102 protein-coding genes and 4 tRNA genes (1 of these 106 only partly in view) are annotated in these 112118 nt (G+C 60.6%); 56 read left to right on the forward strand and 50 right to left on the reverse strand.

Features of this window, described 5'->3' with window-relative positions; all coding sequences use genetic code 11:
- The first annotated feature begins 187 nt into the window (after nucleotides 1-187).
- From grxD to NW812_RS01325, 3 genes are read left to right on the forward strand one after another with little or no spacing between them, the layout of a single operon-like run.
- Nucleotides 188-523: a Grx4 family monothiol glutaredoxin gene (gene grxD, locus NW812_RS01315; RefSeq protein ID WP_414393788.1), complete on the forward strand. Its 336-nt coding sequence runs from the start codon at nucleotides 188-190 to the stop codon at nucleotides 521-523.
- Nucleotides 524-537: 14 nt separating this feature from the next.
- Nucleotides 538-840: a BolA family protein gene (locus NW812_RS01320; RefSeq protein ID WP_414393364.1), complete on the forward strand. Its 303-nt coding sequence runs from the start codon at nucleotides 538-540 to the stop codon at nucleotides 838-840.
- Between the two features lie 39 nt (nucleotides 841-879).
- Entirely contained in the window at nucleotides 880-1230 is a 351-nt protein-coding gene (locus tag NW812_RS01325) for a phage holin family protein (RefSeq protein ID WP_011429463.1), read from the forward strand.
- Nucleotides 1231-1283: 53 nt separating this feature from the next.
- Here NW812_RS01325 and topA read toward each other — a convergent pair whose 3' ends face one another.
- Nucleotides 1284-3944: a type I DNA topoisomerase gene (gene topA / locus NW812_RS01330; RefSeq protein ID WP_414393366.1), complete on the reverse strand. Its 2661-nt coding sequence runs from the start codon at nucleotides 3942-3944 to the stop codon at nucleotides 1284-1286.
- Between the two features lie 192 nt (nucleotides 3945-4136).
- On the opposite strand from topA, the gene NW812_RS01335 reads away from it, so the two are divergent.
- From NW812_RS01335 to NW812_RS01345, 3 genes are all read left to right on the forward strand, one after another.
- A complete protein-coding gene (locus NW812_RS01335; protein ID WP_414393368.1) occupies nucleotides 4137-4562 on the forward strand; it encodes a VOC family protein in 426 nt (141 codons plus the stop codon).
- Nucleotides 4563-4739: 177 nt separating this feature from the next.
- The gene (locus tag NW812_RS01340; protein ID WP_414393370.1) at nucleotides 4740-4892 is read left to right on the forward strand and encodes a photosystem II protein Y; all 153 of its coding nucleotides are present in this window, start codon (nucleotides 4740-4742) and stop codon (nucleotides 4890-4892) included.
- Between the two features lie 29 nt (nucleotides 4893-4921).
- Nucleotides 4922-6037 carry an NAD(P)/FAD-dependent oxidoreductase gene (locus tag NW812_RS01345; protein WP_414393372.1) on the forward strand — a complete coding sequence of 372 codons (1116 nt, stop codon included), beginning with the start codon at nucleotides 4922-4924 and terminating at the stop codon, nucleotides 6035-6037.
- 4 nt (nucleotides 6038-6041) lie between these two features.
- On the opposite strand, the gene NW812_RS01350 is transcribed toward NW812_RS01345, so the two are convergent.
- From NW812_RS01350 to NW812_RS01390, 9 genes are all read right to left on the reverse strand, one after another.
- A complete protein-coding gene (locus tag NW812_RS01350; RefSeq protein ID WP_414393374.1) occupies nucleotides 6042-7196 on the reverse strand; it encodes an FAD-binding oxidoreductase in 1155 nt (384 codons plus the stop codon).
- A gap of 34 nt (nucleotides 7197-7230) precedes the next feature.
- Nucleotides 7231-8643, reverse strand: a complete 1413-nt coding sequence (locus tag NW812_RS01355; protein WP_414393375.1) for a cytochrome c biogenesis protein — start codon at nucleotides 8641-8643, stop codon at nucleotides 7231-7233.
- Nucleotides 8644-8653: 10 nt separating this feature from the next.
- Complete coding sequence (locus NW812_RS01360) at nucleotides 8654-9391, reverse strand: cytochrome c biogenesis protein CcdA (RefSeq protein WP_414393377.1); 738 nt, start codon at nucleotides 9389-9391, stop codon at nucleotides 8654-8656.
- Nucleotides 9392-9499: 108 nt separating this feature from the next.
- Nucleotides 9500-10018: an inorganic diphosphatase gene (locus tag NW812_RS01365; protein ID WP_414393789.1), complete on the reverse strand. Its 519-nt coding sequence runs from the start codon at nucleotides 10016-10018 to the stop codon at nucleotides 9500-9502.
- A gap of 82 nt (nucleotides 10019-10100) precedes the next feature.
- Nucleotides 10101-10172: transfer RNA gene (locus tag NW812_RS01370), tRNA-Asn, on the reverse strand.
- Between the two features lie 47 nt (nucleotides 10173-10219).
- On the reverse strand, nucleotides 10220-12049 hold the full coding sequence (locus NW812_RS01375; protein WP_414393379.1) for a proline--tRNA ligase: 1830 nt from the start codon (nucleotides 12047-12049) through the stop codon (nucleotides 10220-10222).
- A 90-nt stretch (nucleotides 12050-12139) separates the two neighbouring features.
- A complete protein-coding gene (gene infB, locus NW812_RS01380) occupies nucleotides 12140-15142 on the reverse strand; it encodes a translation initiation factor IF-2 (protein ID WP_414393381.1) in 3003 nt (1000 codons plus the stop codon).
- Between the two features lie 300 nt (nucleotides 15143-15442).
- Nucleotides 15443-15763, reverse strand: coding sequence for a YlxR family protein (locus NW812_RS01385; protein ID WP_414393383.1), 321 nt, complete (start codon nucleotides 15761-15763; stop codon nucleotides 15443-15445).
- Nucleotides 15764-15801: 38 nt separating this feature from the next.
- Nucleotides 15802-16650, reverse strand: coding sequence for a two-component system response regulator (locus tag NW812_RS01390; RefSeq protein ID WP_414393384.1), 849 nt, complete (start codon nucleotides 16648-16650; stop codon nucleotides 15802-15804).
- A gap of 376 nt (nucleotides 16651-17026) precedes the next feature.
- On the opposite strand from NW812_RS01390, the gene NW812_RS01395 reads away from it, so the two are divergent.
- Nucleotides 17027-17425 (forward strand): DUF4346 domain-containing protein, encoded by a 399-nt coding sequence (locus NW812_RS01395; RefSeq protein ID WP_414393386.1) that lies wholly within the window; start codon nucleotides 17027-17029, stop codon nucleotides 17423-17425.
- Nucleotides 17426-17509: 84 nt separating this feature from the next.
- Nucleotides 17510-20359 carry a tetratricopeptide repeat protein gene (locus tag NW812_RS01400; RefSeq protein ID WP_414393388.1) on the forward strand — a complete coding sequence of 950 codons (2850 nt, stop codon included), beginning with the start codon at nucleotides 17510-17512 and terminating at the stop codon, nucleotides 20357-20359.
- Here the strand turns inward: NW812_RS01400 and NW812_RS01405 are convergent.
- Genes NW812_RS01405 through NW812_RS01420 form a run of 4 tightly spaced genes read right to left on the reverse strand, consistent with a single transcriptional unit; the run spans nucleotide 20343 to nucleotide 23264 of the window.
- Nucleotides 20343-21965, reverse strand: a complete 1623-nt coding sequence (locus NW812_RS01405) for a copper resistance CopC/CopD family protein (protein ID WP_414393390.1) — start codon at nucleotides 21963-21965, stop codon at nucleotides 20343-20345. The genes NW812_RS01400 and NW812_RS01405 overlap by 17 nt on opposite strands.
- A gap of 17 nt (nucleotides 21966-21982) precedes the next feature.
- A complete protein-coding gene (locus NW812_RS01410; RefSeq protein ID WP_414393392.1) occupies nucleotides 21983-22549 on the reverse strand; it encodes a YcnI family protein in 567 nt (188 codons plus the stop codon).
- 44 nt (nucleotides 22550-22593) lie between these two features.
- Nucleotides 22594-22917: a hypothetical protein gene (locus NW812_RS01415; RefSeq protein ID WP_414393394.1), complete on the reverse strand. Its 324-nt coding sequence runs from the start codon at nucleotides 22915-22917 to the stop codon at nucleotides 22594-22596.
- On the reverse strand, nucleotides 22917-23264 hold the full coding sequence (locus NW812_RS01420) for a c-type cytochrome (protein ID WP_414393791.1): 348 nt from the start codon (nucleotides 23262-23264) through the stop codon (nucleotides 22917-22919). The genes NW812_RS01415 and NW812_RS01420 overlap by 1 nt, the downstream gene beginning before the upstream one ends.
- Before the next feature lie 144 nt (nucleotides 23265-23408).
- On the opposite strand from NW812_RS01420, the gene dnaG reads away from it, so the two are divergent.
- The gene (gene dnaG / locus NW812_RS01425) at nucleotides 23409-25307 is read left to right on the forward strand and encodes a DNA primase (protein WP_414393396.1); all 1899 of its coding nucleotides are present in this window, start codon (nucleotides 23409-23411) and stop codon (nucleotides 25305-25307) included.
- Here the strand turns inward: dnaG and NW812_RS01430 are convergent.
- The 4 genes from NW812_RS01430 to NW812_RS01445 form a co-directional block, all read right to left on the reverse strand.
- The gene (locus tag NW812_RS01430) at nucleotides 25287-26528 is read right to left on the reverse strand and encodes an NAD(P)/FAD-dependent oxidoreductase (protein ID WP_414393398.1); all 1242 of its coding nucleotides are present in this window, start codon (nucleotides 26526-26528) and stop codon (nucleotides 25287-25289) included. The two genes, dnaG and NW812_RS01430, sit on opposite strands and share 21 nt — an antisense overlap.
- Before the next feature lie 102 nt (nucleotides 26529-26630).
- Nucleotides 26631-27425, reverse strand: a complete 795-nt coding sequence (locus NW812_RS01435; protein ID WP_414393399.1) for a photosystem II manganese-stabilizing polypeptide — start codon at nucleotides 27423-27425, stop codon at nucleotides 26631-26633.
- A 116-nt stretch (nucleotides 27426-27541) separates the two neighbouring features.
- Complete coding sequence (hisG, locus tag NW812_RS01440) at nucleotides 27542-28285, reverse strand: ATP phosphoribosyltransferase (protein WP_414393400.1); 744 nt, start codon at nucleotides 28283-28285, stop codon at nucleotides 27542-27544.
- Between the two features lie 49 nt (nucleotides 28286-28334).
- A complete protein-coding gene (locus tag NW812_RS01445; protein ID WP_414393402.1) occupies nucleotides 28335-28724 on the reverse strand; it encodes a DUF1818 family protein in 390 nt (129 codons plus the stop codon).
- Between the two features lie 62 nt (nucleotides 28725-28786).
- Here NW812_RS01445 and NW812_RS01450 point away from each other — a divergent pair, with 62 nt between their 5' ends.
- From NW812_RS01450 to NW812_RS01460, 3 genes are all read left to right on the forward strand, one after another.
- Complete coding sequence (locus NW812_RS01450) at nucleotides 28787-30427, forward strand: SpoIID/LytB domain-containing protein (RefSeq protein ID WP_414393403.1); 1641 nt, start codon at nucleotides 28787-28789, stop codon at nucleotides 30425-30427.
- Nucleotides 30428-30435: 8 nt separating this feature from the next.
- Nucleotides 30436-31443: a GTPase Era gene (gene era, locus NW812_RS01455; RefSeq protein ID WP_414393405.1), complete on the forward strand. Its 1008-nt coding sequence runs from the start codon at nucleotides 30436-30438 to the stop codon at nucleotides 31441-31443.
- 69 nt (nucleotides 31444-31512) lie between these two features.
- Nucleotides 31513-32115, forward strand: coding sequence for a glutathione S-transferase family protein (locus tag NW812_RS01460; protein ID WP_414393407.1), 603 nt, complete (start codon nucleotides 31513-31515; stop codon nucleotides 32113-32115).
- 52 nt (nucleotides 32116-32167) lie between these two features.
- Here the strand turns inward: NW812_RS01460 and smpB are convergent, their stop codons facing one another.
- A complete protein-coding gene (gene smpB / locus NW812_RS01465) occupies nucleotides 32168-32632 on the reverse strand; it encodes an SsrA-binding protein SmpB (protein ID WP_414393409.1) in 465 nt (154 codons plus the stop codon).
- A 31-nt stretch (nucleotides 32633-32663) separates the two neighbouring features.
- Nucleotides 32664-34037, reverse strand: coding sequence for a ribosome biogenesis GTPase Der (der, locus tag NW812_RS01470; RefSeq protein ID WP_414393411.1), 1374 nt, complete (start codon nucleotides 34035-34037; stop codon nucleotides 32664-32666).
- Nucleotides 34038-34176: 139 nt separating this feature from the next.
- On the opposite strand from der, the gene NW812_RS01475 reads away from it, so the two are divergent.
- Nucleotides 34177-35367, forward strand: coding sequence for an aspartate aminotransferase (locus tag NW812_RS01475; protein WP_414393413.1), 1191 nt, complete (start codon nucleotides 34177-34179; stop codon nucleotides 35365-35367).
- Between the two features lie 3 nt (nucleotides 35368-35370).
- Here NW812_RS01475 and NW812_RS01480 read toward each other — a convergent pair whose 3' ends face one another.
- Both NW812_RS01480 and NW812_RS01485 read right to left on the reverse strand, forming a co-directional pair.
- Nucleotides 35371-36579 (reverse strand): Coenzyme F420 hydrogenase/dehydrogenase, beta subunit C-terminal domain, encoded by a 1209-nt coding sequence (locus tag NW812_RS01480; RefSeq protein WP_414393414.1) that lies wholly within the window; start codon nucleotides 36577-36579, stop codon nucleotides 35371-35373.
- A gap of 123 nt (nucleotides 36580-36702) precedes the next feature.
- The gene (locus tag NW812_RS01485) at nucleotides 36703-37335 is read right to left on the reverse strand and encodes a response regulator transcription factor (protein ID WP_414393416.1); all 633 of its coding nucleotides are present in this window, start codon (nucleotides 37333-37335) and stop codon (nucleotides 36703-36705) included.
- Between the two features lie 310 nt (nucleotides 37336-37645).
- Here NW812_RS01485 and NW812_RS01490 point away from each other — a divergent pair, with 310 nt between their 5' ends.
- Together NW812_RS01490 and NW812_RS01495 are read left to right on the forward strand one after the other, a co-directional pair.
- Nucleotides 37646-39697, forward strand: coding sequence for a ribonuclease catalytic domain-containing protein (locus NW812_RS01490; RefSeq protein WP_414393418.1), 2052 nt, complete (start codon nucleotides 37646-37648; stop codon nucleotides 39695-39697).
- 58 nt (nucleotides 39698-39755) lie between these two features.
- Complete coding sequence (locus tag NW812_RS01495) at nucleotides 39756-40751, forward strand: phosphate ABC transporter substrate-binding protein (protein WP_414393420.1); 996 nt, start codon at nucleotides 39756-39758, stop codon at nucleotides 40749-40751.
- Nucleotides 40752-40756: 5 nt separating this feature from the next.
- Here the strand turns inward: NW812_RS01495 and NW812_RS01500 are convergent, their stop codons facing one another.
- Complete coding sequence (locus tag NW812_RS01500) at nucleotides 40757-41878, reverse strand: LptF/LptG family permease (RefSeq protein WP_414393422.1); 1122 nt, start codon at nucleotides 41876-41878, stop codon at nucleotides 40757-40759.
- A gap of 246 nt (nucleotides 41879-42124) precedes the next feature.
- Between NW812_RS01500 and NW812_RS01505 the strand changes: the two genes are divergently transcribed.
- Complete coding sequence (locus tag NW812_RS01505) at nucleotides 42125-43579, forward strand: pyruvate kinase (protein WP_414393424.1); 1455 nt, start codon at nucleotides 42125-42127, stop codon at nucleotides 43577-43579.
- 12 nt (nucleotides 43580-43591) lie between these two features.
- On the opposite strand, the gene lptB is transcribed toward NW812_RS01505, so the two are convergent.
- Nucleotides 43592-44320, reverse strand: a complete 729-nt coding sequence (gene lptB / locus NW812_RS01510) for an LPS export ABC transporter ATP-binding protein (protein WP_414393426.1) — start codon at nucleotides 44318-44320, stop codon at nucleotides 43592-43594.
- A 105-nt stretch (nucleotides 44321-44425) separates the two neighbouring features.
- Between lptB and NW812_RS01515 the strand changes: the two genes are divergently transcribed.
- A complete protein-coding gene (locus NW812_RS01515) occupies nucleotides 44426-44884 on the forward strand; it encodes a pentapeptide repeat-containing protein (RefSeq protein WP_414393427.1) in 459 nt (152 codons plus the stop codon).
- Between the two features lie 45 nt (nucleotides 44885-44929).
- Here the strand turns inward: NW812_RS01515 and NW812_RS01520 are convergent.
- Together NW812_RS01520 and NW812_RS01525 are read right to left on the reverse strand one after the other, a co-directional pair.
- Nucleotides 44930-45010: transfer RNA gene (locus NW812_RS01520), tRNA-Leu, on the reverse strand.
- A 61-nt stretch (nucleotides 45011-45071) separates the two neighbouring features.
- Nucleotides 45072-45986, reverse strand: coding sequence for a PLP-dependent cysteine synthase family protein (locus NW812_RS01525; RefSeq protein ID WP_414393429.1), 915 nt, complete (start codon nucleotides 45984-45986; stop codon nucleotides 45072-45074).
- A gap of 182 nt (nucleotides 45987-46168) precedes the next feature.
- Here NW812_RS01525 and NW812_RS01530 point away from each other — a divergent pair, with 182 nt between their 5' ends.
- Genes NW812_RS01530 through NW812_RS01540 form a run of 3 tightly spaced genes read left to right on the forward strand, consistent with a single transcriptional unit; the run spans nucleotide 46169 to nucleotide 48860 of the window.
- On the forward strand, nucleotides 46169-47314 hold the full coding sequence (locus NW812_RS01530) for a cob(I)yrinic acid a,c-diamide adenosyltransferase (RefSeq protein WP_414393431.1): 1146 nt from the start codon (nucleotides 46169-46171) through the stop codon (nucleotides 47312-47314).
- A gap of 11 nt (nucleotides 47315-47325) precedes the next feature.
- Entirely contained in the window at nucleotides 47326-48084 is a 759-nt protein-coding gene (locus NW812_RS01535; protein WP_414393793.1) for a lysophospholipid acyltransferase family protein, read from the forward strand.
- Nucleotides 48072-48860, forward strand: a complete 789-nt coding sequence (locus NW812_RS01540; RefSeq protein ID WP_414393432.1) for an alpha/beta fold hydrolase — start codon at nucleotides 48072-48074, stop codon at nucleotides 48858-48860. The genes NW812_RS01535 and NW812_RS01540 overlap by 13 nt, the downstream gene beginning before the upstream one ends.
- On the opposite strand, the gene NW812_RS01545 is transcribed toward NW812_RS01540, so the two are convergent.
- Both NW812_RS01545 and NW812_RS01550 read right to left on the reverse strand, forming a co-directional pair.
- The gene (locus NW812_RS01545; RefSeq protein ID WP_414393434.1) at nucleotides 48838-49566 is read right to left on the reverse strand and encodes an HAD-IA family hydrolase; all 729 of its coding nucleotides are present in this window, start codon (nucleotides 49564-49566) and stop codon (nucleotides 48838-48840) included. The two genes, NW812_RS01540 and NW812_RS01545, sit on opposite strands and share 23 nt — an antisense overlap.
- Nucleotides 49563-50549, reverse strand: a complete 987-nt coding sequence (locus NW812_RS01550; protein WP_414393436.1) for a PhoH family protein — start codon at nucleotides 50547-50549, stop codon at nucleotides 49563-49565. Before NW812_RS01550 ends, NW812_RS01545 begins: the two co-directional genes overlap by 4 nt.
- Before the next feature lie 598 nt (nucleotides 50550-51147).
- Between NW812_RS01550 and NW812_RS01555 the strand changes: the two genes are divergently transcribed.
- The 3 genes from NW812_RS01555 (at nucleotide 51148) to NW812_RS01565 (ending at nucleotide 52659) form a co-directional block, all read left to right on the forward strand.
- Entirely contained in the window at nucleotides 51148-51654 is a 507-nt protein-coding gene (locus tag NW812_RS01555) for a hypothetical protein (RefSeq protein ID WP_414393438.1), read from the forward strand.
- Nucleotides 51655-51760: 106 nt separating this feature from the next.
- Nucleotides 51761-51852, forward strand: a tRNA-Ser gene (locus NW812_RS01560).
- Between the two features lie 48 nt (nucleotides 51853-51900).
- Entirely contained in the window at nucleotides 51901-52659 is a 759-nt protein-coding gene (locus NW812_RS01565; protein WP_414393439.1) for a TIGR00297 family protein, read from the forward strand.
- Nucleotides 52660-52734: 75 nt separating this feature from the next.
- Here the strand turns inward: NW812_RS01565 and NW812_RS01570 are convergent, their stop codons facing one another.
- From NW812_RS01570 to clpP, 4 genes are all read right to left on the reverse strand, one after another.
- Nucleotides 52735-53067: a ribulose bisphosphate carboxylase small subunit gene (locus tag NW812_RS01570; RefSeq protein ID WP_414393441.1), complete on the reverse strand. Its 333-nt coding sequence runs from the start codon at nucleotides 53065-53067 to the stop codon at nucleotides 52735-52737.
- Nucleotides 53068-53070: 3 nt separating this feature from the next.
- A complete protein-coding gene (gene rcbX, locus NW812_RS01575) occupies nucleotides 53071-53478 on the reverse strand; it encodes a RuBisCO chaperone RbcX (protein WP_414393442.1) in 408 nt (135 codons plus the stop codon).
- 64 nt (nucleotides 53479-53542) lie between these two features.
- Nucleotides 53543-54967, reverse strand: a complete 1425-nt coding sequence (locus NW812_RS01580; RefSeq protein ID WP_414393443.1) for a form I ribulose bisphosphate carboxylase large subunit — start codon at nucleotides 54965-54967, stop codon at nucleotides 53543-53545.
- Nucleotides 54968-55479: 512 nt separating this feature from the next.
- Nucleotides 55480-56082, reverse strand: coding sequence for an ATP-dependent Clp endopeptidase proteolytic subunit ClpP (gene clpP / locus NW812_RS01585; protein WP_414393444.1), 603 nt, complete (start codon nucleotides 56080-56082; stop codon nucleotides 55480-55482).
- A 322-nt stretch (nucleotides 56083-56404) separates the two neighbouring features.
- On the opposite strand from clpP, the gene NW812_RS01590 reads away from it, so the two are divergent.
- Nucleotides 56405-56477 (forward strand) — tRNA-Glu (locus NW812_RS01590).
- A 322-nt stretch (nucleotides 56478-56799) separates the two neighbouring features.
- On the opposite strand, the gene NW812_RS01595 is transcribed toward NW812_RS01590, so the two are convergent.
- Entirely contained in the window at nucleotides 56800-57147 is a 348-nt protein-coding gene (locus NW812_RS01595) for a DUF1815 family protein (RefSeq protein WP_414393445.1), read from the reverse strand.
- Nucleotides 57148-57945: 798 nt separating this feature from the next.
- Between NW812_RS01595 and pflB the strand changes: the two genes are divergently transcribed.
- The 10 genes from pflB (at nucleotide 57946) to cysW (ending at nucleotide 71514) form a co-directional block, all read left to right on the forward strand.
- A complete protein-coding gene (gene pflB / locus NW812_RS01600) occupies nucleotides 57946-60225 on the forward strand; it encodes a formate C-acetyltransferase (RefSeq protein ID WP_414393447.1) in 2280 nt (759 codons plus the stop codon).
- Nucleotides 60226-60293: 68 nt separating this feature from the next.
- A complete protein-coding gene (locus NW812_RS01605) occupies nucleotides 60294-60671 on the forward strand; it encodes a pentapeptide repeat-containing protein (protein ID WP_414388725.1) in 378 nt (125 codons plus the stop codon).
- Nucleotides 60672-60855: 184 nt separating this feature from the next.
- Nucleotides 60856-61578: a pyruvate formate-lyase-activating protein gene (gene pflA, locus NW812_RS01610; RefSeq protein ID WP_414393449.1), complete on the forward strand. Its 723-nt coding sequence runs from the start codon at nucleotides 60856-60858 to the stop codon at nucleotides 61576-61578.
- Between the two features lie 189 nt (nucleotides 61579-61767).
- Nucleotides 61768-61980: a hypothetical protein gene (locus tag NW812_RS01615; RefSeq protein ID WP_414393451.1), complete on the forward strand. Its 213-nt coding sequence runs from the start codon at nucleotides 61768-61770 to the stop codon at nucleotides 61978-61980.
- 91 nt (nucleotides 61981-62071) lie between these two features.
- The gene (gene adhE, locus NW812_RS01620) at nucleotides 62072-64702 is read left to right on the forward strand and encodes a bifunctional acetaldehyde-CoA/alcohol dehydrogenase (protein ID WP_414393453.1); all 2631 of its coding nucleotides are present in this window, start codon (nucleotides 62072-62074) and stop codon (nucleotides 64700-64702) included.
- A gap of 52 nt (nucleotides 64703-64754) precedes the next feature.
- A complete protein-coding gene (locus tag NW812_RS01625) occupies nucleotides 64755-67538 on the forward strand; it encodes a GNAT family N-acetyltransferase (RefSeq protein WP_414393455.1) in 2784 nt (927 codons plus the stop codon).
- Nucleotides 67539-67606: 68 nt separating this feature from the next.
- Nucleotides 67607-68647, forward strand: a complete 1041-nt coding sequence (locus NW812_RS01630) for a sulfate ABC transporter substrate-binding protein (protein WP_414393457.1) — start codon at nucleotides 67607-67609, stop codon at nucleotides 68645-68647.
- Nucleotides 68648-68822: 175 nt separating this feature from the next.
- Complete coding sequence (locus NW812_RS01635; RefSeq protein ID WP_414393459.1) at nucleotides 68823-69866, forward strand: sulfate/molybdate ABC transporter ATP-binding protein; 1044 nt, start codon at nucleotides 68823-68825, stop codon at nucleotides 69864-69866.
- Between the two features lie 6 nt (nucleotides 69867-69872).
- Nucleotides 69873-70685 (forward strand): sulfate ABC transporter permease subunit CysT, encoded by an 813-nt coding sequence (gene cysT / locus NW812_RS01640; RefSeq protein ID WP_414393461.1) that lies wholly within the window; start codon nucleotides 69873-69875, stop codon nucleotides 70683-70685.
- The gene (gene cysW, locus NW812_RS01645) at nucleotides 70675-71514 is read left to right on the forward strand and encodes a sulfate ABC transporter permease subunit CysW (protein ID WP_011429375.1); all 840 of its coding nucleotides are present in this window, start codon (nucleotides 70675-70677) and stop codon (nucleotides 71512-71514) included. Before cysT ends, cysW begins: the two co-directional genes overlap by 11 nt.
- A gap of 13 nt (nucleotides 71515-71527) precedes the next feature.
- On the opposite strand, the gene msrA is transcribed toward cysW, so the two are convergent.
- The 3 genes from msrA to sfsA all read right to left on the reverse strand — a co-directional run bounded on the left by msrA (nucleotide 71528) and on the right by sfsA (nucleotide 73804).
- Nucleotides 71528-72202 carry a peptide-methionine (S)-S-oxide reductase MsrA gene (gene msrA / locus NW812_RS01650; RefSeq protein ID WP_414393463.1) on the reverse strand — a complete coding sequence of 225 codons (675 nt, stop codon included), beginning with the start codon at nucleotides 72200-72202 and terminating at the stop codon, nucleotides 71528-71530.
- An 82-nt stretch (nucleotides 72203-72284) separates the two neighbouring features.
- Complete coding sequence (gene xth, locus NW812_RS01655; protein WP_414393465.1) at nucleotides 72285-73070, reverse strand: exodeoxyribonuclease III; 786 nt, start codon at nucleotides 73068-73070, stop codon at nucleotides 72285-72287.
- Between the two features lie 14 nt (nucleotides 73071-73084).
- Complete coding sequence (gene sfsA / locus NW812_RS01660; RefSeq protein WP_414393467.1) at nucleotides 73085-73804, reverse strand: DNA/RNA nuclease SfsA; 720 nt, start codon at nucleotides 73802-73804, stop codon at nucleotides 73085-73087.
- 183 nt (nucleotides 73805-73987) lie between these two features.
- On the opposite strand from sfsA, the gene NW812_RS01665 reads away from it, so the two are divergent.
- Together NW812_RS01665 and NW812_RS01670 are read left to right on the forward strand one after the other, a co-directional pair.
- The gene (locus tag NW812_RS01665) at nucleotides 73988-74584 is read left to right on the forward strand and encodes an NYN domain-containing protein (RefSeq protein WP_414393469.1); all 597 of its coding nucleotides are present in this window, start codon (nucleotides 73988-73990) and stop codon (nucleotides 74582-74584) included.
- 190 nt (nucleotides 74585-74774) lie between these two features.
- Complete coding sequence (locus NW812_RS01670; RefSeq protein ID WP_414393470.1) at nucleotides 74775-77126, forward strand: AAA family ATPase; 2352 nt, start codon at nucleotides 74775-74777, stop codon at nucleotides 77124-77126.
- Nucleotides 77127-77161: 35 nt separating this feature from the next.
- Here the strand turns inward: NW812_RS01670 and cbiE are convergent, their stop codons facing one another.
- Both cbiE and NW812_RS01680 read right to left on the reverse strand, forming a co-directional pair.
- The gene (cbiE, locus tag NW812_RS01675; protein WP_414393472.1) at nucleotides 77162-78397 is read right to left on the reverse strand and encodes a precorrin-6y C5,15-methyltransferase (decarboxylating) subunit CbiE; all 1236 of its coding nucleotides are present in this window, start codon (nucleotides 78395-78397) and stop codon (nucleotides 77162-77164) included.
- A gap of 107 nt (nucleotides 78398-78504) precedes the next feature.
- The gene (locus NW812_RS01680) at nucleotides 78505-79131 is read right to left on the reverse strand and encodes a cobalt-precorrin-8X methylmutase (protein WP_414393474.1); all 627 of its coding nucleotides are present in this window, start codon (nucleotides 79129-79131) and stop codon (nucleotides 78505-78507) included.
- 141 nt (nucleotides 79132-79272) lie between these two features.
- Here NW812_RS01680 and NW812_RS01685 point away from each other — a divergent pair, with 141 nt between their 5' ends.
- Nucleotides 79273-80322: an alpha/beta fold hydrolase gene (locus NW812_RS01685; RefSeq protein WP_414393476.1), complete on the forward strand. Its 1050-nt coding sequence runs from the start codon at nucleotides 79273-79275 to the stop codon at nucleotides 80320-80322.
- A 151-nt stretch (nucleotides 80323-80473) separates the two neighbouring features.
- Nucleotides 80474-81052 carry a 6,7-dimethyl-8-ribityllumazine synthase gene (gene ribH / locus NW812_RS01690; protein ID WP_414393477.1) on the forward strand — a complete coding sequence of 193 codons (579 nt, stop codon included), beginning with the start codon at nucleotides 80474-80476 and terminating at the stop codon, nucleotides 81050-81052.
- Here ribH and htpG read toward each other — a convergent pair.
- Nucleotides 81046-82905, reverse strand: a complete 1860-nt coding sequence (gene htpG, locus NW812_RS01695; protein ID WP_414393479.1) for a molecular chaperone HtpG — start codon at nucleotides 82903-82905, stop codon at nucleotides 81046-81048. The genes ribH and htpG overlap by 7 nt on opposite strands.
- Nucleotides 82906-83069: 164 nt before the next feature.
- Complete coding sequence (locus tag NW812_RS01700; protein WP_414393481.1) at nucleotides 83070-84413, reverse strand: LCP family protein; 1344 nt, start codon at nucleotides 84411-84413, stop codon at nucleotides 83070-83072.
- A gap of 139 nt (nucleotides 84414-84552) precedes the next feature.
- On the opposite strand from NW812_RS01700, the gene NW812_RS01705 reads away from it, so the two are divergent.
- From NW812_RS01705 to NW812_RS01720, 4 genes are all read left to right on the forward strand, one after another.
- Nucleotides 84553-85230, forward strand: coding sequence for a 4'-phosphopantetheinyl transferase family protein (locus NW812_RS01705; protein WP_414393482.1), 678 nt, complete (start codon nucleotides 84553-84555; stop codon nucleotides 85228-85230).
- A gap of 72 nt (nucleotides 85231-85302) precedes the next feature.
- Entirely contained in the window at nucleotides 85303-85752 is a 450-nt protein-coding gene (locus NW812_RS01710; RefSeq protein ID WP_414393484.1) for a sulfocyanin-like copper-binding protein, read from the forward strand.
- 268 nt (nucleotides 85753-86020) lie between these two features.
- Nucleotides 86021-86299 carry a hypothetical protein gene (locus NW812_RS01715; RefSeq protein ID WP_414393485.1) on the forward strand — a complete coding sequence of 93 codons (279 nt, stop codon included), beginning with the start codon at nucleotides 86021-86023 and terminating at the stop codon, nucleotides 86297-86299.
- Nucleotides 86300-86388: 89 nt separating this feature from the next.
- Entirely contained in the window at nucleotides 86389-87612 is a 1224-nt protein-coding gene (locus NW812_RS01720) for a glycosyltransferase (protein WP_414393487.1), read from the forward strand.
- A gap of 13 nt (nucleotides 87613-87625) precedes the next feature.
- Here NW812_RS01720 and NW812_RS01725 read toward each other — a convergent pair whose 3' ends face one another.
- Complete coding sequence (locus NW812_RS01725; protein ID WP_414393489.1) at nucleotides 87626-89488, reverse strand: peptidoglycan D,D-transpeptidase FtsI family protein; 1863 nt, start codon at nucleotides 89486-89488, stop codon at nucleotides 87626-87628.
- 460 nt (nucleotides 89489-89948) lie between these two features.
- Between NW812_RS01725 and NW812_RS01730 the strand changes: the two genes are divergently transcribed.
- From NW812_RS01730 to NW812_RS01750, 5 genes are all read left to right on the forward strand, one after another.
- Nucleotides 89949-90149 (forward strand): hypothetical protein, encoded by a 201-nt coding sequence (locus tag NW812_RS01730; RefSeq protein ID WP_414393491.1) that lies wholly within the window; start codon nucleotides 89949-89951, stop codon nucleotides 90147-90149.
- Nucleotides 90128-90997, forward strand: a complete 870-nt coding sequence (locus NW812_RS01735; protein WP_414393493.1) for a tetratricopeptide repeat protein — start codon at nucleotides 90128-90130, stop codon at nucleotides 90995-90997. The genes NW812_RS01730 and NW812_RS01735 overlap by 22 nt, the downstream gene beginning before the upstream one ends.
- Before the next feature lie 114 nt (nucleotides 90998-91111).
- Complete coding sequence (ilvN, locus tag NW812_RS01740; protein ID WP_414393495.1) at nucleotides 91112-91636, forward strand: acetolactate synthase small subunit; 525 nt, start codon at nucleotides 91112-91114, stop codon at nucleotides 91634-91636.
- Nucleotides 91637-91666: 30 nt separating this feature from the next.
- Nucleotides 91667-92263 carry a hypothetical protein gene (locus NW812_RS01745; protein WP_414393497.1) on the forward strand — a complete coding sequence of 199 codons (597 nt, stop codon included), beginning with the start codon at nucleotides 91667-91669 and terminating at the stop codon, nucleotides 92261-92263.
- Nucleotides 92264-92465: 202 nt separating this feature from the next.
- Nucleotides 92466-93500 (forward strand): glucokinase, encoded by a 1035-nt coding sequence (locus tag NW812_RS01750; RefSeq protein WP_414393795.1) that lies wholly within the window; start codon nucleotides 92466-92468, stop codon nucleotides 93498-93500.
- 23 nt (nucleotides 93501-93523) lie between these two features.
- Here the strand turns inward: NW812_RS01750 and NW812_RS01755 are convergent, their stop codons facing one another.
- On the reverse strand, nucleotides 93524-94093 hold the full coding sequence (locus NW812_RS01755; protein ID WP_414393499.1) for an NUDIX hydrolase: 570 nt from the start codon (nucleotides 94091-94093) through the stop codon (nucleotides 93524-93526).
- Nucleotides 94094-94206: 113 nt separating this feature from the next.
- On the opposite strand from NW812_RS01755, the gene trpE reads away from it, so the two are divergent.
- Nucleotides 94207-95724, forward strand: coding sequence for an anthranilate synthase component I (gene trpE / locus NW812_RS01760; RefSeq protein WP_414393501.1), 1518 nt, complete (start codon nucleotides 94207-94209; stop codon nucleotides 95722-95724).
- On the opposite strand, the gene tilS is transcribed toward trpE, so the two are convergent.
- The 4 genes from tilS to NW812_RS01780 all read right to left on the reverse strand — a co-directional run bounded on the left by tilS (nucleotide 95721) and on the right by NW812_RS01780 (nucleotide 100935).
- A complete protein-coding gene (tilS, locus tag NW812_RS01765) occupies nucleotides 95721-96728 on the reverse strand; it encodes a tRNA lysidine(34) synthetase TilS (protein WP_414393503.1) in 1008 nt (335 codons plus the stop codon). The two genes, trpE and tilS, sit on opposite strands and share 4 nt — an antisense overlap.
- Nucleotides 96729-96766: 38 nt before the next feature.
- Entirely contained in the window at nucleotides 96767-97915 is a 1149-nt protein-coding gene (gene hrcA / locus NW812_RS01770) for a heat-inducible transcriptional repressor HrcA (RefSeq protein WP_414393505.1), read from the reverse strand.
- A gap of 464 nt (nucleotides 97916-98379) precedes the next feature.
- The gene (locus NW812_RS01775; RefSeq protein ID WP_414393507.1) at nucleotides 98380-100767 is read right to left on the reverse strand and encodes an endonuclease MutS2; all 2388 of its coding nucleotides are present in this window, start codon (nucleotides 100765-100767) and stop codon (nucleotides 98380-98382) included.
- A gap of 3 nt (nucleotides 100768-100770) precedes the next feature.
- The gene (locus tag NW812_RS01780; protein ID WP_414393508.1) at nucleotides 100771-100935 is read right to left on the reverse strand and encodes a hypothetical protein; all 165 of its coding nucleotides are present in this window, start codon (nucleotides 100933-100935) and stop codon (nucleotides 100771-100773) included.
- A gap of 153 nt (nucleotides 100936-101088) precedes the next feature.
- Here NW812_RS01780 and NW812_RS01785 point away from each other — a divergent pair, with 153 nt between their 5' ends.
- The 4 genes from NW812_RS01785 to NW812_RS01800 all read left to right on the forward strand — a co-directional run bounded on the left by NW812_RS01785 (nucleotide 101089) and on the right by NW812_RS01800 (nucleotide 102926).
- A complete protein-coding gene (locus NW812_RS01785; RefSeq protein ID WP_414393509.1) occupies nucleotides 101089-101493 on the forward strand; it encodes an NIL domain-containing protein in 405 nt (134 codons plus the stop codon).
- 68 nt (nucleotides 101494-101561) lie between these two features.
- Entirely contained in the window at nucleotides 101562-101783 is a 222-nt protein-coding gene (gene ndhL / locus NW812_RS01790; RefSeq protein ID WP_414393511.1) for an NAD(P)H-quinone oxidoreductase subunit L, read from the forward strand.
- Nucleotides 101784-101795: 12 nt separating this feature from the next.
- Complete coding sequence (locus NW812_RS01795; RefSeq protein ID WP_414393513.1) at nucleotides 101796-102131, forward strand: DUF3007 family protein; 336 nt, start codon at nucleotides 101796-101798, stop codon at nucleotides 102129-102131.
- A gap of 159 nt (nucleotides 102132-102290) precedes the next feature.
- The gene (locus tag NW812_RS01800; protein ID WP_414393514.1) at nucleotides 102291-102926 is read left to right on the forward strand and encodes a response regulator; all 636 of its coding nucleotides are present in this window, start codon (nucleotides 102291-102293) and stop codon (nucleotides 102924-102926) included.
- Between the two features lie 59 nt (nucleotides 102927-102985).
- Here NW812_RS01800 and NW812_RS01805 read toward each other — a convergent pair whose 3' ends face one another.
- From NW812_RS01805 to NW812_RS01820, 4 genes are all read right to left on the reverse strand, one after another.
- Nucleotides 102986-104095, reverse strand: a complete 1110-nt coding sequence (locus tag NW812_RS01805; RefSeq protein ID WP_414393516.1) for a sensor histidine kinase — start codon at nucleotides 104093-104095, stop codon at nucleotides 102986-102988.
- Between the two features lie 260 nt (nucleotides 104096-104355).
- Nucleotides 104356-105126: a DUF2993 domain-containing protein gene (locus tag NW812_RS01810; RefSeq protein ID WP_414393518.1), complete on the reverse strand. Its 771-nt coding sequence runs from the start codon at nucleotides 105124-105126 to the stop codon at nucleotides 104356-104358.
- Nucleotides 105127-105195: 69 nt separating this feature from the next.
- A complete protein-coding gene (gene bchD, locus NW812_RS01815) occupies nucleotides 105196-107211 on the reverse strand; it encodes a magnesium chelatase ATPase subunit D (RefSeq protein ID WP_414393519.1) in 2016 nt (671 codons plus the stop codon).
- Nucleotides 107212-107316: 105 nt separating this feature from the next.
- On the reverse strand, nucleotides 107317-108759 hold the full coding sequence (locus tag NW812_RS01820; protein ID WP_414393521.1) for a gamma-aminobutyraldehyde dehydrogenase: 1443 nt from the start codon (nucleotides 108757-108759) through the stop codon (nucleotides 107317-107319).
- A gap of 176 nt (nucleotides 108760-108935) precedes the next feature.
- On the opposite strand from NW812_RS01820, the gene NW812_RS01825 reads away from it, so the two are divergent.
- The 4 genes in view from NW812_RS01825 to gatB are tightly spaced (at most 57 nt apart) and all read left to right on the forward strand, a layout consistent with a single transcriptional unit that may run on beyond the window.
- Nucleotides 108936-110252, forward strand: coding sequence for an RNA-guided endonuclease InsQ/TnpB family protein (locus NW812_RS01825; protein ID WP_414393523.1), 1317 nt, complete (start codon nucleotides 108936-108938; stop codon nucleotides 110250-110252).
- A gap of 40 nt (nucleotides 110253-110292) precedes the next feature.
- The gene (locus NW812_RS01830; protein ID WP_414393524.1) at nucleotides 110293-110487 is read left to right on the forward strand and encodes a hypothetical protein; all 195 of its coding nucleotides are present in this window, start codon (nucleotides 110293-110295) and stop codon (nucleotides 110485-110487) included.
- Nucleotides 110484-110768 (forward strand): acylphosphatase, encoded by a 285-nt coding sequence (locus NW812_RS01835; RefSeq protein ID WP_414393525.1) that lies wholly within the window; start codon nucleotides 110484-110486, stop codon nucleotides 110766-110768. Before NW812_RS01830 ends, NW812_RS01835 begins: the two co-directional genes overlap by 4 nt.
- A 57-nt stretch (nucleotides 110769-110825) precedes the next feature.
- A protein-coding gene (gatB, locus tag NW812_RS01840; protein WP_414393526.1) for an Asp-tRNA(Asn)/Glu-tRNA(Gln) amidotransferase subunit GatB crosses the window boundary here: on the forward strand, nucleotides 110826-112118 show its 5' portion. Its footprint extends 180 nt past the window's final position; only the first 1293 of its 1473 coding nucleotides appear in the window; it begins with the start codon at nucleotides 110826-110828; its stop codon lies off the right edge, out of view.

Below are 112118 nucleotides of genomic sequence, written 5' to 3' on the forward strand. Positions count from 1 at the left end.
CATAGGGTTGAGGTTTAAGCCTCATGCTCTTTCGCCTACGGCGGCGCGGAGCGCTTTGTAGCTCAGCCAGTAGGAAGCATCCTGCTGTCTGAGAAAGAATCCCTGCCCTTTAGGGCAGGGAGAATGTCAAGCCACCTAGAAGTGAACGAAAATGAGATCACGGCTAGTGCTTAACTTGCAAGCGGCTATGCTAGACCCTCTTTTGGAAGAGAAAATCCGCGAGCAAATTCGCACCCACAAGGTGCTGATTTACATGAAGGGCACCCCGGAAATGCCCATGTGTGGGTTTTCCTACACAGCTGTGCGCATTTTGGACAGCTTGGGCTTCCCCTACACAGCTATTAACGTGCTCGAGGATCCGGAACTTCGGCAAGGGATCAAAGAGTTTTCCAACTGGCCAACCCTCCCACAAATCTATATCAACGGGGAGTTCATTGGCGGCTGTGACATTCTCCAGGAGATGCATGCCCGCAACGAGCTGCGCCCCCTGGTGGAAGCCGCCTTTGCCAAGGCTGATCCTTAACCTTGAGGGATCCCATGCTCACCTTGGATGGCCTGCGGCAGCTCCTGGCTGAAAAGCTGCAAGCTCTCTACGTCCACGTGGAGGACGAGTCGCACCGCCATGCTGGCCATAGGGGACGGCACCAGGGAGTGGGAGGACACTACCACGTACAGGTGGTGTCGCCTCTTTTTACTGGCAAAACGCTTTTGCAGCGCCATCGCCTAGTGTACGCCGCCCTAGGCGAGCAGATGGGGCAGAGCATCCATGCCTTGGCCCTGCAAACGTACAGTCCCGAGGAGCTGCCGGCCTCCGAGATGTCTCGCATTGAAATAGCATAGAGGGCGAAACGGCTGCCCCAGCGAGGGAAGGGAGAAGGTATGGCAGCTCTTTTAGCCACCTGGCTGATGTCGGCCTTGAGCGTGATGATTTTGGCTTGGCTCTTGCCTGGGATCCACGTCTCCGGGTTTGGAGGCGCCTTGGTAGCGGCACTAGCCATTGGTTTGGTGAATAGCTTGGTGAAGCCACTCCTGCAGTTGATTACCCTACCGCTTACGATCTTCACTTTTGGTCTGTTTTCCCTAATTTTGAACGCCATTTGCTTGCTCATTGCCGACAAGCTTGCCGGTGACGCCTTCAAGGTTGACAACTTCGGCTGGGCACTGGTTGGGGCAATTGCCCTCTCCATCATTAGCAGCTTGGTTCGGAGCATTTTTGAACAAGCTGCTTAGTTTCCTTGCAGAACAAGCCGAGTTAGCCAGCAAGTTGCCCCTACCCCCACCGCTCAAGCCCGAGCTTTGGGGACAGCCTCCAGCAGGGTGGGAGGGGATTGTTGCTTCTGGGGAGCAGCTTCAGCCTTCTTGGCCCGCTTGGCCGCCGCTGGTCGGCTGGCTTTTGCCTGGCCCTTGCCCTCTTTTTCCGCCAGCAGTTCCAGAGCCATCTCCAGGGTCACGGCTGCAGGGGAGAGATCTTTGGGCAGCGAGGCGTTGACTTTGCCGTGCTTGACGTAGAGCCCATAGGGGCCGTCGTGGAGAGTTACGGGCTTGCCATCCTCGGGGTGGGATCCCAGCTCGCCTAGGGGTTTGGCCGAGGCGCGACTGCGGCTCTTTTTGGGTTGGGCCAACAGCTCCAGGGCCCGCTCCAAGCTAATGGTCAGGACATTCTCATCGGGGGGCAGCGAGCGAAACTCCCCGTCGCAAGCCACGTAGGGGCCGAAGCGGCCAATACCGGCCTGCACCTTTTTCCCCGATTTGGGGTGTTCGCCCAACGTACGGGGTAGGCTCAGCAACCCCAGGGCAATCTCTGGAGTGACGTCCTCCGGCTTTAGCCCTTTGGGCAGGGAGACGCGCTTAGGCTTTTGGTTTTCCTCAGAAACTTCCCCCAACTGCACATAGGGTCCGTAGGGGCCCTTCGGGATCACATAGATCGGCTCTTGGGTCTCTGGGTGGAAGGCGATGGGCTTGGGGCCTTCCTGCTTGCGCCGGATGAGCTCCTCGATGTGTTCAAGGGTCAAGTCGGCAGGGGGAATATCCTCAGGTAGGTTGGCACGTACCTCTCCTGCTTCGGTTTCGACCACCACATAGGGTCCGTAGGGGCCAATACCAATCTTGGCGGGCAGGTTTTCTAGGTGAATGGAGCGAGCCAGGTTAGGGTCAATTTCTAGCTCCCGTGCCTTCACTTGCCCCTCAAGGCCCTGCTCACCCAGGAAGAAGTGGCGCAAATAGGGCAGCCACTCTGCCTGGCCAGAGGCGATGTCGTCCAGGGTTTGCTCCATCTCGGCAGTGAAGTGGACGTTGACGAGGTTGGGGAAGTATTTTTCCAGCAGCTCGGTAACGGCAAAGGCCGTGTAGGTGGGCACAAGGGCGCTTCCCATCAACCTCACGTAGCCCCGGCTCTGGATGGTACTCAGGATGGTGGCATAGGTGCTGGGCCGGCCAATGCCCTCCTTTTCCAACACCTTCACCAGGGAGGCTTCGGTGTAGCGGGGCGGAGGTTGGGTTTCATGAACCACCGGCTCCAGCCGCAGGCAGTCCACTGGCTCCCCTACCTGTAGTAGGGGCAGGTGCACCTCTTGATCTTCCAAAGCCGCCTCTGGGTCGTCGGATCCCTCTACGTAGGCGCGGAAGAAGCCGGGGAAGTCAATGCGCTTGCCGCTGGCCCGGAATACCGCCTCGTCGACCGTAATGAGCACAACCGTGTGGGTTTGCCGCGCCTCAGCCATTTGGCTAGCGACGGTACGCTTCCAGATGAGGTCGTAGAGGGCCAGCTCCTGCCCCGTGAGCGGGGTTTGGCTGGGCAGGCGAAACTCCGAGCCAGCAGGGCGAATGGCCTCGTGGGCTTCTTGGGCCCCTTTGGTTGTAGTGGTGTACTGCCGCGGCTCAGGGCTGAGGTACTCCCTGCCGTACATCGCCTCCACGCAGGCGCGGGCAGCACGGATGGCCTGCTCTGACAAATGCACCGAGTCGGTGCGCATGTAGGTGATGTAGCCCTCCTCGTAGAGCTTTTGGGCAATGCGCATCGTCTGCTGGGCTGACAGGCGCAGCTTGCGGTTGGCCTCTTGTTGCAGCGTGGAGGTGGTGAAGGGAGGGGCGGGCTTGCGGATGGAGGGGCGCTCTTCTACAGAGCTGACCACCCAGACTTTCCCCACTAAGCGCTCCCGCAGGGACTCCGCCTGGGCTTGATCCAAGAGCACTACCTCTCGCCCGGCTATCAGCTGCCCCGTGCTGGGATCGAAGTCTTGTCCACTGGCTAGCCGCTTGCCACCCAGGCTCACCAGCTCTGCTGGGAAAACCGTTGCCGAACCAGCGCCCTTTGACTGCAGCTCTGCTCGGAGATCCCAGTAGAAGGCTTTCTTGAAGGCCCGCCGCTCCCGCTCCCGATCCACCAAGAGCTTAACCGCCACCGACTGCACCCGCCCGGCTGAGAGCTTGGGGCCAATCTTTTTCCACAGCAGCGGCGACAGAGTGTAGCCCACCAGGCGATCCAGGATGCGGCGGGTCTCTTGGGCCCGCACCAGTTGCTCATTCACCTCGCGACAATTTTGCAGGGCCTCCTGAATGGCCTCGCGGGTGATCTCGTGGAACACCATGCGGCGGGTAGGCACCTTGGGCTGCAACACCTGTTGCAGGTGCCAACTGATGCTTTCTCCCTCCCGGTCTTCGTCGGTGGCCAGGATCAGCTCATCTGCTTTCTTGAGCGCCTCCTTCAGCTCCTTGACCACCTTTCTTTTGTCTTTGGGGATCACGTAGAGAGGCTCGAAGTTAGCGTGGACATTGACCCCTAGGCGGCTCCACTCTTGGTCTTTCACCTCCTCGGGAATGTCGGCAGCCGACTCGGGCAGATCGCGCACATGCCCCATTGAGGCCTGCACCTCATAGTCGGCGGGCAAGAAGCTGCGGATGGTACGAGCTTTGGTAGGAGATTCAACAATGACCAGCTTGGGCATGATGAGGTCTAAAAAGACTGACTGCGGCTACCGCGCCCCCCACTTTTGGCGGGCTAGGGCGTGCTGTAAGAGTTGCTCAAGAGTTAGGGACTCTTCTCTGGAGCGTAGCAAGTCTGTCTGCGCTTGACTAGGCAGCTTTCGCTAGGCCTCCTCCTGAGACTCCAGTTGCCAGATCTGGGGACACTCCTGACCATGCACCACTTTTCGATTCGCACTGCCGATATCTTCCGCTCCATGGCCTTCTACGAGAGGCTGGGCTTTGCAGTGGAAGAACGGTTCACTGCCGGGATCACTTTGGCCTGCTGGATGCGCGGTCCCTGGGGCCGCCTGGAGCTGATTCAGGTACCCCAGCCTCACCCTGCCCCCGATCCCTTTGGAGATCCCCACTATGTGGGCTACTACCACCCCTCTTTTGAAGTGGGCCCCGAATGGGGATCCCTGGCCACCTACCTAGAGCATTTACAAGCGCAAGGGCCCCTAACCGTGGTGTTGCCGCCTCAATGCCAGAAAATTGGGTCTCAAACCTACGAGGTGGCTTTCATTGCCGATCCCGATGGCCTGCCGATCGAGCTTATCCGTCCGCAGGGATCCCTAGCGTCAAAAGCGGAGCCGGCTTAACCAAGGCTGCCGCCAGCTAAGGCCCAGGGCCCAAGGAGCGCAAGCAGGCTTCAGCGCCATAGAGGAGGTGTTGCCCAGCGCACCCTTGAAAGCATCCCCGCCCTTGGGGGCTGGGGGGAACGTCAATTGGGTTTATCCTGGACGTAGGTTGTGTTGCCCTTGGAGAGGACAGAGCTTATGGAGATGGATCTCCGTCCCCTGCTCATTCTGGCTCCTGTTGTTTTAGCTGTAAGCTGGGCCGCTTACAACATCATCAAGGCTGCCATCAAGGGGGAAGCCAAGCTCTTTGGCGAGAGGGGTAACAACCCCTTTGGCAAGAGCAACAGCTAGGATCCGTTGGCAGCTCCTAGACTCCCTGTATGTCGGACGCAAATCCCCCAGAGGCAGGGCCGTCGCCTGCGCTGGCTGACCGGAAGTCAGCGGATGTCATTGTTGTCGGAGCAGGGGTGGCCGGCTTAACCTGCGCACGGCAACTGTTGCGGGCAGGGCTGCAGGTTCTGGTACTGGAGAAATCGGCAGGCCTTGGCGGGCGCATGGCCACTCGACGGGTTCAGCACGCTGGACAGACAGTGCCCGTAGATCACGGAGCGCAGTACCTGACTGCCGATTCCGATGGCTTCTATCGCTGGGTCAGGGAGCTCCTGGGCCTAGGACTGCTGAGGGAGTGGACCCGTTCCTTGCATCTGCTGGATCAGGAAGGGCTGCACCTAGAAAATGCCAACGACCAGAAGCCGCGCTATGTCTCTCCCCAGGGCATGACGGCGCTGGCTAAGCAGCTAGCTGCTCCCCTAGCGGTTTACACCCAAACTCGGGTAGTGGGCCTCGAGCCCCAGCCAACCAGTTGGCAAGTGCAAGCCGAAGATGGCCAGTGCTACGAGGCTGCGGCCCTGGTGATGGCCATCCCCGCTCCCCAGTTGCTGCCTTTGCTGCGAGGAAAGATTACTCCTGGGGACAACCTGTTATCCCTTTTGGAATCCGCTGCCTACCAGCCTTGCGTTGCCGTGTTGGCCAGCTACGCCGAAGACACGCCGCTGCCCCCCTGGAAAGGGATCAAGGGTTTGGACGATCCCCTATTGGCTTGGGTGGCCCTAGACAGCAGCAAGCGGCCCCAGCCCCTGCCGCCGCTGGTGGTTTTGCACGGGGGAGCGGAGTGGTCGTCGCTGTATCTCGAGGCCGCGCCTGAGGAGCTGGAAAAGGCCGGTCGAGAGCTGCTGGCCCATGCTGCCCAGCGCTTGGGATCCTGGCTGGCCTCGCCGCAGTGGATCCAGGTTCACCGCTGGCGCTACGCTCTTCCTGGGGAGGCGATAGGTCTAGCCAGCCTTGGCACCTACGTTCCTACGGGTTCTGGCAAGAGACTCCCCCTGGTGTGCGCTGGCGATTGGTGCGCTGGAGGTCGCGTAGAAGGGGCCTGGCTCTCTGGCCAAGATGCTGCTAGAACCTTGCTGGAGATGTTGGGGAGGGGAGGGCGCTCCTAAGCAGTTAGACTAAACGGGGGCCGAAAATTCCAGCCGGGTCAAACTGCTGCTTCAGCCTCTGCATCAAGGTTGCTGTCGGGCCAAAGTTGGGGGCTAGGGCGGTTTTTAGAGCCGGCGGCGCCTCCAAGAGCACAAGAAACCCCCCCGCAGCCTGGAGATGGCGCTGCAGTTGCAGCAGAGATCCCTGCTCAGGCTGAGGGATCCAGGCTCGCCCCAATCCGCAGCCGCGGTGCAGTTGCACCTGGGCGCTAGGGAAAAGGGATTGGAACTGCTCCAGAGTTGCCAGGCTTTGGCTGGGCGGGCAGCCAAACTTGGCCAACACCATCCCCGAACGGGGCAAGGGCAGAGGCGGAGCCCCAGGCCTTACCTCTTGCCAGCTCAATCCTGGAGGAGCTAGCCGCTGCACCAGAGCCGTCTGTTGGGCAACTACCCGCTCCGAGCCGTGGAAGTGGATCCAGAGCTGGGATCCCTCCCCCCTTAGCCAGAGATCCACCCCCGCTGGGCTGACCGGCGCATTCAGCACCTGCCGAGCCAGGACCTCCAAGTCGGCCAGGGCTCCTGTGGCCAGCAAGGTTGCTTGGGCCGCCGGCAAAGGATAGAGCCGCAGGGTTACCTGCGTCAGGATCCCCAAACTGCCCAGGGATCCAGTAAACAACCTCGTCAGGTTGTAACCGGCTACGTTCTTAACCACCCGTCCCCCCGCTTTAGCCACCTCCCCGTCGGCCCGCACCCAGGTGATGCCCAGCACGAGGTCGCCAATGCTGCCGTAGCGCCAGCGCAGCGAGCCCGTATCGGCGGTGGCGATAATGCCGCCCACTGTGGCCCAGTCAGGGTAAAGGGGATCCACCGGCCACCATTGCCCTTGCTCGGCCAGGATCTGCTGCAGCTCCGCCAAGGTCATGCCGGCCTCTACTGTTACGGTCAGGTCGGCAGCCGCATGGTCAATGAGGCGGCGCAGCCCCCGGGTGGAGAGGATGAGATCCACTGTTTCCAGGCAAGGGGCCCATCCCCACTTGCTCCCCTGCCCCAGCGGCAGCACCTTCCGCCCCTGGCACTCCCTGAGGATTTGAGCCAGTTCCGCAACGGTCGAGGGAGTTTGGATGGGGATAGCAGTGGCTTGGCTGGAAAGAAAAGCCGCCAGCGCAGGAGAAAAAGCCATAGTTGCCCCAAGACTTCTTTTGTAGGCAGAGAGCCTAGAGGCTGGCCTCGGCAGGGCGAGACTCTTTCTCCCCAGAAGGAAAGGAGGCAAGCCTTTGCTGCTCCACCAGGCGGGCAAACTCCTGCTCGAAGGTCACTAGGGCGCGGTTGGTTTTGCCCCCTAGGTAGAGTCCTGCCTCCGTCTCCAGGGCCCAAACCTGGCTGTAGCTGAAATAGCTCATCACCACTCCCAGCATCAGTAGCCCAAAGCCAAGGTAGACAAGGGGGATCCCTGGATCCGATTTAACCTGCAGGCCGGTTGCACCGATAACCTCATCCAGGTGCAGGGTGAGGCGGTTGGGGAAGCGCTGCGGGGCAACTTCGTCGAGAGCTAGACTCATGCCCTGGCGCAGGGATCCTATCCACTGGCCCTCGGTGTCGTAGAGGAGAGCTGTCCCCTGCAGATCCGGCAGCAACAGCGTCAGGCCCTCGCTAAGATCCGGCCGGGTGGGGATAAAAGCGCCCCAGAGCTTGTTGCCCGCCTGGTTGGGCACCCGCACCACTGGGATCTGGAAGGGGGGGCTGTTGTTGAGGCGGATGCGGATGCTGTCGATGCTCCAGTCGGCCTGGTAGAGGGTCACACCCTGGTAGGAGAGGGGATGGTTGACAGAGAGGGTCTGGCGTTTGACCTCCTGGCCCCCAGCCAGAATGGAGAGGTCAGAATAAAACTGCTTCACCCGCCCGTCGGGAGCATAGTCAATCCAGAAGCGGTTGACCCGAATCTGCCAGGTGGGCAGACGAGCCAGATCCCCTGCGCCGGTGATGTGTTCGATGGCGGCAACCCCGCCGCTGGGAATCAGCTCCTGGGCCGTGAAGCCGGCAAGGCTGCCCCAGATAGCCCCCAACAGGATGAGCAGCAGGCTGACGTGCACCAGGATGGGGCCGAACCGCCCAATCAACCCCTTGCGGGCATAGAGGCAGGATCCCTCCTGAAACACAGCGTAGCCCCCTTGGCGCAGCCGCTGCGGCAATCCTTGCAGGGATTGCTTGGGCAGATAGGTCCAAAAGGGCAGCCGCTGGAAGGAAGGGGGGCGGGTGAGGTAGCTCCAGCGACGGGCCGCCTTGAGCATCGGCCATTGGCGCGTGAGAGAACAGGCGGCTAAGCTGCTGCCAAGTAGGATCAAAAGAGCCAGAAACCAAGGGGTGCGATAGACGTGATCCAGCCCCAGCTTGAGGATCAGCCGCCAGGTGAGAAAGCCAAACAGGGCCGGCTGCTCAGGGTAGTGGGCCTGATAGAAGGCCACCGTTTCCTCTTGCTCGATTACCGTGCCGATGGCACTGAAAACAGCAATTGCCAAGAGAAGGCCGATGGCTAGCCGCAAATCCGCCAGCAGCGGCAGCAGTTCATGGCGCAGATAGCGCCGCAGGGGGGAAAGCCACCGCGCCAGCGGGGCAGAATCCTTGGACATACAAGCTCCCCTAGGTCCAAGCCGAGAGGATGGTGACGGTGCCGAACCCCACCAGCACCAGGCCACTGGCATAGGTAAGCCAGCCCGACCAGCGCCGCAGGGCCAGCAGTTGCTTAATCGCGCCGGTAAACACCCCCGCCAACAGCAGCGGCAAGACCAGCCCCAGGGCGTAGGTCAGCAGTAGCCCACCCCCCACCCAGGGCTGCCCTGTGGTGGAGACCCAGCCTAGCAAGGCCACCAAAACTGGCGTACTGCAGGGAGAGGCTGCTAGACCAAAGGTGGATCCCAGCAACACCGACCGGCCTAGTCTGGGCCACTCGCCAGGGATCTCCAACCCGTTAAACCAACTGGGAAAGCGCAAGGGGATGACCTCCAGCAGGTTCAGGCCCATGAGGATGGCGAGCCCGCCCGCTACTAGGGATCCAAAGGGGGTGGTTTGTCCGTAAACCCGGCCTAGCAAGGCTGCTCCCAAGCCCAGCAGGCTGAGGGTCAAAGCCACACCAACGGCAAAGCCCAGGGATTGCACCCAGACCTGCCGGCGCACCTCTCCGGCCGCTGCGGGGGCGCTGGGAGTGTAGCCGCCGATGTAGCCGATGGTTACCGGCACCATGGAGAGCATACAGGGGGAAAGGCTGGTAACCAGACCTGCTAGACCCACTGCCAGCAGGCTCAGGGGAGAAAGGTGCTGCAATTGACCTTGAACCAGCTCCGCTGCCCACTGCTCCAGGTGGTAAAGGATATCCGCCATAGAAGAAGCCGTCGCGTCTAAACCTAGGCTAGCTCAAAGAACCTGGAGAACTTGGCGCTGACTGGCCAGCGCCCTCAACGGCAGCTCCAGCTTGGAAAGCCTGGGGAGCTACTTGGGCTGTTGGCAGGCGGCAATGCTGCTGGCGATAACGGCCTCGGTTTCGGCCAGGCCTTTCCAGCCCAGAATCTGGGTTTCTTTCTTCTCCAAGCGCTTGTAGGTGGCAAAAAACTCGGCAATCTCGTCCAGGCGGTGCTGGGCAATATCTTCCAACTTGGTTACAGAAGCGTAGCGAGGATCCTTAGCCGGCACACACAGCAACTTCTCATCCGGCTCCCCCGCGTCGATCATCTGCAGCATGCCCAGCGGGCGCACCGCAATCACACACCCCGGAAAGGTCGGCTGATCCATGATCACCAGGCCATCCAAGGGATCCCCGTCCCCTGCCCGCGTGTTGGGCACAAAGCCATAGTCGTAGGGGTACTGCACCGAGGAGTAGAGCACCCGGTCTAGGATCATCACGCCCATCTCTTTGTCAAACTCGTACTTGTTCTTACTGCCGCCAGGGATCTCGATCAAAAGGTTGAGCAAGCCTGGCTCTGGTTGGGCAGGGATCCGCGACAGGTCGATCACAGCCAATACCCTCGGAAGAGGTGACGAAGAAACAGCCAGAGGGCATTATACCCCCTGGCTTGAGATTTCAGCTAGCAAGCTCCTCGGGCAAGATTCGAACTTGCGACCAATCGGTTAACAGCCGACCGCTCTACCGCTGAGCTACCGAGGATCGAGACATATCCCATCATAGGGAAAAAACCGCTGCAAGGCAACTCCTCAGTCGGGCACCGCTAGAGCAGCGGCGAGGCGCTCTTTCAGGGTAGCCACCACCGCTTCAATGGGAAGATCCACGGCCTGACCGGTGGCCCGTTCCGCCAATTCCACCTTGCCCTGCTTGAGGCTGCGCCCCGTAGTCAGGCGATAGGGGATCCCGATGAGATCGGCATCTTTAAACTTGACGCCGGCTCGCTCATCTCGGTCGTCCCAGAGGGTTTCGATACCGGCAGCGTCCAGCTCTTGCACCAATTTTTCTGCCACCTGCATCTGCTCCGGGTCAGCAGTGTTGGGCACTACCACCACCACGTGGTAGGGGGCAATGGCCACCGGCCAGATGATGCCGTTGGCGTCGTGGGACTGTTCCACCGCCGCCTGGGCTAGTCGCGATACCCCAATGCCGTAGCAGCCCATCCACAGCGGCTGCTCAACGCCGTGCTCGTCGGCAAAGGTAGCCCGCAGCGGCAGCGAGAACTTGAGGCCCAACTGGAAGATATGGCCAACCTCAATGCCCCTTGCCCCCTGGAGCACCTGGTCAGGGTTGAATAGACAGCGATCTCCTGGTTGGGCTTTGCGCACGTCAACCACCTCCGGCAAGGGGTACTGCTCCCCCCAGTTGGCTCCCACCACGTGTCGCCCCACCTGGTTGCTGCCAGTTACAAAGTTCTTCAGCGAGGCTGCTGTCTGGTCAGCTAGGCGCAAAATCTTGGGGGCAAAGTGTTCCTGCGGGCCCAGGCAGCTATCGGGCAGGTCAGGGGCAATGTAGCCCACGGGAACCGGATCCCCTTGCCAGCTTTTTTGGATCTCAGCATCTGCCAAAGTGAGTTTGAGCAGCTTCTTGGCTTGGTAGCGCTCCGCCAGACGGTTGAGGTGGTTGGCCAACTTCACTTCATTGACCTCTTGATCCCCGCGGATGCTGAGCAAAACCACCACCCGCAGGCCGTTGTCGTAAAGGGCCTGGTAGAGCACATTCTTGACAATCAAAGTGGGGGAGATCTTCAAGAAAGCCGCCAGCTTCTCGATGGTTTCCGTTCCCGGCGTATCCAGAACCTGGAAGGCTGTGTAGGGAGACTCGGCTGCCGGCGGCGGAAGGGAGACGGCTTTCTCCACATTGGCAGCATAGGAGCCATCGGGGGTGTAGAGGATCTCGTCTTCCCCGGCAGAAGCCAGCACCATGAACTCCTGGGACATTGCCGAGGGCCCGCCAATGGCGCCCGCATCGGCCTCCACCACGCGAAACTGCAGCCCGCAGCGACGCAGGATGCGGCTGTAGGCGCGGTACATATCCTGGTAGGTCTGGCGCAGGCTCTCTTCAGTGGCGTGGAAGGAGTAGGCGTCTTTCATGAGGAATTCCCGGCCCCGCAGCAGGCCAAAGCGAGGTCGGATCTCGTCGCGGAACTTGGTCTGGATTTGATAGAGGATTTGCGGCAACTGGCGATAGGAGCGGATGAGATCCCGGGCCAGCAGGGTAATCACCTCTTCGTGGGTGGGGCCCAGGGCCAGCTCGCGCCTCTGGCGGTCTTCGAGGGCAAACATGATCCCTTCTGCCTGGGTATATACCTCCCAGCGGCCCGACTCCCGCCAGATCTCCGCTGGCTGCAACTGGGGCAAGAGACACTCCTGGGCCCCAATGGCGTTCATCTCTTCCCGAATGATGTTCGAGATCTTCTGCAGCACCCGCCAGAGCAGGGGCAGATAGGTGTAGATCCCGGAGGAGAGCCGCCGGATAAAGCCGCCTCGCAGCAGCAGCTTGTGGCTGGCCAGCTCTGCTTCGGCAGGATCCTCCCGCAGGGTTACAAACAACATCTGACTCAATCGCTGGCTCCGTTGCATTCCTCCTTTCCCCTTGACAACTGCCTCCAGTGTTCTCAAGCAAGTCCTCCCCCTGGGAGGGATCCCAGAGACTCTAGGCCGCCCAAATGACTAGGCAGGCGCTAGGGTCCGCCGCTTGGTAACCATCTGGTAGACCTCAATAATGTCCCCTTCTTGCCAGGCGTCGAACTTCTCGATGGCGATCCCACACTCGAAGCCGGCAGTTACCTCCCGCACGTCGTCCTTGAAGCGTCTGAGAGAGTCGAGGCGCCCCTCGTAGACTACCTCTCCTTTGCGGCGAACCCGCACCAGGGCATTGCGCTGCACTTTGCCGGAGAGCACGTAGCTGCCGGCAACGGTGCCGCGGCTGATGGGAATGACTTTGCGCACTTCCGCCTGGCCCAGCGGCTCTTCTACCTCCTCCGGCTCCAGCAGGCCTTCCATGGCTGCCCGCAGGTCGTCCAGCAGGTTGTAGATGATGTCGTATTCGCGCACATCGACCCCCTTCTCGTCGGCAGCCCGCCGCGCGCCAGGGGCAAAGGTGGTGTTAAAGCCCAAGATAATGGCGTCGCTGGCTGCTGCCAGATCCACGTCAGTCTCGGTGATCTCCCCAGGAGCTGCCAGAAGAACCCGCAGGCGCACCTCCTCTTGCGGCAGATCCTGCAGGGCCGTCTGGATGGCCTCGGCGGATCCCTGGACATCTGTTTTGAGGATCAGGTTCAACTCTTTGAGCTGGCCTTCCTGAGCTTGAGCTGAAATGCTAGCCAGGCTGACGCGGCGAGAGAGCGACGCCTGTTGCAAGCGGCTTTGCCGCAGCGCCTCCGCTCGCTCCTCAGCAATGCGGCGTGCTTCTTTCTCATCGCTGTAGACCTGGAACTCATCCCCTGCCGCTGGCACCTCCTCCAAGCCCAGCAGTTGTACCGCTGAAGAAGGCCCGGCCTCCTGTAGCCGTTGGCCGCGGTCGTCCATCATTGCCTTGACGCGGCCAAACACTGCGCCCGCCACTAGCGTATCCCCCACCCGCAGGGTGCCGTTTTGCACCAATAGAGTGGCCACTGGCCCCCGCGCTTTGTCCAGGTGGGCCTCGATAACAGTGCCGCGAGCGGGACGATTGGGGTTGGCCTGCAGCTCCGCCACATCCGCTACCAACAGGATCATCTCAAGCAAGGCGTCTAGGTTGCGGCGGGTGAGAGCGCTGACCTGCACCATGGGCGTGTCGCCACCCCACTCCTCCGGCACCAGCCCATGCTCTGCCAGCTGTTGCTTGACGCGCTCCGGCTGGCTGCCGGGCTTGTCAATCTTGTTGATGGCCACAATGATGGGCACCTGGGCTGCCCGCGCATGGCTGATGGCCTCCAGCGTCTGCGGCTGCACCCCATCGTCGGCAGCCACCACCAGGACAGCGATGTCAGTAACGCTGGCACCGCGGGCGCGCATGGCCGTGAAGGCCTGGTGGCCAGGAGTATCCAGAAAAACAATGCGCCGCTTTTGGCCCTCAAAGTCTACATCCACGTGGTAGGCGCCAATGCGCTGGGTGATCCCACCGGCTTCTTGCTGGGCCACGTTAGTGTGGCGGATGGCATCGAGCAAAGTGGTTTTGCCGTGATCCACGTGACCCATGATGGTGACCACCGGCGGACGGGGCACCAGATGGTCAATGTCCTCCAACTCAAGCATCTCGCTTTTCCTAGCTTTGGGCTCCGTCTCCGGCCGGCGGATCTCATAGCCCAACTCTTTGGCCACCGTCTCAGCCAGCAACTCGTCTAAAACCTGGTTGATGGTTACCTTCACCCCCTTGAAGAAGAGGGTTTTGATGATCTCAGTTTCCGACACCCGCAGGCGCTGGGCTAATTCCTGCACACTGAGGCTGCCCTCAAGAACCAGAACCTTCTCTTGCGGCGGCAATTCCGCCGTCTCCTCAGGGGGGCTAGTTTTAGTGGATAGCTGCGGGGAGCGCTCAGCAGCTGGCCGAGGGCGCGGGGTTGAAACAGCCGCTGTCGACGGACGCTGGGCAGGGGGCTTGGCAGTGGGACGGGGCAAGGGCTGGATGGCGTTTAGCTGCGCTTGCTTGACGGTGGAGATCGCCGTCAGAGAATCCAAATCCAAGCCATCTCCATCTCCTTCCTCGCGTCTGCGTTTGCGCTTGCGCTCGGCCTGCCTGCGGCTGGATCGCCGTTCGAGGGCTTTTAGCTCCTCATCCTCCTCTTCTTCCACCGTCTTGCGCTTGACCTTGGGCGTGGCAGGCCGCCCAGGAGCCTCGACCGGCACGGGAGTGGAGATCCCTTCTGGCAAGGGGGGAGAGGATGCTGGCTCGGCGGGAACCGCTTTAGCGGTAGGACGGGTGGGGGGCCCCACCAACTCCAGCCGCCGCTGGGGACGAGGAGCCTCCTCCACTTTGCTGGGGCTGTCTTCCTTTTTGGGAGCTGCTGGCTGGCGCTCGGGAGGACTGGCAGGGCGAACAGGTGGGCCCACAAGCTGGGGACGCGGTTGCTGGGCAGTTGGGGGAGGAGAAGCCTTCGCTTCTGCAGGACCAGGAGCAGGGCTGGGCTCGGAAGCCGCTTGAGGCGACTCGGGCCGTCGTGGAGGGGGGAGCACCGTTGGGCGCTTAGCCGCCGGAGCAGGGCCGGCCTGGGGGCTAGCTGCTTTGGCTACAGCCGGCTCAGGTCGAGCTGGAGGGGGCGTCGGCTGTGGCCTTGTCTCACCCACGCGAGCAACTGGTGGCTGCGGCGGGCTGACTGCAGGAGCCTCTTTTGGCGGAGGGATACGCTCAGGTCGCTGCAGCAGCGTTTTGGGAGGACTGGCTTCACTAGGGGGGGCTGGCTGCTGAGGAGGAGCGGGCCGGCGAATGCCAACAATAGCCTGAGGGCGCTCGCTCGCCTTGGCTTCCGCCGCCGGCTCAGCTGGCGAGCTTCCTTGCGGCTTGCTCCGCGGGCGAGGTGGTTTCACAATAGGGGACTTGCCCAGCTTGCTACGCACCAACTCAGCCTGCTCTAGGGAAATGGTGCTGCTGTGGCTCTTGAAAGGGATCCCCAGCTGCTCACAAACCTCCAGCACCTCGCGATTGTCACGCCCCAGTTCGCGGGCAAGGTCGTACAGTCGAACTTTGTCGGTCATTCCTCTGCTTGCCTCTGCTCCTCTCTCCTTGTCAGTTTTACAGGAGTTGAATCAACCTCAATTAACGGATTGAGACTAAACCTGCTGCAGCATAATTCCAGGGGGAATCTAAGTCCAAAAGGGCCGGGGGGCATAGGCAACTAGGGCAGGAAGCAACACCGACAGTGCCTTTTTAGGATAGCCCTTCTACAGTTCCCAGAAGTTGGCCACGGCCAACCTCCCCCAGCCCCATTCTGACAGCTAAGAGGGGCTACCGTGTAGCTGGAACGGAGTGAACCCGGTACCTTGACCGATTCAGGGCTACTGAGGTTGCTCTGAGACTCGCCCTTCAGGGACTGATGTCTCCTGTAGGCTTTCTGCCTCAGAACTGCGCAGCAGTTCTTGCTCCAGCAGTTGCCACAGCGAGTCGGGCACCGGCGCCTTGAGGGCTCTACTCATCTGGTGCCTCCGCCGGGCTGCCTGCAAGCATTCTAGCCGGCGACATAGGTAGGCAGAACGACCCATGCCTCTGCCCAAAAGCACCTGGTGAGTGTCGTATTGCCTAACCAGCCGCCACAACTGGGAGCGGGGAAACAATTGGCGGCAGCCTACACAGCGCCGTAGAGGATCTGCGCCTGCCAAAGGATTTGCCTTGAGGAGCCTACTGGGCCTAGTCTACTTCAACTGGGGCAGCCGTGACTGCAGAAACTCGAAGAAAGATCCCGCCAGCCCTTGGCCGTTTCTTCCCGCAGGTCAACGGTGAAGGCACGCTTGTAGGGTCGCTCCGAGGTGAGGGCGTCGTAGATATCGACAATCTGGAAGATGCGGGCCACCAGCGGGATCCCATCGGGATAGCCGCTGCCATCCCAACGCTCGTGGTGGTGGCGGATGAGGGGCAGCACATCTCTCAGGGTGCGCAGCGGGCGGCAGATCTCCTCTCCAATCAAGACATGGGATTTCATCACCTCCCACTCTTCCGGCGTATGCTTGCCCGTTTTGCCCAAAATCGCATCAGGTATGCCCACTTTGCCGATATCGTGCAGGTAGCCTCCCCAGGTCAGCACCTTGATTAGAGGACGGGGTAGCTGGAGAAACTCGCCAAAGCTTTTGGCTAGTTGTGCCAGGCGCTCACAGTGATCCCCAGTGATGGGATCCCGGCTTTCCACAATGCGGGCAATGGCAAATAAAGCTTGGGCGGCATGATCCAAGTCTTCGTTCAAATGCTTCTGGTGAACGAGGGAACGCACCCGCGCCAGCAATTCCGCCTCGTCAAAGGGCTTGCCGAGAAAATCATCGGCCCCCGCCTCAATGCCCCGCAGGCGATTTTTGCGGTCGCTAGCCGCTGTCATCAGCACCACCGGGATCAAGCGCGTCTCCCCATTGGCCTTGATGCGCCGACAGACCTCAAATCCGTCGAGCCCCGGCATCATCACATCCAACAAAATCAGATCCGGCTGCAGGGTTTGCACCATTTGCAGGGCCTGCTGGCCATTTTCCGCCTCGCTGACCCGGTAGCCAGTGCTCTCCATCCCTCAGCAACAGGCGGCTGTCGCGCTGATTGCCCACAACGAGGAGGTGCCCGGCCTGCCCGCTTTCCGTTGTTAAAGGGGTTACCTCAGGGATCCCAACCCCCCCAAGCCTCTCAGCTTCAGCCGAGTGCATTTTGGCAAAGACTGTCGCTCGCTCACTGCTTCCACGGTAATCTCACCTTCCACCTGCAAGCATCCGCCTTTTCGCTGAGTTTGCCAAGGCTTTAAGTAACTGCCAATGCTTGAAAAAGCACTGGCAAACTCTAAGACTTCTCCTGAAGCAAGGGATCCCATTCCTCGGCCACAATAGGGATAATGAAGGTAGTCTTGGCTACGTTTTTGGCACCCGTTTTGCTAGCTTCTTGGCAACTTTACTATGTCGTCTTTCTCCTCTGAGTCTCTGCGGGAGCAGGTGCGCCGCATTGATGACCAGCTTTCCCGCCGGCCCCTGGAGCTAGACCCGGCAGGCTACTTTGTCATCTATGTGGATCGACAGCAGCAGCTCATTTGCGCCAAGTACTACAGCACCGTGATCAATGAACGGGGGCTGGCCACTGACCCGGAGACTGGAGCAGTGATCCCAGCGCGAGGGCCAGTTAATCGCTCGCCGCAGCGGGTGTATGTTGGGCGGACGGCCAAAGAGTTGTGTGTCCAGATCTTTGAAAAGGAAAGCGAGAAGGTAGTCTCCCAGCTTAGCCACGCTGCCTACCTGGGGCGGGAGTTCCAGAAGGCAGAGGCGGCCCTCATCTCCGGCGAAGAGTACGTGCAGGACTAGGGGCAAGCTCGCTGCAGGGGAGCAGCTTGTGGCAGAATCGAGCCAGCTTGCTGTGACCAAGGTCACAGCGGGGCAAGCTGGGCTATGGAAGACAAGGTTAAGCCGGGAACCCTTCTGCAGGGACGCTACGAAATCCTTGGCCTTTTGGGGCAGGGGGGCTTTGGGGTTACCTACAAAGCGGTGGATCGCGACACTTTCAATACTCCCTGCGTGGTCAAGCGCCTGCGCCCCCTCCCCACCGATCCCTACACCCTGGCCACGGCCCGCAAGCTGTTCGAGCGGGAAGCCAAGGTTCTCAACCGGCTCAACAACTACGACCGGGTGCCCCGCCTCTTGGCCCACTTCGAGCAGGATCAGGAGTTCTACCTGGTTGAGGAGTTCATTGCTGGGCACGATCTCGGCCAAGAGCTGGTGGCTGGCCAGCCTCTAAGCGAGGCGGAGGTCGTCAAACTGCTGTGGGAGATTCTGGAGATCCTCCACTACGTCCATGCCCGTCAAATCGTGCATCGGGACATCAAGCCAGCCAACCTGATGCGCCGCGACGCCGATGGCAAGCTGGTGTTGATTGACTTTGGGGCGGTGAAGGAGGTGGGACGACTAGGCAGCCCTGCCCCTAGCCAAACCCAGTTGGCGACGGTGATTGGCTCAGTGGGCTACATGGCCCCGGAACAGCTCAACGGCAAGCCCCAGCCCTGCAGCGATATCTATTCGGTTGGGGTGCTGGCCATTCAGGCGCTCACTGGCCGTCCCCCCACCAAGATCCCAGACGATCCGTGTACTGGCCAGCTCCTCTGGCGGGATCTGGTGCCGGTTAGCAAGGAGCTGGCGGAGATTTTGGATCGCATGGTCTGTCCCCGCTGGCAGGAGCGCTTTCAATCGGCGGCTGAGGTAATGGAGGCGCTGCGGCCTCTCCTGCCTACCTCCACCGAAGGTGTAGCGCCTGCTCTCTCCCAGCTTTCGGTGGATCAGCTCTTGGCGATGCGCTTGGTAACCCGCGGCCAGGAAAAAGCTCGCCAAGGGGATCTGCAGGGGGCGATTGCCGACTACACGTTGGCCATCCAACTGGATCCCCAGAATGGCCGCGCCTATAGCCAGCGGGGCAGTGCCCGCTACAAAAGTGGCGACTGGGCAGGAGCTGTGGAGGACTTCACCCAGGCCATTCAACTGACAGGGGATGCCCGTGCCTATGTCAACCGCGGCATCGCCCGCTACCGGCTGGGGGACTATGAGGGGGCAGTTGCCGATTACACCCACGCTCTCCACCTCAACCCCAACTGGGCCGTGGCCTACTACAACCGCGGCAACGCCTACCGGCAGCTCGAGCAAAACCAAAAGGCCATCGAGGACTATTCCCGCGCCCTTGAGCTCAATCCCGAGGAAGTACGGGCTTATTTCAACCGCGGCGTGGTGCGCGGCCATCTGGGAGATGCGCAAGGGGCTGTGGCCGATTTTTCCGAGGTCATCCAACGAGATCCCCAGGATGTGGAAGCCTATTTCAACCGGGGCGTGGCGCGGGCGCAGTTGCTGGACTTTCAGGGAGCGATTGAAGACTACACCCAGGCGCTGCAGCGGGATCCCGCCCACTCTAAGGCCTACTACCACCGCGGCCTAGCCCGCCAAGCTTTGGGGGATCCCCAGGGGGCCATCGAGGATTTTTCCCAAGCCATTGCACTGCAGCCTGCTGGGGCCTCTGAGGCAGGGGTGGCAGCGCAGGCGGAGCTCTATCTGCAGCGGGCTATAGCCTACCTGGGCAACAACGCCCTGGAGGCAGCGCTGGCTGACTGCGAACAGGCGCTCCGCCTTAACCCGGAGCTGGCGCCGGCCTATTTCTACCGAGGGCTGGCCCGCCAGGAGTTGAGAGATCCGGCAGGCGCCTTAGCCGACTTCAACCGCGCCCTGGAGTTGGATCCCCAGCTGACCAAGGTCTACCTCAACCGTGGGATTGCTCATCTGGATCTGGGCCAACTGGAAGCGGCTCTTGCCGACTTGAACCAGGCCATTGCTTTGGATCCCAGCGATGCCAGGGCCTACAGCAGCCGCGGGCAGGTCCACAGGCTTTTGGGGGATCCCTTGGCGGCCCTGCAGGACTACACGGCTGCCCTGGAGCGGGATCCGAACAACCTGCAGCTCTATTTCCACCGTGGCCAGGCCCATTTCGACCGAGAAGATTGGCCGGCAGCCTGTGCGGATTTCTCCCAGGTGCTGCAGGCGGCAGCCCAAGCTGAACCAGAGCTGCTAGCCAGTGCCCATCTGCGCCGGGGCATGGCGCGGCAACGGCTGGGGGACTGGCAAGGGGCCCTGGCGGATTTCACTGCCCTAATCCAAAAGCAGCCGCAGGCGTCTCAGGGATTCGCCCTGCGGGCGGCGGTACATCTGGCTTTGGGCAACCAAGAGGCAGCGCTAGCCGATCTTGACCAGGCTTTGAGCTGCAACTGCGACTGGGGGCTAGCTGATGCCGCCCTGGCCTACTGTCAGCGGGGGGATCTGCACCGCCAGGCCAACCGGCCGGAGCAGGCCATTGCCGACTACACCCAGGCCCTGCTCCTGAACCCCCAGGAGCGTCAGGCTCTCTTCTGGCGGGCCCTGCTGTGGGATCAAAGGGAGGAGACCGACAAAGCGCTGGCCGACTACACGCAACTGCTGCAACTGGAGCTAGAGCCCCAGGAGCGCCTCTTGGCCCTGAACAACCGCGGCTGGGCCCATGCCCAACAGGGAGATTTTGCAGCGGCCCTCCAGGATTACACCCAAGCCATCACTCTGGATCCCGCCCACTTCAAGCTTTACCTCAATCGCGCCCTGGCTCGTCTTGCCCTCGGCGATTGGCAGGGAGCTTGCCAGGACTTCCAAACGGCTCTCCAGCTGCAGGACTACGACGGACGGCTCTTGGAAGCAGCGGCAGGGATCCCTTCACTTGCCCCTACAGGACAACTCTGATGTGCCCACGCCGCTCCTCAAAGTCGCTGATCAAGAGCCGCACCTCAATCTGCCATTCTCCCCCTGATGTTAGGGGCACATTTTCAACCGCAAACTGGCCGGGCTTCTTCGGCAGCAGTTGTCGGCGCAGAGGTGGGATCCCGCGTTCGGGCAGGGAAAAGGCCAGGTTCAGCTCCTGGGCTGGGATCTTTTTAACCTCCACTTGAACCCGGTTGTTACCAGGGCGACAGGGCAGGATCCGCAGGGAGAGGCTGCCTTCTGGCCAGCTCAATTCCTCTTGGCAGGACGGCTCTGCAGGGGAGCTCCTCTCCTGTCCAGGCGGAGCTTGAGCTACCAAAAAACTGGTCAGGGCCAGCACCAGGATCAGTCCCACCAGCTCCAGGCGGACGATCTGGCGCAGCAACCGGCCCACCGCCTGCCCACCCTGCCGTAATGCTGGCACCAGCCGAAACTTGTTGTGGGCGCCCAGCCCCACCATCATTAGCACTATCAGCAACTTGGCCCAAAGGTATCGCCCATAGGGATGATCCCAGTCCCAGCCGCCGTGAATCCCGGCCATTCCCATCCCCGCTAGGATAAGCCCCGGCACTGCCCAGGTGGCTACGTCAGAAAACCGCTGGATAATGCCTACAGATGGGTAGGGAGGAGCTTCCCTGCTCAGCAGGCGCTCCAGCCCCCATAGCCCCCCTAGCCAAAAAGCCGAGCCGGCTAGATGTAGCCCCAGCAGCGCCATCGTTCCTGCCGGATACTCGCTCGTGAGGGCATGACCAATGGGCAGAAACGATCCAATGACCAACACCGAGCCCACACTGCTGGCCCAGGCGGCGCCTCCCTCGCAGGCCCAGATCAGAACTCCTAGCCCCACTAGCCGCAGCCCCGTACCCCAGCCATAGGGAGAAAGCATCACACTCAGCAGCTTTTGCCCATTGAGGTGGGGGTAAAGCTGGGCCAAGTGCAAACTGAAGGCCACCAGAGTCAAACTCAGGGTGAGCCAAGCTGCCACGAAAGCCCAGGCCTTAAAGGACTCCGTCCCGCTGGCGCGAACAGAGAGCTCTATTCCATCTGCCCCCAAAACGCTCGAACGCCCCTGCAACAGCCGCCACCAGCCCAACACCCCCACCACAAAGAGGCTGCCCAAGTAGATCCCCCAGCGCACACCCACTAGCGGCCAATGCAGGGGATCCCTTTTTCGAACCTGGGCCGCCCTCACCGCTTGAACCAGCTCTGGATCTGCAGCCCCCACCTGGAAGACAAACGAGCCACTCACCGGATGGGAATCAGCGGAAATGGCCCGCCAACTGACAAGGTAAACTCCCGCTGGGATCCCCCGGGGCAAATCCCCCTGAAGCGCCTCGCCCCTGCTCACCAGGTTTTCCAGGGGCAATACCTGTCCATTTCCGTCCAAAACCTGGAGCTGCGTAAGCTGCACCGGCTCATTGAAAACCAGCCGCACTTGCGTCGGCGCTTCCTGGAGCACCGCTCCATCTTCCGGGAAAGTGGAGAGCAAGCTGGCATGGGCGAAAGCGGGCGGGATCCCAGCCGTCCACAGCAAGAGGCCGAGGATCCCAGCCCAAGTCCAGGCAAAAACCCTTCTAGGGCGAGGCATCCTGCCCACCAGGCCGCCTAGCGGCTGCCGTGACCATGACCCTGTCCACTACCTCCACCTGTCAGCTTCAGCAGCGGGGCCGGCTCCGGCAAGCTCTTGGGATCCTCGCCCGGCTGCGCCACCTGGATCCAGCGGTGCACACCTTTTTCGCACTCCTGGATCACCGGGATGGGGATGACCTCGCCGGGCCGATCCGGCAGCTTGGCGCGGATGCTGAACTCATCCATGAGGTCATCGGGCAGCGAGCCGCCACTCCAGATCACTTCGGCAACCGTTTCGGTGATCATCTTCCCATGGGACTCGTATGGGGTCTTCAGCGGCCTTTTGACCGTCTCGACGTTCCACAGAGGGTGCACCATCGGCTTCACGGAAACAAATCCCTCTGGGATCTGCACCCGCAAGCGCTTGGTTGGGGAGCCATCACATCCATGGGGTACGCGAAAGGTGAGCTTGGTGTAGCTGCCTGCCGGGGCTTCTTGGGGATGGACGGTAACATGAGCCCAGGCAGAAGAAAGAGGCAAAAAGCTCATACCCAAAGCCAGCAGAGATTTTCTGGCTAGAGCTAAGTAACTTTGCAGACCCATTTCCAATCTCCTTTTTTTCCAATTTCTTTAGTTTTCCAATTTCTTCAGGGATGGCGATGGGATCCGTGGGATTCCATCAGGCTCATGCTGTGCTGGCCCCAACTGGAGAGACCCATGGACACCAGGCCGGCGCTGGCCAAGCCCATGGACACCAGCCCAAAGGAGAGAGCGCCCATGGCTACTAGGCCAATGGAGAGGATGCCGTGGGTGACCACGCCGATGGCTACCACCCCATGGGCAGAAATGCCCACCGCCACTAGCCCATGGGCCCCTATGCCCACTGAGAGAAGCTGGCGGCGGGATCCCTGGACTTGACGACCCTGCTCCTGCCGCACCTGAGGTGCCACGGCCACTTCGTCCTGGGCCATTAGCCCTTACTCCAGTTGTGCTCAGCGCGATCCAAGACGTAGGCGGCCACCGCCTCGATCTCTTCTGGCTTGAGGAGCTTGCCAAAAGCAGGCATGGCCCCTTTGCCGTTGCGCACCTGGGCTTGGATTAGCTCTAGCGTATCCACGTGGTACTCGTGCAGGGCAGCCAGGGAGAGATTTTTAGCCGGCACTATCGAGTTGCGCCCGTTCAAGTGGCAGCCCACACACTTGGCCTGAAAGACCTTGGCTCCTAAAGCCAAATCCGGCTCAGCAGAAGCCACTTGCGGGCTCCAAAAGACAGCGGCACCGACAAGCAAAAGCAGCAAGAAGAGTTTGACGATCCGCATTTTCCTCTCAACAATTTGCAAAAGACTGGTCATGGAAAAATCCAGCTTTTGAAGCTAGACCATTATCTCTAGCGGGTCAGGCCACGTCAAAAGACAGCCTGTCGAGTCCCCCTGGCTACCATGGGGTGGAGGATCCCTAAGGCCATGAGCAGTCTGCCGCCGGAGTTCATCCAGTTAGTGCGCCAGAAGGCCGACATCGTTGAGGTGGTGGCCGAAAAAGTGGTGCTGCGCCAGCGGGGGCAAAACTTTGTCGGCCTCTGCCCTTTCCATGACGACCACAAGCCCAGCTTTCACGTCAGCCCCAGCAAGCAGATCTACAAGTGCTTCGCCTGTGGCGCCGGGGGAGATGTCATCCGCTTTGTTATGGAGACCGAGCGCCTTTCCTTTGCCGAAGCCGTGCGCTGGCTAGCCCGCCGCTACCATGTGCCTGAGCCCAAGGGATCCTTCTCCCCAGACTACGAACGCCAGGTCTCGCGTCAGGAAAAGCTGCTGGAGATTTTAGCCATGGCCGCCGACTTCTACCGGCACGCCCTCCACTCCCCGGTGGGATCGGTGGCTAGGGAGTATCTGCATAGCCGCCGCTTGAGCGAAGAGACCTGTCAACAGTTTCAAATCGGCTTTGCTCCCTCCGGATGGCAGTCGCTCTACGAGTACCTGGTTAACCAGAAGCGCCAGCCGGTCAAGCTTCTAGAAGAAGCCGGCCTGCTGGTGCCGCGCCAGGGAGGAGGCCACTACGACCGCTTCCGCAACCGCATCATGCTGCCCATTTTTGACCTGCAGGGGCGGGTCATCGGCTTTGCCGGCAGGGCTTTAGGAGAGGAGCAGCCCAAGTACCTCAACTCCCCAGAAACGGAGCTTTTCAACAAGAGCCAGGTGGTCTATGGCCTCAACTTTGCCCGCGAGGCCATCGCCAAAGCCGACCAAGTTTTGGTCGTGGAAGGGTACTTTGATGTGATCGCCCTGCACCAAGCCGGCATTGCCTATGCGGTAGCCGCCATGGGCACGGCCCTGACACCGCACCAGGTCAAGGCTCTGCTGCGCTACACGCCGTCCAAGCGGGTCATCCTCAACTTCGACGCCGACCGCGCTGGGTTGAATGCCGCCCTGCGGGCTGTTCAAGCCGTTGAGGAGCAGGCGCGGCGGGGGGAAATCGAGCTGCGCATCCTCACCCTTCCTGCTGGGAAGGATGCCGACGAATTCCTGCGGGAGCACCCGGCTTCCCAACTAGAGGCCTTGCTGGCTCAGGCTCCCCTATGGCTGGACTGGCGGATTGAACAGGTGCTGGCCGGTCGGGATCTCAGGCAGGCCGCCGATTTCCAACAGGCCTATCAAGCGCTGGTGCAACTGCTGGCCGGTCTAGGTGGACAATGGCGCTCCTTGTATATCCACAAAGTGGCGGAATTGCTCAGCCGGGGCAACGCTCGCCTTAGCCGCAATCTGGAAGAGGATCTGCGACGTGCCGTGCGCCAGTACCGCTGGTCAAAACCCCAACAACCCGCTGCCGACCGGGGATCCAAACTCTTGCAGTCCGAGTCCCATCTTCTGCAGATCTACTTGCACTTTGCCGAGTACCGCCGCGAGATCCGCCAGACCTTGATGGAGCGGGAGCTGCAATTCAGTTTCCGTCCTCACCGGGAGCTGTGGCAGCGGATCTTGGAGCTGGTCTCGGCCCAGCCGGAGCTGGAAGACGAGGAGGAGGGTCTTTTGACCGCCCTGCGCACTCTCTGCGCCCAGGACGACGCCCTCAACGAGCGCCTCAGCCACCTGCTCTGGCAGGACGAAACTACCCGCGTAGCTCTGATGCGTCCACGCCTGGTGGTGCGGGCTGCTCTAGCCAACATGGAGCTGGAAATTCGTCAGAAGCGCTACCGCTACTGGACACAGCTCTGGGAGCAGGCCTTTTCCGAAGGCAACACCACTCTAGCCGCCCAATACCAGGCCAGCATTCACCAGGAATATCAGGCTATCTTGGCCTTGCAGCGCCAGGTGCAGCTTAACCTGGAAGATTTGCTGGAGACAGCGCTAGCGGAGGAGTGGACTTAAGCAGTTCCGGGTCCGCTCTCCCTCAAGAGAAGGGGCAGGGGGGGAGGGCGCAGTGAAGCGCGCCGGCGAGAGACTGGGGAGCCACTCATCTGCCTGGCCATACGCCTGCTGGGCAAAGCGGCGAGCTAAGGCCGGCAGGATGGCCAAAGGGCTGCTGAAGCCGGAAAAGAGTTGTAGCCCTTCCCAGCCGGGCAGGGATCCCACCAAAGGATAGTGATCGCCGCTGAAGGCCACCAAGCAGTGACACCAGCGCCCGGGCAAGTGGGCCACTTGGGGTAGGTAGCGCCCCACCTGGGCCCGGATTTGCGCTTCGCCGCTAGTGGCATCCAGCTGGGCTTGAGGATCCGTCAGCACCCGACTGATCTGGCCCAGGCGAATGCTGCCGTCTAGAAATTGCAGGATCCCGACATCCAGGATGGGCGGGCAGAGCTCCTGCCCTGGCTTGTCCCAGAGGGGATCCCGGTCGGGGTGAGCCGCCTGCCGCTCCAGCTCCAGGCGCTGCACCGGCGCGCTCATGACGATGGTTCTCAGCCGCACTGCCGCAGGCTCTAGCTCGAGGGATTCGGCGTGGGTGAAGTAGATAGGGGCATAGATGCCAGCTTGACGCAACAAAGCCCGTGTCCAGCCGCCGGCGCACACCACCACCTGGGCTGCCCCGTGGAAGTCGGTAGGCGTCTCTACGCCGGTGATCCGCTGCCCTTGTCGCCGCAAGCCGGTTACGCTTTGGAAAAGCAGGGATCCCCCCAGGCGTTGGAAAGCCCTCCGAAAAGCCAGGGTTGTCAGCCAGGGGTGGATGTGGCCGTGCTGGGCCCAGAGCACGCCCTCCAGGGCCGCCGGCTGCAAAAGGGGCTCCAGCTCACAGGCCGTCTCCACCGGAATCCGCTGGGGTGGGATGCGACAGTCGGCTAGATCCGCCTCCACCGTTTCCACTGAGTAGCCAGGAGCAACCAATAGGAGCAGATCTAGCTCGCGAAAGTGAATATCTGCCTCCAGCTCCTCTGAGAGAGTGCGGTAGCGCTGGATCCCTTCTTCCCCCAGAGCTTTGAGCAGGGGAGTTTTTCCAGCCCAATGAGCTAAGCCACCGTAGCTATAGCGGGTGGCACTGGCGGGCAGCGCCTCCTTCTCAAGGAGAAGAACGGATCCCCCCTGGCGGGCCAACTCATAGCTTAGGGCTGCTCCGGTGATCCCGCCGCCGACAACAATCCAGTCATAGTTGGCCATGCCTGTCGCGCTCCTCGGGTTGGCAATTGCTCCGCCCTTGCCAGGAACACCAAAACAGGCAGGGATCCGCCCCTGCCCTGGAATGGCCTGCCTCAGGCTTTTTTAGGACTCCTGCGCCAGACGGGCATAAAACAGGCCCTGAACGCGAACGGTGCGAGGTTCCAGTGCCCCTTGCTCGGTACTAGACGGCTGAATGCTAACAAAGGAGCCAGCGATTTCTCCAGTGCTGGAATCTACGCGAGCAATGCGCAGCGACATTTTCCCCCGGGAAATCTCGTCCACCTTGCGGTTGGCCGCAAAATCCTCCTTGGCCGCCTGCAGCCCCACAGCCGTGTCGTAGCCAGTGCTAGAACCCCGCCCCCGCGAGTCGAGGAAGCTGCTGGTACGGTAGCCGGGCACCAAGAACTCGCCTTCAAAGTCCGTTGAGGGATCGATGACCGACCCTTGAGCGGTGGCCACCAAGTCTTTCACGCTAAACAAAAAGGGCACCAGCTCGCGGCGAGGCAACTGACCGGTGGTCGGCTGGAAGGTGATCCCATCCACCACTTTGAACTCCAAGCCACCCTCTTTGGCAGTGACTTCCGCTTTAATCGGCCCCAGGGTAGCAGCCGAGATCATGATGTTCTTGGCTTTGATAAACTCTTTTTCCCCGTTCCGTTTTTCTTCTTCCACCTCAATTTGCACGGGCTGGAAGCAGACATCGGTCAGCTTTAGGGATTCCCCCTGGGGCACCTCAATGCGGCCGCGGGCATTGTCCGAGACCGACGGGCAAATAGCCGCCTTGCCTGTGTTGCGGATCTGGTCGTAGGTTAGAGGGGCCTTGGCTGCCTCAGCCCGAAAGGCGAAAACGCCTAGACAAAGCGCCAGCAGGATGGCGAGCAGGGGACGGTACCGCATAATCAACCTCGAAAAACCTGTTTTGAATCTCTTGGGAAATAAACCAGTGCCCCCATTGTACGCAATCGCAATCCGCTCTTTGCTAAGCCAAGCAAAGTTTCTTGACTAGGCAAGAACTAAAGCTGGCTAACCGCTAGAGATCCCAGCCAGTGCTCCCGGATTTGGGCCACCAGTTCACCGATGGGCTGCTGGTTGACCCGGTAGCTGGTGGGATGGGCAATCAGGCGGGCTGTGCTCTCGAAAAGACAGTCCCGCTCCACCAGGCCATTTTCCCGCAGGGTGCGCCCGGTGGCCACTAAGTCCACAATGGCATCAGCCATGCCCGTGAGGGGAGCCAGCTCCACTGAGCCGGCAAGGGAGATGAGCTCCACCGGCAAATCCAGGCGGTCGAAATACTCGCGGGCACAGCGGACAAACTTGGAAGCTACCCGGGCATAGGGCGGCAACTGGGCTGCTGAGGTGTAGGGGCTGTCTTGGGGAAGAGCCACCACCATGCGGCAGTAGCCAAACTTTAGGTCCAACAGGTGGGCTACCCCCGCTTCCCTGCCGGCGTAGCGCTCCCGCAGGACATCGTAGCCGACAATCCCCAGCTGGGCCTGGCCGTACTCCACGTACACCGGCACGTCCTGGTTGCGCACCAGCAGCGCCGCGTAGCGCTGTCCCTTGAGCTGGGTAGGGGATTCAATGCGCAGGAGGCGATTGGCCGGATCCAAAAAGCGGCTAAAGTCGATCCCTACCTGCTGCAGACAGCGGATGGCATCGGCTAGCAAAGCTCCCTTGGCGAGGGCAATGGTGATCGGCTGACGGTCGGGAGGATGAACTTGGCAGTCGTGCAGCTGAAGATCCAAAGCTGTCGACATGAAGGGGGCCGCTGTCCCAGGGCAACTCCCAATCCTAGCAACTGCTAGGTCATCTGTGCTCCCGAAACTGGGCAAGAGCACGGCACAGCCCCGGGACAGCCTCTGCTGGCCAGAAGCCCTCGCCGCGCCGGCCCTGGTGCAACTGTAGGTAGAGATCCCAGGCAGCGGGGCTGCCGTGGGCAATCAAAGTTAGCGAGGGGAAGGTCTGCTCCAGGGTGAGGCTCTCTTCGGCCATCAGTTGGGAGGCCATGGCCTCCATATCCCGCTGCAGGCAGTACACCCCCTGCCCAAAAGCTTGCCACTCCTCTTGAGTTAGCTCCAGCGCCCAGGTTTCTCCTCCCACAAGGGCCACAAAAGGAGAGCGCCGGGGATCCCAGCCCAGTCGCCAGCCGGATCCCTTACAGAGAGGAGAGGGGGTAGAAGAGAAAAAAGCCTCCATGCTGGGTTAGGCCAAAAAGATGCAGGTAGAATCAACGGGTGCGTTACCAGCATAAAGCGCCGATGCTCAGTTACCAACCTCCCCCCACCCAGCGGCGGTTTCCTCTCCAGGGCACGCTCGGCTGGGGTGTGCTGCTTGCAGCTTTGGCGTTACGCGCCACACTCGGAGAAACCTGGGCCACGGTGGCTACCCCGCAAAACCCGATCTTACGGGTGGGCATCCTGCAGCACTTTGGTCGCTCTGAACAGGATCAGGTGGAGTTGGCAGCGCCAACCGGGTCGCTACTGACGCTGGAATTTCCCCAGGCCGACGGCAGCACCCAGAGGCAGCGCACTCCGCGCGTAACTGTCGGGATCGTCAACCGCGCCTTGGCCACTCCAGAAACCGTGTACCGCCTTGTTCTCAGCAGCCACAAAAGTTTTGAGAGCGCCGAGGCCAGCGCCAAGCGTTGGCAGGCTTTAGGGATCCGCACCGAGATTGCCCAGCCGCAGGAGTGGCAAGTGTGGGCCAGCCGCGCCTACACCCCTCAGCAGTTGGCCCAGATTCAGCGCTATGCCCAGGCCAAGGGGATCCCCCAGGTGCGGCTTGAGGTCCAGCAGCGGCGCCAACAGCCCCAGCTAAGCTGGGTGCATGGCCACTTTCGCTACCACCGCACCCGGCTTCAGGTAACCTCGGACGCGGGCTATCTGCGGGTAAACGACCGCTACTATGCCGGCTCGATTACCATTCAGCCTAACGCCTACGGCAGCTACACCGTGGTCAACGCCGTGCCGCTGGAAACCTATCTGCGGGGGGTGGTGCCCCACGAAGTGGGGCTGGGAGCTCCCTTTGCTGCCATGGCCGCCCAGGCAATTCTGGCGCGCACCTACGCCCTCAAGAACCTGCACCGCTTTCAGGTCGACGACTACCACCTCTGTGCCAACACCCACTGCCAGGTCTACAAGGGGCTGACGGGAACCCATCCGCGGGCGGACGAGGCCGTTCGCCAGACCAGCGGCTTGGTGCTTACCTACAATGGCAAGCTGGTGGATGCTGTGTATTCTTCCTCCAACGGCGGCATCTCGGCAGGCTTTGAAGAAGTTTGGGACGGCGAGCCGCGCCCTTACCTGCGCCCCCGCGCTGACATCGCCCACCAGCCCGCTCAGCCCTTTGATTTGCGGCGGGAGAGCGACTTCAAGGCCTTTCTGGCCCGGCGGGAAGGTTTCCATGAAGCAGGGGTATCCCGCCTTTTCCGCTGGGAGTTCTCCCAATCCCTGGCGGAGCTAAACGCCCAGCTGCGGGCTGCCCAAGAGTACCTCGGGATCCCTCTCCCCGAGTGGACGACCATCCAGGGGCTGCAGGTTCTGGAGCGCTCGGTCAGCGGCCGGGTGCAGGCGCTGCAAGTGGATCTAGAGACACCCCAAGGATCTCACTCGCTGGTTTTGCGCAAGGATCAGGTGCGCCTAGCTTTTCCCCGTCTCTACAGCACCCTGTTTCGCGTCGAGCCCCTAAAACAGGGCAAGGAGCTAGCGGGCTACCGCTTTATCGGCGGCGGCTTTGGCCATGGAGTGGGTATGAGCCAGTACGGCGCCTACACCCTAGCCCGGCGGGGGTTGAATGCAGCCCAAATCCTCGCTTTCTACTACCCTGGCACGACCCTGGCCAAGCTGGGATCCCTCCCCGAGGCTTCGCTGGCTGACCAGTCCTTGTCCGTCCAGAGGTAGCGTTCCCCATGGCAGCAGAGCAGCAGAATGCCGGCCATCCTCCGCTTGAGGAGCAGGAGATCTCAGCCCCGCTGGAGCCCGTTCAAATAAGGGGGTTGGAGCCCTCTGCCCTCCCCGCGGCCCCACCAGGGTTTAAGTCGGGGTTTGCGGCGCTCATTGGACGGCCCAATGTGGGCAAGTCCACTCTCATGAACGCCCTGGTAGGTCAAAAGATCGCCATCACCTCCCCTGTGGCCCAGACCACTCGCAACCGCCTGCGCGGGATCCTCTCCCTCCCCCAAGCCCAGATCATCTGGGTGGATACTCCTGGCATCCACAAGCCCCTCCACCGACTGGGGGAGATCTTGGTGCACAACGCCCAGGCCGCCATTGGGAGTGTGGACGTCGTTCTCTTTGTGGTGGATGGCTCGGTGCCAGCAGGTCGCGGCGACGCTTTCATTGCCGAGCGGATCCCTGCCACTACTCCCTGCATCCTTGTCTGCAACAAAGCCGATCTCCTCAAAGACGCTGCCACGCGCCAAGCTCACCAGGAGAGCTACCAGGCCCTGCGGCCCGCCGCTCCGGTGGTTTGGGTGTCTGCCCTGGATCCCGGCAGCTTGCCACCCCTTATCCAAGTCACCGTCGACCTGCTGCCGGCTGGGCCCTACTACTATCCGCCAAACCTGGTCACCGATCAGCCAGAGCGATTCATCATGGCGGAGCTCATCCGGGAACAGGTGCTGCTGCACACCCGCGAGGAAGTGCCCCACTCGGTGGCCGTAACCATCGACCAGGTGGAGGAAACCCCCAAGGTTACCCGCGTCTTGGCCACCCTCTACGTGGAGCGGGACTCGCAAAAAGGGATCCTCATTGGCAAGGGAGGGGAAAGGCTCAAGCAAATTGGCCAGGCTGCCCGCCTTCAGATTCAAAAGCTCATTGCCGGCAAGGTGTACCTGGAGCTGTTTGTCAAGGTGCGGCCCCACTGGCGGCGCTCCGAGCACCTCCTGCGCGACTTCGGCTACCGCCTCGAGACGTAGGGATTGAGCAGAGCGGCGGTTGCGGCTAATCATGGAAATGGCAATGCTTCCCGTGGAAGGCTAAGAACCATGCTGCGACTGTACGGGATCCCCACCTCTGGCAATTGCTACAAGGTGGAGCTACTTCTGAGGCAGCTGGGGATCCCCTATGAGACGGTTGAGGTGAACTCCCGCACCGGCGAGAACCGTCGCCCCGAGTACCTGGCCAAGAACCCCTTGGGCCAGATCCCGGCCTTGGAGCTAGAAGACGGCACGGTCTTGGCCGAGTCGGCTGCAATCTTGGTCTATCTAGCAGAAGACACCCCTCTCTATGGCCAGACACGTCTGGAACGGGCTGAGATCTTGAAATGGCTGTTTTTTGAGCAAACCCGCATTGCTCGCTACATTGCCACTACCCGCTTCCTCGTGCGGACTGGCCAGGCCGAGGCCAACGCCGAGCTGATTGCCCAGAACCTAAAACTGGGCACGGAGGCCTTGGAGATCATGGAAGGCCATCTGAAGGGGAAAGAATTCTTTGTGGGCAACCGCTACACCATCGCCGATCTGGCCCTCTTCACCTATACCCACGTGGCGGAGCAAGGCGGATTTGACCTCAAGCCCTTCCCCAACATCCGCGCCTGGTGTGAGCGGGTCAAGGCCACCGAGCGCTTTTTCCCTCTCCCTGGAGCCTAGAGGTCTCCCTGCAGCCAATCGATGCATCGGAGCTACCGAGAGCTGGCAGTCCCTAGCGCCCCTTGAGCTCGCGCTGGATTTCCCGCCGCGTCTCCCGTTCCTTAATGGCTTGCCGCTTGTCGTGGAGCTTTTTGCCGCGGGCCACGCCCAGGTGGGCTTTGATCCAGCCGCGGTTGAGCACCAGGCGCAGGGGAACCACCGTCAGGCCCTTTTGCTCCACCAAACCCCGCAGGCGATCAATCTCACGGCGGTGCAGCAGCAGCTTGCGGCGGCGGGTGGGATCGTGGTTGAACTCCTTGCTGGTAGTCCCGTGGGGGGCAACATGCAAGTTGTGCAGCCAGGCCTCGCCATCGCGAAAGAGCGCAAAGGCATCTTGGAGATTGGCTTTGCCTGCTCGGATGGACTTGACCTCCGTGCCGGTGAGTTGGAGCCCAGCTTCGTAGGTCTCCAAGATCTCATACTCAAAGCGGGCGCGGCGGTTTTCCACTAGAGTTTTGACGTTGGGATCCACAGCCATAGGCTTTTTTGAGGTTTGGCTAACTCCAATCCTAGGGGGAGGCCAGGGATCCCTCCAGCTTGCGCACTTCCTGGGCCACCCGCCGCTCCGACTTGCCGCGCCAGACAAAGCGGAGGGGAGTGCCGGCAAAGTCTAAGTTTTGCCGGAAGTGTTTTTCCAGGTAGCGGCGGTAGTTTTCTTTGAAGAGATCGGGATCGTTGACAAAAAGGAGGAAAGTGGGGGGCTGCTCTGCTATCTGAGTGCCGTAGTAGATCTTGCCCTGCCTGCCCTGGCGGTTGGCGGGGGGCGATTGCCAAGCAAGGGCTTCCTGCAGCACTTCGTTGACCACGGAGGTGGGGATGCGTTTGCGATGGGCGGCTACCGCGGTGTTGACCTCGGCGAAGATCTTGTGGGTGCGCTGCCCTGTAAGGGCGCTGACAAACAACAGGGGCGCCCAGTCGATGAAGTAAAGCCGCTCGCGGATCTCGCGGGTGTACTCGTTGATGGTGTAGGTATCCTTTTCCACTGCATCCCACTTGTTGACGACGATAATGCAGGCGCGGCCCTCTTCCTCAATGCGGCCAGCCAGCCGCTGATCCTGCTCGGTTACCCCCTCCAAGGCGTCAATGACCAGCAGCACCACGTCCGAGCGCCGAATGGCCTTGAAGGCCCGGTTGATGCTGAAAAACTCCACCCCGTACTCCACCCGGCTTTTCCTGCGGATCCCGGCTGTGTCGATGAGGCGGTAGGTCTGCCCCTCCCACTCCACCAGGGTGTCGATGGCATCGCGGGTGGTGCCGGCGATGGGGCTGACAATGGCCCGCTCGGATCCCACTAGGCGGTTGAGCAGGCTGGACTTGCCCACGTTAGGCCGGCCAACAATGGCCACGGCAATGGGCTCTGCTTCAGTTGCGGCTTCCTCCCCTTCCGGCAGATGGGGCAGCACTGCCTCCAGCACCTCTGCCACGCCATTGCCGTGGAGGGCAGAGCAGGGGATCGGCTCGCCCAGCCCCAGCTTCCAGAAGACTGCCGCCTGGGCCAGGCCCAGTTGCCCTGACTCGCACTTGTTGACGGCCACCACCACTGGCAGGGGTTGTTTGCGCAGCCAATCGGCCAATTCTTTGTCGGCGGGGGTCAGCCCTTCGCGGCCATCCACCACGAAGATCACCGCGTGCGCTTCGGCCATCGCTGCCATGGCCTGCTGGCGAATATGGGGCAAAAATTCGCTGTCGTCGCCAAAGACCAGTCCGCCCGTATCCACCACCCGCAGGCGGCGCCCATTCCACTCCACCTCTTGGTAGAGGCGATCCCGCGTTATGCCGGGCTCGTCGTGGACAATGGCCGCCCGTACCCCCGCCATGCGATTGACGAGGCTGGACTTGCCCACGTTGGGGCGACCCACAACAGCGACTAGAGGTAAGGGCACGGCTGCTGTTGAGAAAGCCAAAGCTGGATCTCTATCCTAGCCGTTGGCTTTCCTGCCGCCCAAGACTGGCCTTGCTCTAGATTGCCTTGGGAGCCGCTCTGGCGGTAAGCTGTGCAGTTAACCCCAATTCCGTGGCTTTATGAACCTTGCCCCTGCCCAACGCCTGCGCAAGCTGCCTGCCTATGTCTTTGCCCGGCTGGACGAGCTCAAGGCCCGCGCCCGCCAGCAGGGGCTGGATTTGATCGATCTGGGCATGGGCAACCCCGATGGCCCCACCCCCCAGCCGGTGGTGGAAGCAGCGCAGGCGGCCATTGCCGATCCCCTCCACCACGGCTACCCTCCCTTTGAGGGCACAGCTAGCTTCCGCCAGGCCATTGCCGAGTGGTACTGGCGCCGCTATGGAGTAGAGCTAGATCCCAATGACGAGGTGCTGCCTCTTCTGGGATCCAAAGAGGGCCTGACCCACCTGGCCTTGGCCTATGTGGATCCCGGGGATCTGGTGCTGGTGCCTAGCCCTGCCTACCCGCCCCATTTTCGCGGCCCCCTGATTGCCGGCGGCCAGATCTACCCGCTGCTGCTGCGTCCGGAAAAAGGGTGGCTCATTGACCTGCAGGAGATCCCGCCGGAGGTGGCTAAGCAAGCGCGGCTGCTCTACTTTAACTACCCCAACAACCCGACAACGGCGGTGGCGCCCCGCTCCTTTTTTGAAGAAGTGGTGGAGTTTGCCTGCCGATACGACCTGCTCTTGGTGCACGACCTGTGCTACGCCGAGCTGGCCTTTGACGGCTATCGGCCCACCAGCCTGCTGCAGATCCCCGGTGCCAAGAACCTGGCAGTAGAGTTCCACACCCTCTCCAAAACCTACAACATGGCCGGCTGGCGGGTAGGGTTTGTGGTGGGCAACCGCCAGATCATCCAGAGCCTGCGCACCCTAAAGACCAACCTCGACTACGGCGTTTTTGGAGCTATCCAAAAGGCCGCCGAAACTGCCCTGCGCCTGCCCAATAGCTACTTGGAGGAGGTGAAAGAGCGCTACCGCCGCCGGCGCGACTATCTCATTGCCCGCCTGGCGGAGTTGGGCTGGCAGATCGAGCCGCCGCGGGCGACGATGTACCTCTGGATCCCCACCCCCCGCACCGCCGACGGCACCCCCGAAGGCTCGACGGAGTTTGCCCTGCGGGTTTTGGAGTCCACAGGCGTGGTCGTAACCCCTGGCAACGCTTTTGGAGAGGGGGGAGAGGGCTACGTGCGGATTAGCCTCATTGCCGACTGCGAGCGCATAGGGCAGGCCATCGACCGCTGGGCCGAGGCCGGGATCCGCTACCGCTGAGCCTCAGTCTTTCGGAAGGTGATACTGCTCCACAATCCGCCGGGCAAAGGGAGGGACATGCCGCTCCAGCTGGTGGGGATAGTGGCGGCGCACATAGAGATAGTTGCGAACAAAGTGGGAGTCGATGGAAAAGCGGGCATACTCCAGGCCGCGGGGCCCAAAGCGCTGGATGGCTGCCCCCAGGATCCGAGCCAGCCATAGGGGCAAGCTCAAGGCTTGGTCATAGGCTTGGATCCCCTGTTGCACTGCCGCTCGTCTCGAGCCCTGCGAGATCACCGGTTGGGTTTCCAGCTCCTCCCAAACCAGCTCCAGGAGCTCCCGCCCGCGCGAGTTGCGCACCACCAGCCACTGCCAGCCAAAGGGGGATCCCATGTAGCCCACCACTAGGTCTGCCAGGCTGTTGACGTAGTCAAAACAACTGAGGCAGGAGGGGGCAAACACGTCTTTGAGTTCTTTGGTCTTGAGAGCGAAGAAAGGCACCTTTTCCACCGAGCCATCTTCGTGTTTGAAGTGGATGTGGAAATCCTGCATGAACTCGTAGTGCACTACCGTCTGCGGGGAGCGACTGGTGGTTTCCAAAAATTTTTGCAGCCCCGCGCGGCTGACGTTGTCCACACAGGGGGTGCCCAACACATAGAGCTTCTCCAGGCCCAGTTTTTTTTCCACCGCCCGCAAAGCCTGGACCTGGCAGCCTACGCCGATGACCAAGAGGCGCTTGAGGCCGCTTTGCTCCACCTCCTCTAAGACCGACAAGTTGGGCGATAGCGTTGGCTTGTTAACCCGCGCTGCCAAAACCGCTTCCGGGGTACGCGCTAAGACAGGCCGCGGCTGAAAGCGGTCCTGGGGATCCGCCTGCACGCACACCACGCCCTCCACTAAGCCGCTGCTGAGAGCTTTCATGCCAATGCTGCTGACAATGCCCGTCCACTGGGCGCCAGGGATCGGATCCCGCTTGCGGGCCGTGTACATTGCCTCGTAGACGCCGAAGTAGTCAGTATCGCTGACAGCAGCTGACTTGGAGCGCAGCGATTCTCGGGATCGCCCGTGGGTTTGCTCTTCCAGGTGGGTAAATTGCTGGTTTAAAAAGGCACAGGCCTCTTTGACATGGGCGACATAGCGGGTATCGCAGAGGCCGCACTGGCTACACAGCTCTTTGGCTGGATAGTGGCCGGAGCGAATGGGCCGAGCCGGACGCGGTGGACGAGATCCCATAAGGTCTAGACCCTAGCCGACACAGGAGCCCTAGGCGGGTACCTCCTTACAGTTTGCCGCCAAAACCGCAGACAGCGCGCAGAGAAGTTGAGAACCCGCGCTCTTGCCAAGTCCTTAGCTCCCTTAGCCTCTGCCCAAACCACTTTCTATGGCCCAGCGGGCCAGCGCGGTGCGATTGTGCAGGCCGGTTTTGCTGAGCATGTTGCTGACATGGCTTTCGATGGTGCGCTGGCTCACCCCCATCACCTCGGCAATCTCGCGGTTGGACATGCCCCTGGCTACGTACTGGAGCACCTTGGTTTCCGTGGGAGTAAGCTCAACTTCTCGATCTAGCTGGATGGCCGGCTGAACGGGGGCACCTTGCATCTGCAACAGGCGCTCCGTGTGTTTGAGGGTAGCTTCCACCTGCGCCACCAGCTCTTCCGGTTCAAAGGGCTTGACCAGGTAGGCGTCTGCCCCCGTATTGAGCCCGCGCACCCGATCTGCCGTTTGCCCCCGCGCCGAGAGAAAAATGACCGGGATCCAATCCGTGGCCCTATCGGAGCGAAGGGTCTGGACAAAAGTGTAGCCATCCATCTCCGGCATCATCACATCGCAGATGATGAGATCCGGAGTCAAGCGGCGCATCACCTCCAGGGCTTCCAGACCATTGCTGGCTGCCACCACCTCGTAGCCGCGAAACTCCAGGTAATCCTTCACCAGGAGGACGAGATTGGGATCGTCATCAACAACCAGTAAGCGCTTTGGGGCGTTCACGGCTAACCTCGTCGTTGCTGGCAAGCCCAGATGACCGGGACCTGCTAGGTAAACTTTTGGAGATGGAGAGACCCAGAATCTACGGCCAAGATTCTACCTTGCTCCTGATGGTTTCCACTGGCTTGTGTAGATTTCTTCAACCAGCTAGGAGGGGCTTCAGCAAGCTCTGCCTTGGGATCCCTGGCAGCTAGCAGCCTCCACCTAGCCTTTTGGGGTAAGTTTGCTTGGCGGGTTTTTCCCATAGTCAAGGAAAGCAGAGCTAGGAGAGAATGTTGAGAGCAGCAAGCGTGAGCCTGGCTGGGTAGAGAGGGTGGAAAAGGGTACGCTGGTAGAGTTTCGCCACAATAACGAGCGGCTATTGGCTGTAGTTCAGGGCACGGAGGGCAAAAAGAACCTGCTGTTGGAGGTGCCCTCAGGGCAGGTTTACAGCGTTCACCCCCGCCAAATTACGTTTGCCCTGAACGGCAATTCCAACTTTACCGTTTCCGACATCCCCAGCTTTTGGCAGGCGGTTCAGGCAAAGCTGGATCCCGAGAGCTTGGCTTTGGCCTGGGAATTGGTTCAGGAGGAGCGGCGGCCCCTGAGCCTGTCGGAGATGGCGCAGTTGTTGTTTTCCGACGATTCGCCGGTCTCCACCTATGCAGCCTACCGCCTTTTGAGCGAGGATTACATTTACTTTAAGGAGAAGGGAGAAGGCTACGAGCCGCGCCCGCCGGCACAGGTCAAGGAAATTCTCCATCAAATTGCTGTCGCCCAGCAGCGGCAGCAGGAGCAGGCCGAGTTTGAGGCCCGCCTAAAGGCAGCGGTGGCCCAGCCTGGGCAAAGGTACACTTGGACCCCGGCGGAACGGGCTCGTCTGGAGCTGTTGGAGCGCTTAGCTTTGCAGGGAGCACCCGATAGCCTTCGCAACTACGAGGATCTTTCCCACAACCTCACCCCCTCAGATCGCGAGCGGGCTTCCCACCTGCTGCGGCTCCTGGGATTCCCCGACACGCCCCAGGGAGCTTTTGAGGCGTTGGTGGCTTTGGGACTGTGGAGCCGCCACGAGAACCTGGCCCTGCGCCTTACGGGGATCCCCACCCAGTTCCCCAAAGAGGTGGAGCGCTACACCCAAACTTTGCTGGGCGGCCCCCCTCCCTTCCTGGAGTCCCATCGGCGTCGGGATCTCACTCATCTTCACACCTACACCATTGACGACGCCAGCACTCGCGACATCGACGATGCCCTCAGCGTCGAGTTTTGGTCGGAGGACGAGGCGAAGCTCTGGATCCACATTGCCGATCCCAGTTGTTGGGTGCAGTGGGGGGATCCTCTAGATCTAGAGGCCCGCCGGCGGGGTACCAGTGTCTACCTGCCAGAGCGGGTGATCCCGATGTTCCCGCCAGAGCTGTCCACTGGTCCTATGAGTTTGGTGCAGGGGGAGGTGCGGCCTGCCCTTAGCTTTGGCATTCGCCTGGGAGGCGACGGGGCGGTGCGCGACTACGAAATTTGCCTTAGCCAAATCCAGGTAAACTACCGCCTCACCTACGACGATGCCGACGAGATGCTGGAGTTGGGGGCAGAGCCGCAGCTGACAGCCATTGCTCGGGCAGCCCACTGGCGCTACACCTGGCGACTTGCGCAAGGGGCGATCCCCATTGGCCTGCCGGAGCAGGACATCAAGGTCATCGACGAGATCCCCCACCTGCGCGTTATTGAGGATACGCCGGCGCGGCAGATGGTGGCGGAAATGATGGTGCTGGCCGGCGAGGTAGCCGCTCGCTTTGCCCGCCAGCATGGGATCCCAGTGCCCTACCGCCTGCAGCCTGCTCCCGAACTGCCCCCGCCGGAAGTTTTGGAGCTGTACCCCCAGGGGCCGGTCAGGTCCTTTGCCATCATGCGGTGTCTGTCGCGGGCAGAGGTGGCCACGCAACCCGAGCGGCACGCGGGCCTGGGCCTTGATGCCTACTGCCAGGTAACTTCCCCAATTCGCCGCTACCTGGATCTGGTGGCGCACTACCAGATCAAGGCCTTTTTGCGCGGGGATCCCCTGCCCTTGACAGAAGCCGAGGTGCAGCAGGTGGTGCTGGGCATTGAGCCAGGCACGGCCGAGGCCGCTCAGGTGGAGCGCAAGTCCAAGCGCTACTGGAGCATTGAGTACCTGCGCCAGCGACCAGGGCAGACTTGGCGGGCCTTGGTTCTGGGCTACCTGCGCGAGGAGGAGAACCTGGTGATGGCCATGCTGGATGAAATTGCCTTTCGCGTGCCGGTGCGCTTGGAGCGGCAGGTGCCGCTGGGGGCTTGGATTGAGTTGGAGGTTCTCCAGGCGGATCCCCGCGCCGATGTAATTGAGTTGCGGGAGCTAAGAGACTTTGCTCCCTAAAGAGGCGGGCAACTGATACAACAGAGGAGGGTCATCCCCGTTCCCCAGGAGGAGTTCCATGGCCACACGACCTTCTGGCCCGCCGCCAATTGTCTATATTCTCCTGATTGCCATCTTGGGAGGGGGCGGCTGGTATGCCCATCGTTCAGGCTTGCTCAGCTCCTGGCTTAGCCGCACCTCTAGGAGCCCGACTGCTCAGCCGCAAGCCCCAGCGGCACCCAACCTTCCCCAGGCACAGGCCCCCAATCCCCCTGCCAGCTCCGTTAACCTGGACACTTCCCTGCCCAACCCAGTAGTGCTCCAGGTGGATGGCAGCGTCACGATGATCCGGCTCGTCTTGGCCCTGAAGGGAGGCTACACCCAGCGCAACCCCGGCATCCCCATCACCTACGGGATCCCGGATGGCAAGCCCAATGGATCCAATGCCGGCCTGAAGGCCCTGATGGAAGGTCGCATCCAGATGGCCGCTAGCTCCCGCCCCCTCAATGCCAGCGAAGTGCAGGCGGGTCTACAGGCGATCCCGGTGGCCAAAGATGCCCTGGCGGTGGCGGTGGGGGTCAACAACCCCTACAAGGGCGGCCTGACGCTGCAGCAATTGGCCGATATCTTCCAGGGTCGGATGACCAACTGGAGCCAGGTGGGCGGTCCGGATCGGCGGATTCGTGTCCTCAACCGCGCTCCCCAGAGTGGCACCTACAGCGTTTTCCAAGAGCTGGTGTTGCTGGGGCTGCCCTTTGCCCCCGACAACCCCCCTTACTTCACCACCGCCACCGAAGATGTCACCACTCCTCTCCTGCGGGCGCTGGGGGAAGACGGCATCACCTACAGCACCGTGGATCAAGTGCAGAACCAGCAAACGGTGAGGATGGTGCCCATCGACGGCCAGATGCCCACCCGCGAGGCCATTCAAAGTGGCCGCTACCCGCTGGCCCGCAACGTGTTCTTGGTGGTGCCGCGAAAGACCAGCCCCGTGGTGGCTGACTTCATTAACTACGCCCTCTCGGATCAAGGCCAACAGATCATTGGCCGCACCGAGTTCATCCCGCTGCGCTAGCCAGCCTAGCGGTTGGCGCGGTACAGCAAGGCCCCCCCTATGCCTAGGCAGACGAAGTTGGGCAGCCAGGCTGCCACCTCTGGCCCCAGCGTTCCAATCTGCCCCAGCGCCTGGCTGACAAACAGGAGCACGTAGTAGGCAAAGATAATCAGCACGCTGAGGCCCAAGCCCAAAGAAGAACTGGTGCGCTGGGGTCGTAGGCCCAGCGGGGCCCCGATCAGGGTGAAGGCCAGACAGGCAAAGGGGATGGCGTACTTCTGGCTAAGGTTGACCTGGAGGCGGCGTACCCGCTGCAGATCCCCGGAGCTGGCAAGAACCTCAATGTAGCGGCGCAGCTCTGGAATGTTCATCTCCTCGGGGCTGCGAACCTCCTGGGCCAAATCCAGCGGCGCCCGCGACAGCCGCAGCTCCTGGCGGGAAAAAGTGGCGATGTTGCTGTAGGTGCCGTCGGGCGAAACGATGTAGGTGGTGCCCTCCTCAAACACCCAGAGGTTCTCGCGGGGATCCCAGCGCCCCCGCTGCGCCAGCAGAATTTGACTGAGAGCCTCGTTGGAGACATCCAGGACGATCACGCCGCGCATCTCTTGGCCATCGAAGCTGCGGGCGTAAAACTGACGGGTTAGCCCTTGCCGTCGGGAAAAGCTGCCATCGGGCTCCGGCGTGAGGATCTCGCCAAATTCTTGGTAGAGGATGTTCTCGCGGCGAAAGTCAGGATACCGGTTCAAAGCGCGGTTTAAAGTCAAGGCTGCCTGGCGATTGCTCACCGGCACCACCAGCTCGTTGAACAGAAACGTTAGCGCCGTTACCAACAAGCTGAGCAGGACAGCCGGCACCACCAGGCGGTAGAGGCTCACGCCGCAGGCGCGCAGAGCCGTGATCTCGCTATCGGCAGACAGGCGCCCATAGGCCAGCAGCGTCGCCAACAACATTGCCATGGGAAACGTCAAGACGATGATCCCCGGTGCCCGCAGCAGAAACACCTGCAGGGCCACTGAAATCGATAGCCCCGCCTCCACCACCAGGCGCACCAGCTCAAACAGAGAGCTCACGGCCATCACCAGGGTGGTAAACGCCCCCACCCCACCGAGAAACGGCAGGAGCATCTCGGAGAGGATGTAGCGATCCATTAGGCCTACTGCACAGACGAGGGAGAGCCTGCGGCAAGACCGCTTGACCGAACAAGGAGTGGAAGGAGAGGAGAGTTTCACGCAACCTAAGGGTAGTTGGGACAGCCAGCCCTTCGCCCAAGAGGTGAAGGCTGTTAACGACTTTAGACCGGAACCTTGGGGAACAAAAGGTTGATTCCCTCCCTTTCTCAATCCAATCCGCCTACGATCGACCTAGGCGGGCAGAGGACTGGGCTGGGTTCCAGCATGGCTTCTTTCCATCTCAAGGGTTTGCTGGAGCGGCTCCTGGAGCTACGACAGCAGGTTGTCGAGGGATCCCAGAACTACCTGGCCGCCTGGGGCTGCCTTGGGAACCCTCCTGCAGCCCTCTGCAACCTGGCGCGCTACCTGGCGCTACGCCAACACGATCTGCGCAACCTGCAATTGGAGCTGGCTGCGGTGGGGCTGTCCTCGCTGGGACGGTGTGAATCGCGGGTCTTAGAGACCCTGGATGCGGTGATCGCCACTTTGGCAGCCACGCAGGGCCTAAGCCACAAGGGGCCCAGCTATGAGGAGTTTTACGCTGGGGACATGGCGCTGGAGCAGCATGCTGAGGCGCTGTTTGGCCCTCCTTCTCCCCACCGCCGCGCCCGCATCATGGTGACCCTGCCCAGCGAAGCTGCCGAGCAGCCCGAGCTGCTGCTGCAACTGCTGCAACGGGGGATGAACGTGGCCCGGATCAACTGCGCCCACGACGATCCCCTAGTGTGGGAGAAAATGGTGGCCCACTTGCGCCAGGCCGAAGCCCAGACTCAACGGCGCTGCAAGATTTTGTTCGACCTGGCCGGCCCCAAGATCCGCACGGGCCCGGTGGCCATGCCCCCCGGCAAAGCCAAGGTGTACCGCGGGGATCGCCTCCTGCTCACGGCAGCCATGCCGCCGGTCACCTCTGACCCCTCTTGCCAGGTGGCTTGCACCCCGCCAGAGATCTTGGCGCACCTGCAGGTGGGGGCAACTGTCTGGATCGACGACGGCAAAATCGGCGCCCGTGTCGTAGGGATCGAGCCGGTAGGGGCGGTGCTGGAGGTGGACAAAGTCGCCCCGCAGGGCAAGAAGTTGCGGGAGGGAAAGGGCCTCAACTTTCCCGACAGCCAGCTCCCGATCCAGCCTCTGACCGAGAAAGATCGCCAAGACTTGGACTTTGTGGTGCAGCATGCCGACCTGGTGGGCTATTCCTTTGTCCAGCAGCCGGCAGATTTGCAGTTGCTGTTTTCTGAGCTGGAGCGGCGCCAGGCCCGTCCTGATCTGGGCTTGCTCCTCAAGATTGAAACGCAGCGGGCGGTGAAAAACCTACCCGCCTTGATCGCGGCCGCCGACGGCTGCCGACCGCTGGGGGTGATGATTGCCCGGGGGGATCTGGCCGTAGAGATAGGTTGGCTGCGCTTGGGGGAGATCCAGGAGGAACTGCTGTGGATCTGCGAGGCGGCCCATGTGCCGGTGGTCTGGGCTACGCAGGTGCTGGATCAGCTCACCAAAGAGGGCCTGCCCTCGCGGCCTGAGCTTTCCGATGCGGTGCTGTCTGCCCGCGCCGAGTGCGTCATGCTCAACAAAGGCCCCTATCTCCTGGAGGCAGTTGCCCTTCTGGATGAGCTGCTGGCCCGGATGCAAGCCCACCAACACAAGAAAAGCCAACGCCTGCGAGCTTTGTACTCCTGGCGCTAAGATGAAGCAGCATCAAAGACGAAACTTCTCCCCCAGGTAATACTTGCGCACCAAGGGATCCGCCGCCAGCTCTGCTGCCGTGCCCTTGGCCAGAATGGCTCCCTCGTTGAGAATGTAGGCCCGGTCGGTGATCTCCAGCGTCTCCCGCACGTTGTGGTCGGTAATCAAGACGCCGAGGCCCCGCTGCTTGAGCTTGGCCACCACCTCCTGGATGTCGGCCACCGCAATGGGATCCACCCCCGCAAAGGGCTCGTCCAGCAGCAAAAATTTCGGTCCGTGGATCCCAGCAGCCAGGGCGCGGGCAATCTCGGCGCGGCGCCGTTCTCCCCCCGACACCTGCAAACCCAAACTGTGGGCCACATGGGCAATGCGGAACTCCTCGAGCAGGTGGTTGAGGCGCTGCTGCCAGAGGCGGCGAGGCACCCCCGTCTGCTCCATCACTAGCAGCAGGTTGTCTTGAATGCTAAGGCGGCGAAAGATGCTCGGCTCCTGGGCCAGATAGCCGATCCCCAATTGGGCGCGGCGATGCATGGGCAGATGGGTAATATCTTGGTCATCTAGCCAGACATGGCCGCGGTTGGGCTGGATTAGGCCAGTCATGATGTAGAAGGTGGTGGTTTTCCCCGCTCCGTTGGGCCCCAGCAACCCGACGATTTCCCCTTGCTCAATGCTCAAGCTGACATCCTTGACCACCTCGCGGCGGCCATAGCGCTTACAGATGTTTTCCAGTCGAATCTGCATAGGGCCAGCCCAGGACTAGACGCTTTTTCCTAATCAATGCTGGCGGATCCCGAAAGCTAGTTCCAGCAAAAGCAGTGGGCCCCACTGTTGCTCCAGGAGGCCCAGATGCCCCTATCCTGGGAGCAATGCAGGACAACCTCGCTCCGCTGGGTTGCTGTCGTTAACTTGGCTACCACGAATTTCCCTCTCCAAGCTTCCGCTATTCTGGGGCTGCTGACCACGGCAACGGTTGCCTCCACTGCCGCTGCCACCACCCCCAACGCTTGCTTCCTGCGCTACCTACTGGCTTCCAAGGCCTGCCCCAACTGCCGTCTGGGAAGCAACCTGGATCTGGCAGAAGCCAACTTCCAGGGTGCCGACCTCATCGAGGCCAACTTGGAGCGCGCTATCCTGACCGGCGCCGATCTCAGCGGTGCCTACCTGGTGGGAGCCAATTTGCCGCAAGCCAACTTGCGCGGCGCCAATCTTAGCGGTAGCTACCTGGAGGGGACGGATTTGCGCGGTGCCGACCTGCGCTTTGCCCGCACCCAAGGCGCACGCCTTCAGGGTGCTGTCCGGGAGTAGCGCAAAGAGCTCCCTCTAGGAGAAGTGTCAAGCGTGAAAGCCCACTGCGGATGGCGAGACTCGAACTCGCATGGCAAAGCCACACGCCCCTCAAACGTGCGCGTATACCAATTCCGCCACATCCGCGCTAGCTGGACTCCTGCTATCCTAGCAGCAAAAAGGCCGGGGTGTTAAGGGGCCGGCAACCCTACTCCTCGGTCCAAAACCGCTCCGAGAGGTACTTGTCGGCCCCGTCGCAGAAAATGGTGACCACCACCCCCCTGGAAAGTTGGCGAGCCACCTCAAGGGCAGCCACCACATTGGCACCAGAAGAGATGCCCACCAGTAGCCCTTCCTCCAAAGCTAGGCGCTTTACCATCTTCTGGGCGGCTTCGGTGGAAACCTCGAGGTGCCGATCCGGCAAGCTAGGATCGTAAATCGCTGGCTTGAGGGCCGTGGCCATGTGCTTGAGGCCTTCGAGGCCGTGGAAGGGGGAGTCCGGCTGCATGGCGATGATCTGGATATCAGAGCGGTACTCCCGCAGGCGCCGCCCCACCCCCATGCAGGTGCCGCTGGTGCCTAGCCCGGTTACGAAGTGGGTGACCTGTCCCTGGGTTTGCTCCCAGATTTCCACCCCTGTGGTCTCGTAGTGGGCCTGCCAGTTAGCGGGATTGCTGTACTGGTCGGGATAGAAGTAGAGATCGGGGTTTTCGGCGTAGAGAGCGCGGGCTTTCTCGATGGCCCCATCGGAGCCGAGGGCTGGATCCGTGAGCACCAAGTCCACCCCGTAGGCAGCGAGGATCTTCTTGCGCTCTGGGCTAGCGTTGGCCGGCAGGGCCAGCTTCACCTTGTACCCCAAAGCCGCCCCTATCCAGGCATAGGCAATGCCCGTGTTGCCGCTGGTGGCATCCAGGATAATCTTGCCAGGCGTAAGCTTGCCCTCGCGCTCGCCAGCGCGAATCATGTTCAGGGCCGGGCGATCCTTGACCGAGCCGCCGGGGTTGTACCACTCTGCTTTGCCGTAAACTCGCACCGCCGGCGGCAAATCAGCAGTAACCCGCCGCAGGCGAATGAGCGGCGTCCGTCCCACCAGCTCAATGGGGCTCTCGACCGCAGGGGGCAAGGGGCGAGAAGAAAACGCACTCGGGTACAAGCGGGATCCCTCGTTAGACAAGCACTGGACTGGACAACCATTGCTCATCTTATCCCGGTGTTTGTCAGTTCCAGCCTCTTCTGGGCTTCCCCGGCTCCTTTAGCTAGACTCTAAGATGGGGGTTAGCAAAAAGCGCTTTGGGCAACAGCAGGATGCGGAGCGGCAGGGCAGAAATCGGCATTGTAACGGCGCAACAATTTGATCGCCGGCGAGGTCAGATCCACGTCTACGACGGCGAGGGCAAGGGCAAGTCACAGGCGGCTCTGGGGGTTGTGCTGCGTTCAATTGGGCTGGGGATTGAAAACTCGGCCCCTAGCCGGGTGTTGCTGGTGCGGTTTCTCAAGGGACCGGGCCGCACCTATGCAGAGGACGCCGCGATTGCCGCTCTGCAGCGGGGCTTCCCCCACCTTATCGATCAACTGCGCACGGGGCGAGGAGAGTTCTTCGGCCCCGACGAGATTACCAAGTTTGACCGCCAAGAGGCTCGTCGCGGCTGGGATGTAGCCAAGGGGGCGCTGGCGTCGGGGTTCTACTCGGTGGTGGTGCTGGACGAGCTAAACCCGGTGCTGGACCTGGGCCTGCTGCCTGTGGATGAGGTCGTCAGCACCCTCAAGCAAAAGCCAGAGGAGATGGAGGTCATCATCACCGGGCGGGGCGCCCCCAAGGAAATTATCGACCTAGCAGATCTGCACTCGGAAATGCGCAGCGTGCGGCGGGCGGCGGATCCTCAGAACGGACAGCCCCCCCTCAGCGGCATCGAGATCTACACCGGCAACGGCAAGGGCAAGTCCACCAGCGCTCTGGGCCGGGCTCTGCAGGCCATTGGGCGCGGCATCAGCAAGGATCTCTCCCACCGCGTCCTGATCATGCAGTGGCTCAAGGGGGGAACAGGCTACACAGAGGATGCAGCCATCCGCGCTTTGCGGGAGAGCTATCCCGATCTGGTGGATCACCAGCGCTGCGGTCGCGACGCCATTGTCTGGCGGGGCAAGCAGCAGGAAATCGACTATGTGGAGGCAGAGCGGGGCTGGGAGCTGGCTAGGGCAGCCATCGCCTCGGGGCTTTACAAGACCATCATCCTGGACGAACTCAACCCGACGGTAGATCTGGAGCTATTGGACGTGGAGCCCATTGTCGAGGCTTTGCTGCGCAAGCCGCGGGACACGGAGATCATCATCACAGGGCGCTGCCATGCGCCTCTGCCCTACTTTGAGCTTGCCTCTGTCCATTCGGAAATGGTGAGCCACAAGCACTACGCCGAGCAGGGAGCCGATCTGCGGCGCGGAGTGGATTACTGAGCAGGGTGGCGATGGGATCCTGGGTGGTGCTGGATCAGCTCCTGCAGCGAAGCGGGTTCCCCGACGCGAGGGCGCTGGCGCAGCTCTTGCTTGGCCTTTTCCAGACAGAGGTGTGGGTGGAGGGCAAGGAGCGGGTTCCCCAGGGCCCCCTGCTGGTGGTAAGCAACCATCGCAGCTTTTTGGATGCGCCGGTGCTGATTGCGGGGCTGGATCGGCCAATTCGCTTTGCTTGCCACTACTACCTCTCTCAAGTGCCCCTCTTGCGGGAGGTTGCCTTGGCTCTGGGTTGTATCCCCCTCCAGCAGGGATCGGGTTCACAGCTTGCCTTTTTTCGCCAGGCGCAGGCCACCCTGGCAGCGGGCGGGGAGGTGGGAATTTTCCCCGAAGGGGCGGAGCAGATGACCCGCAAGACCTTACCGCAGGAGGTGGGGCGGTTCCAGCCGGGCTTTGCCCATCTGGCCTTGGCTGCTGGCGTGGATCCCCTGCCAATCCTACCGGTGGCAGTGTGGGCCCAAGAGGAGTGGCGAGCAATCGACATCCCCATGGCTTTCTTCCGCTGGCTTGACCCCACAGAGCCCAGCTTTCAGCAGCCGGGGGGGCATCCGGTGGTGATCTACCGTCAGGTGGTGGTTCGAGTGGGATCCCCTCTTTGGGTGAGGGGAGCAAGGCGCTATACCTGCCGCCAGGAGCGGCTGCAGCTCATTCGGGAGTTAACGGCAGCCGCCCGCGAACAGGTGCGCTTGGGGTTGACAAGGAGATGGAAAGATTGAAAAGCAAGCCCACCGCCTCTAGTCCAAGCCGCCAGAAGCGGCCCCTGCTGCTCTATTTGCCGGGTATGGATGGCACGGGCAAACTGTTTTACCGCCAGGCGCAGGCTCTGCAAGCCGAGTTTCGCGTCCGCCCTCTGAGCTTAAACCATCCCGAAGCGGGGCATAGCTGGGAGAGCTTGGCCGATTGGGTGGGATCCCAACTGGAGGAGGGAGCCTACCTGTGCGGCGAGTCCTTCGGAGCTTGCCTAGCCCTGGCTGTAGCTGCCCAGCAGCCGGAGCGCTGTCGTGGCCTGATTCTGGTCAATCCGGCCTCCTCGCTGCGGCGCCGGCCCTGGTGGTGGGCAGGTCAGGTTCTCCTGCCCTTTTTGCCGCCAGGACTTTACCACCAACTGGCGGAGCGGGGGTTAGGGTTTTTGGCGGAGCTGGGCCAAATGGAGCCGCCGGATCGGGAGCGGCTGCGCCAGGCCGTGCACAGCGTTTCTCCGGAAGTGGTTGCCCATCGTCTAGCCTTGCTGGGATCCTTTGCTGTGGAAGATTTGCCCCTCGAGTCGATGAGGCTGCCAACCTTGCTGGTGGCGGGGGGGCGGGATCGTCTCCTGCCCTCGGTACAGGAGGTGCGGCGTCTGGCGGAGCGACTGCCCCAGGCCCAGGTGGAGATCTCGCCTTTAAGCGGCCATGCTTGCCTTCTGGAGCGGCAGATGAACCTGCGGCGCTACTTGCTCAAGCCCGATGGGGTCTTTGCCCCGCTACTGCTCAATTCCGCTCTGGCCCCCTGAGCAGCAAGAGGGATCCCCCCAAGTTTTCGATTCGCTCTTGGCAGAAGCCGTCTTTCCCCTCTCGATCCAGCCAGAGGGCTCTCAGGCCTGCTGCCTTGGCCCCCTCATAGTCTTCGCGGCGGCTGTCGCCAATGTGCCAGGCAGCGGCAGGCGGGATCCCCTGGGCCGCTAGGGCAGCCTGGAAGATGCGGGGATCGGGCTTGGCATAGCCCACCTGGGTAGAGAGAGTAAGGCTAGAAAAATAGCCGTCCAGTTGCAGCGCCTGCAGCACTCGCACTAGACGGCTGTCGAAATTGGAGATTACCCCTAGCTGGATCCCTTCCTGTTGCAGGGCTTGCAAAACTGGCAGCGTCTCGGGATAGAGCTCCCAAGGGTCCCCTGCGGCAAAATGCTCGAACAGGTGGGCAAAAAACGCTGCAAAGCGCTCCTCCCCAAAGGCAGTAAGGGATCCCTCCACCTGGGCAAAGGTCTGGCGCACCACTTGATGCCACCAGGCCCGCTCCCACTCCTCTAAAAGGGATCCCGTCAAGCCCACGCAGGCGGGTGGCGGAGCACTGGCAAAAGCTTGGGCAAAGGCGCGATCCAACGCCCGTGGCTCCACGGCTACCCCGTATTCTGCCGCTAGCTGACTGTAGACTTGGCCCACGCTGCCCCGCACCCGGAACAGGGTGCCGACGGCATCGAAAAAGATCGCCTTCGGCCTCATTGCTGGTTTTCGTAGCGCGCGTAGGCCTCGACAATCCGCTGGACTAGAGGGTGGCGCACCACATCTCGCTGGTCAAAGTAGCAGAAGGCCACCCCCTCCACCCCCGCTAGGATGCGCTCTGCAGCCGCCAGGCCCGACAGGCGATGCTTGCCCAGATCCGTTTGGGTGAGATCCCCGGTAACCACCATGCGGGAGCGGAAGCCCAGCCGAGTGAGGGCCATCTTCATCTGCTCAGGGGTGGTGTTTTGGGCCTCGTCCAAGATAATGAAAGCGTTGCTGAGGGTACGCCCCCGCATGTAGGCCAGCGGCACCACCTCGATGACTCCCTGGGCCATCAGCTGAGGCAGCTTGGCCGGGTCGATAAACTCAAACAGGGCATCGTAGAGAGGCCGCAGGTAGGGATCCACCTTTTCCACCAGATCCCCTGGCAAAAAGCCCAACTTCTCCCCCGCCTCTACTGCTGGTCGCGTCAGGATCAAACGCTCGTACTCGCGGTTTTGCAGGGCTGTGATGGCGACAACGGCTGCTAGATAGGTTTTCCCCGTGCCTGCTGGCCCAATGCCGAAGCAGAGATCGTGGGTGCGAATGGCTTGTACGTACTCCTGCTGGCGAGGCGTTTTGGGCCGAATGAGCTCTCCCTTGCGGGTGCGAGCCAAAACCCCTGCCTGCACTTGGCGATAGGCCTCAGCTTCTTGGTTGGAGAGAGCACGGAAGGCTTGTTCAGCATCGACTGCTGTTACAGGGTGCCCGGCTTGCCAAAGGGGTTTGAGCAATTCTAGCCACTGCCGCACCTGCTGCCGCTGTTGAGGTGTTCCCCTCAGATAGAGATCCTGCCCTCGCAGGGTAACCGAGGCGCCGCTGCAGCGGCTAATCCACTTCAAGTTAGACTCCTGCACGCCCGCCAGGGACATGGCCTGCTGGGGACTTGACAAAGAGATGATCTCGAGATCGGTGACAGCGGAGGAAGTCAAGTGGTTGTGCATGCCGTGGGCGCCGTGCACCCTAAGACCTGTTGAGACCTGTGATGGCGATCCTATCAGAAGCTCCGGCTAAAGCGCTCCAGGTTCTGGCCAGCCTCGGCAAAAGGCTTCTCGGACAGCAGAGTCCGAGTGTTCTAGGACACCCATCGGGAAAACTTGCCCTCCTCGAGTTCAAGGTTCAGCTTTTGCTAGCAACGGAGTTAGAAATATTGAAAGAAATCTTTTTCTTCTGAAATAGTCGTTACTCATCAAGCAGAGCTAGTTTAGCCTTGAGGGTGTATAGCCTCCCAGTACATTCCGCCATTCACGTTGTCGATTTACATTAATGAAAAGGCATCTGAACCTGGTCTTTCAGCACTTTTGGTAAAAATTTGAAAAAGTCGAACCCGCTCTTTGGGCAATCTGGGTAACCTGGATTTGCTAGAGCTAGCAAGAGAGAGAACTTCCAATAGAGAGCCTTACGAGAATCTGGAGCTGTTTTTTATCAGCTTGCCTTAAAACTTCTTAAGGCTTCACAATCACAATCTTGCCTTGCAAGGAAACTAAGGAGATAGCAATGTCTACCCAATTGGTTACACCCGCTACGCTAGAGCTTCTGTAAGTGGATTTGACGCAAGTCCCTCCAGAGATTACCTGTGATGGCAGCGACTTGGACTGGAGCCAAGCCGTGGTGATCGAGGGCAGTCAGCCCCAAGAGGAAAATTTGCAGGGCTGGATTGCCTTCTGTGGCCTGCGGGTTAACCACGAGGCCGGCAATGTCCTGTACTGGCAAGGGCAGCCGCTGCGGGCCAGCCGCATTCGCTTTTTCGTAAGAAATGTAGCCTGGCGCTATGGCTTCTCTTTCTCCACCAGCATTCGCTCCCCTCTCGGCAAAGGGATCCCCACGCCTCCCGACTGGCGCTACCCTGGCCTTTGCCGCTACGGCCTGGTGCTGTTCCAGCCCAACGTCCAGTTGGTGGCCCGACAGGTCTGGGAATCCTCGCCCGAGCAGCCGCAAGAGGTGGATCTGGATCCCAACCTGGATATTGCCTTTAATGTCAACGACGCCAAGGGCAGTTACAGCGACAACAGCGGCAGCTTCGATATCTACGTGCAGGTGGTGAGCTAAGGGCAGCCAGGGATCCCCGCCGAGAACAGTTGCCGGCTGGGATCCCATCTTCTACAATAGGTGAGCTAGAAGTTGGCGCCCAGCTTGCCGCTGGCTCTGCCAGCTTGGAGAGGTGGCTGAGTGGTCGAAAGCGGCTTCCTGCTAAGAAGTTACGGGGCCCAAAAGGCTCCGTCGAGGGTTCGAATCCCTCCCTCTCCGTTTGCCACAGCCAAAGCTAGCCACCTTTGCCGCTGACGGAGGGCACTGATGGGCCAGGGATGGCTTCTAAGTCAGTGGGGAGTGGCGCTCTGGCTCAATTTACTTCTCGTGGGGCTAGCCCTGCAGAGTCCCCAAAAGGCGCTGACCCGGGCTGGGGTGCTCCACGCAGGGCTGCTGGGTTTGTTGGTGTGGGGGGGCCTGGGGTGGCGGGGCTACCTGGTAGTAGCCGCCTATTTTTTAGTCGGCACAGCCGTCACCCGCTTGGGGATCCACCGGAAGCAGGCGCAGGGAATTGCCGAGAAGCGAGGAGGGGCGCGGGGCCCAGAAAATGTCTGGGGCTCTGCTTTGACCGGGGCGGTATGCGCAGTGGGATACGCTTTCTTTCCGCACTCCCTGTGGTGGTTGGGGTATAGTGCCAGCTTTGCAGCGAAATTGGCCGATACCGTCAGCAGCGAAGTAGGCAAAGCCTATGGACGGCAGACCTTTTTGATCACCACTTTTCAGCCGGTGCCTGCCGGCACGGAGGGAGCTGTCAGCCTAGAGGGATCCCTGGCGGGGGTGGCAGCAGCAGGTGGAATGTCCGCCTTGGCCTGGGGGATTGGCGGAGAATGGGTGGGAGGGGATCCCTGGTGGCTGAGCGCCTGCTGGCTGGCCGGCATCCTGGCCACTCTAGCAGAAAGCTGGATGGGGGTAGTGCTGCAGCCCCGCCTGGCCTGGATGACCAATGAGGTGGTGAACGGCATTCAGACAACCCTTGCCGCTCTTTTGGCGGTGGGGCTGGGAGCCCTCCTGGGGATTGGAGCGTAAAGAGAGCCCAAGGAAAAAGGGAGGAGCCCTCCGGAAGCTCTCTCCCCTAGGGGTGTAAAAACAGCAGAACAGCTTCTAGCGCAAGCCGCTTGGCTTGTAAACCAAGAAGCTCAGCACCTGACACTGCTTAATGTTGTCGAAGCCCACCACGCGGATGAAGCAATGGGGGTAAGCGCTGCGGCAGGCCTGCACCTCAGTCAGCACCTCCTGTGGAGAAGTAGCGCTAAACAGCGGCAGCTTCCACAAAGTCCAGTAGTGGTCGGTTGGCTCGGAAGATTCGTTGAATTCGATGGCAGGGATGTAGCCCTGATCCAGGATGTACTGCACCTGCTTGAGGATCTGCAGATCCGTTAGGGGTGGCAGATAGGAAAAGGTTTCGTAGCGGCGCTCTTTCGGTAGGGTTTGCATAACTTACTCCGTTTCAGGTGTAGGGTTTTGGAGAGGGGATCCTGCCTCTGGGTGGGTGACCGGCAGGGATCCGCTTGCTGAAGTCAGCCGTTCCAGGTGGCTGCGGCGGTGTTCCATGTTGGCCTGTTGAATACCGGTTTTGGCCATTTCCGGCAAGTAGTCGACCACCTCCGCTGCCAGGTACTCTCGAACGGTCATGATGCGGTAGGCCAAGTCGGCCCGCTCTGCCAGCAAAGCCCGAAGATAGGCTTCCCCATCCTGGAAGCTTTGCCGAGCAGAAAACTGCTGCAGCCAGAGGGCCCTGGGAGGATCCGTCTCGCTCAGTTGGGCCAGCACCGTGCGCATCGCCTGATAGGTCAGGTAGCTGATTAAAGTTTTGGCCGTGTCCTTGGCGATCTGCTTTAGATCCATGACCGATCCAGGGGTTGGGCCAGGGGGGCAAGAGAGTCCAGAGATCCCTTGCCCCCAGAGAGTTTTAGAGCGTATCGACGGGCTTGAACTCGAACTTGACCTCTTTCCACAGCTCGCAGGCAGCCGCCAGCTCTGGCGACCACTTGGCTGCTTCGCGGATGATGTCGCTGCCCTCTCGGATCAGGTCTCGACCTTCATTGCGGGCTTGGATGCAGGCTTCCAGGGCCACGCGGTTAGCCGTTGCACCGGGAGCATTCCCCCATGGGTGGCCGAGCGTGCCGCCGCCAAACTGCAGCACCGCGTCGTCCCCGAAGATCTCCACCAGCGCCGGCATGTGCCAAACGTGGATCCCTCCAGAAGCCACCGGCATGACCCCAGGCATAGAAGCCCAATCTTGGGTGAAGAAAATGCCGCGGGAGCGATCCGCCTCGACGTAGTTTTCCCGCATGAGATCCACAACGCCCATGGTGATGGCGCGGTCGCCTTCCAACTTGCCCACCACCGTGCCGGCGTGCAGGTGGTCGCCGCCAGACATGCGCAGGCACTTGGCCAGCACCCGGAAGTGGATGCCGTGGTTTTTCTGCCGGTCGATCACTGCGTGCATGGCGCGGTGGATGTGCAGCAGGATGCCATTATCGCGGCACCACTTGGCTAGGCTGGTGTTGGCCGTAAAGCCCGCAGTGAGGTAGTCGTGCATGATGATGGGAGCGCCAATCTCCTTGGCAAACTCCGCCCGCTTGAACATTTCCTCACAGGTGGGCGCGGTCACGTTCAGGTAGTGGCCCTTGATCTCGCCGGTTTCGGCCTGAGCTTTGTGGACCGCTTCCATGACAAACAAGTAGCGATCCCGCCAGCGCATGAAAGGCTGCGAGTTGACGTTCTCGTCGTCTTTGGTAAAGTCCAGCCCACCCCGCAGTGCCTCGTACACAGCTCGCCCGTAGTTTTTGGCGGAAAGACCCAGCTTGGGCTTGATGGTGCAGCCCAGCAGCGGACGGCCATACTTGTTCAGCTTATCCCGCTCTACCTGGATGCCATGGGGAGGGCCCTGGAAGGTCTTCAGGTAAGCTACGGGAATGCGCAAGTCTTCCAGCCGCAGCGCCTTTATGGCCTTAAAGCCGAAGACGTTGCCCACAATTGAGGTGAGCATGTTGGTTACTGAGCCTTCCTCGAAGAGATCTAGCGGGTAGGCGACGAAGCAGAAGTACTGGTTCTCTTCGCCAGGAACCGGCTCGATGTCGTAGCAGCGGCCCTTGTAGCGGTCCAAGTCAGTGAGCAGATCGGTCCAAACGGTTGTCCAGGTGCCCGTCGAGGACTCAGCTGCTACTGCTGCCCCTGCTTCTTCTGGAGGAACGCCTGGCTGAGGCGTAACCCGAAAACAGGCTAGGATGTCGGTATCTTTGGGCGTGTAATCAGGGGTGTAATAGGTCAGTCTGTAGTCTTTCACCCCCGCTTGATAGCCGCTCTTGGTTTTCGTTGCTGAATAGGCCACGTCAATCCTCCTCTACACGAATGACAAACTCTGCAAAGTTGAGAACTAGCATCTCCAGCTTCAGGCAACAGGCGAGGAAGCAGAGGTAAGTAGCCTCAACTGCCTGCCCTTTCTGGCCTTGGAGCTGCCTCACAATCGGTAGGCTCGACCTTGCAGCCTACCTCTTTCCCCTCAACCTGTAAGCCCTCTTCCCTGACTCCTTTCATCGCTAGCTTTAACGCACCAAGTCCAGAAAGCCTCTATGGACTATTTCCAGCTCTTGTTGCCCCTGCGATCTCAATAATGCAGCTCCACCTTCTTGGGCTTAATCCTAAACTACCATCCGCGATGAAAGCCAGATCATGACTTTCTTTATGAGTTTGATTAGCTTACTTAAAGCAAGCCAGGCCTTCCGCTGGCAACGGGATAGATTTCTTTGACTTTCTTCACATCTTCCTGGGAGAATCCCCCACTAACGACACCAGCCCCCTTGGCAGGGAGCTGAGAAAGAGACTCCCTGGCAGCCAGGAGGACTAGGAAACGGTCGTCAGAGAAGGCTGGGGCTTCTTGGTGATTACCTGGTCGATGATGCCGTATTCTTTGGCCTGTTCTGGGGTCATAAAGTTGTCGCGGTCTGTATCGCGCTCGATACGCTCCAGCGGCTGGCCCGTGTGGTAGGCAAGCAGGCTGTTGAGGCTGTTTTTGATAAAGAGGAGTTCCCTAGCCTGGATCTCGACGTCGGTCGCTGGACCCTGGGCTCCCCCCAAAGGTTGGTGAATCATAATGCGGGCGTGGGGAAGGGCAATGCGTTTGCCCTTGGCACCCCCTGCCAGCAAAAAGGCTCCCATGCTGGCGGCCAAGCCAATGCAGATGGTGGAGACGTCTGGCTGGATGTGCTGCATGGTGTCGTAGATGGCCATACCGGCATAGACAGAGCCGCCAGGAGAGTTGATGTAGAGGTAGATATCTTTCTCAGGGTCTTCGGATTCCAGGTAGAGCATCTGGGCCACAATCAGGTTGGCTACGTCGTCATCTATCGGCGTGCCCAAGAAGATAATCCGATCCCGTAGCAAACGCGAGTAAATATCAAAGGCGCGCTCGCCGCGTGCAGATTGCTCGATAACAGTGGGAATCATGCCAGTCCAAGCGATGGGTTGCTACGATAGTGTAGTTTAAGCCACGGGATAACTGCCCCCTGCAGAGGAGTTGCCTGGCTCTGCCTAGGTAGCCTGCCGCTGGGATCCTCATTATCAATCTATCAATCTTCGGAGATGAGGTGTAAATGGATGTGATCCCGGATGAACCCCTTGTGATCGCCGGATTGCTGGGTCTGGCTCTCCTGGGACTCTTGATCTTGGCCGGGGTAGGATGGGGGGCGGGCGACGGTGACTAGCAAGAGATTCAAGTTGACAGAGTTAAACCTGCCTCCTTACAATCAAGATCGCTTCGTTTGGAGACGCCCCCATCGTCTAGAGGCCTAGGACACATCCCTTTCACGGATGCGACAGGGGTTCGAATCCCCTTGGGGGTATAGAGGAGAGGTAGCGACGATGCGCAGCTTTGCCGGCGCACCTTCTGTTTGACGTGGATTAGTTAAGCCAGTAGACGAGCAGCTGCATTTCTTCGGCTAGGCACTTTGCCTAGGCTAAAGTCAGCTCCGTCTTTAGCCGGTGTGCTCGATCAGGAACAACTCCCGTCAGCTTGATGGGAAGTGACGCCTGTGGAGATCCCTCTGGTGGGGTAGTGGAGGTGAACTCTGCTGCTAGCTATAGGTCGTGGAAGCAGGAAGAAAGGCTCAACCTGGAGCAAAAGTCTGCTTTTGTCCGAGGTTGTATAGGTCTTTCAGACGCGGATCAACGGCTATGGGCCAGAGCTTCTGCTGGCGCAGCGCTAGCAGCTAGATCGTCTTTGATTAGCTCTACCAGATCCTGAAGCTGACGAATGGCCTCCGCTCCTTCCAGTTTCATCAGCTCCCGCTCATCCCGCATCTCCGTCCAACTGATGGAGCACTCGGAGACTAAAAAGCGAATCAGATGCCCTTCCCGCAAGCTGACCATGAAGGAAGCGCTCTCAAAGGAGGTGCCGCAGGTGTAGCAGGAGGCCGGGTAGCCCCGCTTCTCCAAAGCAATGGCCAGCGCCTGCAAACTCATCACCAGATCCTGAACGTAGCTGCGGTATTGTTCCGCCAACCGTTTGAACATCACACTCCTCCTCACTCCTCGGCTCAGCCAGGCCCTCTTCTGGCTACAGACAAGTCGCTTAGTAATAAATACCTATGCTCGGCAGTTAAGTTCATATGTAGCACAGCAATCGGCAATCCTCAAGGAAGGAGCTCAGTCCAGGAACCAAAACTGCCCAGCGCCAAGCAGGATGATAGGCAAGGCCCAGGTGGTTCAGATGTCGTATTTAACACTCCTCTCAAAACAAACACCAAAGTTTACTCTAGTTCAAAACTCTTGCCTCTAGGGGGGGAGCGGATCCTCAGCTCAGGACGGGAAGGGAAATAGTTGCTTTTCGTGGTTGTCTTCCAATTCTCAGAAAGGCTTCTCTTATTTCCGAGGCCTCCTTATCTGCTCTTTCGAGCTGCCGAGAGTAACCCCATTTGTTGTCCGTGCCTTAACACCACTCGTGAAGATTTCCTCAAGTAACTGCTGCGCCGCCTGATTGATTGGGGGTGCTGCCTCCAACCTACCTTGGCCTAAGCTAGCCGTTTGGCAAGCCCCCTTAGCAAGCCCTTAAGAAAACATTAAAAACGGGATTAAAAACACAGAGACAGCGGCCTCCTAAGAGGAGAAGGAACTAGAATTGAAGTAGGCAAGGTGTATTGCAAACGCCTGAAAAAAGAAACATCAGAGTTGCTAAAAGTTCTCCCTTGCACCGGTGGCTAGATCGTCCCTTTGGCAAAGATGCCAGCAGCCCTTAGCAGTAGCTGAGGAGAGGTCTTGCTCTAGGTCTAGCCTGTTGCATAGCTGTCAGGCCGAATGGCCAGGGGGATTGCTATGGTAGTGAGCGCCCAGTCTTCTGTAGCTTTGCCTACAGAATTCACAAGTAAACAACATAGCTTGAGGGATTTCGTGCCTGGGCGGTGGCAGCGCTGCATCGACGTCCGAGATTTTATTCAGCGCAATTACACGCCTTACACGGGAGATGAAAGCTTCTTGGCGCCGGCCACCGAGCGCACGCAGCGGCTGTGGGCCAAAGTTCAAGATCTGATGGCCTTGGAGCGGAAGCGTGGGATCTTGGATGCCGACACCGACCTTCCTTCCAGCATCACCAGCCACCCGCCAGGCTACATCGACCGAGAGCTGGAGCAAATCGTAGGGCTACAAACGGATAAGCCCCTAAAGCGCGCCATCCTGCCCTTTGGCGGCATCCGTATGGTAGAAACGGCCCTCAAGGCCTATGGCTACGAGCTGGATCCCCGCGTTAAGGAAATCTTTACCAAGTATCGCAAGACCCACAACGACGGGGTTTTCGACGCCTACACGGAGGAGATGCGCCGCTGCCGCCGCTCTGGGATCATTACCGGCTTGCCGGACGCCTATGGACGGGGCCGCATCATCGGTGACTACCGGCGGGTACCTCTCTATGGCGTGGATCGGCTGATTGAGGACAAGGAGGCGCAGAAGGCCAGCCTAGAGGTGGACACGATGGATGAAGAAACCATCCGCCTGCGGGAGGAGCTCTCAGAGCAGATCAAAGCCCTGTACGAGCTCAAGGAGATGGGGGCCAGCTACGGCTTTGATCTAGGCCGCCCCGCAACCAACGCCCGCGAGGCCATCCAGTGGCTGTACCTGGCCTACCTGGCAGCGGTCAAAGAGCAAAACGGCGCCGCCATGTCCCTGGGGCGGGTTTCCACGTTCCTAGACATCTACATCGAGCGGGATCTGCAGGCCGGGATCCTCACCGAGGAAGAGGCCCAGGAGCTCATTGACCACTTTGTTATGAAGCTGCGCATGGTCAGGTTTTTGCGCACGCCGGAGTACAACGAGCTCTTCAGCGGGGATCCCACCTGGGTAACCGAGTGCATCGGCGGCATGGGCCTGGATGGGCGGCCTTTGGTTACCAAAACCAGCTTCCGCATGCTGCATACCCTCTACAACCTTGGCCCAGCGCCCGAGCCCAACTTGACCGTGCTCTGGTCGGAGCGGCTGCCGGAAGCCTTCAAGCGCTACTGCGCCAAGGTCTCCATTGAAACCAGCTCCATCCAGTACGAAAACGACGACTTGATGCGCCCCTACTGGGGGGATGACTACGGCATCGCCTGCTGTGTGTCGGCCATGCGCATCGGCAAGCAGATGCAGTTTTTTGGAGCGCGGGTGAACTTGGCCAAGTGCCTGCTCTATGCCATCAACGGCGGTCGGGATGAGATCTCCGGCGAGCAGGTGGCTCCTGCTTTCGCCCCCATCACCGCCGATGTCCTGGACTACGACGAGGTGTGGCCGCGCATGGCGCAGATGATGGCCTGGCTGGCCAAAACTTACGTCAACACCATGAACATCATCCACTACATGCACGACAAGTACTGCTACGAGCGCCTGGAGATGGCCCTGCACGACCGGGACGTGCTGCGCACCATGGCCTTTGGGTTGGCCGGCCTGTCGGTAACAGCCGACTCCCTATCCGCCATCAAATACGCGCGGGTACGGGCCATCCGGGATGAGCGGGGCCTAGTGGTGGATTACGCGGTGGAGGGCGACTTCCCCAAATACGGTAACAACGACGACCGGGTTGACCAGATTGCGGTGCAACTGGTGCAGACCTTCATGGCGGAGCTGCGCAAGCACAAGACCTACCGCAATGCCATCCCCACCCAGTCCATCCTCACCATCACCTCCAACGTGGTCTACGGCAAGAAAACCGGCAACACCCCTGACGGGCGGCGCGCAGGTGAACCCTTTGCCCCTGGGGCCAACCCCATGCATGGCCGCGACACCAAGGGGGCGGTGGCCTCGCTGGCTTCCGTGGCTAAGCTGCCCTACGACGACGCTCTGGATGGCATCTCCAACACCTTCTCGATTGTGCCGGCGGCCCTGGGTCGCACAGCCGAGGAGCGGGTTGCCAATCTAGTGGGGCTGCTGGATGGCTACATGCGGGATGGCGGCTTTCACCTCAACGTGAACGTTCTCAACCGCGAGACCTTGCTGCACGCCATGGAGCACCCAGAGCTCTATCCACAGCTCACCATCCGGGTTTCCGGCTACGCGGTGAACTTCATCAAGCTCACCCGCGAGCAACAACTGGATGTGATTAACCGCACCTTCCATCAACACTTCTAAACGACGGCCAGGGGATCCCTGAAGGCTGCCCATACCCAGGGAAAGGGATCCCCCAGCAAGGAGGTTCGATGAGCTATAGCGCTTTGGACTTGGTTAGAGACTACGCGGCAGGACAGCGAGATTTCCAAGGGATCGAGCTGCTCCAGGCCGACCTACAAGGGATCCACCTAGCCGGTGCCGACCTGCGCTCTGCCGACTTCAGCGGGGCCAACCTGGCAGGCGCCAACCTGCGGGGGTGTGATCTCAGCTTTGCCAATTTCAGCGACGCCAACCTATCTGGAGCCGATCTGCGAGGATGCCTGCTTTTCGGCACCGATTTCCGAGGTGCTCTCTTGGAAGGAGCTTTGCTGGATCACGCCGATTTCGATGCCTATACCCATTTCCCAGCGGGCTTTGATCCGAAGGCGCATCGCCTACACAACATCTCGTCAGGTGTCTCCCAGTAGGCCCTTTGGGGTCTTTCCATCGGTTTTCAACTTAAGAAAACCCAGCCCAGGTAAACCCAAAGTCAAAGCCAGGGGGTGGGCAACGTAGCCAGCAATTTGGAAGAAAACCTCAAGATTAATTGATATTTTGCAAAAGCCATTGAGAATAGAAGTTATGGGTACCTCCCTCAACCCCTCGAGGCCGGTGACCGGCCGCATTCACTCGGTTGAAACCTGTGGCACGGTAGATGGGCCAGGGATCCGCTTTGTCATCTTCCTGCAGGGCTGTCCTCTGCGCTGTCTATACTGCCACAATCCGGACTGTCGGGATCCCAATGCTGGCCAGGTGGTGACAGTGGACTCCCTCATGGCGGAGATCCAGCGCTGCCGCAATTACTACCTCAAAGGCGGGGGAGTAACGGCCAGCGGGGGAGAACCATTAATGCAGCCCACCTTTGTGGCTGAGATTTTCCGCCGCTGCCATGAGTTGGGCTTGCACACGGCTTTGGATACCTCTGGCTATGTTCAACTGGAAGCGGCAAAACCTGTGTTGGATCATACAGATTTGGTGTTGCTCGATATCAAGTCTTATCTGCCGGAGCTGTATCGAAAGGTTACCGGCGTTTCGCTAGAACCCACTCTTAATCTGGCCCGCTATTTAGACCAGATCCACAAGCCCACCTGGATTCGTTTTGTCCTCGTTCCCGGACTAACGGATCCCGAGGAAAACATTAAGGGATTGGCTGAGTTTGTAGCCACCCTATCCAACGTGGAGCGGGTGGAAGTTTTGCCCTTTCACAAGATAGGGGAATACAAATGGCAGCAGTTGGGTTTGCCCTATACCCTCAGCGATGTTCAGCCGCCTACTCCTGAACAGATCAACCACGCTTTGCAGATCTTTCGTGAGCGGGGATTGGTGGCAGTTTAGTTTATCGCCGTGGCGACAGCAACAAAACCGGAGCCAATCGTGACTTGCATTAGCCTGATCCCAAAGTTATCTCTAAAATTCTTAGGCTGCCTCCAAAGTGGCGCTAGGTTTAACTTAGTTGAACTTAGCAGGCTAAGAGCTTGCCAACTCTGGCAGTCGCAAAATAGAGGGAGAGCGATCCCCAGGGGGGTGCGCGTAATCTACCAAAATGGCATTCAATTTCAAGCCGAAAGCTGCGACCATCACACCCTCAGCGATCAGCCTTTGGTCAACCAAGGCCAAGACATAAGGCATCAAAGGGTTCTGGAAAAAGCTGTTGATGCTTGCATTATCCACAACACCCTTACCCATCCCCCAAAAATGACCGCCGGGATCCAGATCCTTACGTCTGTTGGCGCTTAGCCGGCCAGTGAGCCCGCTTGAGTCTTCCAGCAATTTCTAACTATTGCCTTAACTCTCAACAGTATGGATGTGATTTTGGAGGGATCCATCTATGCCTGTCACCAATCTCGAGGAACTGGAAGCTTTGATCCAACAGGTGAAAGCTGCCCAGGCTGAGTATGCCACCTTCACCCAGGAACAGGTGGATCGAATCTTTCACAAAGCTGCCCTGGCTGCCAACAACGAACGGATCCCGCTTGCCAAGCTGGCCGTAGAAGAGACCGGCATGGGCATTGTGGAGGACAAGGTAATCAAAAATCACTTTGCCTCTGAGTACATTTACAACAAATACAAACACGAGAAAACCTGCGGCGTCATCGAGCGGGACGAGAGCTTTGGCTACGAGCGCATTGCTGAGCCGGTGGGGCTTTTGGCAGGTATTGTGCCAGTAACCAACCCCACGTCGACAACAATTTTCAAAGCCCTCATCACTCTAAAAACCCGCAACGCCATCATCTTTGCGCCTCACCCCCGTGCCAAACGATGCACGGCTGCTGCAGCCAAAGTGGTCAAAGAGGCGGCTGAGGCGGCAGGCGCGCCGGTGGGGTTGATTGGCTGGATTGACGAGCCCACGATTGAGCTCTCCCAGGCTTTGATGCAGCATCCTGAGGTGAAGCTGATCCTGGCCACCGGGGGCCCTGGCATGGTCAAGGCGGCCTATTCTTCCGGCCACCCATCTTTGGGGGTGGGGGCAGGCAATACCCCGGCAGTGATCGATGCCAGCGCCGACATCCCCACAGCCGTCAGCTCGATTATCTTGAGCAAGACCTTCGACAACGGCATGATCTGCGCCTCAGAACAGGCGGTGATCGTGGTGGATGCTGTTTACGAGCAGGTCAAGGCCGAATTCCGCCAGCGGGGGGCCTACTTTTTGGATCCGGAACAAACGCAAGCGGTGCGCTGCCTCCTCCTCAAAGACGGCCGCCTCAATCCGGCTATTGTCGGCCAATCGGTGCAGACCATTGCCGCTCTGGCCGGGATCCAAGTACCCGAAGGCACGAAGCTCCTGATTGGAGAAGTGGACAAGGTGGGGCCTGAGGAGCCGTTCTCCTACGAAAAATTGGCCCCTGTTTTGGCCCTCTACCGCGCCAAGGATTTCCACAGCGCTGTCGATATTGCCGTCCAAGTGGTCAATTTCGGTGGGCGGGGTCACACCTCTGTTTTGTATACCGATCCAGCCAATCGGGACGATATTGCCTACTTTGAGAATGCCCTACAAACAGGGCGGGTGCTGATCAACACCCCCTCTTCGCTGGGGGCGATTGGGGATCTCTACAACTTCAGGCTGGATCCCTCGTTAACGTTGGGCTGTGGCACGTGGGGGGGCAACTCCGTCTCGGACAATGTGGGGCCGCGCCACCTGCTCAACGTCAAAACGGTGGCCTACCGGCGGGAAAATATGCTCTGGTTCCGGGTGCCGCCCAAGATCTACTTTAAGCGGGGATGTCTGCCGGTGGCCTTGAGGGAGTTGGCCGGCAAAAAGCGGGCTTTTTTGGTTACCGACAAGCCCCTTTTCGAGCTGGGTGTGCTGCAGCCGGTTACCCGGGTTCTCGAGGAGCTCCAGATAAAGTGGGATGTCTACCACGACGTGGAGCCGGATCCCACCCTCAGCGCCGTCAACCGCGGCCTGGAGCAGCTGCGCCAGTTTCAGCCGGATGTCATCATCGCCGTGGGCGGCGGATCCCCCATGGACGCGGCCAAGGTGATGTGGCTGATGTACGAGCAGCCCCAGCTGGAGTTTGAAGGCCTGGCAACGCGCTTTATGGACATCCGCAAGCGGGTCTACGAGCTGCCGCCGCTGGGGCAAAAGGCCCAACTGGTCTGCATCCCCACCACTTCCGGGACGGGATCCGAGGTGACACCCTTTGCGGTGGTGACCGACGACCGGGTGGGGATCAAGTACCCCCTGGCGGACTACGCCCTCACCCCCAGCATGGCCATCGTGGATCCGGATCTCACCCTGAAGATGCCCAAGAAGCTAACCGCCTACAGCGGCATCGACGCCCTCACCCATGCTTTGGAAGCCTATGTCTCGGTGATGGCCAGCGAGTTTACCGACGGGCTGGCGCTGCAGGCGATTAAGCTGCTGATGACCTACCTGCCGCGGGCCTACGAGAGGGGGGCCGAAGATCCAGAAGCGCGGGAAAAAGTCCACTACGCTGCCACCATTGCCGGCATGGCCTTTGCCAACGCCTTTTTGGGGGTGTGCCACTCCCTGGCGCACAAGCTGGGATCCACCTTCCACCTGCCCCACGGCCTGGCCAACGCTTTGATGATTACCCACGTCATCCGCTACAACGCCACCGACGCTCCCTTCAAGCAGGCCATCTTTCCCCAATACCGCTACCCCAACGCCAAGCACCGCTATGCCGAGATTGCCGATTACCTGCAGTTGGGCGGGGCCAATGACGATGAAAAGGTCATGCGCCTCATTGAGGCTATCGAGGAGCTCAAGCGGAAGCTGGGGATCCCGGCCAGCATTCGCGAGGCCCTCAGCGAGAGCGAGCAGGTGTTCTACGACCGTCTGGAAGCGATGGCGGAGCAGGCTTTTGACGACCAATGCACCGGCGCCAACCCCCGCTACCCCCTCATCCAGGACATGAAGGAGCTGTACATCTTGGCCTATCGGGGCTGCCGGGTAGAGGCTGCCCTCTACCACCAGCCGGAGCCGGCTCTGGCCTAAGAGCCGCCTTTCTGCTCCCAGCCAAAACGTGACCCCCACCCTGGCAACGGCTATGGCTGCGCTGCACCGCCCCGATCCCAGCCTCGACATCTGGAAGGCCAGATCCCACCCCTTAGCTCCCATTTTTCTGCCCCGTTCGGTGGCGGTGGTGGGGGCCACGGAGCGGGAGGGCAGCGTGGGGCGGACGGTGTTGTGGAACCTCATTAGCCATCCCTTTGGCGGCACGGTCTACCCGGTCAACCCCAAGCGGCACCAGGTGTTGGGGATCCGGGCCTACGAGCGGCTGTCCGCTCTGCCGGAGCCGGTGGATCTGGCCATCATCGCCATCCCGGCAGCCGGGGTGCCGGCGGTTATCCAAGAATGCGTCGAGGCCGGAGTCAAGGGGGCCATTGTCCTCTCGGCAGGCTTTAAGGAAATTGGCCCGGAGGGGTTGGCCCTGGAAAAGACCATCCAACAGGCCGCCCGCGGCAAGTTGCGCCTAATTGGCCCCAACTGCCTGGGGATCCAAAACCCCCACACTGGCTTGAATGCCACCTTTGCCGCCCAGATGGCCCGACCCGGCAACGTGGGGTTTATCAGCCAAAGCGGGGCCCTCTGCACTTCAATCCTGGACTGGAGCCTGCGGGAAAATGTGGGCTTTAGCGCCTTCATCTCCCTGGGATCAATGCTGGATGTGGGCTGGGGGGATCTGATCGACTACCTGGGCGAGGATCCCCATACCCACAGCATTGTCCTCTACATGGAATCCATTGGAGATGCCCGCTCCTTCTTATCGGCAGCCCGCGAGGTGGCGCTGAGCAAGCCCATCATCGTCATCAAGGCGGGACGCACCCAGGCAGCAGCCCAGGCAGCAGCCTCCCACACGGGATCCCTCACCGGCAGCGACGCGGTTTTGGATGCGGCCTTTCGCCGTTGTGGTGTGCTGCGGGTGGATCGCATTGAAGATCTCTTCGACATGGCGGAGGTGCTGGCCAAACAGCCTCGTCCCCCAGGGCCCCACCTCACCATCCTCACCAATGCCGGCGGGCCGGGGGTGCTGGCCACCGACGCCCTCATCCGCGCCGGCGGATCCCTGGCCCAGCTTTCTCCCCAAACCCTGGAGCAGCTCAACCAGATCCTGCCGCCCCACTGGAGCCACGGCAACCCCATCGATATCCTGGGCGATGCCGGCCCGGAGCGCTTTGCCCAGGCGCTGGAGATCGTGTTGCGGGATCCCGCTAGCCAGGGCTGTTTGGTAATCCTCACCCCCCAAGCCATGACGGATCCCACGGCCACGGCTGAGAAAGTGGTGGAGACCTGGCGGCGCAGCGGATCCCGCCAACCCATCCTGGCCAGTTGGATGGGGGGAGCCCTGGTGGATGCCGGCGAGCAGATCCTCAACCAGGCCGGGATCCCCACCTACCGCTACCCGGATCAAGCGGCGCGGGTGTTTAGCTACTTGTGGCGCTTTAGCGACAACCTCAAGGCCCTCTACGAAACTCCCACTTTGCCCCCTGCAAGAGCGGTCGAGCGGGATAGGGTGCACCAAATCCTCAGCCAAGCCCGGCAGCAAGGTCGCACGCTCTTAACCGAGGTCGAGTCCAAGGAGATCCTAGCCGCCTACGGGATCCCGGTGGTGCCCACGCGGGTGGCAGCAAGTTCGGAAGCGGCGGTGGAAGCTGCTGAGGCCATAGGCTACCCGGTGGTGCTGAAGCTTTACTCCCACACCCTCACCCACAAAAGCGACGTAGGCGGCGTGCAGCTCAACCTGCCCGATGCCGAAGCCGTGCGGCGGGCCTACCAGCAGATCCAGACTAATGTTGCCGAAAAAGCCGGATCCCAGCACTTTCAAGGGGTGACGGTGCAGCCCATGGTTCCCACCAACGGCTACGAGCTGATCCTGGGCAGCAGCGAGGATCCCCAGTTTGGGCCGGTGTTGCTGTTTGGCAGTGGCGGACAACTGGTGGAGGTGTTTCAGGATCGCTCCATTGGCCTTCCCCCCCTCAACACCACCTTGGCCCGGCGTCTGATGGAAAACACCCTCATCTACAAAGCCCTCAAGGGGGTGCGGGGACGCCCAGCCGTCGATCTGGAGGCCCTGGAACAGCTCTTGGTGCGCTTTAGCCAACTGGTGGCCGAGCAGCGGGAGATTAAAGAGATCGATATCAATCCGCTGCTGGCTTCCAGCGAGGGCCTGCTGGCTTTGGATGCCCGCGTCATTTTGCGAACCGAGCAGGATCCCCAGGTGCCCTTGGCCATCCGCCCCTATCCCACCCAGTACATCTGGAGCTTCCGGGACGGCATCACCATTCGCCCCATTCGCCCTGAAGACGAGCCTTTGGTGATCGATTTTCACCGCCACGTCTCCGATTACAGCGTCTATCTGCGCTACTTCCACCCCATCCAATACAGCGCTCGCATCGCCCACGAGCGCCTGGTTCGCCTCTGCTTTAATGACTACGACCGCGAGATTGCCCTGGTGGCCGAGCGGCAAGACCCAGAACCCCACCTCCTTGGCATCAGCCGCCTCTCCAAAAAACACGGCCTCCCTCAGGAAGCGGAGTTTGCCCTCTTGGTGGCGGATCCCTACCAAAGACAGGGGATCGGCACGGAGCTCTTGACCCGCCTCATTCAGGTGGCCCGCTGCGAAGGGATCCAGCGCCTGGCCGGCGAGGTGCTCAGCGAAAACGAGGGCATGCGCCGCCTGTGTAGGCGCTTGGGGTTCCAGTTGCTCCCCTCCCCAGAGGATCCCGGCCTCCTCAGGGCCACGTTGGATCTTGCTGCCGATGCAGCGCTCCCCACGCCCTGCCTAGCTAGCCCTGGCTCTAAAAACGGTTTACCGACCGGCTTACCGTAGAATAGATCCCTGGCGCCCAACCTTCCCTCGTCTTCGGGGAGAGGGTTGAGGATGAGAAGCTTTTGGGGATGGCTGTGAACAGATTACCCATCGCGGTGGGCTGGTCGGCGAGAGTGGGGCGGTGGCTGGGGCTGGGATCCCTGCTCCTGGGACTTCTGCTGGGGCTGGGTGGCTGCGGCGGCGGGGCGGGATCCCAGGGGGAAGTGAGGATTCTGCTAGCTTCTTTTGCAGTGACCCGCGATGCCTACCGGCAGATCATCCCTGCCTTTGAGGCCCACTGGCTGGCCCAGACTGGACAACGGGTGCGTGTAGAAAGCAGCTACGCTGGCTCGGCAACGCAAGCGCGGGCGGTCATCGAGGGGCTGGATGCCGACGTAGTGGCCCTGGCCCTGGGCCTGGATGTGGAGCGCATTGTGGCTGCCGGCCTGATTCGGCCGGGTTGGGAAAGTCGCACACCCAACCAAGGGATCGTCACCCGTTCAGTGGTGGTGATGGTAACGCGGGAGGGCAACCCCCACGATATCCGCTCCTGGACGGATCTGGCTCGGCCCGGCTTGCAGGTGGTTACTGCCAACCCCAAAACCTCAGGGGGCGCCCGCTGGAACTTTTTGGCCCTCTGGAGCGCTGTCCCTGAGCCGCAGGCCCTAGCCTTCACTACTCAGGTCTACAAAAACGTCCGCGTCCTGCCGCGGGACTCGCGGGAGGCTACGGATGTCTTTTTCCAAAAAGGGCAGGGGGATGCCCTGCTCACCTACGAACATGAGGTGATCCTGGCGGGCTTGCGCGGCCAGCCCTTGCCCTACGTGGTGCCGGATCCCAACATTTCCATCGACAACCCGGTGGCGGTGGTGGATGCCAACGTAGACCGCAAGGGCACCCGCGCCGTGGCCGAAGCCTTTGTGGACTATCTCTTTACGCCCGAGGCGCAGCGGGCCTTTGCCAAGGTGGGTTTTCGGCCAGTGGAGCCCACGGTGGCGCAAGAGTTTGCCTGGCGTTACCCTCCTGTTGAGAAACTGGTAACCGTTGCCGACCTAGGCGGCTGGGAGACAATCCAAAGCCGCTTCTTTGCCGATGGAGCTTTGTTTGACCGCATTCAAGCCGAGTTGTAGGGAGGCTCCCTTGTTTTGGATTCCCATTCAAGTTATTCTGGGAGCTGTATCAACGGTTTGTTGACAGGTTTACCGTAGATTAGGTGGGCGTTTAACTTCCCTCAACCTTTTGAGAAGACTCAGCCGGCAACCAATCCAGCAACTGCTCAGGCAAACCACTAGCTAGGCAGAGCCTATGGGCATCACCATTGCAGGGGTATCGAAGCGTTTCGGCGAGTTTCAGGCGCTCTACCCTACCGATCTCACCATCCCCACGGGATCCCTAGTGGCTTTGTTGGGGCCGTCGGGTTCTGGCAAATCTACCCTGCTGCGCCTGATTGCCGGCCTGGAGAAGCCAGACACGGGGCGGATTTTCCTCACCGGGCGGGATGCCACCCACGCCAGCGTCCAGGAGCGCAACGTCGGCTTTGTCTTCCAGCACTACGCCCTGTTTAAGCACATGACGGTGCGGCAGAACATTGCCTTTGGCCTGGAGATCCGCAGGCTGCCAAGAGCTGAAATTCGGGCACGGGTGGACGAGCTGCTGGAGCTGGTGCAACTGTCGGGGTTTGGGGATCACTACCCCTCCCAGCTTTCGGGGGGGCAGCGGCAGCGGGTGGCCCTGGCCCGTGCTCTGGCGGTGGAGCCGCAGGTGTTGCTTTTGGATGAGCCCTTCGGAGCCCTGGATGCCAGGGTGCGCAAGGAGCTGCGCCAGTGGCTGCGGCGCCTACACGACGAGGTGCATGTCACCACCGTCCTGGTTACCCACGACCAAGAAGAGGCTATGGAGGTGGCCGACCAAATTGTGGTCATGAACCAGGGGCGGATCGAACAGGTGGGATCCCCTGCCGAGATCTACGATCATCCGGCCACTCCCTTTGTCATGAGCTTTATTGGCCCGGTCAACGAGCTCTCGCCCCGCTCCGTATTATCCTGCCAGCTCCCTGAAGCGCAGGCCGGTTCGCATCGGCTGTTCTTGCGCCCCCATGATGTCCAAATTGAGCTCAACCCCACTGGCAGCGGTGTCTCGGCTTGGGTCAAAGAGATCATCCACCTAGGGCGGGAGATCCAGGCGGAGCTGGTCTTGAGCGATGGCGGATCCCTCTGGGCCCACCTCAGCCGCGAGCAATACACCAACCAGCCCCTGCACATTGGGCAGCAGGTTTACGTGCGCCCCAGGGTAATCAAAGCCTTCCCCATCAAGAAAACGGAAATGACAGCCATGGCGGTGGGAGCTTAGGGAACCTTGCTGCAGGCGGTGTTTCCAGTGTCTTGGCCGTGGTGGCTGACCCTGGGCTATCTCTTCCTGATGCTGGTCTTGCCAATAGCTGCCTTGGTTGCCAAGGCCAGCACCTTGGGCTGGGCAGAGTTTTGGCGGATTGCCACCGATCCCCTGGCCCTCTCTGCCTATGAGGTTACTTTTGTAACCGCCTTGCTGGCGGCCTTAGTGAACGGTGTGATGGGCACTCTAACCGCCTGGGTGTTGGTGCGCTACGCCTTCCCTGGGAAAAAGCTCCTCGAGGGGTTGATTGATCTGCCCTTTGCCCTGCCCACGGCTGTGGCCGGCCTCACCCTGGCGACCGTCTACAGCAGCAACGGCTGGATAGGATCCCTGCTGGCTCCCTTGGGAATCCGCATTGCCTTTACCCGCTGGGGGGTGGGGGTAGCAATGCTGTTTATCTCTTTTCCCTTTGTGGTGCGGACCGTGCAGCCGGTGCTGCAGGAACTGGAGCCGGATGTGGAGGAAGCTGCCTGGAGCTTGGGCGCCTCCCGCTGGCAGACCTTTTGCCGAGTGGTACTACCGCAAATTCTGCCGTCTATCCTAACAGGGGTGGCGTTGGGGTTTTCTCGCGCTGTCGGTGAGTATGGCTCCATCGTCATCATTGCCGCCAGCATCCCCTTCGAGGATTTGATTGCAGCGGTGCTGGTCATCCAAAGACTGGAACAGTACGACTACGCCGGCGCCACGGTGATTGGGACGGTGATGCTGGTGATCTCCTTCCTTTTGCTGGCGGTGATTAACCTTCTGCAAGGCTGGGCAAGTCGCCATGAGACCTAAGGGAGTTGCCGAGGTTCAAGGGAAGCCACCCGCCAACCCTTGGCTGGCTGGCCTGCTGATTGGGATCGTCTTGCTCTATGTGGGGCTGCTCATCGGGATCCCCCTGGTGAATGTCTTCTACCAGGCGTTGCGGGAAGGGATCCCCAGTTTTTTTCAGCACCTGGGGGAGCGAGAGTTTCTCAGCGCAGCCCGCTTGACTTTGCTAACTGCCCTGGTTGTCGTGCCTCTCAATACTCTTTTTGGCCTCTGCGCTGCCATAGCGCTAGCACGCCGCCGCTTTCCAGGGCGGGCCTTGCTGCTTAGCCTCATTGACCTGCCCTTTTCCATTTCGCCGGTAGTAGCCGGCCTGATGCTGGTGCTGATCTTTGGCCGTCAAGGTTGGCTGGGATCCTGGAACCTGCGGGTCATTTTTGCGTTTCCAGGCATTGTGCTGGCCACGGCTTTCATCACCTTGCCCTTTGTGGTGCGGGAAGTATTGCCGGTGTTGGAAGAGGCCGGCACCGAGGAAGAAGAAGCCGCCAAAACTCTGGGGGCCAATTCCTGGCAGGTCTTCTGGCGGATTACCCTGCCCAACATCCGCTGGGGCCTCTTGTATGGAGTCATCCTCACCAATGCTCGCGCCATGGGGGAGTTTGGCGCTGTGGCGGTGGTCTCGGGCAACATCGTTGGGCGCACCCAAACCCTGCCTCTGTTTGTGGAAGATGCCTATCGCAGCTATGCCACAGGATCAGCCTATGCAGCCGCGGTGGTGCTTTCTTTGCTGGCGGTGGTGACCCTAGTGGCCAGGGAGCTGCTGGAGCGGGGATCCCCTTCCCGTCGCATCTTCTAGGTTCCCTCTCTCTCTAAGGAGAAAGGTCGGGGGTGAGGAGCTCCGGCAGCGGTACCCCAGTTCCCCCCAGGCCGCAGTAGCCGCGCGGGTTTTTGGCGAGGTACTGCTGGTGGTAGTCTTCGGCGTAGTAGAACTCTGGAGCCTCCAGGATCTCAGTGGTGATGGGGCCGTAGCCGTGGGCGCTCAGGACTTGCTGGTAGAGGTCGCGGGTTTTTTCCGCCAGCTCCCGCTGGGTCTGGGAATAGACGTAGATGCCGGAGCGATACTGAGTGCCCACATCATTGCCCTGGCGCATCCCCTGGGTGGGATCGTGGTTTTCCCAAAACACTTTCAAGAGCTGGAGGTAGCTAATCTGGCTGGGATCGTAAACCACCCGCACCACCTCGTTGTGGCCAGTCAAGCCGGTGCAGACCTCTTCATAGGTGGGGTTGGGAGTATACCCGCCCGCATAGCCCACTGCAGTGGTATACACCCCAGGCAACTGCCAAAACCTGCGCTCCGCTCCCCAGAAGCAGCCCATGCCAAACATGGCTAGCTCCATCCCCTCGGGAAAAGGGGGCTTCAGGGGCGTGCCCTTGACGTAGTGCCGGTTAACGATTGCCATTGGCTCGGAGCGGCCCGGCAAAGCCTCCTCCGGGGTAGGCAGGGTCAGTTTCTTGCTCAGTTTGCCGAAACCAAAGAGCGCCATGGCGGCAGCCCGATACATTCGTTAACGTCTACCAGCCTAGCGTAGATAGCCGCTGTTGGCTCAAGGGAGCGGCTTAGGGACTTTAGACTGCCAGCTCCACAACCACAGGGGCATGGTCGCTGGGCTTTTCTGCCCGCCGCGGCTCGACGTCGATCCAGCAAGCCGTAGCTTTGTCCTGAAGCAAGGGGGAAAGGTAGAGGTGGTCAATGCGCCAGCCCCGATTCTTCTGGAACCCCCCGGCCCGGTAGTCCCACCAGCTAAAATGTCCAGGGTCCGGGTTAAACTTGCGAAAGGCATCCTCAAAGCCCAAAGCCAGGATCTTCTGCAGGGCCTGCCGCTCCGGCTCGGAGGCCATGATTTCTCCGGCTTTGCTGGGATCATAGATATCCCGATCTTCCGGGGCGATGTTGAAGTCGCCACAGAGCAGAATAGGCTGCCCCTGGTCGAGAGCCACCTGGAGGTAGTCTTTCAGGCAGGCCAGCCAGCGCAACTTGTAGGCGTACTTGTCAGATCCCACCGCCTCGCCATTGGGCACGTAGAGGTTGAGGATGCGGATGCCGCGGTAGAGGCCGCCAATAAGCCGCTTTTGCTCATCCAGCTCTGCGGCTGCCGGCAGCAGGGCAGCAAAGCCCCGCTCCACCTTTTCCGGCACCTCCCGGCTGACGAGGGCAACGCCGTTGTAGGCTTTCTGCCCGTACACCTCCACATGGAAGCCCCGCTCCTCAAAGGGGGCACGGGGAAACTCCGCATCCACCACCTTGGTCTCCTGCAGGCAGAGCACATCCAGGGATCCCTGCTTGTCCAGCCAGGCCAAAACCTGGGGCAGGCGGCTGCGGATGGAGTTGACATTCCAGGTGGCTACTCGCATCCCAGAAGGTTCTCTCAAGCCACAAGCTTAGCTAGGCCCAGGGGGCGGATCCCTTGCGGCGAAACCTCGACCCGGTAGGGCAGCACCTCAACTCCCGCCTGCAGGGCCTGGTGAAACAGACGGGCATAGCGGGGATCCCGTTCTGCTCCGGGGGCAAACTCGGTGCAATCGGCGCGGTTAATCCAATACAGCAGCAGAGCCCGCTGACCCTGTCGGCGGATCTCCACCAAGTCTTCCAGGTGTTTTTGACCGCGAGTCGTCACGGTATCGGGAAAAAGGGCACAGGAGCCAACAGCCCAGGTTGTATTTTTAACCTCCAGGTAGGCACAGCCGCCCGGCCCCTCCAAAAGAAAGTCCATCCTGCTTTTGCCCCAGACCACTTCCCGCCGCCAGCGGGAAAACTGAGCCAGTTGGGGGAACCAGCCCTGCTGCAGCCCCCATTCCACTAGGCGATTGGGTAGGCCAGTGTTGATCCCTACCCACACCTCCCCCACTTGGATCATCTCCCAGGTGTAGGCCAGCTTGCGCCTGGGATCGGGGTGATAGGAGAGGCAAACGGGTGCCCCCACCTGGCAAACTCCCGTCATCGGGCCGGTGTTGGGGCAGTGGGCAGTTACCTGTTGCCCATTTTCCAGCTCCACCTCGGCAAAGAAGCGCTTGCAGCGGCCGCGCAACACGCCTTTGAGTAGGGGAATGGGGAAACGATAGGGTGGCGGGCCCTCCTGCCCAGGCATCTGCAAGTGCCCTCCAGCTAAGTATTTTTTCTTTAGGATTTTGGAAGTCTTCCAGGGGGGAGCGATCTTCTACGCTAGGGTAATGGCGTAAGCTAGGGCTCTCATGGGCCGATGCCTTGCTCCCCTGATTTTAATATCCTACCTTTTCTATCCCTTGGCCAAAACTTGGAGAAGAAAACTCGAATGTTGCGTCTTGACCCTGACCCTGGCTTTCAGCTTCCGGAGCCTTTTCAGGACAACCGCGGGCGCGTAGCCATCTTCATTGACGGGGCCAACCTCTTCTACGCTGCCCTGCAGATGGGCATTGAGATTGACTACACCCGCCTCCTGAAGACGCTCACCGGCCGTTCTCCCCTTCTGCGCTCCTTTTTCTACACCGGCGTCGACCGCAACAACGAAAAGCAGCAGGGGTTTTTGCTCTGGATGCGCCGCAATGGCTTCCGTGTGGTTACCAAAGAGCTGACCCAACTCCCCGATGGATCCAAGCGGGCCAACCTAGATGTGGAGATTGCCGTGGACATGTTGTCGCTGGTGCGCTGGTATGAGACAGCGGTGCTGGTAAGCGGCGACGGGGACTTGGCCTATGCTGTCAATGCCGTCAGCTACCAGGGAGCACGGGTAGAGGTGGTTAGCCTGCGCTCCATGACCAGCGATCAGCTCATCAACTTGGCGGATCGCTACATCGACCTGGAATCCATCAAGGACTACATCAAGAAAACCAACCGTTCTTCCTATCTCTACCGAGGGGGAGTTAGCAACGACGAAGAGGACGAGGGCTAGAGCCCTAGGAGGCCCACCACTCCCCAGCCCTCCTGCCATTCTAGGCAAATAAATGCCCACCTGGCTTCCTAGCCCCTCTGCTGGGAAGCTAGGTGTTTTCCGTATGGGTTACTCACCTCCTAGCCCCCCTGTCCATTCAGAAATTACAATGGGGCATCTAGCTCATTAGTGTTCCAGGATCTCTCTTTCCATGAGCTACTTGGTTATTGACACCGAGGGCAACCCTAACCTTGAAGAGATTGCCATTGTCGACAGCAGCGGTAAGCTTGTTTACCACGCCCATACCCAGGAATACTCGCCTGGCCACCCCCAGCCCAAGCCTTTAGCCCAGATTGTTGCGGACCTACGGCGTTTGGCCCAAGGTAAAACCCTCGTTTTCCACCACGCAGAGCACGACCTGAAAATCCTTAAACAAGCCTTTGAGCAAGCTAACCAAGAGTGGCTTTCTAACCCCGTTTTTTGCACTTGGCTAGCTGCCAAGGAATGTTTCCCCAACCTCCCCAGCTACAGTCTAGAGTATCTTAGCAAACATCTTAGTATCCAACTGGAGAGCGGCTATTTCAACTCCAAACTGGCCCACGACGCCAGCTACGATGCTCTTTTTACCTATCACCTCTATCGCCACCTCACCCACGCTCAGCTCAAAGCTCAGAATATTCCCAACCCCTTTGCCAGCAGTAGAGTTGACAATCCCTTTCAGAGTTACCCCGACGAGGCTACCATCTATCAGTCTCAGTACCAGCAACTCACAGCCGTTCTCCAGGACATTCAACGGGATCCCAACCACCAGAGCCGGGGCGTTGTCCTACTGGGGGAACCTGGATCCGGCAAGACTCACCTAATCATGCGGGTGGCCCAAAACCTGCTGCGCCACAACCGTCTCCTGTTTATCCCTCAGCCCACCCATCCCGACAACATCTATCACCACATCTACAGCCACACCCTGGAATCCCTGCGAGAACAAGTTGATGCTCGTCACCATACTCAGCTTGATTATCTCGTTGCCAAAAGCTTTGTGGAAATCTTGAAAACTTCCCCCCAAACTTCAAAAAATGAGAAGCTTTTCTCTATTCTCACTGCGGATCCCCTTAATCTCTTTCATCGCCTAGGAGCAGAAGGCAGCGAGCGTCGTCGTCAGCAATGGCAAGCCATTGAAAAACTGGTTCTGCGCTGGTGGGCAGAGCAAAACTTCCTTACCGGTTCCACCGAAAACATTCTCAAGGGCATCATCAAATACTGCAGCTACAGGGATCCCAACCGCCGTCACCAGATCATCCGCTGGCTCAGCGGTACCGACCTGGATCCTGAAGAAACCAACTTGATTGGGTTGCCCCCTTGGAGTGCAGATCTGGATCGCAACACCTTTGCCCTAGAAGGGATGAAAGTCATCGGCAGGCTTTCGCTGCTCGACCAGCCCCTGATCATTGTCTTCGACCAATTGGAGGCTCTGGGCCGAGAGGAAAATCGAGATATCCTTCTCAACTTTGGCGATGCTCTAAAAGAGCTTTTTACCCGTATTCCCAACAGTCTGTTTGTCCTTAATTTGTTTCCTGATCGTTGGCAACATTTCCAAACCCAATTTGACCGGGCTACCGTCGATCGCCTCTCCCAAACCGTCCTCTCCCTAGATCTCCCCTCTCTTCCCCAGCTTCAAGCCCTTCTCCAGAGCCGCCTGCCTTCAGGGATCCACCTCCAAGCTCTCTTTACCGCCGATGACCTCAGCGATATTCTTGGCCAACCCTCCATTCGGGCCATTCTCAATCGGGCCTCAGCCTACTATCGCCACTACATCAACGGGATCCCTCTCCCTCCCCAGGTGCAAGTTGTACCCACTGCCAGCAATCTAGCCGCCCGTGTCCAGCGGCTCGAAACTGAGCTGCAAACCCTCAAACAACTGCTCATCCCCCTTCTGCCTGCCCACGGCCCCTCCATCGTTCTATCTCCACCCCTTCGGGATCCCAGCCCATCTGCCGATCTTGTTGAGACGCTGGATCCCTATCTCCGCACCACTGAGGCTCAGCTCCGCGCCGCCTATCCCCAAGAGGCGATCATCGACAGCACAGCTGATATCGGCAAATTGCGCACCATCGTCAATGCCCTGCAAGGGATCCATCCTGTCCCCATGAGCACCCTGAAGCTGGGCAAACGCAAGCTTCCAGATCACCTCTATTTCCCCAGCCAAAAGCGGGTGATCGCCTTTATCCAAGTGGCTGCTGGCAGCATGTATGGGCAGGTCGATAACTTCAACCAATTGGTGATTGCTCACCCTGAGCTTCAGTTTCTTTTGCTGCGGGATGCCCGCCTCAAGCCTCCTTCCAAAACGGCTACCGCCACCCAAGCGGCCTTGGCTGCCCTCAACAACAGCCCTAATGGCAAGTATGAGCTGCTCACCAAAGAGGATCGCATTCACCTGGAGCTGATGTACAGAATGATCACCGACATCCAAAACCGCGACTTGGAGCTAGACCTGACCTCAGCCGTTCGGTACTATCTTGAGCACAGGGATCCCCCCCTTATCGCCTGGATCCTAGGCCGTGCCTAAGCCTTCCCTGAACTCTCTCCCATTCAGTTGAGGGCTTAGTGGAACTTCGAGGTGGAAGGGATTGCTTGCAGCAGGTAAACGGGGTTAAGGGGGGAAAAGCGAGTGCCCTCAGCCAAGGCCGTGGAGCGGGAGATCTGGACATGTTCCACTCGCACCTGCCAGCCCTGTGAGCGCAGCCACTGCAGGGTTTCGCTGCAGGTTTCTAGGGTGGCGAAGTTGGCCACCAGGATCCCTCCAGGCCGTAGGCGGGGCGCCACTGTGGGCAGGAGCTGGGGGATCCCCTTTCCACCTCCTCCCAGCAACACCCGATCCGGATCCGGCAGGTCAGCCAGCACCTGAGGCGCTGCCCCTGGGATTACCTGCAGGTTTTCCAGACCAAAGCGTTGGCGGTTGCGCTGGATGAGACAAATGCCCATGGCGTTGCGCTCGATGGCATAGACCTGGAGCTGGGAAGAGAGGCGGGCGATCTCCACAGCCACTGAGCCCGTGCCAGCCCCGATATCCCACACCACCCCCTGTCGCGGCAATTGCAAGGCTCCCAGGGTGAGGAGGCGGATGGGCTGCTTGGTGATTAGGCCGGGCTGGTCGGGAAAGGTGTGGAACTGGTCGTCCGGGATCCCAACCAAAGGCCAGCGGCTGGGATCCGGTTCCGGCTCAACGCGCCGCAGCACCACCAGGTTAGGGCTGGGGAAGGCAGAGTTCTCCCCTTCCTGCAGGGGCATGATCTGCTCCTGGGGGGATCCCAGTTGGCTGCATACCCAGGCCTGGTAGCGCACTGGCAGCCGCAGGTCGGCAATGAACTGGGCCAAGCTGGCTGGTGTGTGCTCTGGATCGGTGAGCACTACAATTACAGGGGATCCCTGTTTGAGAACGGGTTCCAACTGCTCCATTCCCCGCCCATGTAGGCTGAGGATAGTGGCCTCCTGCCAGGGGATCTGTAGGCGGTTGAGGGCCAACTGTACCGAGCTCACCTGGGGATAAAAAGCCAACTGCTCCCTCGGGAAATACTGGGTCAGCAGGCGCCCAATCCCAAAAAACAGCGGATCCCCGCTGGCCAACAAGACCAGAGATCCCTGCGCTAGCTCCTGCTGCAGAAGCGGGATCCAACTTTCCACTGACCCGGTCAGCGGGATCTTGCGGGCTGGATGGTCAGCAAAGTGCTGGAGTAGGCTAGGAGGCCCGGCCAGGACTTTGGCCTGCGAAAGGGGTGGGATCCCCCAGGAAGCCACCGAGCCATCTCCGGCTACCCCTACAACTGCAAGCTGAGGCAACTGGCTCGCCATCTAGCGTTCGACAGGCGGGTGTACTGGCGTATGGGGTTTCCTGCATTTCTATCGCGGCGAGATTCCTGGATGGCCTTCCCAGCTCGTCCCCAACTCTAGTCCCGGCGGGCAGCCAGCAGCAGGGCATTGACAATGGCGGCAGCCACCGGGGATCCCCCTTTACGGCCCTCCACCCGAATCTGGGGAACCTCTGTCTGGGCCAAGGCTTGCTTTGCCTCTTCTACTGCCACAAAGCCCACCGGCACCCCAATCACCAGGCTGGGCCGGACCCGCTGTGCCCGAATCTCTTCCACCAGCGCCAGCAGGGCTGTGGGCGCGTTGCCGACGACAAAGATTGCCTCTGGGTAGCAGCGGGCCACCTTGATCATCCCTTGAGCGGTGCGGGTTTGCCCCACCTCGAGGGGCTCTTCCACCCAGTCCAAGGCGCAGTAGAGCGGAATCCCCTGGGCCTGCAGACCAGCTTGGATCCCGGCGGCTACCATCCTCACATCCACCACCACTGGTCGTTTTTGCCGCAGGGCCGCTAGCCCCGCCTCAACCGCCGTGGGGCTGAACACAAAGCGATCCCGGAGCTCGAAGTCGGCCGTGGCGTGGATAGCGCGGCGCACGATCTCATAGGGGATCCCCTGCCAGGGGTGGGGGCCGATCTCTTGGTCAATCTGGCGAAAGCTGGCTGCTGTAATCGGGTCTATCCAGGCCGTCTCGTCGGTTTTCTCGCTCATCGAATCTGCAAGTAGAGCTCAAGCGAAGACTGCTGGCGGGCGGAAGCTGGGCGGAACCTCTAGTCCCCAAAACGCCCCGTTAGTCCACTCTAGACGCTCCGAAGAAGCGGCCATGATTGGTCTATTCTGATGGAGGTGGGCTTGTTTACTCCTTCCTTGCACACACCCAACTCCCTTTCTATTCCCTCCGCGCCGGGATCCCTACCTTCCCCGTCCCAGGCAGTCGACAGCAGGGATCCCCTCTCGGGCCTGCCTCGCTACGGCCACTCTCAAACCTGGCTTTGGCGCGGCTGGCCGGTTCACTTCACCTACACTCCTAGTCGCGCCCAAACTCCTGCAGGCCAGGTAAACTTGGTGGCAGCGCCGGCTCTTTTAATCCACGGCTTTGGCGCCTCCGTCGGCCACTGGCGCCACAACATCGTCCCTCTAGGATCCCAGCGCCCTGTCTACGCCCTTGACTTGCTGGGATTTGGCAAGAGCGCCAAGCCGGAGATCGCCTACAGCGTCGATCTCTGGGTGGAGCAGGTGTACGAGTTTTGGCGCGTCCACATCCGCCAGCCTATGATCCTGGTTGGCCACTCCCTTGGCGGGTTGGTGGGGGTGATTGCGGCTGCCCGCTATCCCCAGATGGTGAGGGGCCTATGCTTGATTAGCTGCGCCGACGGGCCCCATCCAGAAGAACTGCCCCCTCCCTGGGATGCCCTAGTGCGAGCTTTCTGCGAAGGGATCCTGGCGCTGCTGGGCCCTCACCTCTTTAATTGGCTGCGACAGACTAAGGTGCTGCGGGCTTGGATCAAGAACGTCTACAAGCGCGATGAGCAAGTGGACGATGAGCTGGTGCAGATCTTCCAAACGCCAGCTTTTGAGCCAGGAGCAGCCCACGTGTTCTTGGACAGCCTCAGGGCCATCCTCTGCCGCCCCTTCGATAGCCCCAAGCGCCTCCTGCCCACCCTCAAAATGCCCATTCTCCTCCTCTGGGGTCAAGAGGATCCAGCGGTACCCAGCTTTTTGGCGGATCAGTTCAAGCGCTGGCAGCCAGCTCTTACGTTGGTGAAGCTACCGGGGGTGGGTCACTGCGCCCACGACGAGCTGCCTCACTGGGTCAACACCCTCCTCGGCGAGTGGGCCGCCAGCCTGGAGACATGTACCAGACTGCCGCGCCGTCCGGCCAGGGATCCCTTCCTGGCCTAGCTAGATCACTGGGGGAGGATGTCAATCTTGCTGCTCGATGGGCAGCTGCAGAACTATCCTCCTGAAAGTGGGATGGCAAGAAGTATGTCAGGATGGAAGAGTGCAGCTTTGTAGCCTAGGGGAGGCCGCTTCCTTTTCCTGGAGCAGCAAGATGGCAGTTTACGAGGGGAATTTTACGCAGACAGGCGATCTGCGTCTAGCTATCGTCATCAGTCGGTTTAACGATTTGATTGTGGGCAAGTTGCTGGAGGGGTGCCAGGATGCTCTAAGGCGGCATGGCCTGGATGTCAGCCCCGAGAGTCGCCAGGTGGACTACTACTGGGTGCCTGGCAGCTTTGAGGTGCCGCTGGTGGCCCACCAACTGGCCCAGTCCCGCCGCTACGATGCCATCATCTGCCTGGGGGCGGTGATCCGAGGGCAGACCCCCCACTTTGACTATGTGTCGGCAGAGGTGGCCAAGGGGATCGCGGCAGCAGGCTTTCGCACTGGCGTGCCGGTCATTTTCGGGATCCTCACGGCGGACACCCTGCAGCAGGCGCTGGAGCGAGCCGGGATCAAAAACAACAAAGGCTGGGAGTACGCCATGAGCGCCCTGGAGATGGCTACGCTCATGCGTCAAGTGGCTCCCCTTCTCCAAGAAAGTAGAAACGGCGCTGGCCCTCGTCCCCCCTTGCCTGGGGCAGCAGAAGCCCTGCAAGCAGGGGCAAGCTGGGAGAGTGCTGCCTACTGACGGCGGGTAAGCCGCGTCAGCACCTCGTTAGAGCGCTGCACGAAAGCCCGCGCCGCTGCCGGGTCGAAGCTTTTCTGGGTAATCAGCGCCAGGTCATAGATGTGGTTGCAGATAAGATTGACCAGCTCCGGATCCCGGCCCTCCTCGGCTAAAGCTTGCAGGTTCTGAATGAGGGGATGGGCAGTGTTGACCACTAAGGTGTGTTCTTCCAAAAACTCCATCGGCTTCTGTTGCAGGATGGCATTGAGCTCCTGCAAGCGCCGCAGGGTTTCCGGCAGCAGGATCATGGCCGGCACAGACTCGGACTTAAGGGCCTCAGCCTTGATCTGCAGCTTTTCTTTCCCCAGCGCCTGACGGAAAAGATCTACTAGCTTTTCACTACGGGTTTTCTGAGTTAGGGGGTCGACAAGCTCAGCAGCTTTGTCTTTGTTGATCAGGGCTTCATCCAACTCCGAGTCCACCCGCTTAAATTGGATCCCCTCTTCGCGATACTCTCGCTCCAGGAAGCTGCTGAAATGGCTGTCGATCCAGCTATCTAGCATGATGACTTCTAGGCCCTGGGAGCGGTGCAGGTCAATGTAGGCGCTCTGGGCTGCCTCGTCCGTGGCGTAGTAAACCCGCTTGTTCTGTTTCTCTCGCGTGCGCTCTAGGTATTCCTTGAGGGTCACGTACTCGGGTTTGTCGGCAGGGGATCCGGCCACTCGGAAGATGAGAATGTCCTTAATCTGGGCAAAGAATTTGTCGCTATTCATTGCCCCAAATTTCATAAATAGACTGATATCGGGCCAGACCCTGACGTACTTTTCGTAGTCTTCTCGGTAGAGCTCGTTGAGGCGATCCGCCACCTTTTTGGCTATGTGATCCCCAATGCGCCTGACAGTGCGGTCATTCTGCAAAAAACTGCGGGAGACGTTGAGAGGAATATCGGGACTGTCGATGGCGCCGCGAAGGGGCAGGAGGAACTTAGGGATAACTTCCTCGCAGTTATCCTGGACAAAAACTTGGTTGCAAAACAGTTTAACTTGGCCCTTGGTGGGATCGATGTCCGGGCGCAGCTTGGGGAAGTAAAGGATCCCTTGCACAATGAAAGGATAGTCCGTGTTGATGTGAACCCAGAAGTGGGGATCTTCCTGGAAGGGATACAGGTAGCGGTAAAACTCCAGGTAGTCCTCGTCTTTGAGCTCTGAGGGAGAAATCTTCCAGAGGGGCTTTTGCCGGTTGATGACTTCTCCATTGAGCTTGATGGGAACGGGAATAAAATCGCAGTACTTGCGCACCAATTCGCGGATGCGACTTGGATCCAGGTACTCCTCGCTATCGGAGGTTAGGTAAAGGGTGACGGTGGTGCCGATAGCAGAGCGCTGGGAATCCGAGAGGGTAAAATTGGGGCTGCCGTCACAGGACCATTTCACAGGGGTGCTGCCGGGCTGGTAGGAAAGGGTGTCGATCTCCACCCGCTGCGCCACCATAAAGGAAGAATAAAAACCTAGGCCAAAGTGGCCGATGATCACCTGGTCAGCACCCTTGTCTTTGTACTTTTGAATAAACTCTTCAGCGCTGGAAAAGGCCACTTGGTTGATATATTTTTTCACCTCTTCGGCAGTCATGCCGATGCCAGTGTCGCTTACGGAGAGAGTCTTTGCCTCTTTGTTAAGCGCAATAACAATCTCTGGTTCTGGAGGCTCCGTCACTTCGCCGGCCAGCTTGGCCATTTTCAGCTTGGCAATAGCGTCAGCAGCGTTAGAGATCAGCTCCCGCAAAAAGATCTCGCGATCCGAGTAGAGAAACTGCTTGATGATGGGAAAAATATTTTCCGTGTGGACAGTGATGGCTCCTTGTTCCAAGACGGCCATAGGCAGCTTGTCACTCGAACCAGCTTAGTTCCAATTTACCAAGAAGACCAAGCCTCAAGCCTTGCCCACTACTATGCATGACCTTCGTAGGCCCCAGTAGAGCGGCTTTGTGCTCTGCCGTTTAGGGCAGCAGGGCAATAAATCTGCACTCAAACCAGCTGGCCCTAGAGGCTCTGAGCTTGGTTCCTACCGAGGGTAAGCTGCTCCGCCCAATCTCGACCTAGGCGAATGGTGACGTCGGAGTTGAGAACTCCCGTGGACTCCACCCGCACCTCTCCTAGCCCAATGGCAGCGCGAACCTGCCTAGCCCCCTCCCAGTCCCCACTTTGGGCAAGGATCTCGGTGCGCGGCAACACCTGGGGGCTATCCTCGACGGCAAAAGCTTGGGCATAGCCCTGTCTAACCAGTTCTTGCACCATGCGGCGGGCCATCCCCGGCTTGCCGGTAGCGTTTTGCACGGCTATGCGCAGGTGTTGCGGCGGGATGGGGGTCACTTCCGCCTCTAGGCCAAAATGGGTGGCGGCCACACGGCGGATCCCGGCCAGATCCGGCAGCCAGTAGCTGGTGGCAAATTCTCCCGCCTGGCTGAAGCGGCCCGGCAACAGCACCAGATCCATGCGATCCCCGCCGTAGGTGAGAAGGAATTTGGCCAAGCTCAAGACTTCTTCCCAGGTGAGGTTGGTATCCAAGTGGGTGCGGACAACCTGCAAAACCTTTGGGATGCGCAGCCAGACGGCGGGGGAGAGCAGTTCCCGGCTGAGGGCCCGCAGCAGCTCCTGTTGCCGTTGCACCCGGCCAATATCTCCTAACCCCAGCTGGTCGTGGCGAAAGCGGGCAAAGTGGTGGGCCTGTTTGCCGTTGAGGCGGTGCCAGCCGGGTTGTAGGGTAATGAACAACTGCTGCGTACGATCCACGTAGTGCATGGGCTCCGGCACGTAGACCTCTACGCCACCCACCGCGTCAATCAGCGCTTCCAGGGCTTCGGTATTGAGGCGGACGTAGCGGTCAATCGGGATCCCGCCCAGCAACTGGCTTACCACCTGAGCTGTTAGGGCGGGGCCTCCCACCACGTTGGCGGCGTTGATCTTGGCCACGCCGAAGCCGGGCAGGCGCACACGGGTGTCGCGGGGGATCGACAACACGGTAATCCGCCGCGCCTGGGGGTCAAAGCGGGCCAGAAGAATGGTATCGGAGCGGGTGTTGAAGCGGTCCTGATCCCCTGTTCCCGAGAGGGCGGGATCTGGCCTGTCGAGGCCCAGAATGAGGATGTGCAAGGATCGATCTAGAGCAGCAGCGCGCAGGGCATCCGGTCGAAAGGCTGCCTGTTCCTCAGCACTTAGAGAGGGGGGAAGGATCGGGCGGTGCAGTATGGCCGCCAGGAAGGCCCCAGCGGAGCCGGACAAAATAGCCGTAAAGCCCAGCAACAGCCAGGGGATCCCTTGGCAAATAGCCTGTTGTCGAGCGGCGCGAACAGGGCCGGGGCGGGGTGGGTAGTGAAAGGAAGACATTAGCTCGAGCCGGGCCTTGGGAACACGTTTAAAGGAAGTACTGTCTAGGTGGTGTTGCCAACCACGCCAGCTCAAGGCCATGTTACCCCATTCGCAACCTCTCGAGCTGTCTAGGTCTCAAGAGGGTGGAAGGGTAAGATTGCGGCAGCCGCTGCTGGAGCTGGAAAAGCCGGAGATCCACCTGTGGCTACAGGCAGTGCCCCCTCTGGAGGTGTTGCTTCCTCGGCTTGAGCTGCTCTCCCTCGAGGAACGGCAGCGGGCGGGGCAATTGCAACTGGTGGAGGATCGGCGCCGTTTTCTGGCTGGCCGCTTGTTGCTGCGAACTTTGCTTAGCCACTATAGCGGCATTCCGCCTCAAGCCATCTCCCTCGACCGCACGGTTACCGGCAAGCCCTACTGGCGGGATCCACCTCTGCCGCTGCAGTTTAACCTCAGCCACTCCCACCAGTGGATCCTGGTTGGCTTGGCGCTGCACCGTCGAATTGGCGTGGACTTGGAGCGGATCCGACCCGTGCCCCGCTGGCAGCGCATTGCCCGCCGCTACTTTTCTGCTGCCGAGCAAGCTTACCTCCTGGCCTGCCCACCGCCAGAGCGAGATGCGGCTTTTTTGCAGATGTGGACCCAAAGAGAGGCCCTCCTAAAAGCCGTGGGTGTGGGCCTAGCCGGTGCCAGAAGGTTGGCCAGGGATCCCGGCTGGCTAACCTTGCCTCTGGGGGTTGCCGATGGCTACGTTGCAGCGGTAGCGGTGGAATGGGGGAAGGAAACAGCCGAAGAGGCGCCCCCAACTGTGCGGCTTGGTCAAGTACCCCCTGGCTAAAGTTGGGGGTTGCCTGCCCCGTTTTTCGTGAATTGCTATCTTAGGTTTCCAGGCGGAGTTTCCCTGTTGGGTATGCTGCGTGGGCTGCGCTATCTCCTGCTAGTGAGCTTTTGTCTGTGGATGTTGAGCAGCGGGATCTCCTGGCCGGCGTGGGGACGGGATCTGTCGCGGCAAACGCCCCAGGAAAGGGCAGTCGAGCTGGGCACGGTTGACAACCAGTTGGCATTTGCGCCTAAGGAGCTCTTTTTTCGCAATGGCAACCTCTACCGATTGCGCTTGAGCAACCCCAGCCAATTGAAGCACTACTTCAGCGCCAAGGACTTTGCCGATGCTGTTTGGACACGCAAACTGGAGGTGGCTGGCGTGGAAATTAAAGGGCAGATCCGAGAAATTGAGCTCAAGCCGGGCGCGTCGGTGGAGTGGCAGTTTATCCCCCTCAAATCTGGGGTCTACTCTCTGGCTTGCACCATCCCTGGTCACGCAGAAGCCGGCATGATTGGCCAGATCACCATTGGCGACTAGGCGGCTCCCTGGGCTGGCCGGTTAAAGGAGAGAAAGACGTTGCCGAGCAAATGATGAACCATCCTCTCCTGCCTAGGGTGCGACGCTGGATGCAACAACCGCAGGCGGCGTCTGCTCGCAAAGCCCAGCCCTCTCTTTCTGAGCAGCTCCCCTTCACAGCTGTCCACGGGATCTGCTGCTACAACGAGCCACAGTTGACGGTTGGCAGACGCTCGCCGCAGACGTTTATCGCCCCTGCAGTGGAGGCGGTTGGCAAGAGGCCGGCCCCTTGCCCTACGTTTCGGTTCAGTTGCTCTCTCTGCCCACCCAGCTCTACCTGCGCCAACTACCGCCCACAGATAGCAACGGGCCAGAGGGCCCTCTGCAACCCCTTGGCGGCTTAGCCATGGCGCAGCTCCTCCTCGACTGGCAGGCCAAACAAACGCTCATCGAGGCTTGCGAGAGCCCAACTCTGCCGCGGCCTAGATCCCGCTCCCTTCGACGGGATCTTCCTAGGCAAGCTGGGCAGGTGGAGAACTGTCTAGCTCTGGGGGTTATCCCCCGATAGGATAGGGGATTAGCGCTTTGGTGGCGCGGGGCGGTGTTTCCGCGCTCCTGCTTAGGATTCTCCTCGATGTTTTTTGGATGGCCTGCTGAATGCCTCAGGGAACTCTTACTTCGTCCGACCATCCGCAAGCTTCGACAGTCCCTATTCAAATCCCGCCGCTCTCTCAGCCCACCTCTGTCCAGCTTTCGCTGGTTGTTCCCACCTACAACGAGGCCTCCAGCATCTGCAGCCTGATCCGGCAGTTGTGTGCCCATCTGGACAAAATCCTACCTGGGGCCTACGAGCTGATCGTGGTGGATGACAATAGCCCCGATTACACCGCCAAAGTGGCCCAGGAACTGCAAGAGGAATTTCCCCAACTGCAGGTTATCTGCCGAGACCACGAACGGGGGCTGGCCACGGCGGTGTTGCGGGGATGGCAAGCGGCCCGCGGCGAGGTCCTGGGGGTGATGGATGGGGACTTGCAGCACCCGCCGGAGATTGTTCTCAAGCTGTGGCCTGCCATCCAAGAGGGAGTAGACCTGGTGGTGGGCAGCCGCTACGCGGAGTCGGGGGGAGTGAGCCACTGGAACCTGGGCCGGCGCCTCGTCTCCCGGGGGGCCCAGTGGATTGGGCTGATGCTACTTCCTGGGGTTTTTAGGCGGGTGTCGGATCCTCTCAGCGGGTTGTTTCTAGTTAGACGCCAGGCTATTGCCGGGATCCCGCTCAGCCCCAAAGGCTACAAGCTGCTAGTTGAGGTGCTGGCGCGGGGCCGGGTGAGGACCATTGCTGAAGTCGGCTACATCTTTCAGGAGCGCCAAAACGGCGAGAGCAAAATCCAACTGCAAACCTGCCTCCAGTATCTCCACCACCTCATTGCGCTGCGCTTTTCGCTAGGTCAAGTGGGATCCTTTTTGCGCTTCAGCGTGGTTGGACTGTCCGGCACGTTTGTGGATATGACGTTGCTGTATCTGTTCCACGATCCCAACAACTTAGGGTGGGATCTGGCTATCAGCAAACTTATCGCCTCTGAGGTGGCCATCCTCAATAACTTCCTCTGGAACGACCTCTGGACCTTTCGCCATGTCACTCGGCTACAGCCAGGCCTCTGGAATCGTCTGCAGCGACTGGTCAAGTTTAATGTCATTTGCTTGATTGGCCTGCTGCTCAACTCTTTGTTGTTGATCTTGCTGAGCGAGCGCCTGGGCATTCACTATTTGCTCGCTAACTTGATCGCAATTGGTATTGTTGTATTTTGGAACTTTTATCTCAACGCTAAACTGAGCTGGCGGGTGGCAGCACCAAGGTCAGATGCCCATGGCAGCCAGTCCTGATCCCAGCCTTTTCCTATGGGGAATTGGGGCGGATCCCTTCTAGGGCAATGATCTCCTGGATCACCGAGCGAACCACGGGAGCTGCTGTCGTCGATCCAAAGGCATCTTCCCCCTTTGGCTCGTCGATCACAGCCAAAATCACATACTGAGGACGAAGGGCTGGGAAATAGGCCACAAAACTGGTGATGCGCTTGCCGGGCAAGTAGCCCCCCTGCGGCCCAACTTTCTGCGCTGTGCCCGTTTTACCGCCGATCTCATACCCCTCGACCTTGGCCGACTGCCCAGTGCCAAAATCCACCACATCCCGCATCTGGATGCGCACTGCCAACGTGGCCTCTTCCGACAACACCCGCACTGGCGCTGGCCGGGGGGGGCCCCAAACCAGGGTGTCGGTATCCTTCTCCACTAGGCCGCGCACCACATGGGGCCGCACCTTTAACCCGCCGTTGGCGATGATGCAGTGCAAGGCGGCTAACTGCAGAGGAGTGAGAGCCAATCCCTGGCCAAAGGCGACGGTGGCCCGCTCCACTGGCACGGTTACAAATTGCCGCAGGGGCTTCAGGCGGCTGGGCGGCTCGAAGGGCAGATCGACACCGCTGCGGTCGTTCAATCCCAGCCGTAGGAGGGCATGGTGGTACTGGCGGGGATCCAGCTTTTGCATCAGGTGCACCATACCCACGTTGCTGGACAGGCGCAGAATCTCGGTAACGCTTAGCCAGCCATGGGCACCCCGCTGGCGGTAGTCGTGGTTTTGGATGGGCCAGCGGCCAATCCAGATCCGCCCTGCGTCGTAAACCCGCTCGCTGGCGGTGAAGGCCCCGGCATCGAGCCCAATGGCGATGTTGATAGGCTTGAAGGTGGATCCCGGCTCGTACAAGTCTGTAACGGCCCAGTTGCGAAAAAGGGCAGGGTCGTACTCGAAGTAGCGGTTGGGATCGTAGGTGGGCTCGCTCACCAAGGCGAGGATCTCGCCAGTGTGGGGCTGCAAAACAATCACCGTGCCCCGCAGCGCCTGAAACCGTTCCATCTGGGCTTTCAAAGCAGCGCGGGCAGCCCGCTGCAGGCGCATGTCCAAGGTCAGTTGCAGCACCGTCTCGCCGGATTGCAGCAGCCTTTCCGGCACCTCGGCAGCCAACAACTGGCCGTAGCCATCTCGGGGAATGGTAACTGGCTGAACTGTCCGCTCCAGCAGTGCCTGTTGAGAATATTCCACTCCTGCCTGGCCGCGGTGGTCTAAATCCACATAGCCCACCACCTCAGCAGCCATCTCCTTTTGGGGATAAACCCGCTGCCGCTCGCTCACCAGCTCCAGGCCGTCCAGGTACAGAGCCTGAATTTGCTCCGCCACTTCTGGCGCCAGCCAGCGCTCCAGCCGCACCGCATGGTTAGCCGACAACTGCTGGGTCAATTGCTCAACTGGCCGCCGCAGCAGAGGGGCTAGAGCCGTGGCAATCTCCTGCGGAGTGCGCCTGCCAAAAAGGCGGGGATGGGCCCAAAGGGTATAGGCAGGGCGATCTACGGCCAACAGCTCCGCCTGCTGCCGAGCTACGGAGTGGCGATCCACGATCGAACGGCGAGGGAGGAAGGGTCGGAGGTGGGCCCGCTGCTGAGCCTCGGCCCGCTGCTGTAGGGTTGGCCCTTGGTAGTGTTGCAAGTAAACCAAACGCGCCCCCGCTCCCAAGAAAGCGACGGCCAAAGCCAAGCCCACCGCCGCAAGGCGAAAGTTCAGTTGTCGGGCCGTCGGGATCCGATCCTCCCAAAGCCACGCCAGCTGCTGTTCCTTAGCTCGGTGGCGGCGCCAGCGGGCAAGTTGCCGGCTGCTCTGGCTATTCTGTAAAGGCTGCCGGCCCAAGCCAGTCCTCGACTTGTCTTCCACTGCTGCCTTTGGGTAGATACCACCGTCAGTTTGACGCCCATCTCCTCCTCTGGCCAGCGTTTTACCGGGCGGGTGTCAGGATACCAGAGCAGGGGGCTCTCGTTCGCAACAGGGGTGCGGAGCACCTTTGCTACTTTGTGGCACACTGGGCAGCGTTGCCAACAAATCTAGCGTTGCCAACAAATCTTCTGACTTAACGTGGAGTAGCTGAGCTAGTGGGCCAGCAGCTACCTCTCTTCGGTAGGTATTTTGCCTAAGCTAAGGTTGGCATCAAGAGTAAGGGGCAACTCCCGTCAGCTCGACAGGAAGTGACGTCTGTGGAGACCCCCCTAGCCGGCTGGTAGGTGTAGAGTTACTACCAGCTACAGGTCGTGGAAGCAGGAAGAAGGCAGAAACGCGGCAAGCAATGCCCTGCCATAATTGTTATCGTTTCGCAGGTCTTTCAGGGCGGCGGAATACCATGCTCAAAGCCTACACCTCTGCTGGCCTGCGCCTTGGGGTTGCCGCTGCCTTGCTGCTGGGGAGCCTGGCCAGTTGGCACCAGGATCGCCTCTTGGCGGTGATGGGCCTGGCCAGCGCAGCGGCGATTTCTGCCTTTACTCGCCCGGCCATCTTGGCCTACAACCGCGCTCGCGAACGGTGGCTCAACCGGGATTGCTAGGGGCCCTGCAGCAGCTTACCCTGGCGCTGCAACGGGATCCCCGTCTAGCCAACGCCTACCTCCTGCGGGGACAGATCCGCCTCGAACTGGGTCAGCTTGCCCAGGCCCTGGAAGACTTCGACCAGGCTGCCCAGTTGATCCCCCGTCGCTCGGAACCCTGTTTCTACCGCAGCCTCATTTACCAAGCGCGAGGGGATCTGCAAGGGGCAACCGCCGAGTTGACCAAGCTAGTACGGCTGCATCCCAGCCCTACTTACCATCTCCGTCTGGCTGAGCTGTACCTGCAGCAGGGATCCCTACCTTCAGCGCTGGCTCCCTTGGATGAGGCAGTTGCGCGGGATCCCACCTGGGCGCCCGCGTATGCCTGCCGTGCTCAGGTGTACGGCTACCTGGGGGAGTGGGAGGCGGCTGTAGCCGACTGGTCCCAGGCCATCCGCTGGGATCCCTGCCCAGCCCATTACTACCGGCGGGGGATCGCCTACGCCTGGGCCGATCGCTACCTCGAAGCGATTGCCGACCTCAGCCGTAGCCTAGAGGCAGAGCCCGGCCAGCCCTGCGCTCTCTACCTCAGGGGCAATCTGCTCTACGAGCTGGGGGAGCTTGGGGCAGCCCTCGACGACTACGACCAGGCCTTTCGCCTGGAGGCCAGCGGCATTCCCCTTGACCTTGCCGACGAGTACGGCCTCTACGCGAGGGGACTGGCCTACCGGAATATGGGAGACCTCAAGACTGCCATTGCCAGCTGGCAAGCCGCCTTGCACCCTGGCCACCAGCGCCACAACCGGGTTCTGCAAGAGCAGGTGCAGCGCGCTTTGCGCCAACTCCAGGATGAGGATGGAGATCCTTAGCACGGCTGAGCTCAATTCGGCAAGGCTCGAGGATCCCCCCTGGCAGCTGTGGAATTGGGGTAGGATTTGTACAAGGCCATCGCCTACTTCCCGCCACTCTCCTCTGCGGTTGCCGTGAGACATACCCTTAGCGCTCTTGTGCAGGATCAGCCCGGCGTCTTAACCCGCATTGCCGGCATGTTTGCCCGGCGGGGCTTCAATATCGACAGCCTCACCGTTGGCCCTACTGAACGGCCTGGGATCTCCCGCATCACCATGGTGGTGCAGGGAGACGAGCACGATGTGGAGCAGCTAACCAAGCAGCTCTACAAGCTCATCGAGGTTCTGAAAGTAACGGATATTACCCACGTCCCCTGTGTAGAACGGGAGCTGATGCTGGTCAAGGTCAATGCCAGCATCGAAACCCGCTCTGCCATCATGGACGTGGCGCAGATGTTCCGGGCCCGCATCGTCGATGTGGCGGAAGAGTCTTTAACTTTGGAAGTCACCGGGGATCCGGGCAAAATGGCGGCCATCATCAAAATGTTGACTAGCTTTGGCATTCGGGAGATCGCCCGCACGGGTCTAGTGGCGCTCACCCGCGAGTCGGGAGTTAATACCGAGTACCTAAAGCAGCACCCCAGCGCTGCTATGGTCTAACAGACTTGGCCAAGCTGCCGGGAAGAGGAGATGCCTAAGGAGAGAGCCACGGCAAAAGCAGCAGGCAACCGTGGCAGGCGTTGTCTGCTCAGCCTCCTGGCCCTTGCCCTGGTGGGGCTCCTAGCAGGCTGCGCTCCCCAGCCACCCCAGTCTGTTGTCCAACAGGCCCTGACCTACCAGATTGCTCACCTGTCGGAGCCAGTAGCCTCGCTGGTGGGCAGTGACCGCTTGGCAGCCCATCTGGAAGTGCAGGATGTCCGCATTCGCCGGGATCGCCGGGAGACGGGGCTGCGGGTAGCAACCGGGGAAAAACTGGAGATCCACCACCTCAGCGGCACCTATACTCTAAGGGTGAAGCCACCGGGATCCCGCCGCCCCTACCGCCGCAAAGGCGATCCCTTTCAGCTCACCTTGGCCCGCCAACAAGTCCAATCGGCGGGGTCTCAAGGCCTAACTGAGCGATGGCTGTTGGCCTCTAGCTCCCCCGATGGCAAGGGGTGGGAAGTCGTCGATTTCTTGCCCCCTGGGCAAGCAGAGGCACCCTCCCCTGCGTCAGCTGCGTCTCCAGCCGGTCAAACGGCGTCGCCTGCTGCCACTCCTGCCGTGCCTCAGAGGGAGCCAAACTAGGTGCCAAGGCGGGCAAAGCGTTGCCGCCAATTCAGCATGGGCCAGAGCGGCTCCCAACGCAGCCAGCCCCGGTTCCGCCAGCCAGCTCGGGGTAACCCTGGCATGGGCAAGAGACCTTCCCACCTCTGGATTCCGACGTCCATTGCCAGAGCCCTGCCGAAAATGGCAGGGTGGAATGGGCGCGCTGCTCGGAGAAGGCCCCATGGAGTTGCTGCTGGCCGGAGATGTTGGGGGCACCAAGACCAGCCTCAGTCTGGTCAAGGCCGAGGATCCCGAGCACAGCCTCTACAGCCGCCGCTACGCCAGCCAAAATTACTCCAGCCTTGCCCCCCTGGTGCAGGAGTTTCTGGCCCAAGCTCGGCAGGAGCTGGGGTGGGATCCGCAGCCGGCTGCTGCTTGTTTTGCCGTGGCCGGCCCAGTGGTGGAGGAGAAAAGCGGCGGACAAAGGGCCAAAATCACCAACCTGTCCTGGAGCTTGCACTCAAGCCAGTTGACGGCAGAACTGGGGATCCCGCGCCTGGCCTTGATCAACGACTTCAGCGCCGTAGGCTATGGCGTGCTAGCCCTGCACGATGCGGAGCTGGAGACTCTGCAAGCGGGGGAGCGGCAGCCGCGGGCACCCATTGGCGTCATAGGGGCGGGCACGGGGCTGGGGCAGGCCTACCTTACCTGGGGAGAGGGCGGCTACCAGGTCTATCCCAGCGAGGGAGGCCACGTGGATTTTCCCCCGCGCACTCCTCTGGAATGGGAGCTGCTGCAGTATTTGCAACAGCGATACGGGCGTGTCTCCACCGAGCGGGTGGTCTCCGGCCAGGGGATCGTAGCTATCTACCAGTTTTTGCGGGATAGTCGCCGGTCCCAGGGAGAGGAGCAAGGGTTAGCCCAGGTTGCTGCCTGGGAAGGGGGAGCTAGGGAAATTGATCCAGCCGCCCACATTGCTAATGCCGCCCTCGAGGGACGGGATCCTCTAGCTATGGAGTGTTTGCGGCTGTTTATTAGCCTCTACGGAGCGGCTGTTGGCAATTTTGCCCTGCACCTATTGCCCCGGGGTGGGCTGTTCCTTGCCGGTGGGATTGCCCCCAAGCTCTTGCCCCTGTTGCGCCAGGGGGAGTTTCTAGCGGCGTTTTTGGACAAAGGGCGAATGCGGCCGCTGTTGGAACAGCTGTCGGTGCAGGTGGTGCTTAACGAGCAGGTGGGTTTGAGGGGGGCCGCCCGCCATGCTGCCACCTTGCTGTAGTCCTCCTCTTTCGCTGCGGGGGATTAGCGCCCAGCGGCACTGACCCCCTTTTCCGAGGCCAAAAACAGCTGAGCCCGCCAAAAGCAGGCAATGGATTTGCTGTCCAAATCGAGGCCAAAACGAGCTTTCTCTGTAAGTTCAGCCGGGGAAAACTCGACAACAGTAATGTCTTCGTCTTCATCCCTTGCCGGAGGAGAGTCCAGCACTTCCAGATCCCGCGCCAGATAGGCGTACATAATCTCGCTGGAATAGCCGGGGCAGAGATAAAACTGGCCAAGTGAATCCCAGCGGTGGGCCCGCAGGCCGGTTTCCTCCTCCAGCTCGCGGCGAATGGTTTCGTCCGGATGTTCTCCCGGCTCGACCGTACCCGCTGGGAATTCGTAAAGGTAGGAGGCGACGGCAAAGCGATACTGGCGAATGCAGACAAACTTGCCCTCGGCAGTCACTGGCACAGCCACCACGCCCCCGGGGTGGATGAGGTACTCCCGCTCCCCCTCTGTGCCGTTGGGAAAGCGCAGACGCTGGCTGACGAAGGTGTACTTGTGGCCCTGAAAGCGCAGGCGCTCGCGGAGGACTTGCGATGGGATTTGCATGGCCAAGATTTCCCAAGAGTAGAGCCGCTCCTAGCTTAGTGGTTTCCGGCCCTGTTGCCAGGGATCCACTGTGGGATACAGTCGGGGAAAGCAGGGATCCCACCTGGCAAGCCATGATTTACCCTCCCCTGAAAGAGTTTCTTGCCCTCACGGGTCAGGGCAACTTCATCCCGGTGTACCAGGAATGGGTGGCGGATTTGGAAACGCCTGTCTCTGCCTGGTACCGCGTCTGCGCCGGGCAGCCCTACAACTTTCTGCTGGAATCAGTGGAGGGAGGGGAACAGGTGGCCCGCTACAGCTTCCTCGGCTGCGATCCCCAGTGGGTGCTGGAGGTGCGCGGGGATCAGGCTTGGCAAATCCACCGCGATGGGCATCGGGAGCAGCATCGGGGGGATCCCTTTGCCATCTTGGCCCGCTGCCTAGAGCCCTATGAGCCGGTGCACCTGCCGGAGTTGCCCAGCAGCATTGGCGGGCTCTTTGGCTACTGGGGCTATGAGCTCATCCGCTGGATTGAGCCCAAGGTGCCCATCTATCCCCTGCAGCCGGGGGATCCTCCCGACGCCATCCTGATGCAGGTGGACAGCATCCTCATCTTCGACCAGGTCAAGCGCAAGATCTGGGTGGTGGCCTTTGCCGACACGCGCCAGCAGCCAGCGGAGCAGGCCTACGCCCAAGCCTGCCAGCGGGTGGAAAAGTTGGTGCAGCAGCTCAGCGCCCCCCTGGCCCTATCCCACCTCAGCCTCAACTGGAAGCCCTACTTGCCGGATCAGATCCCTCCCAGCACGCTCAGCCGCGACGCCTACTGCCAGGCCGTGGAGCGGGCCAAAGAATACATCCGCGCCGGCGAGATCTTTCAGGTTGTGCTCTCGCAGCGCTTCACCACTCCCTTTGCCGGCGATCCCTTCCGGCTTTATCGCTCCCTGCGGCTCATTAACCCCTCTCCCTACATGGCATTTCTGCAGTTTGGCGATCTTTGCCTTGTCGGCTCCAGCCCAGAGGTGATGGTCAAGCTCAGCCGCGTTGGGGAAGAGCGCCTTGCCACCGTTCGTCCCATTGCCGGCACCCGCCCTCGCGGCGCTACCCCTGCCGAAGACCGCCAGTTGGAGCAGGAGCTGTTGGCGGATCCCAAGGAGCGGGCGGAACACGTGATGCTGGTGGACTTGGCCCGCAACGACCTGGGCCGGGTCTGCCGCCTGGGATCCGTGCAGGTGGACGACCTGATGCAGATTGAGCGCTACAGCCACGTGATGCACATTGTCAGCAACGTGGTGGGGCAGTTGGATCCCCGCTACAGCGCCTGGGATCTGCTGCGGGCCACCTTTCCTGCGGGCACAGTTACCGGCGCTCCTAAGATCCGCGCCATGCAGATTATCCACGAACTGGAAGGGTGCCGCCGCGGCCCCTACGCTGGCGCCTACGGCTACTACGACTTTGCCGGCCAACTGAACACCGCCATCACCATCCGCACCCTCCTGGTTCACCGCGGCCAGGTGAGTGTGCAGGCGGGGGCGGGCATCGTGGCCGACTCGGAGCCGGAGCGGGAGTACCAAGAATGTTTGAACAAAGCGCGGGGCATGCTCATGGCTGTAGCCAGTTTGCAGGAAAGCCAGGGTGGTGCAGGGCCGCTTTAGCGCTGCTGTTGAGCGCAAGGGCGAGAAACCCAAGCCAAGTACTCTTCCTTCACCTCCAGCCAGCCACCGCCGGGGTAGTCGGGGCTGCGGCTGCGGCGACCTGCTTTGAGGAGCCGAACCCCGGCTTCCACCTGCTCAAAGGTGGGGTGATGGGGGAGCAGCAAGGACAAGAACTGAAACAGGACTTGCCGCTGCAGCGCAAGGGGAGCAGCTCGCAAGGGATCCCGCCGCAACCCCGGCAGGGCCGGCTCATACACCTGCGGCCATAGCTGGGCGGCTTGGGCCACCACCAGTTCATGTTCTGCTTGTAACAAGATGGCGGCCCGGTTCAGAGCTTTTTCCACCTGGGGATTGAGGTGCCGCTTGAGATAGGGTATCACCTCCAGGCGGAGCCGGTTGCGTCCGTGCGCCAAATCTTGATTGCTGCGATCCGGCCAGACCGGAAGCTGGTACTGCCGGCAAAACTCCTCTGTTTCCCACCGGAAAAGGCCTAGGAGAGGCCGCACCAGCCAGGCGGAGGAGGGATCCCGCTCATCCAAACGCCGCCGCCAATCCAGACTAGCTAGCCCAGCTGCCCCCGTGCCCCGCAGCAGGTTCCACAAGAACGTCTCCGCGCGGTCACTGGCGGTGTGCCCCGTAACCACTGCCTCGCAATTCCAGGTGCGCGCCCATTTGTCCAGCTGTTGGTAGCGCCAAACCCGAGCCCCCGCCTCATCCCAGCGGATGGGATCGGCAGTTTCAATGGCGTGGGGCAGGCCCTGCTGCTGCAGCCACTCTTGCAAGAAGCAAGCACACGCCGTTTCATCCTCCGACCAGCGGTGGTTACAGTGCAGGACAAAGATCTGCCAGTTCCAGCGCCTCTGCAGATCGCGCAGGATCTGGAGCAGACAGAAAGAATCTTGCCCGCCGGAAAAGGCCACTAGCAGCCGCTGGCCGGGGCGCAGCAGTTGCCGCTCGCGGATGGCACACTGAACGCGTAGGTGAAGAGGGGAGAGTCTGGCCACGGTGGGCGATTGCTCTTGGGAACTTGCACCTAGACTTCCTAGGCCAGAGCCCGCGTGAGATGGGAGGCCACCGTCTGCACCGCTGCAATGCTCCGCTCGTAGGCCATCCGCGTTGGCCCCAGCACGGTAACCGTCCCTAGCGGCGCCGAGCGACGGCGGTAGACTGAGGTGATAACCGTGCAGTGGCGCAGAGACTCCAGCGGATTCTCGCTGCCAATGTAGATGACCACGGGGATGGTGTCGCCAGAGGAGGGCGGGGCAGAAGGAGTAGCCTCGCTAGAGATCTGGCAATCTGGGGGGCTGGTAGTATAGAGCCCAATCATCCCTTGCAGTTGCTCGGATCCCGCCTCAATCAACTGGGCCACCGCTTGCACCCGTTGGGTCTGAGAAAACTCTGGCTGCCGCATCAGCTCTGTCATGCCTGCGCTAAACACAGGCCCCAAAGAGGGCCGCAGGTAGCGCTGGACCACTGAGCGCAGCAGTTGCTGCAGCCACTGGCTGTAGGCGCGAAACTCTTCGTCTAGCTTTAGCCAGCTCAGATCCTGCAGCTCGGCAAAAGTCTTGCCCCGCAGCTTGAGGGTGAGAAAGTTGCTCAGTAGCTGCAGCTCGTCTTCCAAATCCTCATAGCGGCTGCCGGGCCATGCCGGTGGGCTGACCAGGGCTGAATGGGCTTGGTAGGAATCGGTAACCACCACCACCATCACCCGTCCCGGCCCTACCGACAGCAGCTGCACGTGGTGAATGGCTACAAGGGGCCCCTGAGGTGGGGTGATGAGGGCAATGCAGCCGCTCACGTGGGCCAGAAGCTGCGCCACCCTCTGGAGGAAACTGTCGAGGTCGTCTCCCAGCTCGCGACTAACCTGATCCAACAGCCGCTGCAGCGCAGGGTGGGGCTCTGGCTGGGGAGCGTCGTCGGGGATCCCCTCCATGCCGACGGAGGTCAACAAATCGTTGACATAAACCCGATAGCCAAAGTCGGAAGGGATCCGACCGGCAGAGGTGTGGGGCTGGAACAGCAACCCCGCCTGCTCAAGGGTGGCTAAGTCGTTGCGAATGGTGGCTGTGCTTACCCCAAAGTTATACGACTGAGCCAAAGTCTTGGAACCGACAGGTTCAGCCGTTGCAATGTAGCTGCGCACTGTCGCCCAGAGGATCTTCCGCTGGCGGGGAGTCAGTTCAAGTTTCATGGCCGCTCAAAAGAATCTGGTTAACCCGTATCTCAAAGCAGACTGCCAAGCAACCGGTAGATTCCCGTTGAGGACTGAGATACCAATCTAAATGAACCTTTAGTCTACCTAACGCTTCGTATTGGTGAATTGATAATTTTTGACTTTTTGACAATTTAATTAACCTCGCTGGGGTGGACTGCCTGGCAAGGAAAGCTGCAAAATACCGACAGAGGCGTTGGGTTCGCCCTAAGCTTTCCCCAGAGCTGCTACTTCTGGGGCAAGAGGGCTTACCTTTATCCCCTTTGTAACCTTTTGTTCTGAGGTTGCTCCAGGAGCTGAGAGTTCGCCTAGCTGCTCTGAGGGTAGCCGTTTTGGGAGGCAGGGGAAGATCTCGTTGACGAGCAAAGGCCTGACGGAGCTGAGTCCAGAGGACTAAGGGGATCGAGCTCCGCTAGCGGCTTGAGAGATCCGCCCGCTCCTTGCTAGCGCAGCTGGGCCACGGTTACGCCGCTTCCTCCCTCCTGGGGAGCCGCCGCGGCAAAACTCTGAACGCGCGGGTGATTTTGGAGATAGGCCCGGATACCCGCCCTGAGGCGACCCGTGCCGTGGCCGTGGATGATCCAAAGGGGACCAGGAGGTGCCTGGGCCAAGTGCGCTTCGAGAATAGCCTCGGCCTCAGCCACGGTTTTCCCCCTTAGATCAAGGGTGTTGTGGCTGGTGCGCAGGTTAAGGGGGGCGGTGGCTGGCGGCGGGGGAGGTGGAGCCTTGGGGCGTTGGCGCTGCTTAGCCTGGTGTTCATCGAGGGGATCCAACTGGGCCCTTGGCACGGTGAACTTGAGGAGGCCGCTGCGCACCACATACACCTCTCCTTCGACGGCAATGACCTCTCCCGTTTGTCCCAGCCCCCGCAGCCGCACCCGATCCCCCACCTCCGGCACAAACTCCGTGTCCCCAGGTTGAGGTGCCGGCAAGTAGCGCTTGCGGATTTGCTCGAGATGGGCGGTTACTTGGTGAGGAGCGTCCCCCTGTTGCAGCTTGCGAATGGCGGCAGCCACTTCTTGGCGGGCAGCAGCCAGCAGAGTTTCCAGCCCCTGGCGCTGCTGGTACTCCAGTTGGGCCTCTCGCTCGGCCAGCCGCCGGCTGCGCTCTTGCATTTGGCGGTAGAGGGTCTCTAGCTCTTGGTGCAGGGATCCCACCTGGGCTGCCCGCTCTTCCAATTGAGCCCGCTGCGCTTCCAACCCAGCGATGACCTTATCCACTTGGCTTTCTCCCTGCAGACGCCGCTGGGCCCGCCGCAGGATCTCCGGATCCAACTGCAGCCGCTGGGCAATGGTCAAGGCGTTGGAGCGGCCCGGGATCCCCCACAACAGGCGATAGGTAGGGGCCAGGGTGGCCTCGTCAAACTCCACCGAGGCATTTTCAAAGCCGGGGTGCTGGTACTTGAGGGCCTTCAGCTCGCCGTAGTGGGTGGTGGCCAGAGTCAGCAGGGCCTTTTCCGAGAGATACTCCAACAGCCCAGCCGCTAGGGCAGCGCCTTCGGTGGGATCCGTGCCCGCCCCCACCTCGTCCAGCAGAACAAGGGCCGGCGCTGGACTGGATTGCAGAGCTTGCACAATGCGGCTAATCCGATGGATGTGGCCGGAAAAAGTGGAGAGGTTTTGCTCCAACGATTGCTCGTCACCGATGTCGGCATAGACCCCGTCAAACCAAGGCAGTTGGGGCGGATCTTGAGCTGGCAGGAAGATCCCTGCTTTGGCCATCAGCACCAACAGGCCCAGCGTCTTCAAGGCAACGGTTTTGCCACCGGTGTTAGGGCCAGTGATGACCACAGCACGAATAGACTCGGGGAGGGTGAAATCGATGGGCACCACTTCTAGGCCCTTGCCCTCTTGACGGGCCTGCCACCACAGCAAAGGGTGTCTAACCCGGCGCAGGCGCAATCCACCGGCAACAAACTGCGGACGGTTGCCCTCCAACCAAAGGCTATAGCGGGCGCGAGCCAGGGCTACCTCCAGCCTCACCATCACCGCTTGCAGGTGCTCCAAGTCGGCAGCCACGGCTCCCACCTGGGCCGAGAGCGCCGCCAAGATTCGCTCCTCCTCCGCCCGGAGGCGAGCCTCGGTTTCTCGCAAGCGGTTGCCCAGCTCCACCACCGCATAAGGCTCTACATAGAGGGTAGCCCCACTGGCAGAGCTGTCGTGGACAAGGCCGCGGATGAGATCCCGGTGGGTGGCCTTCACCATCAGCACAAAACGTCCCTGCCGCTGGCCAATCAGGGTATCCTGCAGCGCCTGTGGGCACTGGCTCATCACCTCTTGCAGGCGTTCCTGGATCTGGCTGCGAAAAAGGCGGTGCTGACGGCGCAGGTCGGCAAGGGCTGGGCTGGCGCTATCTCTCACCTCGCCGTGCTCGTCCAGACAGCGGAAGATCTCCTGCTCCAGCTCAGGGTAGGTGCGCAGGCTGCTCACCCACTCCTGCAGGCGGGGTAGGTGCTCCTGCTCATCGATGAGGCGACGAAGGCGGCGAGCAGTTCCCAGGGTTGTGGCAATCTGGATCAGCTCTTCCCCGCTCAGGACACCCCCTCGTTCGACCCGTTCCAGGGCCGGCAGCAAGTTGTGGATCCCCTCCAGGGAAACCCCCCCTGGCTGGCTGCGATCCAGCCGTATAGCTTCCTCGGTTTGGTCAAGGTAGGCCTCGCTCTCCTCGCGGCTACGCCAGGGATCTAGCTCCAGACAGGCGCGACGGCCCAGAGGTGTAGCCGCAAAAGTGGCCAGCTGTTGACAGAGGCGGGGCCACTCCAACAATTCCAAGGTTTCCTGGCGGAGGGAAGAGTCGGGGCAAGAAGAGACCGAAGGGATAGCCGTAGGCATTACCTAGCGATTTGAAGAATACCGAAGACGCAGTCGCTCCATCTCGCGTAAAAATTGCCGCTGGTAGTTGAGAAAAGCGGTGTGCCACTCGCGGAAGCGCCGCTCGCCATCGCGCACCAACATCTGTCGGTAGTGCTCGGAGTTGAGGCAGGGCCGGGCTGAGTCCATAGGGTTCAAAGAACGCTCTGCTCCTATTGTGGCAGGCTCCGGGGTACCTCTTGGAGCTTCCAACCGGAGAGGTTCTACCCCTGCAGGAAGAGGCCTTGCCATACTGAAAAGCGAGGCTTCCTGGCCAATGCTCAACCCACAGTCTGAGATTCCGTGCGCAAACGAGTAACGTTGATCTTCCCGCGGCACTTGGTGAATGTGCCTGTTACCTACCGCCTGGCCAAAGACTTCGACGTGGCGGCCAACATCCTGCGCGCTAGGGTCAGTCCCAATGAAGTGGGCACCCTCGTGGTGGAGCTCTCCGGAGATATCGACCAAGTGGAAGCAGGGCTGGAGTGGGTGCAGTCGCTGGGGATCGAGGTGGCCGACCAGACCAAGGAAATTCAGATTGACCCGGATTTGTGTGTAGACTGCGGCTTGTGCACGGGAGTCTGCCCTACCGAAGCCCTGAAGATTTCAGCTCCTGACTGGAAGCTAGAGTTCCGGCGCAACCGCTGCGTCATGTGCGAACAGTGCATTCCCACCTGCCCGGTTGGGGCCATTAGCGCCAGCCTGTAGGCAGCCTTGAGCTGGCGACCTCTCCCAAGAGTAGAATGGGCAGTACTAGGTTCTGGGGCAAGCTCACCATGGCTTCTACCACCTGGCTAGTTTGGGCAACTTATGGTGCTCTAGCAGCTCTTTACCTGCTGGTGCTGCCGTTTTTGTCTTTGGTGTACGTGGACAAGCGCTGGAACTGCAGCGGCGCCTGGGAAAAGGTGTTGATGTTTTTCCTGGTCTTGTTTTTCTTCCCCGGCATGGTGTTGGTAGCCCCCTTCATGACGTTTCGGCCTAAGCCGCGTTCCCTCTAGAGCCCTCGAGCTATGCGCAGACGAGATATCCTCAGCATTGGCCTGGCCCTGCTGCTGGGGGGAGGCGTTCTTTACGGTCTGTTGCTTTGGGCCGGCCTAGACACGGGAACGGCACAGCAGGTGTCGAGTGCGGCGTTTATGCTGGGGTGCCTGGGCTGGACGGTGAGTTACCTGAGGCGGGTTCTAAGCGGCGAGATGACTCTGAAGGCCCAGTGGGCCAGTTTCGAAAGGCAGCAAATTGAAGAGAAACTCCGCTCTTTCTCGCCGGAGGAGTGGCAGGCCCTGCAGGCCGAACTGGAATCCGAAACCGAAGGGGAAGTTAGCTGGCCTGGGCCGGACAGGCGCTAGAGCTGCTTTCGCAAGGTAGAAGAGGGGCACGGCGCCTGTATACCCAGCTACTACTTTCTCCCTTTGGCAAGGCTATTCTGCACTGCAAGCAGGGCTAGGAAAGCAAGCTAAGTGGTACAGGTTTTGACTTCCCATTTTGCTTACGTATTCCCCCTTGCCGTGACTAAGACCGTCCTGGTAGCTCAGGGCCAGCCCTTCCAAGCGCAGCTCTGGAAGTTGGCGCTGGAGTCTCAGCAGCATAGGGTGGTGCTCATTTCGCCGCGGCCAGATCTGGCGGAAGTGGCAGCAACGCAATGCCAGCCCCTAGACTTGATGGTAGTGGATATAACAACGGGACTCTTTAACCCCTACGCCTTCTGCCGAGAGTGCCGGAGCAGGCTCCCGGCTGTCCCTGTGATCCTCACCCACCATCCTCGGCGCCCCATCGAACCTGCTGAGCGACGTTGGGCCATCTCCCAGGGAGCAGCAGAGATGATCCCAGGCTTGGCAGAGGCGGACGACATCCTCCCTCCCCTTGAGCAAGTGTACAAAGCCGCCGGCTGGCCTTTTCCCATCGACGCGAAAGCCCTCTATACCGCTCTCGAGCAGGCAGGTCTGGGGAGTGGCAAGCCCGTTTCTTCTCTGCCTGAGGCAGCAGAAGAACGGCAAGAGCAAAAGGCTGAGACCCAGCCGGCAAAGTACCGGTTGATGTATCGCGGTAGCTCCATTGCTTCAGCAGAAGAACACCAGGAGCAAAAGGCTGAGACCCAGCCGGCAAAGTACCGGTTGACGTATCGGGGCCGCCCTGTCGAGTAGTTGCAAGCGCTCCGCCCTGCTAATGCGAAGCGGGGGACTACCTCGGGCAAGGTTGGAGATCAGGGCAGCACCAGGGCCAGAGTCGTGCCTTGGGATCCCGTCTCCACCAGCCGCAGGTCTCCTCCGTGAGCCTCCAGGATGCGTTTGGCAATGTAGAGTCCCAGACCTCCCAAGCCAGTTGGATAGTGCTGACCGGCAATGGAAATGGTCTGGGCAATGTAGGGCTGGGCCAGATCTTCTAGGGGAGCTGGCAGGCCGGGTCCATCATCCCGCACCTGGATCTGGCGGGGGCCAACGGTCAGCACCACCGCGCGGCGGGCATAGCGCAGGGCATTGTCCACCAGATTCACCAGCGCCCGCTCCAGCTCGGCCTCATCGGCGTTGCCCCAGCCTTCTCCTTCCACGCCCAGGTCAATCCCCCGCTCTCGCGCCAGGGATCCCATGCGGTTGGCTACCCGCCGAGCCAGGGATCCGAGATCGCAGGGCCGGGGATGCAGGGCAATCTCCCCCCGCTCCAGGCGGTAGACCTCCACCATTTTTTGCACCAGCGCCAGGTTGCGTTGGTTTTCCTCCAGCATGCGATCCAGCAGGGCTAGCCGCTCCTGACGACTCAAGGGCAGCTCCTGCTTGAGGGCGCCTAGCAGATGCCCAAAGGCGATGAGAGGAGTCTTTAGATCGTGCACCAGAGTGGCAGTGAAGGCCTCCCGCTGTCTTTGATTGCTTTGAATCTGGCGCAGCAGGTGGGCAAGGGCTTGCCGCAGGATCAAAACCTCTTGAGGATCCCCTGGGCGGAGCAGCAAAGTCCAGCGGTCTGGCTGGTTAATCAAGGTTTCTAGGTGAGCTAGCTCGCGGGCCAGCAAGGTCAGGGGCCGCAAGAGCATGGAAGACAAGGCATAGCCCGCCAGCGCCGATAGCACCGCCAGCAAAGGGATCCACAGCAGCAGCAGGGCGGATCCCTCACTGCTGAGCTGCCTATCGGCCAGGATCCACGGCACCGACAGGATGAAAACCAGGTTGGGGACAAAGGAAAGGCTGGCAATGACCAGCGCCACCTGAGTGCGCAGGTTGTGGGGAAAGCGACGTCGCCAGAAGTATCTCAAGGGAGAAGGGGAGAGAGGTTTGCCTTGAATTAGGCCAGAGACGAGCAAACCGGTCAAGAGGGCTGGCAAAAGACATCCCCAAACTCCGGGAAAGCTTTCCAGGTCTCCTCAAGTTGCACCAAGAGCTGTCTGGCTAGGCAGGCTTTTTGACCAAGCAGGGCAAGAGAACCAAAAACACCCCTGGGGTTTAAAGGCTAGAGCTTCGCGGGTCGAGGTGTGGGTTCAGAGGTCATGAAAAAACCCCTGGGTGTCTGTCCGTGTTTCGACCCCAGAGGCTTCTTCTCTTCACTCCTCACCGCCTTTGAGCGTACCCGCCCTCTGAAGGATTGTCAAGCATTTTCCCGCTGGGGTTGGCGAGTGGGAAAACGCACCAGGATGGCGCTGCCGGAGAGGATCATCTGCTGAGGCTGGAGGCACACCCGATCTACCTGCAGCTTGCTCCCTTGCAAGGCCAGTCGGTCCAAATCCAGGAGCGCATTCAGGTGGTCGACCAAAGCGCGGCTTAGGAGGCGCCCCTCTTCTGTATCGCCCTCAAAGAACGGATCGGCCAAGCAGATGCGGCGGCGCTCTATCACCTCAACGCGGGCGGAGAAGCCCACCCGAAAAACCCTGCTTTCTCCTTGCTGCACCTTGGCCCGCACTTGCAACCGCTGCTCAGGGGTGATGCGCACTTCTACCTGATGAAACGACAGGGGCTGGCCTTCCTGCCCCGCCTGGGCCAGCTTGTTCAGCACAAACGGGGTGTTGAAGGATTGCGCCAGATCCGCCTCGCTCAGCACCACCCGCATCCTAGCCTGCACCGGCTGGCGCAGTCTAATCCGCCCTTGCCAGATTTGGCTGAAATCGATGGCCACGGCATTGCAAAATAGCTCCAGAAGCGAAAGCCGCAGGCCGTTGTACATCTGCAAGTTCTGGCCCACCAGCTCGAAGCTGTCGATGCGCCCTTGCAGCAATTTGGCCATCGGCTCTGCTCGCACCCGTGCCTCCAGCCGCCCGGCTTGCTTAAAAAGGGCACGAATGGCAGCGCTCACCCCTCGGCTGACCCAGTCAGTGAGCATGGAATGGGGCAGAGAGAGCTCTGGCAGGAGTCCTGTGGCCATAGGGCAAGGTGAGGAGCGCCTACAGGGATCATAGCCAAGCCATTAAGAAAAGTTACAAGCGCGGCTCCCCTAGGGAGAGCTACGTTCCTCTCGAAGGGCCGAGCGGGCTACGGCTGCAATCCTCTGGTCACTGGCCCGGGGGAGGTGGAAGTAGCGTCCGCCCGCCAGTTCCGCCAGCTCAGCGCCAAAGCCAGTTGCAGCGAAGCGGCTTTGCGAGTCGATTAAGAGCAACTTTAGCCCCAAGGCGCGGATGCGCAGGGCAATCTCCCGCAACTCTTGTTTGATGTCAACAGGCTCACCCTCCCTCCGTCCCAGCGAGCGGCTGAGGGGAATGTTGGCCCGGCCATCGGTAAGGGCCACCAGCAGCACCTCTCCCACGTCGCCGCTGGCGCGGGCGTTCACCCCCAAGCGCACCGCTTGGGTGAGGGCATGGGCCAGGGGGGATCCCCCGCCACAGGGCAGGGATTCCAGGCGGCGGCGGGCCAGCTCAATGGAGCGGGTGGGGGGCAGCAACACCTCGGCGGTTTCCCCACGAAAGGCGATGAGGGCGACCTTGTCGCGGTTTTGGTAGGCCTCGGTCAGCAGGCGCAGGGCAGCGCCTTTGGCCGCTTGCATGCGGTTGAGGGCCATGGAGCCAGAGGCGTCCACCACGAAGATTACAAGGGCCCCGGCCTTGCGCACCAGTTTCTTGGCGCGGATGTCGCCAGGTTCCACAATAACGGTTCGCCCTGGCTGCCGCAGGCGGCGGCTTTTTTGGTGGGGAGCAGCAGCTCGCAGGGTGGCGTCGACGGCAATGCGGGGGTTGGCTCCCCGGGGCAGGATGGGCTTGACGTAGCGGCCCCGGTCGGTGCTGAACACCAGGCTGCGGGAGCCCGTTTTCCCCTGTTGGGTGAGGGACTGGGCAAAGGCCAAGAGGCGTGGGTCGAGGGCCACCTGCTCGGGATCGAAGAAAAACTCCTGCGGCAGGCTGGGGCTTTGCGGCTGGGGATCCGTCTCCTCTGGGTCGCTGTTATCGGAGGAGCCGGGCGGGGGATCCAGCTGTTGGGATTGGGGTGGAGGGGGAGGTGGCGGATCGGGGTTATAGCGGGCCCGGGGCAGCAGCACCAGTTGCACGGCCTGTTGCAAATCCTCAGCCACCAGGCAATCCCGCCCCTCCAGAGCTGCCAGGGCGCAGGCAGCCCGCAGGGCAAACTGCTCCCCTCGATGCCCTTGGACGTTGCCGCGGAGGGCCTCTTGCACCAGGTAGTGGATCTGTTCCCGCTGCGGCTTAACCTGGGGCAGCCACTCCCGCGCCAGGAGGATGCGGGTGCGGATCTCTTCCAGTTCTGGCTGGTGCTTGGCTAAGAAGGGCTCGGGAGCATCGACAAATTGCGTTGCCCGCTGGACAATTTCCCCGCGTTCTTCCAGGCTCAGCTCCTGCCCCACCGGCACCACCAGCGCCAGGCGATCCAGCAGGTGGGGGCGCAGGGATCCCTCCTCGGGGTTGTAGGTGGCCACTAGAAGAGGCCGGCAGGGGTGCTGCAGGCTCAGCCCTTCCCGCTCCAGGCGGTTTACCCCGTCCCCCACCACCGCCAGCAGCAGGTTGACAATGGCCTCATCTAAGAGGTGGATGTCGTCTACGTAGAGCACGCCCCGGTGGGCGGCAGCCAAGAGCCCCGGCTGAAAAACCGTTTCCCCCTGCCTTACCGAGGCCTCCACATCTACCGATCCCAGCAGCCGATCCTCCGTCACCCCCAAAGGCACCTGGACAAAGGGAGGAGCTATCACCTGGGTAGGGGGCGTCGTTCCCTGGGGGTAGCGGGTCTTGGCCCAGTCCGACCACGTCTCGGGCCGTGCCGGATCGTCGTTGCAGTAGGAGCCGGCAATGACCTCAATGGGGGGTAGGAGGGCGTGAATGCCCCGGGCCAAGACGGACTTAGCTGTGCCGCGCGGCCCCACCAGCACCACCCCTCCCAAGCTGGGATCCACCGCCGCTAACAACAGAGCCAGCTTGGCGGTTTGCTGGCCGACTACGGCAGTGAGAGGGAAAGTGCGGGGAGGGGCTAGGGTTGCGGATCCTGGGGTTGAGAAGTAGGACGTGGCCATCGACAACGGAAAACAGGGGGTGCAATACACCCAAGTCTATCGCTTGGAGGAGTTCCCCAAGGCATGGCCGACCGGCTGCCGCTAGCCTCTTCTTCGAACGAGATTTCAGCCAGTAGCAATCATCACATGCTTGGTCACTTGATACTCTCGCACGGCCTCTGCCGAGAGATCCTTGCCAAAGCCCGACTGCTTGAAGCCGCCGTGGGGAGCCTCTGAGGCCATGGGCAGGTGGTCGTTAATCCAGACGGTGCCCACCTCCAGCTCGGCGGCTAGTTTCAGGGCTCGTCCGATGTCCTGAGTCCACACAGAAGCCGCCAGCCCGTATAGGACGTCATTGCCCAGGCGTAGCGCTTCCTCGTCCTCGCGGAACGAGCTGAGGGTGAGGACTGGCCCAAAAACCTCGCTCTGCACAATCTCCGCTTTTTGATCGACATGGGTAATCACCGTGGGTTCGTAGAAGTATCCCCAATCCAGTAGGGAAGGGATCCTCCCGCCAGTCAGCACCTTAGCTCCCTCGGCTTTGGCCCGCTCCACGAATCCCATCACCCGCTCCCGCTGGGCTGCTGAGATCAAGGGCCCCATCTCCACTCCCGGCTCAAAGGGGGATCCCAGCTTGACGTTGCGCATGGCCTCGACAATGGCCTCTTGAAGCTGTGCCAGCTTGCTTTCGTGCACATAGACGCGGGTGGCTGCTGTGCAGTCCTGGCCGCTGTTGAAGGTGGCGGCAAAAGCAGCCTTGGCGGCCACTGTTTCCACGTCGGCATCCTCGAAAACCAAAAACGGGGCCTTGCCCCCCAGTTCCAGATGCACCCGCTTGAGGGTGTGGGCAGCCGTGCGCATCACCTGCTTGCCGGTGGCAGTGGAGCCAGTAAAGCTGACCATGCGCACCTGGGGATGCTCCACCAAGGCCTGACCCGTGGCATTGCCCCCAGTAACGATGTTAACCACGCCCGGCGGGATCCCGGCCTCGGCAATCAGTTCCGCCAGCTTCAGGGTGGTCAAGGGAGTAGCAGGGGCGGGCTTGAGCACCACCGTACAGCCAGCTGCCAGCGCAGGGCCAAGTTTCCAGATGGCCATCAGCAGGGGGTAGTTCCAGGGGGTAATTTGCGCGCACACGCCCACCGGCTCTTTGCGAAAGAGCGAGGTGTAGCCCTTGGCATAGTCCCCGGCGCTGAGGCCATGGGCGTCGCGGGCGGCAGTGGCAAAGAAACGCAAGTTATCTACCGCAAAGGGCAGATCCGCCCCCAAACTGACGGCCTCGTAGGGCTTGCCAGTGTTTTCCGACTCCAGACGCGCCAGTTCGGCGGCGTGAGCTTCGAGGAGATCGGCCAGTTTCCAGAGGGCCAGGGATCGCTCGCTAGGGGTGAGTTTGGACCAGCGGCCATCGGAGAAAGCGGTGTGGGCAGCCTGCACGGCCCGATCCACATCAGCAGGGCTGGCGTCCACCACTTCTGCCAATTTCTCGCCAGTGGCCGGGTTTTCGATGACCATTAGGTCTCCCCCTTGGCTGTCGACCCATTGGCCATTGATCCAGAGTTTATGGGCCATGGCCGCTTCTCAACTGCTTGCTAGAAACACTTTTTCCCATTGTGCCCAATCTTGCCCAGCTTGGGAGGCGTTGCCTCCCTCTCTGCTATCTCCTCTGATAAGGCCAGAAGGGGGTAGACAACAGCAGGCAGAAAGACTCACAATACTCAAGCAAGCTACCCAACACTCCTAGTCCCATGCTGCTGGGCTTTAAAACCCAGTTGGCTCTCAACAACAAGCAGCGAACCCTGGCAGCCCGGCATGCTGGGGTGGCTCGCCACGCCTACAACTGGGGCTTGGCTATCTGCAAGCAAGCTGTTGAGGCCAAGCAAAAACTGCCTACAGCTAAAGTGCTCCGCACCGCTGCCGCGAACGACCTACATAAGCGCTTAGTGGCAGAGGTCAAGAAAGCCAACCCTTGGTACTACGAGGTTTCTAAGTGTGCCCCACAGCAGGCTCTCCGCAACTTGGAGCAGGCCCTCAAACGCTGGCGGAGCGGGCAGAGTAGGTTTCCCCGCTTCAAGCGCAAGGGGGTACGGGAAAGCTTTTATCTCGAAAGCAATATCCGTATTTCTGGTAACTGCCTCAAGGTGCCCATTTTTGGCTGGTTGCGCTGTGCGGAGCTGCTTCCCACTGTCACCCCCAAGAACGTTGTAATCAGCCTGCGGGCTGGGCGGTGGTACATTTCCTTCAAGTACGAGGCCCCACCTCCGCAGGTGGAGAAAACTGGAGACGTGGTGGGGGTGGACTTGGGTGTGAACCGCCTGGCCACCTGCTCTAATGGCGAGATGTTTGCGCTCCGCGCCGCTAGCGCGAACGACAACCCCAAGCCTTACCGCAAAGCCCAGAAGCGCTTGGTGAGGCTGCAACGGCGGGTGAGCCGTAAACAGAAGGGCTCTGCCAACCGCAAGAAGGCGGCAATGCAGCTTGCTAGGGCCCACAAGCGGGTAGCGGATATCCGCCTGGACAACTTGCACAAGTTGACCAGCTATCTCGCCAAGAAGTACCGGGTGGTGGTGATTGAGGACTTGCAGGTGCAAAACCTCCTCAAGAACTACCGCCTGGCCGGATCTTTGGCCGTTCGCGTAAGCGGGACGGAGTCCTTTTGTGGGTTTTATGAGTTCAGGCGACAGCTAGAGTACAAGGCCCAACTCTACGGCTGTCAGTTGGTGGTGGTGGATAGGTTTTATCCATCCAGCCAACTGTGTTCTCGCTGTGGGCACCGACAGAAGATGCTCCTTCACCAGCGGGTGTTTCGGTGTGAAAGGTGTGGTCTGGAGCTAGACCGCGACCTGAACGCTGCCCTCAACCTGGTCCAGTGGTATCTGGCTACCTGCAGCAAGGCCTACGGCCCGCTATCGCGATCGCGGGGAAGTGACGCCTGTGGAGATCCCTCTGGCGGGGTGGTAGGGGTGAACTCTGCCACTAGTCATGGGTCGCAGAAGCAGGAAGAAAGCAGAGACGCGACAAACACTGCCCTATCGCAAATAGGAGTGTTTGTGAGCGTTTCGTAGGTCTTTCAGAGCGGGCTTTCTGCACAGGCAAGGTTGGCCCATGTCTCCTGTGCTGTGGCAAGCCATTGGATACGCCTGCGGGATCTCGGTGGGGATCCTGGGACTGGTTGCCCTTGTCAACTTTCTCTGGCAGCGCCTAGAGCAGCAGGCCAAAGAAGCCACAGCCCAGCCAGCCGAGCCGCCAGCAGCTCCAGAACCCCGCAGCACCTCGGAGGAGGGATCCCTGTCGACATGAGTAACACCGTTCGCGTTCACGTCTGGATCAGTGGGCAAGTGCAGGGAGTGGGGTTTCGGGCTTACACGGAGGCCATGGCTCGCAAGGCCGGTGTTGGCGGCTGGGTGCGCAATTTGCGGGATGGCCGGGTGGAGGCGGTTTTCGAGGGATCCCCGGCGGCGGTGGAGGCAATGCTGCGCTGGTGCCAGCAGGGCAGCCCTGGCTCAGTTGTAGAGGCCATCGAGCAACGGCCCGAGCTGCCGGAAGGCCTATCTACCTTCGAGATCCGCCCCACTGTCTAATCCCAGCAGCTGGCGAGATCCCACTAGAATGGGGAAACCCACTTTTCTCGTTTGGCCATGACGGTTGCCGCTCCTGCCAAAGTGCAATACGAGGCGGTGATTGGGCTGGAGGTGCACTGCCAGCTCAGCACTCGCTCCAAGATCTTCTCCAGCAGCGCGACGGCCTTCGGCGCTCCCCCGAACACCCAAATCGACCCTGTCTGCATGGGCCTGCCCGGCACCCTGCCGGTGCTCAACGAAAAGGTACTCGAGTACGCCGTCAAGGCTGCTTTGGCTTTGAATTGCACCATTGCCCCCTACAGCAAGTTTGACCGCAAGCAGTACTTCTACCCCGACTTGCCCAAGAACTACCAAATCTCTCAGTACGACCTACCCCTTGCTACCCACGGCTGGGTCGAGATCCAGCTCAGCGACGGCCGCACCAAGCGCATTGGCATCACCCGCTTGCACATCGAAGAAGATGCGGGCAAATTGGTGCATGCCGGCAGCGATCGCCTGGCGGGATCCAGCTATTCCCTAGTGGATTTCAACCGGGCGGGGGTTCCCCTCATCGAGATCGTCAGCGAGCCAGACATCCGCAGTGGCGAGGAAGCAGCGGAATACGTACAGGAGCTGCGCCGCATCCTGCGCTATGCCGGCCTGTGCGATGGCAACCTGCAGGAGGGATCCCTGCGCTGCGACGTCAACATCTCGGTGCGCCCCCTGGGAAGTCAAACCTTTGGCACGAAGGTGGAAATTAAAAACCTGAACTCCTTCAACGCCATCCAGCGGGCCATTGAGTACGAGTTCAACCGCCAAGTTAAGGCTTTGGAAGCGGGCGAGCCTATCGTCCAGGAGACCCGCCTCTGGGAGGAAAACAGCCAGCGCACCATCAGCATGCGCAGGAAGGAGGGATCCAGCGACTACCGCTACTTCCCCGAGCCGGATCTGCCGCCCATTCGCATTACTGAAGCGCAAAAAGCCCGCTGGCAGGCGGAGTTGCCGGAACTCCCCGCCCTGAAGCGGCGCCGCTACCAAGAAGTCTACGGCCTCTCGGTATACGACTCCCGCTACCTCACCGATGAGCGCACCACTGCCGAGTACTTTGAGGCCGTGGTTGCGGCTGGCGCTAGCCCGAAGGCGACCGCCAACTGGATGATGAGCGATATCGCCAGCTACCTCAACACCCACAAGCTGGACTACCCCGACATTGCCCTCAAGCCGGAAACCCTGGCTGAGCTCATTGGCCTCATTGAGCAGGGGGTCATTTCCAGCAAAATTGCTAAGGAAATCCTGCCAGAGCTGCTGGAAAAAGGCGGATCAGCCCGCGCCCTAGTGGAGGCTAAGGGCCTAACCCAAATCTCCGACAGC

It is taken from the genome of Synechococcus sp. O70.2 (assembly GCF_047462135.1).
GTDB lineage: Bacteria > Cyanobacteriota > Cyanobacteriia > Thermostichales > Thermostichaceae > Thermostichus.

What these genes read in the sequence shown, in the direction of transcription:
- grxD (WP_414393788.1), top strand. Translation starts at nt 188, where the DNA reads ATGCTAGACCCTCTTTTGGAAGAGAAAATCCGCGAGCAAATTCGCACC.
- NW812_RS01320 (WP_414393364.1), top strand. Translation starts at nt 538, where the DNA reads ATGCTCACCTTGGATGGCCTGCGGCAGCTCCTGGCTGAAAAGCTGCAA.
- NW812_RS01325 (WP_011429463.1), top strand. Translation starts at nt 880, where the DNA reads ATGGCAGCTCTTTTAGCCACCTGGCTGATGTCGGCCTTGAGCGTGATG.
- topA (WP_414393366.1), bottom strand. Translation starts at nt 3,944, where the DNA reads ATGCCCAAGCTGGTCATTGTTGAATCTCCTACCAAAGCTCGTACCATC.
- NW812_RS01335 (WP_414393368.1), top strand. Translation starts at nt 4,137, where the DNA reads ATGCACCACTTTTCGATTCGCACTGCCGATATCTTCCGCTCCATGGCC.
- NW812_RS01340 (WP_414393370.1), top strand. Translation starts at nt 4,740, where the DNA reads ATGGAGATGGATCTCCGTCCCCTGCTCATTCTGGCTCCTGTTGTTTTA.
- NW812_RS01345 (WP_414393372.1), top strand. Translation starts at nt 4,922, where the DNA reads ATGTCGGACGCAAATCCCCCAGAGGCAGGGCCGTCGCCTGCGCTGGCT.
- NW812_RS01350 (WP_414393374.1), bottom strand. Translation starts at nt 7,196, where the DNA reads ATGGCTTTTTCTCCTGCGCTGGCGGCTTTTCTTTCCAGCCAAGCCACT.
- NW812_RS01355 (WP_414393375.1), bottom strand. Translation starts at nt 8,643, where the DNA reads ATGTCCAAGGATTCTGCCCCGCTGGCGCGGTGGCTTTCCCCCCTGCGG.
- NW812_RS01360 (WP_414393377.1), bottom strand. Translation starts at nt 9,391, where the DNA reads ATGGCGGATATCCTTTACCACCTGGAGCAGTGGGCAGCGGAGCTGGTT.
- NW812_RS01375 (WP_414393379.1), bottom strand. Translation starts at nt 12,049, where the DNA reads ATGCAACGGAGCCAGCGATTGAGTCAGATGTTGTTTGTAACCCTGCGG.
- infB (WP_414393381.1), bottom strand. Translation starts at nt 15,142, where the DNA reads ATGACCGACAAAGTTCGACTGTACGACCTTGCCCGCGAACTGGGGCGT.
- NW812_RS01390 (WP_414393384.1), bottom strand. Translation starts at nt 16,650, where the DNA reads ATGGAGAGCACTGGCTACCGGGTCAGCGAGGCGGAAAATGGCCAGCAG.
- NW812_RS01395 (WP_414393386.1), top strand. Translation starts at nt 17,027, where the DNA reads ATGTCGTCTTTCTCCTCTGAGTCTCTGCGGGAGCAGGTGCGCCGCATT.
- NW812_RS01400 (WP_414393388.1), top strand. Translation starts at nt 17,510, where the DNA reads ATGGAAGACAAGGTTAAGCCGGGAACCCTTCTGCAGGGACGCTACGAA.
- NW812_RS01405 (WP_414393390.1), bottom strand. Translation starts at nt 21,965, where the DNA reads ATGCCTCGCCCTAGAAGGGTTTTTGCCTGGACTTGGGCTGGGATCCTC.
- NW812_RS01410 (WP_414393392.1), bottom strand. Translation starts at nt 22,549, where the DNA reads ATGGGTCTGCAAAGTTACTTAGCTCTAGCCAGAAAATCTCTGCTGGCT.
- NW812_RS01415 (WP_414393394.1), bottom strand. Translation starts at nt 22,917, where the DNA reads ATGGCCCAGGACGAAGTGGCCGTGGCACCTCAGGTGCGGCAGGAGCAG.
- NW812_RS01420 (WP_414393791.1), bottom strand. Translation starts at nt 23,264, where the DNA reads ATGCGGATCGTCAAACTCTTCTTGCTGCTTTTGCTTGTCGGTGCCGCT.
- dnaG (WP_414393396.1), top strand. Translation starts at nt 23,409, where the DNA reads ATGAGCAGTCTGCCGCCGGAGTTCATCCAGTTAGTGCGCCAGAAGGCC.
- NW812_RS01430 (WP_414393398.1), bottom strand. Translation starts at nt 26,528, where the DNA reads ATGGCCAACTATGACTGGATTGTTGTCGGCGGCGGGATCACCGGAGCA.
- NW812_RS01435 (WP_414393399.1), bottom strand. Translation starts at nt 27,425, where the DNA reads ATGCGGTACCGTCCCCTGCTCGCCATCCTGCTGGCGCTTTGTCTAGGC.
- hisG (WP_414393400.1), bottom strand. Translation starts at nt 28,285, where the DNA reads ATGTCGACAGCTTTGGATCTTCAGCTGCACGACTGCCAAGTTCATCCT.
- NW812_RS01445 (WP_414393402.1), bottom strand. Translation starts at nt 28,724, where the DNA reads ATGGAGGCTTTTTTCTCTTCTACCCCCTCTCCTCTCTGTAAGGGATCC.
- NW812_RS01450 (WP_414393403.1), top strand. Translation starts at nt 28,787, where the DNA reads ATGCTCAGTTACCAACCTCCCCCCACCCAGCGGCGGTTTCCTCTCCAG.
- era (WP_414393405.1), top strand. Translation starts at nt 30,436, where the DNA reads ATGGCAGCAGAGCAGCAGAATGCCGGCCATCCTCCGCTTGAGGAGCAG.
- NW812_RS01460 (WP_414393407.1), top strand. Translation starts at nt 31,513, where the DNA reads ATGCTGCGACTGTACGGGATCCCCACCTCTGGCAATTGCTACAAGGTG.
- smpB (WP_414393409.1), bottom strand. Translation starts at nt 32,632, where the DNA reads ATGGCTGTGGATCCCAACGTCAAAACTCTAGTGGAAAACCGCCGCGCC.
- NW812_RS01475 (WP_414393413.1), top strand. Translation starts at nt 34,177, where the DNA reads ATGAACCTTGCCCCTGCCCAACGCCTGCGCAAGCTGCCTGCCTATGTC.
- NW812_RS01480 (WP_414393414.1), bottom strand. Translation starts at nt 36,579, where the DNA reads ATGGGATCTCGTCCACCGCGTCCGGCTCGGCCCATTCGCTCCGGCCAC.
- NW812_RS01495 (WP_414393420.1), top strand. Translation starts at nt 39,756, where the DNA reads ATGGCCACACGACCTTCTGGCCCGCCGCCAATTGTCTATATTCTCCTG.
- NW812_RS01500 (WP_414393422.1), bottom strand. Translation starts at nt 41,878, where the DNA reads ATGGATCGCTACATCCTCTCCGAGATGCTCCTGCCGTTTCTCGGTGGG.
- NW812_RS01505 (WP_414393424.1), top strand. Translation starts at nt 42,125, where the DNA reads ATGGCTTCTTTCCATCTCAAGGGTTTGCTGGAGCGGCTCCTGGAGCTA.
- lptB (WP_414393426.1), bottom strand. Translation starts at nt 44,320, where the DNA reads ATGCAGATTCGACTGGAAAACATCTGTAAGCGCTATGGCCGCCGCGAG.
- NW812_RS01515 (WP_414393427.1), top strand. Translation starts at nt 44,426, where the DNA reads ATGCCCCTATCCTGGGAGCAATGCAGGACAACCTCGCTCCGCTGGGTT.
- NW812_RS01530 (WP_414393431.1), top strand. Translation starts at nt 46,169, where the DNA reads ATGCGGAGCGGCAGGGCAGAAATCGGCATTGTAACGGCGCAACAATTT.
- NW812_RS01535 (WP_414393793.1), top strand. Translation starts at nt 47,326, where the DNA reads ATGGGATCCTGGGTGGTGCTGGATCAGCTCCTGCAGCGAAGCGGGTTC.
- NW812_RS01540 (WP_414393432.1), top strand. Translation starts at nt 48,072, where the DNA reads ATGGAAAGATTGAAAAGCAAGCCCACCGCCTCTAGTCCAAGCCGCCAG.
- NW812_RS01545 (WP_414393434.1), bottom strand. Translation starts at nt 49,566, where the DNA reads ATGAGGCCGAAGGCGATCTTTTTCGATGCCGTCGGCACCCTGTTCCGG.
- NW812_RS01550 (WP_414393436.1), bottom strand. Translation starts at nt 50,549, where the DNA reads ATGCACAACCACTTGACTTCCTCCGCTGTCACCGATCTCGAGATCATC.
- NW812_RS01565 (WP_414393439.1), top strand. Translation starts at nt 51,901, where the DNA reads ATGGGCCAGGGATGGCTTCTAAGTCAGTGGGGAGTGGCGCTCTGGCTC.
- NW812_RS01570 (WP_414393441.1), bottom strand. Translation starts at nt 53,067, where the DNA reads ATGCAAACCCTACCGAAAGAGCGCCGCTACGAAACCTTTTCCTATCTG.
- rcbX (WP_414393442.1), bottom strand. Translation starts at nt 53,478, where the DNA reads ATGGATCTAAAGCAGATCGCCAAGGACACGGCCAAAACTTTAATCAGC.
- clpP (WP_414393444.1), bottom strand. Translation starts at nt 56,082, where the DNA reads ATGATTCCCACTGTTATCGAGCAATCTGCACGCGGCGAGCGCGCCTTT.
- NW812_RS01595 (WP_414393445.1), bottom strand. Translation starts at nt 57,147, where the DNA reads ATGTTCAAACGGTTGGCGGAACAATACCGCAGCTACGTTCAGGATCTG.
- pflB (WP_414393447.1), top strand. Translation starts at nt 57,946, where the DNA reads ATGGTAGTGAGCGCCCAGTCTTCTGTAGCTTTGCCTACAGAATTCACA.
- NW812_RS01605 (WP_414388725.1), top strand. Translation starts at nt 60,294, where the DNA reads ATGAGCTATAGCGCTTTGGACTTGGTTAGAGACTACGCGGCAGGACAG.
- adhE (WP_414393453.1), top strand. Translation starts at nt 62,072, where the DNA reads ATGCCTGTCACCAATCTCGAGGAACTGGAAGCTTTGATCCAACAGGTG.
- NW812_RS01625 (WP_414393455.1), top strand. Translation starts at nt 64,755, where the DNA reads ATGGCTGCGCTGCACCGCCCCGATCCCAGCCTCGACATCTGGAAGGCC.
- NW812_RS01630 (WP_414393457.1), top strand. Translation starts at nt 67,607, where the DNA reads ATGGCTGTGAACAGATTACCCATCGCGGTGGGCTGGTCGGCGAGAGTG.
- NW812_RS01635 (WP_414393459.1), top strand. Translation starts at nt 68,823, where the DNA reads ATGGGCATCACCATTGCAGGGGTATCGAAGCGTTTCGGCGAGTTTCAG.
- cysW (WP_011429375.1), top strand. Translation starts at nt 70,675, where the DNA reads ATGAGACCTAAGGGAGTTGCCGAGGTTCAAGGGAAGCCACCCGCCAAC.
- msrA (WP_414393463.1), bottom strand. Translation starts at nt 72,202, where the DNA reads ATGGCGCTCTTTGGTTTCGGCAAACTGAGCAAGAAACTGACCCTGCCT.
- xth (WP_414393465.1), bottom strand. Translation starts at nt 73,070, where the DNA reads ATGCGAGTAGCCACCTGGAATGTCAACTCCATCCGCAGCCGCCTGCCC.
- sfsA (WP_414393467.1), bottom strand. Translation starts at nt 73,804, where the DNA reads ATGCCTGGGCAGGAGGGCCCGCCACCCTATCGTTTCCCCATTCCCCTA.
- NW812_RS01665 (WP_414393469.1), top strand. Translation starts at nt 73,988, where the DNA reads ATGTTGCGTCTTGACCCTGACCCTGGCTTTCAGCTTCCGGAGCCTTTT.
- NW812_RS01670 (WP_414393470.1), top strand. Translation starts at nt 74,775, where the DNA reads ATGAGCTACTTGGTTATTGACACCGAGGGCAACCCTAACCTTGAAGAG.
- NW812_RS01680 (WP_414393474.1), bottom strand. Translation starts at nt 79,131, where the DNA reads ATGAGCGAGAAAACCGACGAGACGGCCTGGATAGACCCGATTACAGCA.
- ribH (WP_414393477.1), top strand. Translation starts at nt 80,474, where the DNA reads ATGGCAGTTTACGAGGGGAATTTTACGCAGACAGGCGATCTGCGTCTA.
- htpG (WP_414393479.1), bottom strand. Translation starts at nt 82,905, where the DNA reads ATGGCCGTCTTGGAACAAGGAGCCATCACTGTCCACACGGAAAATATT.
- NW812_RS01700 (WP_414393481.1), bottom strand. Translation starts at nt 84,413, where the DNA reads ATGTCTTCCTTTCACTACCCACCCCGCCCCGGCCCTGTTCGCGCCGCT.
- NW812_RS01710 (WP_414393484.1), top strand. Translation starts at nt 85,303, where the DNA reads ATGCTGCGTGGGCTGCGCTATCTCCTGCTAGTGAGCTTTTGTCTGTGG.
- NW812_RS01720 (WP_414393487.1), top strand. Translation starts at nt 86,389, where the DNA reads ATGCCTCAGGGAACTCTTACTTCGTCCGACCATCCGCAAGCTTCGACA.
- NW812_RS01730 (WP_414393491.1), top strand. Translation starts at nt 89,949, where the DNA reads ATGCTCAAAGCCTACACCTCTGCTGGCCTGCGCCTTGGGGTTGCCGCT.
- NW812_RS01745 (WP_414393497.1), top strand. Translation starts at nt 91,667, where the DNA reads ATGCCTAAGGAGAGAGCCACGGCAAAAGCAGCAGGCAACCGTGGCAGG.
- NW812_RS01750 (WP_414393795.1), top strand. Translation starts at nt 92,466, where the DNA reads ATGGAGTTGCTGCTGGCCGGAGATGTTGGGGGCACCAAGACCAGCCTC.
- NW812_RS01755 (WP_414393499.1), bottom strand. Translation starts at nt 94,093, where the DNA reads ATGCAAATCCCATCGCAAGTCCTCCGCGAGCGCCTGCGCTTTCAGGGC.
- trpE (WP_414393501.1), top strand. Translation starts at nt 94,207, where the DNA reads ATGATTTACCCTCCCCTGAAAGAGTTTCTTGCCCTCACGGGTCAGGGC.
- hrcA (WP_414393505.1), bottom strand. Translation starts at nt 97,915, where the DNA reads ATGAAACTTGAACTGACTCCCCGCCAGCGGAAGATCCTCTGGGCGACA.
- NW812_RS01775 (WP_414393507.1), bottom strand. Translation starts at nt 100,767, where the DNA reads ATGCCTACGGCTATCCCTTCGGTCTCTTCTTGCCCCGACTCTTCCCTC.
- NW812_RS01780 (WP_414393508.1), bottom strand. Translation starts at nt 100,935, where the DNA reads ATGGACTCAGCCCGGCCCTGCCTCAACTCCGAGCACTACCGACAGATG.
- ndhL (WP_414393511.1), top strand. Translation starts at nt 101,562, where the DNA reads ATGGCTTCTACCACCTGGCTAGTTTGGGCAACTTATGGTGCTCTAGCA.
- NW812_RS01795 (WP_414393513.1), top strand. Translation starts at nt 101,796, where the DNA reads ATGCGCAGACGAGATATCCTCAGCATTGGCCTGGCCCTGCTGCTGGGG.
- NW812_RS01810 (WP_414393518.1), bottom strand. Translation starts at nt 105,126, where the DNA reads ATGGCCACAGGACTCCTGCCAGAGCTCTCTCTGCCCCATTCCATGCTC.
- bchD (WP_414393519.1), bottom strand. Translation starts at nt 107,211, where the DNA reads ATGGCCACGTCCTACTTCTCAACCCCAGGATCCGCAACCCTAGCCCCT.
- NW812_RS01820 (WP_414393521.1), bottom strand. Translation starts at nt 108,759, where the DNA reads ATGGCCCATAAACTCTGGATCAATGGCCAATGGGTCGACAGCCAAGGG.
- NW812_RS01825 (WP_414393523.1), top strand. Translation starts at nt 108,936, where the DNA reads ATGCTGCTGGGCTTTAAAACCCAGTTGGCTCTCAACAACAAGCAGCGA.
- NW812_RS01830 (WP_414393524.1), top strand. Translation starts at nt 110,293, where the DNA reads ATGTCTCCTGTGCTGTGGCAAGCCATTGGATACGCCTGCGGGATCTCG.
- NW812_RS01835 (WP_414393525.1), top strand. Translation starts at nt 110,484, where the DNA reads ATGAGTAACACCGTTCGCGTTCACGTCTGGATCAGTGGGCAAGTGCAG.